The sequence below is a fragment of the Denitratisoma sp. agr-D3 genome (assembly GCF_054658675.1).
Map to the genome: position 1 here is coordinate 281778 of NZ_BAAGIA010000002.1, position 111659 is coordinate 393436.

Consider the following 111659-nt stretch of genomic DNA (forward strand, 5'->3'; position numbering starts at 1 on the left):
CTGGAAGGTGGCCCGGGTTTTCGCCGCCATTTCCGTGGTGTTGCTGGCGGCCTTGAGCGCCTTCGGCTGGCTGATGGGTTCCGGCATCCTCAAGCAGTTGGGCGGTGAGCCCGACGAGGCGACCCGGGTGATGCAGCGCGTCGCCGCCGGCGACCTGACGCCGCGCCTGGACCACGCCCCCGATGGCAGCCTGCTGGCGGCCTTGGGCAGCATGGTCGATTCTCTGCGCAAGCTGGTGGCCGAGATCAACAGCGATGCCGACAAGCTGGTGACCAACGCCGGCGCCATCGCCCGGGCTTCCAGCGACGTATCCGCCGCGGCCGATCGACAGTCCGACGCCACCGCGGCCATGGCCGCCGCCATCGAGGAACTGACCGTCAGTTCCAGCCACATTTCCGAAAGCGCCCAGGAAACCTCCGAGGACAGCAGCGAAGCCGTCACCCTGGCGGGTCAGGGCACCGAGCGGGTGCAGCAGGCCGCCACCGCCATCGAAAAGATCGCCCACACCGTGAGCGGTGCTTCCGAACGGATTCGCGCCCTGGAAGAGCGGGCCAACCAGATTTCTTCCATTGCCAACGTGATCAAGGAAATCGCCGGCCAGACCAATCTGCTGGCCCTCAACGCCGCCATCGAGGCGGCCCGGGCCGGCGAACAGGGTCGCGGCTTTGCCGTGGTGGCCGACGAAGTGCGTAAGCTGGCAGAACGGACTTCCAGCGCCACCACCGAAATCGAGCAGATGATCGGCGGCATCCAGGGCGACACGATCAGCGCCGTGGAAGCCATGGACACAGCCCTGCCCGAAGTGCAGGCCGGCATCGAGTTGGCCACCTCGGCGTCCCATGCCCTCAACACCATTGAACAGGGCGCCCGCCGTACCCTGGACCGGGTGGGCGACGTGGCCAGCGCCACCAAGGAGCAAAGCGCCGCCAGCACCTCCATCGCCCAGCGGGTGGAGCAAATCGCCGTCATGGTGGGGGAAACCACCGAAACCATCCGCGGCACCACCGCCACCGCCCATCAGTTGGAAGTGATCGCCAACAACCTCAAGCACCAGATCGAACGCTTCAAGGTCTGAGCCCCTCCGGTCCTCGGACCGAATGCGTCATGAAAAAGCCCGGGACCGCCCGGGCTTTTTCATGGGCAACCGTCGCGGCCTCGGCCGGGGTGCTGGAGGCATAATCCGCTTGGGACAGCCATCAACGGAGGAGACCATGACGGCACGATTGTCGGGTAAGCGCATTCTGTTAACCCAATGCCGGGACTTCATGGGCCCGGTGCTCCAGGAGGTTTTCACTCATCACGGTGCCGAGGTGATTAGCGACGACCAGCCCCTGCTCGATCCCCACCGCCCGGCGCGGTTGGTGGCCGACGCCGGGCGGGTGGATGTGCTGGTGGTGAATCTTGCCATTCCCGCGCCACGGGTGCCGGCGACCCAGGTCAGCGATGAAGAGTGGTCCACGGTGTTCGAGCATCTGGTTTCCCCGCTGCCCCGTCTCGCCCGCGCCGTGTTGCCGCAAATGCTGGAACGGGGCTCGGGCAAGATCCTGTTGATGGGCTCCGCTGCTGCCCTGCGCGGCCGCAAGGATATTTCCACCTACGGCGCGGCGCGGGGCGCCCAATTGGCTTGGGTGAAAAATCTGGGCATCGAGGTGGCGGACCAGGGCGTTCAGGTCAATGCCATCGCCCAGAACTTCGTGGACAATCCCACGTACTTTCCCCCCGCCCGGCAAGCCGACCCGCTGTTCCAGCAACAGCTCAAACAGGACGTTCCCATCGGTCGCCTGGCCACCCCCATGGAAGACGCCATGCTGGCGGTTTTCCTGTGTAGCGACGAATGCAATTTTCTGGTGGGTCAGGCCATTCCCTTCAGCGGCGGCTGGGCGGTGTGAGGCGCGGTCAGGCGGCTAGCCGGTAGCGCCGGCCAGGGCCAGCTTGATGCCGATGCCGACGAAAGTCAGTCCGGCCAGGGTGTTGAGCCGCCGACCATGGCGTTCATGACGCCGCAACCAGCGGCCCAGGTCCGCCGCGCACCAGCCGATGGTGCCGAAAATGAGGACGGTCTGGGCCATGAACAAAAGGCCCAGGACCAGCATCTGACGGCCTTCGCCACCGGCCCGGACATCGACGAACTGGGGCAGGAAGGAAAGGAAAAACAGGCCCACCTTGGGGTTGAGCACGTTGCCGATAAAGCACTGGCGGAACACCGTTCCCAACCCGACGTCGTCACTGCTGCTGTTGGGCATGAGAAAGCCCGGATGGCGCAGGGTTCGGTAACCCAGGTAGAGCAGATAGGCCGCCCCGGCGGCCTGGAGCAGGCCGAACAGTGTTGGTGTTGCCCGGATCAGCAAGGACACGCCGCTGGCCGCCAGCGCGGTGTGCACCGTCACCCCCGCCGCGAAACCGATGGCGGCGGCCAGACCGGCACGGCGGCCCTGGACCATGCCCCGCATCAGCACTTGCAGATTGTCCGGCCCCGGAGCGAGGGTCAGCAGCGCGGCGGCGAGGAGAAAGGCGGGCAGATCGGGCATGGAGCTCGGGGAAGGGACGGCCTCGGGTAGACTCGGGCGAAGGAGGTGCACAGTGGCAAGCTATGCAATCGGCGACATCCAGGGCTGTTTCGAAGCCCTGATGCAATTGCTGGAAAGGATTCAGTTTAACAAGGCCAAGGACCGACTTTGGTTGGTGGGGGACTTGGTCAATCGCGGTCCCCAGTCCCTGGAGGTGCTGCGCTTTGTGCGCGACCTGGGGGACCGGGCGGTGACGGTGCTGGGCAACCACGACCTGCATCTAGTGATGCAGTCCGAAGGCTATGGTCGCGCCAGTAGCGAGGACACCCTGGCCCCCATCCTCGCCGCCCCGGACCGGGACGACCTCATGGCCTGGCTGCGGGGCTGCCCCCTGGCCCACCGGGAAGGCCGGCATTTGATGGTGCACGCGGGGTTGCTGCCCGCCTGGACTGCCGATCAGGCGGTGGCGCTATCGGAAGAGGTGCGTCAGGCCCTGCTGGCCGACAGCTACCGGGACTTCCTCGCCCACATGTGGGGCAGCCAGCCCACCGACTGGCAGGACGAGCTGCAAGGCTGGGACCGCCTGCGAGTGGTGGTGAACGCCATGACCCGCATGCGCTTTTGCACCCTGCAAGGGGAAATGGACTTCCGCTCCAAGGGTCCGCCCGAACAAGCCGCCCCAGGCAGCCTGCCCTGGTTCCAGGTGCCGGGCCGGGCCAGCAGCGATCACACCATCGTCTGCGGCCACTGGTCGGCCCTGGGGCTGCGGCTGGAACACAACCTGATGGCGCTGGACTCCGGCTGCCTGTGGGGCGGGGCGCTGACGGCGGTGCGCCTGGAAGACCGGGAGGTGTTTCAATTGCCCTGCGAACGGCAGGTGGAACCGTCAGGTTGGGATTGAGCGCCTTGTAGCGGGGTTCGCGCAGCCCATGACTTAGGGTCGCGTCTGGTCTTTTTGGACCATAGGCGAAGGTCTATGAGGTCGGGATAATAGGTCGCCCTGTGACCTCCTCGGCCATCATTGGCCCCTGCTCCCAGTCCTATTGGATGCGACCATGAGACATTTCCTTGTCCCGCTCCTGTTCTCCACCGCCCTGGCCCTGCCCGCCGCCGCCCATGCCACCGATTGGGACGGCTACAGTTGGGGTTGGCAATTGGGGGCGATTCAGCAGGACAGTAAGACCAGAACCCGTGTGGAACGTACCGCGAGTGCTCAGTACTTTGATGCGCAGGATGCTGACCTGTTTGCCGCCCAGGGCAATGGCAAGCTGTTGGGCGGGGATTGGGCCGGCGGGCTCAAAGCTGGCTACAGCAAGGCCTACGGCAACGTGATCGCCGGGATCGATCTGCGTCTGGATACAGGGTTTGAGCAAAGCAATCGATACGCAGCGACCTATATTTCCCAGCCGGGCGTCCGTTTCAGTGTTGACCAAAAAGTCTCGGCGGACTGGACGCTGTCCCTGCTGCCCCGGCTCGGTTGGGCCTGGGAAAACAAGCAGGTCTACGTTACCGCCGGGGTTGCGGCGAGCCGCGTCTCCCTGGAAACCAAATTCCAGGACAATTACATCTGGGGAGGCGTAGGGCCCGGCGCCAGCGGCAGCAGCAAGGCCAGCAAGACCATGACGGGGGTGGTTTTGGGTTTCGGCGGGGAATATGCCTTGGACAAAGCGACATCCCTGTCCTTCCATTATTTGTATACCGACTTTGGCAGCTTGAACACCACCACCAGCACCCGACATCCGTTTGTTGACCCGGCGAACCTTGGTCAGCTCGGTTCCAAGGTGGACCTGCGCACCCATACCCTGATGGTCGGCTACACTTATCGCTTCCAGAACTGAGGCTGACTGAAGACTACCCCCCAATCCAGAGGATGACCCCCATGAAACTTACCCCGCTACTGCTGACCTCCGCCCTGGCCCTGCCCGCCGCCGCCCATGCCGCCGATTGGGACGGCTACAGTTGGGGTTGGCAATTGGGGGCGATTCAACAGGACACCGCGAGTCGGATCACAGCGGATCATATTGGCGCCGGTGCTCCTTATTACTTGGACGCGACGGACGCAGCCGTCACTGATCGGATTAATTCGGCTACGCTGTCAAAGGGCAACGGGGCTGGCGGACTCAAGGCCGGTTACAGCAAATCCTATGGCAATGTCGTCGCCGGTTTTGATGTGCGGCTGGACACGGGTTTCGACCAGTCGCGTTCAGCGAGCGGCGTCACGAATGGGACCATGAGGTTCAACCAGAAAGTGAGCTCGGACTGGACCCTGTCCCTGCTGCCGCGACTGGGATGGGCGTGGGAAAACAAGCTGATCTATGCCACGGCGGGGGTGGCGGCAAGCCAAGTTTCCTTGGCGACGGATTATGCGGATTCGAATAACGGCCGAGCAAGCCATAAGACCACCAAGACCCTGACCGGTCTCGTGCTGGGCTTCGGCGGGGAATATGCCCTGGATAAGGCCACGTCCATTTCCTTCCACTATGCCTATAGCGACTTTGGCAAGGTGCACAACGACACCTTTATCCTCAGCCCATTCGGCACCGGCAACAATAGCACGCTGAAATCGACGGCGGATGTGCGCACCCATACCCTGATGGTCGGTTACACCTATCGCTTCGGCAACTGATTCGGGGCTTTTGACCAGGATAAAGACAACGGGGGGCGATGCCCCCCGTTGTGCTTAGTGGCGCAGCGCCGCGCCAATCCCATGATGACAATGGGCCGCCAGATGGCGGCGGTCCGCCTGGGTGCTGTCCTGGGGACTTAACACCCGCACTTCCACCGTGAGGCCGCTGCTGCTGGCGATGGTCCACAGACATTGGCCCAGGGTGATGTCGTCGATATAGGCCGGCGCGGTGCTAAGTCGCCCCTGGCCGTCCCGGTAGCGCAGGGCGATGGGGGTGACGGGGGCGGCGGCGTCGATGGCGGACTGGAACAGGGCGCCGTGGAAGGGCAGCAGGCCCTGGCCGTCGCTGGTGGTGCCTTCGGGAAAGAGGGCGGCCAGATGGCCGGCGGCCAGGTGCTGGACCAGGGCTTCCCGGGTGCGCTGGGCGGCGGTGCGGCTGCCCCGGGCGAGGAAAATGGTTTCGGTGTGGCGGGACAGCCAGCCGATCACCGGCCAGGACAGCACATCGTCCTTGGAGACGAAGGCCGCCGGCGCCGTGGCGTTGATGGCGTAAATGTCGAGGAAGGAGACGTGGTTGGCCACCACCAGGCCGGTCGGCGCCGGTCCGCTCACTTTCAGCCCAACGCCCAATACTTGCAGCAGTTGCCGCGACCAGCGCTGCTTGAGCCAGCGCCGCTTGGGCAGGCCGATGAAGGGAAAGACGGCAACGATGGTGGCGCAGCCCCAGAGCAGGTGCAGGCCGAGACGGGCCAGGCGGAAGATAGCCCGCAGTTGGACCAGGGGCAGGACGACGGGTTGGGGCAAGGGCAGGCGGAGGGCAATCATCCGACCATTATCGCGGCGGGACGGTTGCAACTTGGTGACAGGGTTGGGGAAGGGAAGGCTGTTGCCGCCGGGCCGTCTTGCACGATCCGGCGGCAGGCGTTGTTACCAGAGGCTTTCACCAAAGGCCGCCTGGTAGCGGGCGGCGATGTCGTCGCGGCTGGGTTTGTGGTTCTGGCCGCCGCGATGGGCGATCTTGAGGGAGCCCATCAGGGAGGCCAGGCGCGCGGCTTTTTCCAGGGGCCAGCCCAGTTGCAGGCCGTGGAGCAGGCCGGCGCGGTAGGCGTCGCCGCAGCCGGTGGGATCGGCCAGTTGGTCGGGTTTGACGCAGGGAATGTCGAGGCGCTTACCTTCGCTGTAAATGTGGGAGCCTTCGCCGCCCAGGGTGACGATCAGGGCGCGCACGGATTCGGCCAGTTGTTCCAGGCTGCGGCCGGTGCGTTCGGTGATGAGCTTGGCTTCGTAGTCGTTCACCGTGGCGTAGTCGGCCAGTTGCAGGAACTCCAGCAGTTCCTCGCCGTTGAACATGGGCAGGCCCTGGCCCGGATCGAAGATGAAGGGAATGCCGGCTTCTTTGAACTGGCGGGCGTGCTGGATCATGCCGTCGCGGCCATCGGGGGAGATGATGCCCAGGGTCACGCCCTCGGCGTCGGCCACCTGGTTGAGGTGGGAATGGCTCATGGCGCCCGGGTGGAAGGCGGTGATCTGGTTGTCGTCCAGGTCGGTGGTGATGAAGGCCTGGGCGGTGAAGGTGTCCGCCACTTGGCGCACGTGGTTGGCGTCCAAGCCCAGTTGGTGCAGGCGGTGCAGGTAGGGCTGGGCGTCGTCGCCCATGGTGGCCATGATCACCGGTTCGCCGCCGAGGAGCTTGAGGTTGTAGGCGATGTTGCCGGCGCAGCCGCCGAATTCCCGGCGCAGATCGGGCACCAGGAAGGAGACGTTGAGGATGTGGATCTGTTCCGGCAGGATGTGGTTCTTGAACTGGTCGTGGAAGACCATGATGTTGTCGTAGGCCATGGAGCCACAGATCAGCGTGCGCATAGGGTGCTTTCGTCGGGTTTACGGGTGATAGAGGTAGAGCCGATAGCCGGCGGCGGGGACGTCGCCGGCGTCCAGCATCAGCTCGATGTTGATTTCCTTGCGGGCGGGAAAGCCGGCTTCCGGCGGGAATTCCTTGCCTAGGTAGTCCCGCGGCCCGAGGGCCTTGACCACCAGCACTCGGTCCGCCGTGTCGGTGAGGGTGATTTCCAGCAGGGGGAATTCCTGGGCGTAGGGGGCCTTGTTCTTGAGCACGGCGACCAGTTGCAACTGCCCCTTGCGCGCGGCGGGATGGAGGTCCGAGCTTTCGATGCTGAGCAGGTCGATTTTGTGGGGCAGGGGCACGGTGCAGTCCAGGGGGCGGCACAGGGCTTCGAGGGCCGGTTTGAGGCCGGGGGCGAGCACGGACAGCTCCACCCGGTAGAGCAGGCTCAGTTGCAGGGTCAGGGTCAGGGTGGCCAGGACGATGCCGACGATCCAGGGCCAGCGCCGGGGCGGGCGCGCTTCCTTGTGCAGCAGGGGATCCGGCGGCGGTATCGCGGCAGACGGGGCAGTGTCGGCCTCGGCGGCGTCAGCGACGATGGGGGCGTCATCCGCCTGGGGAGCGTCGGTCGCGGCTGGGTCGTCCTCGACCTCTGGGGTCAGTGGGGTTTCGGCGGCGGGCGCCGTGTCGGTATCGGGCGATGCCTCGGCAGGGGTCGGGGCGGGGTCGTTCTCCGCAGCGTCGTCGACTGGTTCGGCGTCTGCTGCGGCACCTATTTCGGCGACGGTATCCGCCGCTGGAGTGGGGGCGGCTTCAAGAACCGCCGGGCTGGCGTCCACCGCGGGCGTCTCGGTCAGGTCGAGAAAGTCCAGGGAGGCCAGTTCGGTGTCTTCCGTGTCTTCGGCCGCGGCGGGCGTGTCCTGTTCGTCGGCGTCGCTGGCCCCTGCGGCATCGGCAGGGGCTTCACTTTCCTCAATCGGGGCAACGGCTTCAACGACGGTGTCCGTCGGTGCCGTCTCGGCGGCTTCGGCCAGGGCGCTTGTGTCGGCAGTCATGGCTGGCGGAGCGTCGTCCGCTGCCGACGCGGGTTCTACGGCGGCGATCGGGGCGTTTGAGGGGCTTGGGGCCGGAACGGAATCAGCGGTGGCGGGCACGGACACCGGCGGTAGTCCGGCGCCTTCTTCCACCAAGCCATCCAGGGCGTTGAACACCGTTTGGCATTGGCCGCAACGGACCCGACCCAGGCGCACCTTGAGCTGTTCCGGCGTGACGCGGAAGGTGGTGGCGCAGGAGGGGCAGCGGGTCAGCACGGCGGGGTTCCGCTCTAGGCAGCCACTGGGGCCGGCTCGGCTTGGCCTTCCAGCCGGCACCAACCCTCGTGCTGGGCGCCGACGCCCAGGGCGATGAAGGGGGCGTAGGCGTCGATCACCTGCTGGGCCTGGCTTTCCAGCACACCGGAGAGGACCAGCCGGCCGCCCGGCGCGACATGGCTGGACAGGGCCGGTGCCAGGACGCAAAGGGGATTGGTCAGGATGTTGGCGACGACGATGTCGAAGCGCTGGTCCAGGGGCACGGAGGAATGTTGCAGGGACAGGTGGACGCCGTTGCGTTCGGCGTTGTATTGGGCGGCTTCGAGGGCTTTTTCGTCGATATCCACGCCCAAGGCGCTGCCAACCCCCAGCTTGACCGCCGCAATGGCCAGAATGCCCGAGCCGCAGCCGTAATCGAGCAGGGTTTCTCCCCCCTTGATCTGGTCGCAAAGCCATTGCAGGCAGAGGAAGGTGGTGGGGTGGGAACCGGTACCGAAAGCCATGCCTGGGTCTAGCTGCAAGATGCAGCTAGACCCAGGCATGGCTTGGTCTTGTGAGTGCCTTTCCCCCGTCCCCTTTCCGGAGGAAAGGGGCGATTGATCGGACTCGCTTGGCTCGCCGGTCTCGGGCAGGCGGAAATTTTCCATATGCCAGGAGGGAACGATCCACAGCCTGTCGGTGATGCGGATGGGGTCGAACTGGGACTGGGTCAGTTGCACCCAGTTCTGTTCGGCCACTTCGTCGAGGAGGAATTCGGGCAGGTCGTCCAGGCCCACCGCCTGGCAGGCGGCGGCCACCCGGCCCGTGACGTCGTCGTCGGGCTCGAACAGGGCGATCACCCTGCTGTGATCCCAGAGGGGCGTGGTGGGGCTGCCCGGTTCGCCGAACTGGGGCGTTTCCTCGTCCGTGCCGAGGCAGGCGTCCTCCACCGAGACGGAGAGGGCGCCCACTTCCATCAGGGCGTCGGAAAGGGGGTCGGCAAAAACGGCTTCAACCGGGATGGAAACGCTGATCCACATAATCTCGGCATCTTAAACAAAGAAGCCGCAAAGCGGCTTCCGAATGTCGCCGCCCCCAGGGGCGGGGACGGCGGGAGGGCGGTCGCTTCCCGGGGGAAGCACGGCGCATTACAGGCTTTTCGCCGCCAGCTTTTCTTCCAGATAGTGGATGCTGGTGCCGCCCTGGATGAAGCGCTCGTCCAGCATCAGGTCCTGGTGCAGGGGGATGTTGGTCTTGATGCCGTCCACCATGGTTTCCGACAGAGCGATGCGCATGCGGCGGATGGCTTGCTCGCGGGTGTCGCCGGTGGCGATCAGCTTGCCGATCATGGAATCGTAGTGGGGCGGCACGGTGTAGCCGGTATAGACGTGGGAATCCACTCGGATGCCGGGACCGCCGGGGGCGTGCCAGTTGGTGATCTTGCCGGGGGACGGGGTGAACTTGAAGGGGTCCTCGGCGTTGATGCGGCATTCGATGGCGTGGCCCTTGAGTTCCAGGTCGCGTTGCTTGAGCCACATTTTTTCACCGGCGGCGATGCGGATCTGGGCCTGGACGATGTCCACGCCGGTGACCAGCTCGGTGACCGGATGTTCCACCTGGACCCGGGTGTTCATTTCAATGAAATAGAACTCGCCGTTTTCGTAGAGGAATTCGAAGGTGCCGGCGCCCCGGTACTGGATGCGCTTGCAGGCGGCGACGCAGGCGTCGCCCACCCGGGCGATCAGGCGGCGGCTGATGCCGGGGGCGGGCGCCTCCTCGATCACCTTCTGGTGGCGGCGCTGCATGGAGCAGTCGCGCTCGCCCAGATAGACGGCGGCACCGGTCTGGTCGGCCAGCACCTGGATTTCGATGTGGCGCGGGTTTTCCAGGAACTTTTCCATGTACACCGTCGGATTGCCGAAGGCGGCACCGGCCTCGGAGCGGGTCATGGTGACGGCGTTGATCAGGGCGGCCTCGGTGTGCACCACCCGCATGCCGCGCCCGCCGCCGCCGCCGGCGGCCTTGATGATCACCGGATAGCCGATGGCGCGGGCGATCTTGACGATTTCCTTGGGGTCCTCGGGCAGGGCGCCTTCGGAACCGGGCACGCAGGGCACGCCGGCGGCCTTCATGGCGTCCTTGGCAGAAACCTTGTCGCCCATCAGGCGGATGGTCTCGGCGCGGGGGCCGATGAAGGCGAAGCCGGAGGATTCCACCCGCTCGGCGAAGTCGGCGTTCTCGGAGAGGAAGCCGTAGCCGGGGTGGATGGCCTGGGCGTCGGTGACCTCCGCCGCGGAAATCAGGGCGGGGATGTTGAGGTAGCTCAGGGCCGAGGACGGGGGGCCGATGCAGACGGATTCGTCCGCCAGCTTGACGTACTTGGCTTCCGTGTCGGCGGTGGAGTGCACGGCGACGGTCTTGATGCCCAGTTCGCGGCAGGCCCGTAAAACACGAAGGGCGATCTCGCCGCGGTTGGCAATAAGGATTTTTTCAAACATAGAGAACCCCAGGGAAGGGGGAAGGGGGAGGGAGAAGGTTTCGCTTCTGCGCTCCCCGCTTTCCGATTAACCGATGACGAACAGGGGCTGGCCGAACTCGACGGGTTGGCCGTTTTCCACCAGGATGGCCTTGATGGTGCCCGAGGCGTCCGCCTCGATTTCGTTCATCAGCTTCATGGCTTCCAGAATGCAGAGGGTGTCGCCTTCCTTCACGGCCTGGCCCACTTCGACGAAGGGAGGGTTGCCGGGGCTGCCGGAACGGTAGAAGGTGCCGACCATGGGGGCGGTCACCACATGCCCTTCGGGCAGAGCATTTTCCACCGGGGCGGCGGGTGCGGCGGCCACCGGGGCGGCGGCGACCGGGGCCACGGCGGGGGCGCCGACCATGACGGTGGTGGGCGCGGCGGCAGTCAGGTGCTTGGCGATGCGGATTTTTTCCTCACCCTCGCTGATTTCCAGTTCGGAAATGCCCGAATTTTGGACGAGGTCGATGAGGGTTTTGAGCTTTCTCAGATCCATTTGCGTGTATCTCCCTGCAAACCCGGGCTAAGTGACCCGGTGGATTTATTGGAATGGGTGTTCAGGAATGGCCGATGCGGGCCAGGGCGGCGTCAAGGGCGAGCAGATAGCCCTGGGCACCCAGGCCGCAAATGACCCCGACGGCGATGTCGGAAAAATAGGAGTGGCGGCGGAATGCCTCCCGCGCATGCACGTTGGAGAGGTGCACCTCGATGAAGGGGATCGCCACCCCGGCCAGGGCATCGCGCAGGGCGATGCTGGTGTGGGTGTAGGCGCCCGGATTGATCAGGATGAACTCGATGCCTTCGCTGCGGGCGGCGTGGACCCGGTCGATCAATTCGCCTTCGTGGTTGCTCTGGAAGCTTTCGATCTGCACCCCGGCGCTGCGGGCGCGGGCTTCCATGGAGCGATGGATGTCGGCCAGGGTGGTGTGGCCATAGACATCCGGCTCCCGCGTGCCCAACAGGTTGAGATTGGGACCATGGAGCACCAGGATACGCAGGGGGAGCGCTTTCCCCTTGGCGCTGCTGCTTGCCTTGGAGGTGGTCTTTTGACCGCGAGTTGGCTTCGTCATACCTGCTAGTTTGCCGCAAATGACGTCAGTTTGTCCAGAAGGACGCTTTTCCCCAGGGTTTTTCCCGATATTACCGAGGCAATAAGGCGGCGATTTGCGCGCTCAAATCGGCCTCCTGCCACTGTCCGAGATGGGATGCCCGCAGCTTGCCATCCCCATCCACGATGAGGGAAAAAGGCAGGCCCTGGCTGCCGTTGCCCAGGGAGGCGGTCATGGTCAGCCGTTCCGGCGGCGCCAGCAGGATGGGATAGGACACCGGCGCCACCCGGAGAAAATCCTTGACCGGTTCGACGCCATCCAGGGCAATGCCGACAAATTGCACGTTCTTGCCGGCAAATGTTTGCTGAATCCTGGAAAAAGCCGGCATTTCTGCCCGGCAGGGGGGGCACCAGGTGGCCCAGAAGTTGATGACCACCAGTCGCCCCGGTGCCAGGGGCAGGGGGCTGGGCTGGCCGTTCAGGTCGGTGAGGGGCGCCCTCAGCAAGGCAGGCAGGGCGTCACCGTCCTGGATGGGGGTCGTGACCGGCGCCTGGGGTTGGCCGGCACGATAGCCGGCCCAGGCGGCCAGCAAGGCAACGCCGACCAGCAGCGGCCAGCGCAGGATCGGTTTCATTCCACGGTTTCCAACAGGGCGGCGACGGTGCTGGCCTTGGCCCGGTCGTGGCGGGTGGCGCCGGAGCGCTGCCGCTCCACGGCAAAGGGGTACACCGCCAGGGTGACAGGGATGTCGTCCCATTCCATATGGAGCAGGGTTTCCGGGGCATCCGGGCCGTGGCGGCGGGGTTCGGAGCTGCGGTAGTCGATGTTGCGGGAAAGCAGGGAAATCTCCACGTCTTTGGCGCTGTCGGCGAACAGGTCGATGTCGATGCTGGAGGCCCGGCCGGCGGTGCCGTCGAGGACGGGACCGGTGAGGTAGGGGCGGAAGTCGGCGAGGAAGGCCATCACGTCCAGGGCGGCGATGCGCATTTCCCGCAGCCGCTCCTTCACTTCTTCGTCCTGGTAGAGGGACTGGTAGGTGCGCAGTTCAGCCTGCACCTCGTCGTTGGTGGGCAGCGCGATGCCGTCGCCGTAGCCCAGGTTGCGGGCGGCCTTGCGCTTGGCGTAACCGTAGTCGTTGATGCCGTCCTCGGCCATCATGCGGGCGGCGGCGGCGGCGATGGATTGGCGGGCGTTGCCGGTGCTGCTGCGGGGAACTTGCTTGTGGCGTGTCATGGCGATGGATTCCAGAGCGGGTTCCGGGGGAGGTTTCCCCCGCTTATCGGGCACGGCGTTGGGCAAGGCGGCGGGTAAACTCCGGTCCATTCTAACCGCGCCACGGGGGACTCCCGGCAGCGGCCATCCTTTTGATACAGCAGGTTTCTCCATGCATATCCACATCTTGGGCGTTTGCGGCACCTTCATGGGCGGCATCGCCCTGCTGGCCCGGGCGGCGGGCCATCGGGTCACCGGTTGCGACGCCAACGTCTATCCGCCCATGAGCACCCAGCTTGAAGAGCAGGGGATCGCGCTGATCAATGGCTACGGCGTGGATCAGCTTTCCCTGGCGCCCGATCTCTATGTGGTGGGCAACGCCATTTCCCGCGGCAATCCCTTGCTGGAGGAAATCCTCAACCGCAACCTGCCCTATGTGTCCGGCCCCCAATGGTTGGCGGAGAATATCCTGCAAGGCAAGTGGGTGCTGGGGGTGGCGGGTACCCACGGCAAGACCACCACGACGTCCTTGTTGGCTTGGATCCTGGAGGATGCCGGCCTCAACCCGGGTTTCCTGGTGGGCGGCGTGCCCCAGGACTTCGGCGTCTCGGCCCGGCTGACCGACTCACCCTTTTTCGTCATCGAGGCGGACGAGTACGACACCGCCTTTTGCGACAAGCGTTCCAAGTTCGTCCATTACCATCCCCGGACGGTGATTCTGAACAACCTGGAGTTTGATCACGCCGACATCTTTGCTGATCTTGCAGCGATCGAGACGCAATTCCACCATTTGGTGCGTACTATTCCCGGGCAAGGGCTGATCGTCGCCAACGGTGGCGAGGCGTCCCTGCAACGGGTGTTGGCCCGGGGTTGTTGGAGCGACGTGAACTGGTTCAATCGTCAGGATGCCTGGCACGCCGAACCCTTGGCAGACGATGTTTTCCGAGTGCGGGAAGGCGAGCGGGTTGTCGGGCAAACCACCCTGTCCCTGCCCGGCGCCCACAACCAGGCCAATGCGGTGGCCGCCTTGTTGGCGGCCCGCCATGCCGGCGTGCCCCTGGCAGCGGGTTTGGACGCCCTGTCCCGGTTCAAGGGGGTCAAACGTCGCCTGGAGGTACGCGGCACGGTGAACGGCGTGACCGTTTACGACGATTTCGCCCACCATCCCACCGCCATCGAGGTCACCCTGGCCGGATTGCGGCGCAAGGTGGGGGCGGACAAACGCATTCTCGCGGTGCTGGAACCCCGCTCCAACACCATGAAGCTGGGCACCATGAAGGCCCAGCTCCCTAGCAGTCTGGCCGGGGCGGACCAGGTGTTCTGCTATGCCCACAACCTGGGCTGGGATGCGGGCGAGGCCCTGGCGCCCCTGGCGGACAAGGCGCTGGTAAGCGACGATCTGGACCGGCTGGTGCGCGCGGTGGTGGCCCAGGCCAGGGCCGGCGACCAGGTGCTGGTCATGAGCAATGGCGGTTTTGGCGGCGTCCACGAAAAATTGCTGGCCGCCCTGGCCCTTGCCGGGAACTGAAAAAGAATCGGCCCGTCGGATCACCGACGGGCCGTTCTTGTCTCCTCCTCCGCTTTGTTCTGGCGAAGATGTTGGTTTTTTTATGGGGCTGATATAACTCAGGGCGCTCAGCCGGACGCGATGGAACTAACTATACATCAGGTCTGAAATAATTAGGGAAGAAATTAATTGCCGCCATATGTCATGTTGTTCCGGGGCGACACTCTGTCTTCCGGGGCAGCGGCGATGGGTGCGGTGAAGGAGGAAATCCATGGCGAGGAATGACGGTATGAAAAGCGTGATGCGCAAGGGCTTGTTGGTGGGGGCTATCGTGTTGGCGGCGGGTGCGGGCTGGTTGGCGTCCCGCGCGGCGCGGCACGATGGCGGCCACGCGGTGCTGCCGACGGTCAAGGCGGCCACCGTGCTGGCGGAGGGCAAGCAACTGCCCGATTTCCAATTGCGGGGCCATGGTGGCGCCTTCAGCCGCCGTGACCTGGAGGGTCACTGGACCTTCATGTTCTTCGGCTATACCCATTGCCCCGACGTCTGTCCCACCGCCCTGTCCCTGATGCGGGACGTACGCAGCCGCCTCGCGGGTGGCAACGTGCCCCTGCCCGGCGTGGTCTTTGTGTCGGTGGATGGCGCACGGGATTCCCAGGAGTTGCTGGATCGCTACGTTCCCGCCTTCGACCCCAGCTTTATCGGCGTGGGCGGGACGGACGAGGCCTTGTCACCCCTGGTGCGGGCCCTCGGGGTGTTCTACCAGCGCCATGAAAAGGAAGATCCGCGCAATTACACCGTGGACCATTCGGCCGCCATGTATCTGATCGATCCCCAGGGCCGCTTGAAGGCGGTCTTCATGCCGCCGGTGCCGGCGGACCGAATGGCGGCGGACTACCAGGCCATCGTGGCCGCCGCCCACTAGTCGCCCTGCCGGCCCAATCGGTGCGTGGCGCGGGGCGAGGCGGCGCCTAGGACGCGCGGCTCGCTTTCCAGTCCGCCAGGCGCGGGTAGAGATTGGCCGCGCCCACCTTGCCCAGCACGCCGCCTTTTTCCAGTTTGTGGCGAACGTTGGGGCGGACTTCGCAAAGGATGACCTGGGCCTTGCCGCGCTGGAAGTCATCGATCAATTCGCCCAGGGCCTGGATCCCCGTGGCATCGACGAAGGGCACCCGTCCCATGCGCAGGATGACGGTGTCCACCTTCTCCTGAATGCTGGCCAGGGTGGTTTGCAGTTTTTCAGCCGCGCCGAAAAAGAAGGGGCCGTCGATGCTGTAGATCAGGGTACGGTCCAGCAGTCCGTCCGCACTCCCGTTCTCGCAGGTTTCCAGATGGTCCTCGGTTTCGTCCTGAACCTCCACCGATTGGGCCATGCGCTTCATGAAGAGCAGGGAAGCCAGCACCACGCCGACGTTCACCGCGATCACCAGGTCGGCGAAGATCGTCAGGCCGAAGGTGATCAAGAGGATGCCCACGTCTCCCTTGGGTGAGGTGCGCAGCAAATGGCGGAAATGGTGCACTTCGCTCATGTTCCAGGCCACCACGAAAAGGATGGCGGACAGGGCGCAGAGGGGAATGTAGGACGCCAGGGGCGCGGCCACCAGAATGATCAGCACCAAGGTCGCGGCGTGGACCATGCCTGCCAGGGGACTGTCGGCACCGTTGCGGATGTTGGTGGCGGTGCGGGCGATGGCGCCAGTGGCGGCGAAACCACCGAACAGGGGAGCGGCCACGTTGGCGATGCCTTGGCCCAGCAGTTCCTGGTTGGGATCGTGCCGGGTGCCGGCCATGCCGTCGGCCACCACGGCGGACAAGAGGGATTCGATAGCCCCCAGCAAGGCGATGGTGAAGGCCGGGCCGATCAGCTTGGCCAAGTCGCTGGCGGTGAAATCGGGGATGTCAAAGCTCGGTAGTTCCCGGGGAATGCCGCCGAAAGCGCTGCCGATGGTGGCCACGCCGTCAAACTGGAACAGGGCCTGGACAACCGTCGCCGCGACCATGGCCACCAGGGGGCCGGGGATGCGCTTGAATAGCTTGGGACTCAGCAGGTTCAAGGCCAGGGCAAAAAAAGCGAGAAAGGTGGTCGCCAGGTGGAGATGGGGGAGAGATAGGAGGATTTGGATGAGCTTTTGATGGAAATGCTCGCCGCTTGCCGCGGGATGCAGGCCGAAAAAGTCCTTCAACTGGCCGACGAAGATGATGACGCCGATGCCGGTGGTGAAGCCGACGATCACCGGCGCCGGGATGAACTTGATGACGGCACCGAAGCGGGCCAAGCCCATGGCGATCAACATCAGGCCCGCCATCAGGGTGGCCACCTGGAGGCCGACGATGCCGTATTGGGCGGTGATACCGGACAGGATGACGATGAAGGCCCCGGTGGGGCCGGCGATCTGCAAGCGGCTGCCGCCGAAAAGCGAGGTCAGCAAGCCGGCCACGATGGCGGTGTACAAGCCCTGCTCCGGTTTGGCGCCGCTGGCGATGGCGAAAGCCATTGCCAAGGGCAGCGCCACCACGCCCACCACCAGGCCGGCGACCAGGTTGTTGGCGATATGGCCTTTGCCCATGAGGCCGGCACTGCGGGCTTCGAGGAATGCGATCATCTTTTAAACATAAAAGTATTAACTGACAAATAGCTTAAGGATGTCGATGGGCATTTGATCGAAGGAATAAAACCCTCGTCGCTGCAAAAGCGGCAAGCCAAAAGCAAAACGGGCAGCCATCGCTGCCCGTTGTTGCCCGTTCGTGTCGCGACCATTTTTCAGTGGTCGGCGCTGAGGAAAGCCTTCATTTTCTGTAGCGCCTTGGCCTCGATTTGGCGAATCCGCTCAGCGGATACGCCGTACTCGGCGGCCAACTCGTGCAGCGTGGCGGCTTCGCTGCCTTCCTCCACCAACCAGCGGCGCTGGACGATGGCGCGGCTGCGCTCATCCAGGGCTGCCAGGGCGGTTTGCAGCCCCTCGCTTTGCAAATGATCGTATTCCCGTTGGGCGATGCGGGCGGTGGGCTCGCTGCTTTCGTCGGCGGGAAGCCAGGCGATGGGAGCGAAACGCTCTTCCTCGTCCTCATGCAGCGGTTCCAGGGAGACATCGCCGCCGGAAAGCCGGGTTTCCATCTCCACCACTTCGTCGGGCTTGACGCCGAGACGGGCGGCGACGGCATTGACCTCCTCGGGATTGAGGGTGCCGATGTCCTGCTTCATGCTGCGCAGGTTGAAAAACAATTTGCGCTGGGCCTTGGTGGTGGCGATCTTCACCAGCCGCCAGTTCTTGACGACGTACTCGTGGATTTCGGCCTTGATCCAGTGCATGGCGAAGGACACCAAACGTACGCCCCGATCGGGATCGAAGCGTTTGACCGCCTTCATCAGGCCGATGCTGCCTTCCTGGATCAGGTCGGCATGGGGCAGGCCGTAACCCAGATAGCCGCGGGCCACGGCGATGACCAAACGCAGATGGGACAGCACCAAGCGTCGCGCCGCCTCCAAGTCTTCCTCGTCGCGGAAGCGACGGGCAAGATCCATCTCCTCGGCCTCGCTCAGCATGGGCACGCGGTTGGCGGCCTGAATATAGGCCTCCAAGCTACCGGCGCCGCTGGGCACCAAGCTCAAGGGGTTCATCGGATTGGCTAGCGTCAGGTCATGGCTCATGGTCACGTCCTCCTCTAAAACAAGTTTAGCACTCGTCGCATGAGAGTGCTAACGGACAGAGAAGTTCCGGGTCAGGCGGCCAAGAGGGATTCGATCAGTTTTGGGAACTGGGCGAAATCCGGCTCCCCCAGGTAGGTCTGGACGATATGGCCTTCCTTGTCGATCAGGATGCTGGTGGGGGTCAGGCGGATGCCGCCGAAGGCGCGGGCGATGTCGCCGTGGCTGTCCAGGACCACCTTGAAGGGCAGGTGGGTCTTGCTGACGTAGGTCCGGACGTAGTCGGCGGGGTCGTAGTCCATGGCCACCGCCAGGGTTTCATAGCCCTTGGCGGCGTATTGCTGATGGACGGCCACCAGCTTGGGCATCTCCGCCATGCAGGTGGTGCAACTGGTGGCCCAGAAATTGACTAAGACCACTTTGCCTTTAAGGTCGGCGAGTCGCAAGGGCTGACCATCCAGGGTCGTGGCGGCCACGGTCGGCGCGGTCGGTTTCGGGGCGAGAAAAACCCAACCCAGCCCCCCGAGCAGGGCGACCAAGGCAAAAGTGACGATAAATTTCAATTTCATTGCGATAATTCCAGTTCGGCAAGGGCGCGGCCATCGGGGCGCACCGGGAAAACCAAGGCGTATTTTGGACATTTAGGCGGCCGCTGTCACTCGCAACAGTGCTGCCGGGGAAAGCAAAATGAAACTCGACCTGCGCAAAATCTACCGTTTCGACACCATCGACCGCAATGATGACGGCAGCCTGCCCAGCGGCGGCGACATCTACTACGAATGCACGGAATGCACCGTCATCGTCAGTTCCGTTTCCCACCTGAAAGCCGCCTGTGAGTGCGGCAATCTCGATGGTGGACAGGGCAAAACTACCGTTCGTTCCCCGGAAAAGGTCAATCCCCTGCGCGGCAAGCTGCGCTAACCCGTTGTTTCCCCGGTGACCCATGGTTTAAACGCTCCCCAACGGGAGGCGGTGAAGTATTTGGATGGCCCCCTGCTGGTCCTGGCCGGGGCTGGTAGCGGCAAGACCCGGGTGATCACCCAGAAGATCGCCTGGATGATCGAAGGTTGCGGTTACCCCGCCCACAAGATTACCGCCATCACTTTCACCAACAAGGCCGCCAAGGAAATGAAGGAGCGAGCCGACAGCTTGCTCAAGGACGGTACGGCCGAAGGTCTCAGTGTTTCCACCTTCCATGCCCTGGGCGCCCGCTTCCTCCGTCAGGAGGCCCGCCACCTGGGATTGAAGCCTGGGTTTTCCATTCTCGACGCTTCCGACACCACTGGTTTGTTCCAGGAACTCCTGGCCAATGCCGACAAAGCCACCCTGCGCATGGTGCAGACCCGGATTTCCCTATGGAAAAACAGCCTGTTAGGCCCGGATGAGGCCCGTACTGCGGCGGCCGACGAGTTCGAGCGGGGCGCGGCCGCCACTTACGCCGAGTACGAAAAGACCCTGCGCGCCTACCAGGCGGTGGATTTCGACGACCTGATCCGCCTGCCGGTGAACCTGCTGGAGTCCAACGAAGAGGTGCTGGCCCGTTGGCAGAGCCGTATCTGGCACCTGCTGGTGGATGAATACCAGGACACCAACCGCTGCCAATACCGTTTGATGAAGCTGCTGGCCGGTCCCAAGGCCGCCTTCACCGCGGTGGGGGACGACGACCAGTCCATCTATGCCTGGCGCGGGGCGGACATCGGCAACATCCACCTCTTGCAGGAGGATTTCCCCCGTCTCAAGATCATCAAGCTGGAGCAGAACTACCGCTCCACCACCCGCATCCTCCAGGCTGCCAACGCGGTGATCGCCCACAACCCGAAGGTGTTCGAGAAAAAACTGTGGTCCGAGCATGGCCATGGCGACGCGGTGCACGTCCAGCTCTGCCGCGACGACAGCCACGAGGCCGAATGGGTGGCCGCCCGCTTGCTGGCCCATAAGTTCCAGCACCGGGGCAAATGGGCCGACTACGCCGTGCTCTACCGGGGCAACCACCAGGCCCGGGCCATCGAGCAGCAACTGCGGCAGAACAAGGTGCCCTACGTCATGTCCGGCGGCCAGTCCTTTTTCGAAAAGGCGGAGATCAAGGACATCACCAGCTATCTGCGCCTGATCGCCAATCCCGACGACGATCCGGCCTTCATCCGCGCCATCACCACGCCCAAGCGTGGCATCGGCGGCGCCACCCTGGAGGCCCTGGGCCGCCATGCCGGCAACCGCCACGTCAGCCTGTTCCAGGCGGCGGTGGAAGTGGGCATCGAACAGCACCTGAACGAAAAACAGCTCAAGGGGGTGCGGGAGTTTTGCAGCTTCATCCACCGCATGGAAAGCCGGGCCGGGCGGGAACCGGCCCGGCAGGTGATCGAGGACCTGCTGCGGGCCATCAGCTACGAGGCCTGGCTGTTCGAGTCCCTCGATACCCGGGAAGCGGAAGGCAAGTGGAACAACGTCCGCGACTTCACCGAGTGGTTGGCGAAAAAGGGCGACGAAGAGAACAAGAACCTGCTGGAACTGACCCAGACGGTGGCGCTGATCACCATGCTCGACAAGAACGACAAGGAGCAGGACGCGGTGCAGTTGGCGACGCTACACGCCGCCAAGGGCCTGGAGTTCCGCCATGTTTTCCTGATCGGCGTGGAGGAGGGCATCCTGCCCCATAGGGATTCCCTGGAGCCAGGCAAGCTGGAGGAGGAGCGGCGTCTCATGTACGTGGGCATCACCCGTGCCCGCATGAGCCTGCACGTCAGTCATTGTAAAAAGCGCCGCATGGGCAAGGAATTGCGGGAGTGCGAACCCTCCCGTTTCATCGAGGAAATGGGCGAAGACCTGAAGCGGGCCGGCGGCGAGGAAACCGCGCCGACCCAGGAGGACCGGGTCGCCGGCCGTGCCCGTTTCGAGCAGTTCAAGGCCATGCTCAACAAGTCTTCCGTTTGAAGACGCCGCCCCCGCTTTCCTTAAAGCGAGAGCACCTGCAAATAGCTGTTGATGCCGTTCTGACTGCTCGCGCTGGTCGATAAGCCGGCTTGGGCGCTGGCCAGATTGGACAACTCGGTCTGCCGTGCCGCCTGGCTCTTGGCTGCGGCGCTGAGGCGGTTGTAACTGACGCCCACGCCGCCACTGTCGGACAGGGCGCGATCCGCCTGTTTGTCCGCCGTGCTGCCGATGCGCGCGGCGGCGGCACGAACGCCGGCGCCGTTGTCCTGCAAGGCGGTATCCAGCGCCTTGCTGTTCAGGACCAGGCTGCCGTCGGATTTTTGCGTGATGCCCAGGCTGCGCAAATCGCTGCGTCCGCTGTCGCTGCCCAAGGCCCGTCGCAGGGAATTGACCGCCGTCGACGCCGTCCCCGGCGCCACCTTGCTGCCGGCGCTGAGGGTGTCGTTGTAGGCGCTGACGAAGGACGCCAGATTGCTTTTCAGGCTGCTGTTGGTCGTGTCCGTCTTGGTGGCCGCCAGGGCCGCGCCGCTGTCCGCCACCCGGGAAAAGGCCGATTTCAACTGTCCCACGCTCGACAGACTGGCGGACGTCGCCGCCTGTTGCCGGCTCAGATTGCTGGTCGCCGTGGCCAGCGCCTTTTGCACCGGGTCGGTCTGGATCGACGTATTGGTCGCCGCCGATTGCTGGCTGCGATAGAGATTGGTGATGCTGGTGAGGTTCATGCCGGCTCCCGGAGAAGTCACTTTTCCACTCTAGCAGCATAAAGCCATGGTGCAACCGCGCCGGCAGCAAAACAAAAGGGCAGCCGAAGCTGCCCTGCTGATTCCTCGACCCCGTTCTTGGGAAAGGGGTCGAGGGAGTGGCGAATCGCGACGCCTTACTTCGGTTCCTTGAGGGAGCCGCCGGACTTGTTGGCCATGTAAACGATGGCGCGGGCCAGTTCGGCATCGGTGGCGTCGGCCACGCCGCCCTTGGCGGGCATGGAACGGATGCCGCTGATGGCGTTCTTGAGCAGGCCGTCCAGGCCCTTGCCGAGACGGGGGCCCCAGTCGCCGCTGTTGCCGAACTTGGGGGCGCCCAGGGTGCCGGCGGCATGGCAGCCGTTACAGGCGGATTGATACAGTTGCTCACCGGTGCGGCTACCCGCTGCGGCGCCGCCGCCGGCAGCCAGGGACAGCTTGGCGACGGGCGTGATGCGGGCATTGACGGCTTCCTCGTCGGCTTTGGGGCGGCTGCCCATGGCGAAGGCGGAGGAGGCGGCAACCATGCCGGCCAGGGCGAGCATGGAGAAGCGGGCGTTGAACATGGCGGGTTTCCTTGAAATCTGGGGGTAAGGGCTTACGGGAGAGGCGGGAATTATAGCCAATCCTGCAAAATCCAACGCCAAGAAAGGCTTAGGGCCCATGGGGTAGGGCCCATGAGGCTTGGGCCCCACCAGGCTATGACCAATTGCCGTCGTGGGCCAAAACCCCGTCGATCAGGGTGTAGCGTACCCGTCCCGCCAGCATCTGGCCGAGGAAGGGACTGTTCTTGCCCTGGCTCCTGAGGTTGTCGCGGCTGACGCGGAACTCGGCCTCGGGATCGAAGATGCAGACGTCGGCCGCGGCGCCCAAGGCCAGGGTACCGGCCTCGATGCCGAGCAGGCGGGCGGGATTGCAGGTGATCTTGGCCAGGGTGTCCGCCAGGGATAGCCCCATTTCATTGCCCCACTTGAGGGCCAGGGGCAACAGCAGTTCCAATCCGGTGGCACCGGGCTCGGCTTCGCCGAAGGGCACCAGCTTCGCGTCGTCGTCCACCGGCGTGTGGTCGGAGCAAAGGGCGTCGATGATGCCGCTCGCCAGGCCGGCCCGCAAAGCGTCCCGGTCGCGCAGGCTGCGCAGGGGCGGGTCGAGGCGGGCATGGGGATTGAAGAAGCCGATGTCCAGATCGGACAGGTGCAGGTGATGGGGCGTCACGTCGCAGGTGACCTTGATGCCCTGTTCCCGGGCGATGCGGATCATGTCCAGGCCGGCGGAAGAGGAAACCCGGGTGATGTGCAGTTGCACGCCGGTTTCCTGGGCCAGCAGCAGCAAGGTGCCCAGGGCGGAGGTTTCCGCCACCACGGGAATGCCGGTCAGGCCGAGACGGGCGGCCATTTCGCCGTCGTGGGCGACGCCGTTGCGGGCCAGGTAGGGATCCTGGGCCGACATCCAGACCGGGAAGCCGAAGGTGGCGGCGTACTGCATGGCACGCAGGACGACCTGGGTGTCGAGCACGGCGACGTTGGCGTGGCTGAAGGCGACGCAGCCGGCCTCGGCCAGTTCGGCCATCTCGGTGATGTGCTTGCCTTCGAGCTTTACGGTCAGGGCGCCGACGGGATAGACCTTGGCGAACTCCGGCAACCGTGCCCGGTGTTTGAGCATTTCCACCAGGCCCGGTTCGTCCAGGGGCGGGTCGGTGTCCGGCGGACAGGCCAGGCTGGTGACGCCGCCAGCGGCGGCGGCAGCCATTTCCGATTCCAGGGTGGCGCGGTACTCGTAGCCCGGTTCCCGCAGGCGGGCGGCCAGGTCCACCAGGCCGGGACAGACGACGAGGCCGTTGGCGTTGATGGTGCCGACGGTGCCGCTGTCGGCGAAGTCCGCCGGCGCGCTGCCGATGGCGGCGATGCGGCCGTCGACGATGAACAGGTCGGCGACCTGGTCGATTTGCTTGGCCGGGTCGATCACGCGGCCGTTCTTGATTTGCAGTTTCATCTGATTAATTCCCCGCCAGCATGCTCATCACCGCCATGCGCACGGCGATACCGAAGGTCACCTGGGGCAGGATCACCGCCTGCCCGCCGTCGGCCACCGCCGAGTCGATCTCCACGCCCCGGTTCATGGGACCCGGGTGCATGACGATGGCGTCGGGCTTGGCCAGGGCCAGTTTTTCCGGCGTCAGGCCGTAGTTCTTGAAGTATTCCTGGGGGCTGGGCAGCAGGGCGCCCTGCATGCGTTCGTTTTGCAGCCGCAGCATCATCACCACGTCCACACCGCGCAGCCCCTCCTTCATGTCGTGGAACACCTTGACCCCCATGCGCTCGGCGGCGGTGGGCAGCAGGGTCTTGGGGGCGATGGCGCGGATCTCCGGAACGCCCAGAGTGGTCAGGGCGTGGATCTGAGACCGGGCAACGCGGGAATGGAGGATGTCGCCGACGATGGCCACGGTCAGGTTGGTGAAGTCCTTCTTGTAGTGGCGGATGGTGTACATGTCCAGCAGCCCCTGGGTGGGGTGGGCATGGCGGCCGTCGCCCGCATTGACGACGCGGATGTGGTTCTGGTTGGTGGCGGCCAGGTGCTGGGCAATGAGGAAGGGCGCGCCGCTGGTGGCGTGGCGCACCACGAACATGTCGGCCTGCATGGCGGCAAGGTTGTCCACCGTGTCCAGCAGGGTTTCGCCCTTGGCGGTGCTGGAGGTGTTGATGTTGAGGTTGATCACGTCCGCCGACAGCCGCTTGGCGGCGATCTCGAAGGTGGTGCGGGTCCGCGTCGAGTTCTCGAAGAACAGGTTGAACACGCTCTTGCCCCGCAGCAGGGAAAGCTTTTTCTCTTCCTGGTGGGCCAGTTCGGTGAAGGGGGCCGCCGTGTCGAGGATGCGGGTGATCACGTCCCGGGGCAGGCCCTCGATGGTGAGCAGGTGTTGCAGCTCGCCGTGACTGTTGAGTTGGGGATTGGTGGTGTTCATTGCGGTCGGGTGTCGAAGAATCCTTGCAGAATGGTGGCGGCGGCTTCCGCGTCCAGGGTTTCCTTGCGCTGCTTCCAGCCCTGGCCTTTTTCGGCCAGTCGGCTTTCGGCCTCGGCGGAGGAAAAACGTTCATCCACGAGTTCGACCGGCAGGCGGAAGCGGCCTTCCAGCTGGTGGGCGAAGCGGCGGGCGCGGGCGGTCATGTCGTGTTCGCTGCCGTCCACCGCCAGGGGCAGGCCCACCACCAGGCGGGCGGGCTGCCATTCGGCAATGAGCTTGGCGATGGCGGCGAAACGGGCGTCGTTGGCCTCGTGGGCAATGGTCAGCAGGGGGCGGGCCTGGCCCAACATCAGTTCCCCCACGGCGACACCAATACGCTTGGTGCCGAAATCAAAGGCGAGCACGGTGCCCATGAAGCTCTCTCCCCCCATCCCCCGCCCAGGCGGGGGTGACAGATGTTCGTCGCCAGCAGGCGACGCCACGGCAAACGTTGCGTTCGCCTTGGGGCGGCCCGGCGGCAAACACTCAGGCATGTCCCGCCACGTCGGACAGGTTGGCGAAATCCACGCCGAGTAGTTGCATGGCGGCCGGCAGGCGTTCTTCCGGCGGCAGGCCGAAGATGATGTCGGGCACCGCCCGCACCGTGAGCCAGGCGTTCTGGGACAGTTCCCACTCCAGTTGGCCGGCGGACCAGCCCGAATAACCCAGGGCCATCAGAAAGTCGCTGGGGGTGCCCTCGGTGCCGAGGGAAACCAAGATGTCCTTGGAACTGGTCAGGGCCAGTCCTTCCTCCACTTGCAGGGAGGACTGCCAACTGCCGGCGGGGCGATGGAGGACGAAGCCCCGGTCGTTTTGCACCGGGCCGCCGAAATACACCGGGCGACCGGAAAACTCCTCCCGTTCGAGGGGGATGTCCACCTGCTCGAACAGGCTGGCCAAATCCATTTCCGTGGGGCGATTGACGATGATGCCCAAGGCACCGTCGGCGTTGTGTTCGCAGACGTAAGTCAGGGTGCGGGAAAAATTCGGATCCGCCATGGCGGGCATGGCGATGAGGAAATGGTTGGTCAGATTGACCGAGGGGGGCTGGGGGGTGTCGCTCACGGGCGGCATTTTATCGCCCTTTGGCCCGGGTTTCCCAGGGCGTTCCAGGCCGGGCAGGGAAACCTCAGCAGATGATGCGCATGTAGACGATGCCGGCCACGCCGGAAACCAGCATGCCCAGGGTCAGCAGCACGACCCAGCGGTGCTGGGGCGGGTCGCCCAGGCGCAGCCGTTCCAGCACTTGCAGCATTTCACCGATGGCCATGATGCCGAACAGGAACATCATCACCACGTCCACGAACATCACCACGCCGGAGAAATTGCTGATCGGTCGGCAATGGCGGCTGCCCAGGTTGAGGCTGCCCTCCACGTTGATGCCGCCGAAACCGAGGCCGGTGATGAACCATACCGCGACCACGGACAGCACCGCCAGGATCAGGCCCAGGGCGACCCAGCCCTCGGCGTGGCGCAGGGCGTCGATGATGTCGCGGACATCCGCCAGGTAGTCGCGCAGTTCATTGCGAAACCAGCGGCGGAATTTTTCCGGGTCCCAGGCCATGGCCGCCGCGTCGGTTGTCTAGCGGAACACCACGGTCTTGTTGCCGTGGACCAGTACCCGGTCTTCCAGGTGGTAGCGCAGGCCCCGGGCGAGCACGGTCTTCTCGATGTCCTTGCCGTAGCGCACCATGTCCTCCGGCGAGTCGGAGTGGTCGATGCGGATCACGTCCTGTTCGATAATGGGGCCCTGGTCCAGGTCGGCGGTGACGTAGTGGCAGGTGGCGCCAATCAGCTTGACGCCACGGTCGTAGGCCTGGTGGTAGGGCTTGGCGCCGACGAAGCTGGGCAGGAAGCTGTGGTGGATGTTGAGAATGCGCCCCGGCAGGGCGGCGCACAGTTCGGGCGACAGGATCTGCATGTAGCGCGCCAACACCATGGTGTCGCCGCCCACTTCCTCGAACAGCCGCTGCACCTCTGCATAGGCCTGGGCCTTGTTGTCCGGGGTGACGGGAATGTGGTGGAAGGGGATGCCGTGCCACTCGACGAAACCCTTGAAGGTGTCGTGGTTGGAGATGACACAGGGGATCTCGATGTCCAGTTCCTTGCTCTGCCAGCGGGAGAGCAGGTCGTAGAGGCAATGCTCCTGCTTGCTGACCAGCACCACCACGCGCTTTTTCACCGCCGAGTCGGTGATCTTCCAGTCCATGTCCAGGGACTCGGCCACGGGACGGAAGCGGTCCCGCAGTTCCGACAGCAGGAAGGGCAGGGAATCGGCCTTGACCTCGATGCGCATGAAATAGCGCCCCGCCTGATCGTCGGCATGGAAGCTCGACTCCAGGATCCATCCCTTGTGTTCGGCGAAAAAGCCGGTCACTTTGGCGATGATGCCGACCTGATCGGGGCAGGATGCGGCAAGGGTGTAAAAACGATCCTTGTGCATGGCGGCTTAGATGCGGGCGCTGGCCTTGAGGATTTCGGCCTTCAGTTCGGCGTAGCTCTTGGTCACGGGGAACTGGGGGAATTCGCGGATCACGTTTTCCGGCGGGTGGAACAGGATGCCGGCGTGGGCCTCGCCCAGCATGGCGGTGTCGTTGTAGGAGTCGCCAGCGGCGATCACCTTGAAGTTCAGTTCCTTGAAGCGCTGCACCGCTTCCTTCTTCTGGTTGGGCATGCGCAGGTGGTAGTTCACCAGGATGCCGTTGCCGTCCGCTTCCAGCTTGTGGCAGAACAGGGTGGGCATGCCCAGTTGCTTCATCAGGGGCATGGCGAATTCGTAGAAGGTGTCGGACAGGATGATCACCTGGAACTGTTGGCGCAGTTCGTCGAGGAAGTCCTTGGCGCCGGCCATGGGGCCCATGTCGCTGATCACCTTCTGGATGTCGGGCAGGCCCAGTTTCTTGTTGGCCAGGATGTCCAGGCGGTACTTCATCAGCTTGTCGTAGTCCGGCTCGTCCCGGGTGGTGCGGCGCAGTTCCGGGATGCCGGTGCGCTCGGCGAATTCAATCCAGATTTCGGGAACGAGGACCCCTTCGAGGTCGAGACAAACGAGTTGCACGGATAGCTCCTGGGAAAATGCAATAAAAAGAGCATTTTACGCGAAGCAGGGAGCGCACCGGGGTGGGGCGGAAATAAAAACAGCCCCACTGAGGGGGCTGGAAAAGCCGGTGCTGACCGGCCTGGGAGGAGACGTGTGTCGTTTCAGTGGCTTTCCTGGAGCGAACGACCGTGCAGGGGCTGCACCGGCCGCGCGTTCATCGGGTAGAGCTTCTTGAAGGCTTTCAACTGGGCGGCGGACAGTTCCACCGGTTCCTTCAACACCTGCCAGCGCACGCCTTCGCTGCACGGGGGGGTGGTCAGGGAGCCGAGGTAGGCGTAGTAGCCCTGCTTGGCCGGCAGGATGTCCATCGGATTGATGCCGCCGGGGATTTCGGCCTTGCCGTCGGCCTCGGCCGGCATGACGGCGAACACCTTCGCCAGGAGCGGGTTTTCCTTGCCTAGCTTGAACAGCACGGCCACCACCGACAGCTTGCCGTCATCGTTGCGATGGACCAGGTGGGCCACCATGGGGAAGGCCTTGCCGTTGATCTTTTCCTCGCTGGGCGTATGGAAATGGAACTGGAGCAGCTTGTAGCTTCCCGAGGCCAGGGCGGCACTGCCGGCGGCGGCGAGATTGACCTGGATGGTATGGCCGTTGTTCACCACTTCGGCCGGGCCGTTTGTGTAATTGAAGCCCAGGGCCGGCAGGTCGGCCTTGTCCGTGCTGCGGATGTCCACCGGGGATTGCAGCTTGCCCAGCTTACAGGCGGCGTATTCGGGTTGCAGGTCGCCCCAGTGGGCGGCCCCGCCGTGGCCTTGGTAGCCCCAATGGGCATGATGTTCGCCGGGGGCGGCGTAGAGCGCGGATGAAAAGCCGAGGGCCGACAGGGCGGCCAGGGTCAGCAGTTTTTTCATGGAGTTCTCCTGGAATGGTCGCAACCCGGAAGGATTGCGTTGTCCTTCCAGACTAGGCCATTTCCCCGGAAAGTTCTCCTGCTGCGCTGCCCTTGTCCGCGTCAATCCTGCCGGATGGCGGCCAAAGCCCCATGGCGCGCGGGCCGCTGGCAGCGGCGCCCTTCAGACGGGGGGTGACGAAAGTGACACGTTCCTGCGGCGGATCCGCCGGGCTTAGAAGAACTCCAACTCCCCGGCGGCTACCAGGTCCTCGGCCGAATTGGGCACCTCGGTGAAGTCTTCCGGCGACCAGCGCAGGTTGAAGACGAAGCGCTGGAACAAATACACCGGCGGCGCCTCGGGCTCCGTCCGGTCGGTCAGGGCGTACTTGAAGCAGAGTTGGGGGTCCTCGGCGCCGAAGGAAATGGATTTCTGATTGAGCCGGACCAGGATGGGCACCTGGGTCTGGGTGGCGTTGGGGGTGGTCGGATCGGCGATGTAGCGGTTCTTGAAGCTGCCCCAGACCAGGTTGGTGATCTCGCCCAAATGCTCGGCGATGGCACCGAAGGACGATGTCGCGGCGGCGGCCTCGGTGGCCTGGATCATCATGTAGCCGCGGCACCAACTGCTTTCGATGGGAATCAGGCTGAACACGTCGCCCATGATGATGCGGTCCCGCACCACGTAAGGCGTGTCGCAGGTCACCGCCGCGTTGGGGAATCGGCCCTGGAGCACGTCCTCGGTGATCTCACGGATGCCCCGCACCATCACGTTGGGATAGATCCGGCTGAAGATGTATTCGTCCACATACTGGTGCAGGCGATGCATGCTGCCGATGGTGTAAGCGGCGCAGAACAGGCGCCGGGTGTCTGGCGGCAGGTCATCCAGTTCCTCGTGCCGTTCCCGGCGCAGGAAAATGGGCAGCTCGGGCCGCAACTGGTGGATCTGCCGGGCCAGGGCGATGCCGCCCTGGGGATCGTCGTTGTAGGACTCCGCCAGCAGGATCGCCCCCAGGTCCACATGGGTGCGCAACACCGCCATCACATTGCTCTTGTTCGCCCGCAGGCCGATCAAATGGGTTTCTTCGCAAAACAGCCGGGTGACCGGAAAGATTTCCTTGTTGCTGTCGATGACCAGGACCTTGCTGTTGAGAGCGGCCTTTTCAACCATCACCATCCATCCTTTGCGGGGCGCATTACGGGGAACAAGGGGCAGGGCAATATCCTGTCCATCGCGGGTCGGGCGATTGTAGCGACGAAAGCGCCCATCCCCCGCTCGCGGCGCCGGGGAGGGATGAGAAAGCGGGGAAGGGACCGGCAGCGGGGACGGAAACCCCAAAGAAAAACGGCCCTCCCGAGGGAGAGCCGCTTGGATACTGGTGGTGATGGGGGGACTTGAACCCTCGACCTACGGATTATGAATCCGTCGCTCTAACCAGCTGAGCTACATCACCGAAAGGGGCGCGATTATCCTTGCAGGCAGTGAGCCTTGTCAAGGCAAAGGGGCTGGGCGACAATCCGGCGATGGATTTCGACATCATGATCGTGGGCGGCGGCCTGGCCGGCCTGTCCCTGGCGGTGGCCCTGCGCCAGACCCAATTGGCGGTGGCCGTGGTGGAAAGCCGGCCCCCCGTCCGTTCTCCGGGCTGGGACGCCCGCATCTATGCCGTCAGCCCGGCCAATACGGCCTTTTTGCGCGAAATCGGCGTCTGGCAGCACCTTCCCGCCGAACGCCTGTGTCCGGTGGAGGCCATGGCCGTGGCCGGCGACCGGGACGGGCGCCTGGATTTTTCCGCCTACGACGCCGGTGCCGGCGAACTGGCCTGGATCGTCGAGGCCGGCCAGATGCAGGCCGAATTATGGGAATCGGCCAAGCGCCAGGCCAATTTGACCCTGCTTTGCCCGTCCCGGCCGGCGGCCCTGGATATCCAGGCCGAGCGCGCCAGCCTGACCCTGGAAGATGGCCGCCAGTTCAAGACCCGCCTGGTCGTGGCCGCCGATGGCGCCGATTCCTGGACCCGTCAGGCAGCCGGTATCGACGTGCATTTCAAGCATTACGGCCAAAAAGGCGTGGTGGCCAACTTCCGCTGCGCCCAGCCCCACCGCAATACCGCCTTCCAATGGTTCATCAACAATGGCCAGGGCCGCGACGGCATCCTGGCCTGGCTGCCCCTGCCGGACCAGCAGATCTCCATGGTCTGGTCCACGCCCGATGCCCATGCTGACGAACTCGTCGCCTTGTCGCCGGCCGAACTGTGCGCCCGGGTGGCCGAGGCCGGCGGCGGACGCCTGGGCGCGCTGGACCTGGTCACGCCAGCCGCTGCTTTCCCCCTGCGCTTGATGCGCGCCCCGCACAGCGTGGCACCCCGCCTGGCGCTGATCGGCGACGCCGCCCACGCCATTCATCCCCTGTCCGGCCACGGCATCAACCTGGGCTACCGGGATGCCGCGACCCTGGCCCGGGTGCTGGCGGACAAACCCGAACCCATGGACTGCGGCGACCTCGCCCTGCTGCGCCGCTATGAGCGCAGTCGCAAGGAGGAAGTGGTGGCCCTGCAAGGGGTGACCGACGGCCTGCACCGGCTGTTCGCCCCGGATTGGGCCCCTTTGTCCCTGCTGCGCAATGCCGGATTGAACCTCACCAACCGCTTGCCGGTCCTAAAGGACGTTTTGATTCGCTACGCCCTGGCTTCCTGAGCTGTCCCAACATTTCCCTGGAGTTTTCATGAAACGACTCGTCCTTTTCCTGTCCGCCGCCCTGGCCCTGACTTCTCTCCAGGCCCTGGCCGACGGCAGCGAAGCCGCCATCAAGAAATCCTTCGAGGACCGACTCAAGATCAAGGTGGACAAGGTGGGCAAGGCCCCCATCGCCGGCCTTTACGAAGTGGTGGCCGAGGGCCAGATCTTCTACACCGACGAAAAGGCCGGCTACTTCCTCCACGGCAATCTGTTCGACATCAAGACCATGAAGAACCTGACGGCGGAAAAGAAATTCGCCATGTTGCCCTTGGACCTGGCCATCAAGACCGTGCGCGGCAGTGGCAAGAACGTCCTGGTCACCTTCGAGGACCCCAACTGCGGCTATTGCAAGAAGCTGGCGAAGGATCTGGCCAAGGTCAAGGACGTGACCATCTACACCTTCCTCTACGCCGTGCTGGGGGACGATTCCGTCACCAAGTCCCGCGCCATCTGGTGCGCCGCCGATCGCAGCAAGGCCTGGAACGACTGGATGGTGAGCGGCACCGCGCCGGCCGCCGCCGGCGCCAAGTGCGACGCCGACGCGGTGTTGGAAAAGGTGTCCAACCTCGGCCAGCAGATGGGCGTGCGCGGCACCCCCTTCCTCATGTTCGCCAACGGCCAACAGAGCCCCGGCTATATTCCCGGCAGCGAAATCGAAAAACGCTTCGCCAGCGGCGGCTGACCGCCCGCGTCGAACCGGACGACGGGATCGCAAAGATGCCGTCGTGATTCGGTGAAAATCCTGAAAGCCCGCGCCAGTAGCGGGTTTTTGCTTTTTGTTTTACAAAACATTACAGACTTGGCTCGACAGGCTGGCGGCTCCTCGCATAAGGTTCGCTACCTTTTTCACCGTCCCAGCCGCCGCCAGACGGTTTTTACCGACCTCCAAGGTGCTGCGATGTCCCGAATCCCCCCTCATCACGTCCTGTCGATGGCCCTGCTGCTGGCCGTCCCCGCCACGGCCCTGGCCGCCGAGGCCAGCGAGGACGGCGAAGCCGGCAAGCAGGGCGGCAAGCCTGCCGCAAAATCCCCCACCAGCTCCCCCACCAGCCCGCCGGCCAAGACCCTCGACGGCACCCAGGTCCTGAAGGAAGTGGTGGTCTCGGCCAAGGCCCAGAGCGACACCGACCAGCGGCGCTTTTCCACGGCGGCCAAGATCGTTTTCGGCCGGGAGGAGCTGGACCGCTACGGCGACAGCACCGTGGGCGACGTGCTCAAGCGCCTGCCCGGCGTCACCCTGTCCGGCACCCCGGGCCGGGGCGGCGACATCCGCATGCGTGGCCTGGGCAACGGCTACACCCTGATCCTGCTCAACGGCGAGCCGGCGCCGCGCGGCTTCTCCATGGATTCTCTGGCGCCGGAACAGGTGGAGCGCATCGAGATCATGCGCGCCCCCGTCGCGGAACATAGCGCCCGGGCCATCGCCGGCATCATCAACATCGTGCTGCGGGAGGACTTCGTCCGCCGCGAGAACGACTTCCGCCCCAGCCTGGGCTGGGAGGCCGGCCGCTTCCAGCCCTCCGTCGCCGCCCAGTTCGGCGAGAACCTCGACACCTTCAGCTACAACATCAACGCCAATGCCTCCCATCGCAACCTGGCGTCCGAATCCCGCACCGACACCGTGGCCGTCAACACTTCCACCGGCGTGCCTTCCCTGTCCCAGCGCCTGTACAGCAACAGCCAGACGGTGTCCGACAACATCCACCTGGGCACCCGTCTCAACTGGAAGCTGGCAGGCGGCGACAATCTGATCGTCATGCCCTTCCTCATGTCCAACCGCAGCACAACCACGGGCAGCGGCCACCTGGATACCACCGTGGGTACCGGCAACTACAGCGACGCCCGCTGGCGGACCGACGGCGATAGCACCATGATGCGGACCATGGCCCTCTGGCGCCACAAGCTGGACAACGGCGCCAAGCTGGAAGTCCGCCTCAACGGCAACCTGGCCGACAGCGACAGCCAGACCTCGCGCAAGGAATACGACGCCGGCGGCAGCCAGGTCCACACCAGTTGGAGCAACAGCAGCGTGCGCGACAGCGGCTTCAGCAATGCCGGCAAGTACGCCCAGTCCCTGGCGCCGGGCCATAGCATGTCCTTCGGCTGGGAGGTGGAGCAGGGCAACCGCAAGGAGAACGACACCACCGTGCAGGACGGCGTCGTCCAACTGAGCCAGTACGGCAGCAGTCTGGAGGCCAGCACCCGCCGCTATGCCCTCTACGGCCAGAACGAGTGGGACATCACCCCGCTCTGGTCCGCCTACGCCGGTTTGCGCTGGGAAACCATCCGCACCCACAGCGAGTGGGTGGGCAATGCCATCGACAACGACAGCAGCGTCGCCAGCCCCCTGTTCCACAGCGTCTGGCGTTTCACCGAGGAAAGCAAGGACCAGGTCCGGCTGAGCCTGACCCGCAGCTACAAGTCACCCACCCTGGCCAACCTGGTGCCCCGTCCCAAGCTGGCCTCGGACTATCCCACCAGCGGCGCCAACACCGCCACCAGCCCGGACACCTCCGGCAATCCCTATCTCAAGCCGGAACTGGCCTGGGGCCTGGACCTGGCCTTCGAGCACTATTTCAGCGATGGCGGCCTGGTCAGCGCCGGCGTCTTCCAGCGCAATATCGACAACCTGATCCGCAACGTCACCTCCCTGCAAACCGTCAGCTGGTCATCGTCGCAGCGCTGGGTAAGCTCGCCGCAGAATATCGGTAGCGCGGTGACCCGGGGCCTGGAACTGGAAGCCAAGTTCCGCCTATCCGAACTGCTGGCCGACGCGCCGCCCATCGATTTGCGCGCCAACTACAGCCGTTTCTGGTCCAAGGTGGACGGCGTGGTCGGGCCCAACAACCGTCTCGACCAGCAACCCAGCTACACCGCCAATCTGGGCATGGACTACCGCCTGCGCAGCCTGCCTTTGACCCTGGGCGGCAACCTCAACTGGACGCCGGCCTACACCGTGCAGTCCACCGACAGCCAGACCTACAGCCAGGGCCTGAAGCGGGTGTTCGACGTCTATGCCCTGTGGCGTTTCGACCCCAACACCCAGCTGCGTCTGTCCGCCGCCAATCTGCTCCACGCCGACTACGACACCGCCAACCAGGCGGTTTTCGGCAGCACCAGCCAATCGGCCAGCACCGTGACCAAGACCTATCTGTCCTGGGCGGCGCGGCTGGAGGTGAAGTTCTAGGCCCGTGTTCGTCGCGGGGAAACATGAGTCCTCCCCGTCGCATCCGTGAATAAACGGGGGAAATCCCGGCCACACCAGAATCGGTAAATCCCGCTTGTTTACTGAATTCCGGGGCCATCGGCGCCGCTACCATGCGCCGCTATGGATTTCGTCAACGCCCTTCCCCCCGATCCCGTGGCCCATCTGGGCCAAGTCTTCACCCGCGCCGACGTGGTGGCGCAAATGCTGGATCTGCGTCGGCGGCGGGGGCGGGTGCTGGAACCTTCCGCCGGGGATGGCGCCTTCGCCGCCCGCATTCCCGGCTGCGTGGCCATCGAGCTGGACCAGCGGGTGGCCCCGCCCAACGCCCTGGTGATGGACTTTTTCGACTATCCGCTGAGCGAGAAATTCGACACCATCATTGGCAACCCGCCCTACGTGCGTCACCAGGACATCCTGGCGGAAACCCACGAGCGGCTGGCGAGCCCCCTGTTCGACGGTCGCAGCAACCTCTACCTGTACTTCATTGAGAAGTGCGTGCGCCACCTCAATCCCCGCGGTGAGCTGATCTTCATCACCCCCCGCGACTTCATCAAGCTCACCGCCGCCCGCAAGCTCAATGCTTGGCTGGCCCAGGAAGGCAGCATCACCCACTTCATCGAGACCGGCGATTCCGGCATCTTCGGCGAATACGTGCCCAACTGCGCCATCTGGCGTTTCGAGAAGGGCCGCCGTCGCCACGTGCTGGAGGATGGCCGCCGCTTCGTCGAGTCCGACGGCCAACTGCTATTCCTGCGGGGCGACTACACCGTGCCCCTCAGCGATCTGTTCCAGGTCAAGGTGGGGGCCGTCTCCGGCGCCGACGAGATCTTCACCCATCCCAGGGGCAACACCGAGTTCGTCTGTTCCACCACCGTGGACAGCGGCGAGACCCGCCGCATGTACTACGGCGTGCGCAACAAGCACCTGGAAAAGCACAAGGAACGCTTGATCGGCCGGGGCATCCGCAAGTTCGACGATTCCAACTGGTGGCAGTGGGGTCGCAACCACCACCAGTGCGAAGGGCCGCGCATCTACGTGAATGCAAAGACCCGGCGCAAGCACCCCTTTTTCATCCACGAGTGCACCAACTACGACGGTTCCCTGCTGGCCCTGTTTCCCAAGGACCCGACCATGGACCTGGAGTACGCCGTGCACCTGCTCAACCACGCGGTGGATTGGCAGGACCTGGGCTTCGTCTGCGATGGCCGCTATCTCTTCGCCCAGCGCAGTCTGCAAAACTGCCTGCTGCCGGCGGAGTTCAACAAACTGTTCCCCAGTGCCAGCGGCGTCCGGGAGCCGTCCCTGCGCCGTTCCCTACGCACCGCCCGCCAGGGCGGCGCGGCCTTGAACCCGGCTTTGTAGCGCGCTTTCGCCCGGCCAAGGTGGTCTGTACCGCCAACAAAAAGCCCGATCGATGATCGGGCTTTTTTTGTGAACCGAAGCCAAGGAAGCCGTCTTGGGCAGGCCCCTACTTGAGTTTCGCCAAGCGTTTTTCCAGGGCGTCCATCTGAGCCCTCAGGGCGGCCACGTCGCTGCTGAAGGCGGCGAAGTCCTCCTGTTTCACCAACTGCGGATTTTCGTGGCGCAGGTATTCGGCCAGGTTTTCGCCCAGGCGCTGGGCAGCGTCCTTCTGCCAGGCGACGAAGCGTTCGGCGCCCTTGACCAGACGGTGGGCGGCGATGTCGCCGATGAATTTCGACAAATCCTCCTCGGCGTCCCAGCGCAGATTGCGCAGCACGTAGCCCAGGGCCTCGGCCAGGTCGGCGCCGCCCGTGACCTGGGCGCCCTTCATGACTTCCGCCACGCCACCCCGCACCATGCGCAAGGGGGCATCGGCGGGCAGGGCGATGGTGACGTCGGCTTCCCCCTCCTCGGTCGCCGTGGCGAAAGTGCCTTCCGCCGTGATGGCCAGGTTCAGCACCACCGGCCCCAGGCCCAGCCGGGCGTGACGGCCGGCATAGGCCTGGAGCCGGTCGCGGGCCCAACCGGCCTGCCCCAGCAGGTGGTTGAGGCCGTGCAGGACCGGCTGGACAGGGGACAAAGGCAGCATTACTGGATCTGCTGGATGCCGGCGACGCGCCAGCCTTCACCGCCGTTCACCGGCTTGGTCAGGTGCCAGACTTCATCGAAGTTGACCGGGGCGGCGCCCGGTTCTTCCCGCAATAGACCGTGGAAACGCACACTGGCGACATGGCGGCTGTCGTCGCTGACCACTTCCACCAGCTCGGCGTCCAGCTGCATCACGTCGGTTTGCTGCTTGGTCCGACCCCGTTCCTCATATTGCATCTGCACTTCGGCAAACACCTCGGGGGAGGTGAAGGTCTTGATGTCGTCCATGTTGCCCGCGTCGTTGGCGGCTTGTAGGCGGGTGAAGTTGATCTTGGCCTGACGCAGGAAGCCCGTGCTGTCGAAGTCGGCGGGAATGGGCGCGGCTTCGACCATGGGTGCGGCACCGCCGGCAGCCGGTTGCAGCGGCTCGAAACGGGCCGGACCGTTATCGACAGGGCCGGCGTAGGCGGGGCTGGCAGCGGGCGTCGCCTTGCGACCGAAGAGCAGGCGCAGGACGAAGATGGCGCCGAAGACCAGGGCGGCGATCATCAGCACGTTGGCCATGCCTTCGCCCAGACCGAAGTGGGAGAGCAGGGCGGCCAGGCCGATACCGGCGGCGATGCCGGCGATGGGGCCGAGCCAGCGGCTCATGCCGGAGGGCTGGGGTGCCGGTTGCGGCGCGGGCGTGGTGGCGGGGGCGGCCTGTTGCGGCGCCGGGTTGGCCTGTTTGGGAGGCGCCGTGTATTGGCGCTGCATCGGGGCGCTGTTGCGGCTCATGCCGATGGAACCGCCGCCGCCCAGGCGCTTGGCCTCGGCGTCGCTGGCGCTGAAACCCAGGCCCAGCGCCAGGGTCAGGGAAAACAGGGAAATTGCGATGCGTTTCATGGGCTTGCGTCTCCTCAGAATTTATATCCGCGGTGCAGGGCGACGACGCCCCCCGTCAGATTGAAGTATTCGACCCGTTCCAGACCGGCTTGTTCCATCATGCCCTTGAGGGTTTCCTGGTCCGGGTGCATGCGGATCGACTCGGCCAGGTAGCGGTAGCTGTCGGCGTCGCCGGCCACCTTCTGGCCCAGCCAGGGCAGCACCTTGAAGGAATAGAAGTCGTAGGGTTTTTCCAGCAGGGGATGAACCTTGGAGAATTCCAGCACCAGCAGCCGGCCGCCGGGGCGCAGCACGCGGCGCATCTCGGCCAGGGCGGCGTCCTTGTGGGTCATGTTGCGCAGGCCGAAGGCCACGGTGATGCAGTCGAAGTAGTTGTCCGGGAAGGGCAGCTTTTCGGCGTCGCACTGGGCCACGGGGGTGATCACGCCCTCGTCCAGCAGGCGGTCGCGGCCGACGGTGAGCATGGCGTTGTTGATGTCGGTGAGCCAGACCTGGCCGGTTTCGCCGACGCGCTTGGCGAAGGCGGAGGACAGGTCGGCGGTGCCGCCGGCCACGTCTAGCACCCGGTCGCCCTTGCGCACGCCGGATACCTCGATGGTGAAGCGCTTCCACAGGCGGTGCAGGCCGGCGGACATGAGGTCGTTCATCACGTCGTACTTGCTGGCGACGGAAGAGAACACGCCGGCGACGCGGCTGGCCTTTTCTTCCTCGGCGACGGTTTCAAAGCCGAAATGGGTTTCGCTCATGGTTGTGCTTTCAGTGTTTGCTACAGGAGTGGCCGACGGGTTTGGGCGTGGTGGTGTCCACGTCGCGGCTGGCGCCGGCGGCCTCGAGTTGTTTCAGGTAGTCCTGCCACAGGGCCTCCTGCTGGCTGCCGAGGGTGTACAGCACGTCCCAGGAATACAGGCCGGAGTCGTGGCCGTCGGAAAAACGGATCTTCACCGCGTAGTTGCCCACGGGTTCGATGTCGGTCACGGTCACGTCGCGCTTGCCGGTTTGCAGCACGCCCTGGCCGACGCCGTGGCCCCGTACCTCGGCCGAAGGGCTGTACACCCGCAGGAACTCGTAGGGCAGGCGGTAGTGGTCGCCGTTGTCGAAGGTCAGCTCCAGCACCCGGGAGCCGTTGTGCAGCTTGATCTCGGTGGGAATCGGCGTGTTGCGGTCCAGGCCCGACATGGGGTCACCTCGCGGCGAATCGAAGGGGGTGCAAGTTTATCAGCGCCGCCCGCCCCATACCGGGGCTTCACTCGTCTTTCAGGTATTGCCCCAGGGACAGGGCGGCACCGCCCCAGCCCAGGGCCGTGGCGGCCGCCAGCAGGGCCAGGCTGCTGTTCAGGGACAGGGGTTGCAGGCTGAAGCCCAGGCTGTAGAGTCGGGCGATCTCGCCGATGGGCTTGGCCAGGCCCAGGGTGGCCAGGCTGACGATGATCCAGGCGACGATGCCGCCGCCCAGGCCCTGGAGGGCGCCGAACCAGTAGAAGGGGCGGCGGATGAAGCCGTCGGTGGCGCCCAGCAGGCGGCTCACCTCGATTTCCGCCTTCTGCGTCAGCACTTGCAGGCGGATGGTGTTGAAGGTGATCGCCACCAGGCCCACCGCCAGCAGGCCGGCGAGGATGAACAGGCTGCTGCGGCCCAGGCGCAGCAGGGCGTCCAGGCGGCGGACCCAGGCCGAGTCCAGTTGCACGTGTTCCACCCGGGGCAGTTTTTTCAATTCCGCCGCCAGGGCTTCCACCGCCTCGGGGCTTTCGTCCCGGGGGGCGATCACGTAGGCGTCGGGGAAGGGGTTGCGCGGCAGGGCGTCGATCACGTCGCCCAGGCCCTCGGCCTTTTTCATGCGGGCCAGGGTGTCCTCCTTGGCCAGGAATTGCCAGGACTGGACCGCCGGCATGGCCTTGAAGCGGGTTTCCAGGTCGGTGGCGGCCTTGCGTTCGGCATCCACCGGCAGGTAGAGGGAAATGCGGGCGGCGGGGGCGCTGCGGTTGGCCAGTTGTTGGGCGTTGGCGAACAGCATCTGGCCACCGGCGGGCAGGGCCAGGGCGATGCCCATGGCGAGCAGGGAGAGCAGGGTGTTCACCGGCGCGCCGGCCAGCCGGCGCAGGGCCAGGCCGAGGGCGGCCAGATGGTGGCTGAGCCAGACGTTCATTGCAGCCTTCCGTGGTTCAGGATCAGTTTGCGCGGCTGGGCCGAGGCGAAATAGGTGTCGTCGTAGGTGGCGATGAAGACGGTGACGCCCACCCGGTGGAAGTCGAGGAAGATCTCCGCCACGTCCCGCGCCGTGTCCGGGTCCAGGTGGGCCGTGGGTTCGTCCGCCAGGAGCAGGTTGGGCCGGTTCACCACGGCCCGGGCGATCGACAGGCGCTGCTGCTCGCCGCCGGAAAGGGCGATGGGCAGGGCCTTTTCCCGTTCCAGCAGGCCCACCTTGTCGAGGGCGGCACGGGCGCGGCGGGCCGCCTCCTTGGGCGGGAAGCCGGCGATGGACAAGGGCAGCAGCACGTTTTCCAGGGCGTTGCGGTCGAACAGCAGCTTCTGGTCCTGGAACACCACGCCCAGGTTGCGGCGCAGGTAGGGAATGGCGGCGGGCTTGAGGGCGCCCACGTTCTGGCCGTTCACCAGCACCGCGCCGCCGGTGGGGCGCTCGATGGCGGCGATCAGTTTGAGCAGGGTGCTCTTGCCGGCGCCGGAATGGCCTTGCACCAACACCAGTTCGCCGGGGGCCACTTCGAAGCTGACGTCCGCCAGGGCCTGGCCGCCTGCGGCGGCGCCGGGATAGCGCTTGCTGGCGTGGTCGAATTTGATCATGGGGAGGGGAATCGGGTCGTGCCTGCGGGAGGCCGTATTGTAGTCGTCCCCGGACCCGCTGCGCCGCGACGGGCCGGGAAGCCCGTCACGGCCGTTCTGTCATCGGCCCTCAGACCTTGATGCGGAAGGGATTGAAGTTGGTGTGGCGGTCGTACCAGTCCTCGTGCTCGTGGCGCTTGAGGAAGTTCACCACGCGGTAGGTCACCGGCGTCATCACCACCTCCCAGCTCGTCTTCAACAGGTATTGGGCCAGGGCCACGCGCAGCACCTGTTCGTCGGGCCAGAGCCCGTAGAAGGCGATGACGTAGAACAGCCCCGAGTCCACCGCCTCGCCGATTAGGGTGGAACCGATGGTGCGGCTCCACAGCCACTTGCCCTGGGTGGCGATCTTCATCTTGGCCAGCACGTAGCTGTTGGCGAAGGTGCCGCACCAGAAGGCGATCATGGAGCCGGCGACGATGCGCGGGGTGTTGCCGAACACCGCCTCCAGGTGGGCCTGGTAGCCCCGGTTGAAATCGTCGGCCGCCGGCGGCAGGGCCAGCACCACGGCGGACATGAAGCTGGCGAAGGCCAGGGCGGCAAAGCCGGCCCAAACCACGCGGCGGTCGCGGCCATAGCCGTAAACCTCGGTCAGCACGTCGCCGAAGATGTAGGAAATGGGGAAGAACAGCACGCCGCCGCTGAAGATCACCGCGCCGAACAAGGGCAGCTCCACCTGGGCCGCCTTGGCCGCGCCGATCAGGTTGGAGCAGAGCAGGACGCAGACGAAGGCCGCCATGATGAAGTCGTAGTAGCGGTATTGGCGCGGATGGGCGGTGGTCATGGCGGGGCTCCGGGGACGGCAGACCGCCATTGTATTGACAAGGCACCGCGCTTCCCCTCAAATCCCCTGGCTAAGGAGACCGGAGACCGGTCCCGTCAAAAAAATCAGGGAGCCCGCACCATGCATCAACCATCCTTCCGTGCCGGGGCCGTCCTCGGCCTCGCCCTTCTGCTGACGGGCTGTGTCACCAGTGGTTACCACCAGCAGGTGGCCTCCACCGTCAACGCCGCCAAGGCCGGCGCCGTGGACGCGGCCCTGGCCGACCTGGAGCAGAACAACCCCGACAAGGACAAGGATCTTCTCTACTACCTGGAAAAGGGCGAGCTGCTGCGCATGAAGGGCAACTACCCGGACAGCCGCGACAACTGGCTCCAGGCCGACGGCAAGGTGCGCGACTGGGAGGAGGCGGTGAAGACCGATCCCTCCAAGCTGATGGGGGACATCGGTTCCTACCTGATCAATGACACCACCCGCCGCTACGACGGCCGCGACTACGAGAAGGTGCTGCTCAGCGTGCGCCTGGCCCTCGACCACCTGGCCCTGGGCGACTGGAATTCGGCCCGGATCGAGATCAAGAAGATGCACGAGCGCGAGGCGATCATCGCCGAGTACCGCAGCAAGGAACTGGAGGCGGCCAAGAAGAAGTCCGAGGAGCAGGGCCTCCAGACCACCTCCTTCAAGGAACTCAACGGCTATCCGGTGGAAACCCTGGATGCTCCCCAGGTGCGGGCCCTGAAGAACGCCTACGAGTCGGCCATCGCCAACTATCTGGCCGGCTTCGTCTACGAGGCCCTGGGCGAGACCTCCCTGGCGGCGCCCGGCTATCGCAAGGCGATCGAAATGCGACCCGGCGAGAAGCTGCTGGAAGAGGGCCTCAAGGGCCTGGAGAAGCGGGTGAGCCAGGCCCGCAACCGCAAGGCCGGGGTGGACACCCTGTTCCTGGTGGAATCCGGCAACGCCCCCGCCATCACCTCCCGCACCCTGCCCATCCCCTTGCCCCTGCCCACCAAGAACGGCGTCCAGGTGGTGATGACCCCCATTTCCTGGCCCGTGGTGGAACCCATGGACCTGCCCTTCCTGCCCGGCAACCTGGGCATCGACGACAAGGCCCTGCCGCTGACCATGGTCACCAGCGTGGACCCCATGGCTCGTCGCGCCATGGCCGACGAGATGCCCGGCATCATCATCCGGTCCTCCATCCGCGCCATCGCCAAGGGCGCGGCGCAAAAGGCCATCCAGGACAACAGCGCCAACATGGGCTTCGCCGGTTCCCTGCTGTCCCTGGCCGCCGGCGTGGCGGCGGTGGCTTCGGAGCGGGCCGACGAGCGCACCTGGCGCACCCTGCCCGGCATCTACTCGGTGGCTCGGGCCACCCTGCCGCCGGGACGCCATACCGTATCCATCGCCACTCCCATCGGCACGGTGAACCGGGAAGTGCAACTGGCCGGGGCCAAGGCCCTGGTGGTGCTGCGGGGCTCCGGCAATGCGCTTTATGTGACCCAGACCCCACCCCCGGCGGCGCTGGCGGGTGCAGAATCGCCCATTGCCGACAGCCCGGCCCCCGCTGCCGAGACCAAGGCGGCTGCCAAGGCCAAGGGCGGCAAGAAGCAACCGGCGGTCACCGCCAGAAAGGAAGGCAGTTCATGAAATCCCCGATGCTCAAAACCCTGCTCCTGTCCGCGGCCCTGGCCGCTGCCCTCGGCGTGGGCGCCACCCTGCCGGCGGCGGCCCAGACCATCGCCTCCAAGGTGGAACACCAGGGCGACGCCCGTTACGTCAAGGTCACCGGCCTGGTGGCCAAGGAACGCAACGGTCTGCTGGCCCTGCAAGTGGAGCTGACCAATGTGGACAACACGGCGCGGCGCGCCTTCTGGCGGGTGAAGTGGCTCGACGACAGCGGCTTCCAGGTCTGGGACGACGAGCCCTGGAAACCCGTCCTGGTCCAGGGCGGCAGCCGGCAGAACCTGCAATCCCTGGCGCCGACGCCCAAGGCCCGGGACTTCCGCATCCAGTTCAACGCAGAAGAAAACTGGTCCAACAAACCCCTCGGCTCGGACTGAGCCCGACTTCTTTTTCGTCCCCTCTTTTCAAGGAAACCTCCATGCGCGCAATTCCCCTCTCTCTGCTGGCCGCTTCCCTGCTGGCCCTGTCCGCCTGCACCACCACCTCCCCCACCGTCGGTTCCGGCAACGTGAGCTACGGCGACGCCAAGGCCGTGGAGCAGGTGACCAACGAATTTGGCTCCACCGATTTGCAGATCATCGCCGAGTCCATGGCCCGCTCCCTGGCCCAGTCCCAGGCCGGCGCCCGCACCAAGCCCACGGTGACCATCGCCGAGGTGAAGAACAAGACCAGCGAATACATCGACACCAAGTCCATCACCGACTCCATCCGCGTCCAGGTGTTGAAGAGCGGAACCATGCGTTTCGTCACCGACATCGAGGGCATGCAGAACCAGACCGACGAACTGATCCGCCAGAACCAGTCCGGCCTGTACAAGAAGTCCGCCAGCGCCAAGGTGGGCAAGATGGAAGGCGCCAAGTACCGCATCGAGGGCAACATCACCTCCATCGTCAAGCGCAGCAGCGACCTCAAGGACGTCTATTACAAGTTCAGCCTGATCCTCACCGACGTGGAGTCCGGCACCATTGAATGGGCGGACGAGAAGGAAATCCGCAAGACCTCCAAGCGCTGATCGCGGAGCGACGCCATGCCTAGCACCCCCATCGTCCGCTTCCTGCGCGGCGGCCTGGCGGCGGCGTTCGTCGCCATGGCCGCGACCGCCTCCCTGTCCGCCTGGGCCGACGGCCCGCGCATCGCCGTGACCGACCTGTCCTATGAAGAGAAGGTGCGCGAGTACTTCCAGAACGTGGAGTTCAAGGGCAAGTACGACAACAGCGCTTCCGCCCGGGAAAGCCATCGGGATTCCGACTATGCTTCCTCCGGCAGCGCCTCGGCCCGTTCGCGGGAGAAGGGGGAGGTCTCCTTCCGTTCCTCCGCCGGCTTCCAGACCTTCATCGATCGTGGCGAACTGCGCAAGTTCACCGCCGACATCAAGGGCGAACTGCTGAAGTCCGGCTATCGCCTGGTGCAGGGCAAGCCCTGGACCCAGCAGAACACCGAAAAGCTCTACGACATCATCGGCCGCATCAAGCAGGGCTATTACCCCGGTGCCGACTACGTGCTGTGGGGGACGGTGAACAACGTGGAGTTCCGCCGCGACGACAATCCCATCCAGGGTTCAAACGCCTATTCCCACACCCTGGCGCTGGAACTGGTGGTTGAGTTTTCCCTGATCAACACCCGTACCCACGAGATCAAGGCGGCCTTCAGCGCCATGGGCGAGGGGGCGGACACCAAGATGACCAACGCCCCCGGCACCACCCTGACCCTGAACCGGGGCAAGGTGATGCAGGAAGTCTCCCGCAGCCTGGGCGAAGCCGTGGCTCGGGAAGTGGCCATGCAGTTCGGCGGCGGCCAACCCCGGGATGCCCAGCGCGACGGCGGAGCGGAAGAAAAAACCATCATCTTCAAATAGGCCGTCCGGGGCGATCACCCCCCGTTGCCGTGAACGAACCCAGCCGCACCCCCAGGGGTGCGGTTTTTTTTTGGTTCGTTAACGGCATAACTGCATCGCATAAGTCACAACATGCCGACGCGCTACAATCCGCCGCCGAGCCGCGCCAGTAGTGGCATTTGCGTCACATGACGCGCTCATCTTTGGTGAGCCCTCCCCGAACTGGTGCGTAATTTTTCACGCTTTGCCATCCGTTCACTTCCTCATAAAAACCGCGCCGCCTAGAGAAGAGGCCGATTCAGGCCTCTTGGCATCGTCGTTGCTAAACGGTAGACCCAAGCAGCGGCAATGCACCCAAAGCAAAAGACACAAGCCGCTCGGCACTACATACGAAAGAAATGCAGAGACTCCTATGCCAACGCTAAAAAGTACCCAAATGTCCCTGAGCTCGGCCGAACGCGGCTGGTTGCCCCTGTTCGGCAAGCTGGGCAAGTTCAAGATGGGCTGGTCCTGCTTCCTCAACCGGGACCGCTACGAGGCCATGGAATCCACCTTCGAGGGCATCGCCAGCACCCGTGTACGCCTGCTGCAAGCCTGGGCCGAGCAGCAATGGGGCTATATGAACAACCTGGGGAAGGAACTGGAACTCGTCTATCCCGAGGTGAACGCCAAGACCCTGATGGAAACCCGGGCACTGGCCGAGGACTTTTCCGAATTCTTCGTCATTGATCTCAACGGCAAGATCATCGCCTCCAGCGCCGCCGGGCGCAGCGGCAACAGCGGCCTGCTGCCCCACGTGGTGGCCGCCGGCAGCAAAGAGAACTTCCTGCATGGTCCCTACTGCGACCCCGTCACCGAAAAGCTCGGTCCTTCCTCCTCCAAGTTCCATGACGAAGTGACCCTGATGTTCTATCGTCCCCTGCAACAACAGGGGAAGACCGTGGGCATCCTCTGCGGCCGCGTGCCCAACGACGTGATCGGCGACCTGATCCAGCGCGAGGCCGGCCACATCTTCCACGAGTCCGGCGACAACTACCTGTTCATGGTGGACTCCAATTTCGACCGCACCATCCGTCCCGGCACCGCCCTGTCCCGTTCCCGTTTCGAGGACAACACCTTCAGCCTCGGCGACAACCTCAAGGATGGCGTGCGCACCGACTACGGCGTGGTGCGGGTGCAGAAGCACACCGAAATGGAGCTCTTGTTCAACGACCCCGCCACCGGCCAGCTCCACCCCGGCGTGCGCGAGACCATCCGCAAGGGCGACAACCTGTTCGTCACCTATCCCGGCTATTCCGACTATCGCCACATCCCGGTGATCGGCAAGGGCGTCACCTTCCGCATGCCCCACTCGCCGGACAAGTGGGGCATGATGTGCGAGGCCGACCTGGAGGAGGTCTACCGCTATCGCAGCATCAGCTACCAGCTGCTGCGGCTCAACATGCTGTCCAGCATGGGTTTCTGGGTATTGGCCCTGCTCGCCGGCGAACTGCTGGAGCTGGGCAAGATCGAAAGCATGGCGCTCACCGCCGTCTTGCTGCTGCTGGGCACCGGCCTGTTCTACTCCATCGCGGCCCGCCCCTTGAGTAGCCGCCTGCGCGGCACCAGCCGGCTGCTGCGCGGCATCGCCGAGGGCGGCGGCAACCTGACCCAGCGCCTGCCGCGCAAGGAGCGCATCGACGAAACCTCGATCCAGGCCAACTTCATCAACAGCTTCATCGACAACCTGGAGCAGATCGTGCGCCGGGTGGTGCGGACCTCGAAGGAGATCCACGAAACCAACCTGGACATGCTGGACACCAGCCACCATAGCGGCAAGGCGGTGAACCAGATGCTGTCGGCCATGCAGGACGTGCTCGACTCCATCCGCAACCAGATCCAGGAAATCGACACCGCCAGCACCAACGCCGAGGAAATCCGCGCCGCCATGCAGAAGGTGACGGAAGAGTCGAGCAAGCAGTTCGAGATGGTCCAGGCCCGCACCGGCGACATCCGCCAGTCCGTCGAGGCCTCCACCGAAACCATCCGCACCCTGGAAAACAGCGCCATCGAAATCGGCCGCATCGTCACCGTCATCAACGACATTGCCAGTCAGACCAACCTGCTGGCCCTCAACGCCGCCATCGAGGCGGCCCGGGCCGGCGAACAGGGTCGCGGTTTCGCCGTGGTGGCCGACGAAGTACGCAAGCTGGCGGAACGCACCTCCGGCGCCACCAAGGAAATCGGCCACATGATCGAGAACGTCCAGTCCCAGGCCGAGGAAGCCGTGACGCGGATGGAAACCGGCATGAGCCAGATGGAAGAGGGCCTGCAACTGGCCGCCGAGACCGCTTCCGACAAGGGCGAGATGAAGGCCATCACCGAGCGCATGTTCGTCACCATCGACCAGATCGCCGCCGGCGCCCATGCCCTCAACAGCCGCGTGGCCAACATCACCACCGCCGCCGACAGCGTGCGCAGCGCCATCACCGAAGCCGGCCGCAGCGCGGAAAAAACCGGCACCGGCGCCGCCAAGCTGGACAAGCTGGTGGGCCAGTTCCAGGTTTCCGCCGCCTAAGCGAGCCGGGCTGCCTCCGTCCAGCCATCGCCTGCAACGGGGAGATGGCTGGCGGGTCCCGGCGCGGGGGATAAGCGGAAACCCCCATCCCGCGTGGAAGACTGGAGCGGTAAAGATCGCTCCCCGCCTGATCGTTGGGCGTAGCGCAGTACGGGCCGTGGGCAGGGCGATGCCGGTCGGTGCCCATGCTAATCTCGCGCCCCATGGTTGAACTCATTCTCGGTGGCGCCCGATCCGGTAAGAGCGCCCTGGCCGAACAACGGGCCGTCGAATCCGGACTCGCCGTCACCTACATCGCCACCGCCCAGGCCGGTGACGGTGAAATGGTGGCGCGCATCGCCCACCACCGCGCTCGTCGCCCCGCCCAGTGGGGGCTGGTGGAGGAACCCGTGCAGTTGGCCGATGTCCTGCGCCGCCACGCCGCGGAGGACATCCTGCTGCTGGTGGACTGCCTGACCCTGTGGCTATCCAATCTGCTGTTCCAGGGCCGGGCCGCCGCGCAGGCGGAGGCCGGCCTCGCGGTTGACTGCCCGTTGTTGGCGGAACAGACTCAGGCGCTTCTCGATGTGCTGCCGTCGCTGCCGGGCCGCGTCCTGCTGGTGAGCAATGAAGTGGGCCTGGGCATCGTGCCCCTCGGTGCCGCCACGCGGCTCTATGTGGACGAAGCCGGTCGCCTCAACCAACGCATCGCCGCCCTGGCCCAGCGCGTCACCTTCGTCGCGGCGGGGCTGCCGCTGGTCCTCAAGGGCTGAGGCCCGGCGCGGTACTGTTCACTGCGGGCTTCAACCAACACACCACCCCCGGGAGGAAAGCACCATGAGCGATTTGAAAGACATCCAGGTCAAGACCATCGACGGTGAAGTGCTTCCCTTTGGCAACTTCCTCGGCAAGGCCACCCTGGTGGTCAATGTCGCCAGCAAGTGCGGCTTCACGCCCCAATACGCGGGCCTCGAAGCCCTGCATCGCAAATTCAAGGACCAGGGCCTGGCGGTGCTGGGTTTCCCCTGCGACCAGTTCGGCCACCAGGAGCCGGGCGACGAGGCGGAGATCAAGCACTTCTGCACCCTCGAATACGAAGTGAGCTTTCCCTTGTTCGCCAAGATCGAGGTTAACGGCGACAACGCCCATCCCCTCTACCAGGCCCTGAAGAAGGCCGCGCCCGGCCTGCTGGGCAGCGAGGGCGTGAAATGGAACTTCACCAAGTTCCTCCTCGATGCCCAGGGCAAGGTGGTGAATCGCTACGCCCCGCTGACCACGCCGCAAAGCCTCGAAGCGGACATCGCCATCTTGCTCGGCTAGCGCCGCAACACCAGGGCCATGCCCAGCACCAGGGGAACCAGTCCGATCAGGTCGAAGGGCAGCAGGGTTTCCCCCAGCACCGCCACCGCCAGGCCGGTGCTGAAGAAGGGGCTGAGCAAATGGAAGCTGCTGCCCTTGCTGGCGCCGCCGTGCTTCACCAGCCAGAGTAGGGACAAGGTGGTGCCGATCGAGACCGGGCCGGCTTGATAGAGCAGGCTGCCGAAAAACGCCGGGCCCGGCACGAAGTGCAAGCCCTCCACCGCCGCCGCCAGCGGCAGCAGGGCTAGCCCGGCGGCGAGCAATTGCCAGGTCGCCACCGCCCAGGGATCGTTGCGCCCCGCCACATGCCGATTCAGCAGGGTGCCCACCACCAGGGCCAAGGTGCCGGCGCCGATCAATAGCACTGGCCCCAGGGGCGTGCCTTCCAGGCGCAGGCGCTGGCTCATGATCAGCACCACGGCAGCGAAGGCCAGGGCCAGGCCGATGGAGCGGCGGGGACCGAAGGCTTCCCGTTGCCAGATGGCCGCCGCCGCGGTGGTCAACAGCGGCGTGGTGCTGACGATGATGGCCGTCAGCGCCGCCGGCAGATGTTTCAAGCCCAGGTAGGCCAGGCCCAGATACACCGCGTTGGAAAGCAGACCCGCGCACACCGCGGCGGCCAGGTCCCGTGGCCGCCCGACCCGCCGACCGGACAGCACCAGCCACCCCCACAGCAGCAGCCCGGCCAGGGTGAAGCGCAGGGCCAGCAGGGTCAGCGGCCCGCTCACGGCGAGGCCGATCTTGCCGGCGATGAAGGCCGAGCTCCAGAGCAGACTGAAGAGGACGCCGACGGCGGTGAGCCGCCAGGGCGAGGGGGCGGCGATGGCGGTTAGGGTGCAGGTGGAGGTGGCGGACATGATGGCTCCCAGGGAAATGTCGGCCCAGGCTACGGCCTGTCACTTCATTTGGGAAATTGATAATATTCAAGCCATCATTAACCAAAGAAATGATGAAAGCCATGCGGCATCTGGACCTGGATTTGTTGCGCGCCCTGGTGGCCATCGCCGATTGCGGCAGTTTTTCGGCGGCAGCCCAATTGCTGGGGCGCACCCAGTCCGCCGTCAGCCTTCAGATCAAGCGGCTGGAGGACTTGGTGGGCCACGCCCTGCTCGACCGCACCCAGGGACGGGTGGCGGGGCCCACGGAAGAAGGCCGTCTGCTGATCGACTACGGCCGGCGCATGTTGCGTCTCAACGACGAGGCCTATAGCTGCTTCGCCCAGCCCGGGCTGTCCGGCCAGTTGCGGGTCGGCCTGCCCGAGGAGTTGATGGAGAGCGTTTTCCCCGCCGTGGCGGCGAGCTTTGCCCGGGCCTATCCGCGCATGGAGTTGAACCTGCGCTGCGACCTGTCCATGCGCCTGGAGGCGGCCCTGGATGCCGGCGAACTGGATCTGGTGGTCGTCAAGCGCCTGACCGGGACGAAGGGCGGGGCGGGCCGGGTGTTGCGGCGGGAGCCCCTGGTCTGGTTCAGCGGCGAGGGCAGCGAGGCCCACCTGCACCGCCCCGTGCCCCTGGCCCTGTTCCAGGAGGGCTGCGTGTTCCGCGTCGCGGCCTTGTCCCACCTGAGCCAGCACGACATCGACGGACGCGTGGCCTACGTCGGCAACAGTTTCACCGGCCTGCGCCACGCCGTGGCGGCGGGGCTGGCGGTCGCCGCCTTGCCGCGCAGCCTGGCCACGGCGGGCATGGTGGCGGTGAAAAGCGGCTTGCCGAAATTGCCCCAGGTGGACCTGGTGGCCCGCTTCGCCGCCGGTGAGCCCCGCGCCGTCGCCGAAAGCTTGGTCGAGCTGCTGCAAGCGCGGCTGTAGGGGCCGCCCCGATGCGGGCGCTCAGCCCAGTTGTTGGGTCAGGGTGTTCCAGTCGAAGGCGGCGTCCACCGCGTCGGCCAGGCGGTCGATGTCCGCCTCGCGGCGGGCGTTGAAATCCACCCGCAGCGCGTCCTTCATGCCGGCCCAGGCGAGCAGGGCAGCCAGGGCCTCGGGCTGGTCGAACAGGCCGTGCACATAGCTGGCGAGGATTTGTCCGTCCGCCGAGATCGCGCCGTCGTCGCGGCCATCGTCCAGTCGTAGCGCGGGCCGCGCCAGGGCCGGACCGGCGGTCACGCCCATATGGATTTCGTAACCGGCCAGGGCCGGCGCGCCGGGCAGCGCCAGGGTACCGCGCACGTTGCGCAACTGCTTTTCCGCCTCCAGGGTGGTTTCGCAGTCGAGCAGGCCCAGGCCCGGCAGGCTGCGGGGCGATCCTTCCAGGCCCTGGGGGTCGTGCAGGGCGCGGCCCAGCATCTGGTAGCCGCCGCAGAGGCCTACCACCTTGCCGCCGTAGCGCAGGTGGCGCTGGATCGCGGCCTCATGGCCTTGCTGCCGCAGCCATTCCAGGTCCGCCTGCACGGCCTTGGAGCCGGGCAGCACGATCAGGTCGCAGGGCGGAATGGTCTGGCCGGGGCCGACCCAGGAAAAATCCACCTGCGGGTGCAGGCGCAGGGGGTCCAGGTCGTTGTGGTTGGAACAGCGGGGATAGGCAATGGCCACGGCCTTGAGCCGGGTGTCGGTCTTGGTTTCGCTGCCGGTGGCGATGGCGTCCTCGGCGTCGAGGAACAAGCCGTGCAGATAGGGCAGCACCGCCAGCACCGGTTTGCCGGTACGTTGCTCCAGCCAGCGCAGGCCGGGCTCCAGCAGGCCGATGTCGCCGCGGAAACGGTTGATGACGAAACCCTTGATGCGCGCCTGCTCGCTGGGCGACAGCAGTTCCAGGGTGCCCACCAGATGGGCGAAGACGCCGCCCTTGTCGATGTCCGCCACCAGGATCACCGGAATGTCCACCGCCTCGGCAAAGCCCATGTTGGCGATGTCCCGGTCGCGCAGATTGATTTCCGCCGGACTGCCCGCCCCTTCCACCAGCACGCAGTCGAATTCGTCGGTGAGGCGCCGCCAGCTTGCCAGCACCGCCTGCATGGCCGTGGTCTTGTAGGCGTGATAGTCCTTGGCGTCCAGGTCGCTCACGGCGCGGCCATGGACGATGACCTGGGCCTTGCGGTCGGTGGTGGGCTTGAGCAGGATGGGGTTGAAGTCGATGCGCGGCGGGATGCCCGCCGCCACGGCTTGCAGCGCCTGGGCGCGACCGATCTCGCCGCCGTCCTCGGTGACGGCGGAGTTGAGGGCCATGTTCTGGGGCTTGAAGGGCGCGACGTTCAGTCCACGCCGCTTGAGGATGCGACACAGGGCGGCGACCAGGGTGCTCTTGCCGGCATCGGAGGTGCAGCCCTGAATCATCAGTGCTTTGAAAGGGAAGGTCATCGAATCAATTTGAGCCGGTAGAATGGCGTGTTTTCCATTGCGGGCGATTATCGCATCGCCCCTCGACCCCTTGCCCATGCCGCACCACCCCGCCTCGTCCGCCGTTCCCTCGTCTTCGACCATGCTGTTGCCGGGATCGACGACATGAAAATGCCCGGCAGAAAACATCGCCTGCTCAAGGCCGATCCGGTGGTGCCCGCCGTGCCGGCGGCGCCCACCGCGCCGCCGCCGGTGTGGGGCGGCGGCTTCTGGGCCGAGGCCCTGGCCCAGATCACCGACCAGGCCGAGGAAGCGCCCGCCGCCGCCAAGGTGGCCCTGCGCCTGTTCTGGCAATTGGCGCCCAACGAGGACGGCGAGTTCCGCCTCACCTGTTTCAAGGGCGTGCCCGGCCCCAACGGCCGCTTCAGCGGCGGCCTCAAGTCCTGGAACAACTTCGTCCCCGCCCTGACCAAGCCGCCCCGCTTCGTGGACGAGGACGACCTGTTCGCCCTGCGCCTGCTGCTGGCCCAGGACAAGCAGGCGCGCAGCCGCAACAGCCTGGCCGTGGTGGGCCGTCATACCGGCGAGGTGCTGACCCGGTTGGCGGAAACCGGCCGTCTTTACGGCGGCTTCACGCCCCTGGTGCCCCTGGTCCAGGGCGAGTCCCGTCCGGCCCGCATCGGCTGGCGCAAGGACGAGCAGAACTTTTTCCATCCGGTGGTGGAAACCACGCCGCCTATCCAGTGGGTCATTCCCGCCACGCCGCCCATGTACGTGGACGGCAACCTGGGGGAACTGGGCACCCTGGCCTTCGACCTGCCCGCCGCCACGGCGGCCCGCATCCTGGCCTCGCCGGCCCTGTCCGAATCCGAGGCCCAACTCACCGCCCTGGTGCTGGAGGAAGCCTCTCCCGGCGCGCCCCTGCCCGCCGTGGCGCCGGTGCGGGAAGTGGGCGGCTCGCCCCGGGCCGTGCTCCATCTCAACACGGCGCGCATTCCGCTGATCTACGCCCTGCGCGACTACCCGAGCAACAGCTGGAACGTGGAGCTGGACTACGGCCAGGTCTATTTCCACTACGGCAGCGGCGACCTGGTGGCGACGGTGCCCGCCCGGGAGGACCAGAACTTCGTCCGTCTCGGCAACGGCGAGACGGTGCGGGTGCAGCGCCAGCCCGAGGTCGAGGCGGCCTGGCTCGACGGCCTGGCCAGGGCCGGCTTCGCCCCCCTGGACGCCGAACAAATGCAGTTGCCGCCCCATGGTGGCTTCGATCCCAAGATTTCCTACATCCTCGCCGACGAGGACGCCTGGAGCGGCTTCATGGCCGAGCAACTGCCCCAGCTGCGCGAAGCCGGCTGGGACGTGCGCATCCCGCCGGACTTCCGCCATCACGCCTACCAGGTGGAATCCTGGGAAGTGGACATCAGCGAGGAAGAACCGGGCTGGTTCAACCTGGACATGGGCATCATCGTGGACGGCCAGCGCCTGCCCCTGGCGCCCCTGCTGGCCAGCCTGTTCGAGCGGGACGAGCGCTGGCTCGAAGTGGCCCGCATCGACAACATCCGCAACAATGAAATCATCGACCTGATGACGCCCCAGGGCTATCGGGTACGGGTGCCGGCGGGACGCATCAAGCCCCTGGCCAAGACCCTGATCGACCTCTTCGACGGCATCATCCACCAGGGCGAACGCCTGCGCCTGTCGCGCCTCGACGCGCCGCGCCTGGCCAAGCTCGACGACGGCCAGTGGAACACCTCGGGCCTGTCCGCCGTGCAGCAGGCCCTCAAGGAACTGGAGGGCATGGCCGGCGTGCCGCCGGTGGCGGCGCCCAAGGGCTTCGCCCTGACCCTGCGCCCCTACCAGGAAGAAGGCCTGGCCTGGTTGCAGTACCTGCGCCAGCACAACCTGGCCGGCATCCTGGCCGACGACATGGGTCTGGGCAAGACCGCCCAGGCCCTGGCCCACCTGCTGCTGGAAAAGGAACAGGGCCGCCTCGGCGCCCGCCGCGAGGACGATAAGATCGCCGCCGGCCCCCGTCCCGCCCTGGTGGTGGTGCCCACCTCCCTGGTGTTCAACTGGAAGACCGAGGCCGAGCGCTTCGCGCCCCAGTTGTCCCTGCTGTTCCTCCACGGCAAGGAGCGCAAGGAAAACTTCGCCGAGATTTCCCGCCACGACGTGGTGCTCACCACCTACCCGCTGCTCTGGCGCGACGCCGAGGAATTGAGCCGCCACGACTTCCACCTGCTGATCCTCGACGAAGCCCAGACGGTGAAGAACTCCGCCAGCAAGGGCGCCGCCGTGATCCGACAGCTCAAGGCCCGTCACCGCCTGTGTCTGACCGGCACGCCCCTGGAAAACCACCTGGGCGAACTCTGGTCCCAGTTCGATTTCCTGCTGCCCGGTTTCCTCGGCGACAAGCGCCACTTCAACCGGGTCTGGCGCACCCCCATCGAAAAGCACGGCAACCTGCTGCGGCGCGACCTGCTGGCCGGCCGCATCCGGCCCTTCGTCCTGCGCCGGCGCAAGGAAGACGTGGCCACCGAACTGCCGTCGAAGAGCGTCATCCTGCGCACCGTGGAATTGGAGGCGGGCCAGCGCGACCTCTACGAAACCGTGCGCAGCATCATGGACGTGCGCATCCGCCAGGAGATCGCCGCGCGGGGCTTCGCCCGCAGCCAGATCGTCATCCTCGACGCCCTGCTCAAGCTGCGTCAGGTCTGCTGCGACCCGCGCCTGGTCAAGTCCGCCGCCGCCCACCGGGTCAAGGAGCGGGCCAAGCTCGATCTGCTGATGACCATGCTGCCCGAGCTGGTAGAGGAGGGCCGCCGCATCCTGGTGTTCTCCCAGTTCACCAGCATGCTGGCCCTGATCGAAACCGAATTGAAGGCCCTGGGCCTGGAGTACGAACTGCTCACCGGCGAAACCCGCGACCGGGAAACCCCCATCCGCAATTTCCAGGAAGGCAAGGTGCCGATCTTCCTGATCAGCCTCAAGGCCGGCGGCGTCGGCCTCAACCTCACCGCCGCCGACACGGTGATCCACTACGACCCCTGGTGGAATCCGGCCGTGGAAAACCAGGCCACCGACCGCGCCCACCGCATCGGCCAGACCAAGGCCGTGTTCGTCTACAAGCTGGTGGTGGCGGGCAGCATCGAGGAAAAAATCCTCGCCATGCAGGAGCAGAAAGCCGCCCTTGCCGCCAACATCCTGTCCGACGACAAGGGTGGCGGCGTCAAGTTCTCCGAGGCCGATCTCACCGCCCTGCTGGCACCCCTGCCGCCCAACGACTAGGCGCCGGCGCCATGAGCCACGCTTTGCTGCTGGTCCTCGCCGTCCCCGCGGGCGTGCTGCTGGACCGCCTGCTGGGCGAGCCCGGGCGCTGGCATCCCCTGGCCGGCTTCGGCCGCGCCGTCGTCTTTGCCGAAGGCCTGCTACGGCGCGGCGCGCCGGGCCATGCCTATGCCAACCGCCTGCGCGGTCTCGTCGCCTGGAGCTTGCTGGTGGCACCGCCGGTGGCCCTGGCCGCCTGGCTGCAAGAACAATGGGGCCTGTGGGTCCACATTCCCTTGCTCTATTTCGCCCTTGGCGCCCGCAGCCTGGAAGAGCACGCCCTGGCCGTGGCGCGGCCCCTGGCGGCCGGCGACCTGGCCGGGGCGCGCCACTCTTTGAGCTGGATCGTTTCCCGCAACACCGAACAACTGGACGAGGAAGCCATCGCCCGGGCCACCGTGGAAACCGTGCTGGAAAACGGCAACGACGCCGTCTTCGCCACCCTGTTCTGGTTCTGCCTCGGCGGCGGGGCCGGCGCCCTGTTGTTCCGCCTCGCCAACACCCTCGACGCCATGTGGGGCTATCGGGATGAACGGCGCCTCTACTTCGGCTGGGCCGCCGCCCGCCTCGATGATCTGCTCGGTTTGATCCCCGCCCGCCTCACCGCCCTCGGCTACACCCTGCTCGGCCAGACCCGCCGCGCCTGGCGTTGCTGGCGCGAGCAGGGCCGGCGCTGGTCCAGCCCCAACGCCGGCCCCGTCATGGCCGCCGGTGCCGGCGCCCTGGGCATCAGCATCGGCGGCAACGCGATGTATCACGGCTGCGAGGAAGTGCGTCCACCCTTGGGCGAAGGCCCCCGCGCCCGCGCCGCCGACATCGGCCGCGCCCTGGCCCTGGTGCGGCGCGGCCTCTGGCTGTGGTCCGGCGTCATCGTCGCCGCCGGTTTGCTCTGGGAGGCAACGGCATGATCGAGCACGGCGGTCGCTTGCGGCAGGCAGCGCAACAGTGGGGCATTGCCGTGGACCAGTGGCTGGACCTGTCCACCGGCATCGCCCCCTGGCCCTATCCGGCGCCGCCCATTCCCGCCGAATGCTGGCAGCGCCTGCCCGAGGACGACGACGGTTTGCTCGACGCGGCGCGGGCCTATTACGGCGCGCCGCAGTTGCTGCCCCTGGCCGGCTCCCAGGCCGCCATCCTCGCCCTGCCGCGCCTGCGCCCCACGAGTCGGGTCGCGGTGCTCGACCCCGCCTACGGCGAATACGCCCCGGCCTGGCGCGCCGCCGGCCACGACGTGAGCGCCTTCGCCGCCAACGCCCTGGCCCAGGCCAGTGCCGAGGCCGACGTGGTGATGCTGGCCAACCCCAACAACCCCGACGGCATCCGCTTCCACGGTGCCGACCTGTTGGCCGTCGCCGCCCGGCTGCGCCAACGCGACGGTTGGTTGATCGTGGACGAAGCCTTCGCCGACGCCGATCCGGCCCGCAGCCTGGCCACGGTGGCCGGCAGCGAGGCCGCGCCCAACCTGATCGTGCTGCGGTCCCTGGGCAAGTTCTTCGGCCTGGCCGGCGCCCGGGTGGGCTTTGCCATCGCCCACCCCGACCTGCTGCAAGCCCTGGGCGACGCCGTGGGTCCGTGGACCCTCGCCCAGCCGTCCCGCCTCGTCGCCCGCGCCGCCCTAAGCGACCGGGATTGGCAAGCCGCCCAACGCCAGCGTCTCGCCACGGCGGGCCAGCGTCTGACGGAACTGCTGCGGCAAGCTGGCTTCGACCGTCCCCACGGCCCCGACCTGTTCAAGACCGTGCGCCACCCCGAGGCCGAAGCCCTTTACGCGCACTGCGCCCGCCAGGGCGTGCTGCTGCGCTGCTTTCCGCAATGGAACGCGCTGCGGTTTGGATTGCCGGCGGATGAGGGGGAGTGGGGTAGGCTTCAGGCGGTGCTGGCGGGATGGTCGGGGAAGCGCTGAGCTAATAACCCCGTTCGTGCTGAGCGGTGGCCGCAGGCCGAAGTTGAAGGTGCCTCCGTTCGCCCTGAGGTATCGAAGGGCGGGCGCACTTATTGGGGTTTCCGCATAACAAAGACCGCGCCGGGAGTTCGCCCCGGCGGGCGACCTACTTTCTTGCTTCTGCAAGAAAGTAGGCAAAGAAGCAGCCCCCGCTACCCCGGCCCTACGGGCTCCCCTCCCTCCAGAAGCCCCGCCGGGCCGGCGTCGAAACTCGCCTGCGGCTCGGACATCGACACCGGACAGCCCCCGGCGAGACTTCTTCCGCTCGGCGGGATAGAGGGGATGGGGATGTCACGACCAGATTTGCGTATCTGTAATAGGGGTTGATACAGAACTATTTATTTAATTAGTGGCGCATCAACGTGGAAGTGAGCGGCCTGTGAGACGTTTCGCGCTGGCCCGCTCGACTGTAGAGTTAGAGCGCATCGGCAGCATGCCATTGCTCCAGCATTTGTTTCGATACACGATCGACGTATTGCGCTGATACACCATGCTTTTCGCCGAAGGAGACGGTTTCCTCCGCGATGTACTTGAGCAAAGCGAGGGCTTCGTCGGCTATACCCTCAAGCCTAAGAATTAGAGCATTTAGGGCGGAATCGTGGTGGATCGCATTACGACTATCGGCACGGGAACGATGGACCAACCAGTTTCTTTCAGCGAGGAGCTTTTTGAATCTCTCCTCGATTTCCGGCGGGATAAGACCAGCTTTCGTAACTTGATGTAGTGTGGCTCCAAATGTCCTAGCTTGGGCCTTCTCTACAAGAACGCTGCCCTCAGAAAGACCCATGCCTTTCTTAGCCTGCGTAAGCAAGACGAAATACTGAGCGGTGATGCCCTCCAATTCCTGAAGTTGCCACAGGGCAAAGCCGACGCTCTGGCTCACAGCGGCCAAGCGGTCGGCCTTCACAAGTTGATGGGCAAGAGAGTTCACGTGCTCTAACGTGGAGTTGAGGGACCTCGCGCGATTTTTCGCGCGAGGTCCTTTTCGAACGCTGGGTTATGCCTTCTTGGCTTCATATTGCTCCTGAACGCTTTTGCCCAAAGCCGTTGCTGCCCAAATTTCGCCGTTAGCACCCGAACTGCTCTTGGCTAAACCGCGCGCCATCAATGACGATAGCGCCGACTCAATATCCGCTATCGCAAGCGTGGTTTCCTTTGCGATTGTCTTTGCATAGCGCCATGTGTATCCGGGCTTCTGTAACGACTTAAGAATCCGATTTTCGACGACCGAGATACCGTCAAATTTTGTGGCCCTCTCCTGCTGCTCTGAACTTGGCTCTGTTTGACTCTCGATAATCGTTTGAACCATCTTCATTTCGGCTTCGAACCCAGCGCCTTTGAACTTTGAGATTTTCTCAATGTTAGCGAAGCCCAACCCTAAAGCGCCAGCCATGATGGCCAAACCCATTTCGGTCGGCATAGCCATGAAACCGAATGCGCTGCTCACCGCCAGCAACACGATAAAGGACGAGATCTGAGTGAAAGTCTTAATGGCGCGCTCCTTAGAGGGCATGGCGTGTTGTGGACGACAAAACGCGAAGTGCACAGATGATTGGACACATCATCACTTGCCCGAATGTCATGTAAGAGACCGAATCTAAACACAGCCGATTTTTAAAGTCCATTGCCCTGTCCCATAAGCTGTCCACGAAACCACCTTGTTCATCGGGCATAGGAGCAGTGGGAGGTCGAGCCAAAAAGCTCAGGGCGTTCGCGCCCTGGGTATCAAATAGGAAGGTTGAAAAATTCCCCGATATGGTGGAACGCCTCGCGGCGGTGTGACCGTCTGCTGAAATTGCCCTGGTTCACATTCTGTCTACATTCCGTAGACAAAGTGTGATTCCCCGCGCTGCCGCCATTTCCCTGTTGCCCACGCTGGCAAACCGTCTTGCCTGACAACGGCGGGGCAAAGGGGCAAGTGTGTGCGCCCGCAGTCCCGATCTTTTTGCGCAAACAGCCAATGGCACAGTGCTTGCCATTAAGGCCATGGCATTTCCGCCCGACCAAGAGTGAGGAAACCATGACCCCGACCGATACCCCCGTCCTGATCTCGCCCGAAGACCTCGCGGCGCTGGTCAAGACCGAGCCCGTTGTTCTGATCGACACCCGCGACGCCGATACCTACGCCCTCGGCCATATTGCCGGCGCGGTCAATCTGCGCGACATCTTCACCTTCCTGGCGACCTCGGATGCCGCCGGCCTGAAGGAGCTGAAGGAAAGCTTCGCCAAGAAGTTCGGCGAGGTCGGCCTGTCCGGCGCCGAGACCGCCGTGCTCTACGAGGACGCGCTGAACAGTGGTTACGGCCAGTCTTGTCGCGGCTACTTCATCCTTACCTGGCTCGGCTACCCGAAGATCCGCGTCCTCAACGGCGGCTTCTCGGCCTGGAAGGCGGCTGGCCTGCCGGTCAGCACCGAGGCGCCGACGCCGGTGGCGAAGACCTTTCCCAGCAGCCTCAAGGGCAACGACGTGATGGTCAGCATCGACGAGGTGAAGGCCGCCCTCAGCGGCGACACGGTGCTGCTCGACGTGCGCGACGTGGACGAATGGATCGGCGAAAGCTCCTCTCCCTACGGCAAGGACTTCGCGCCGCGCAAGGGCCGCCTGCCGGGGGCGAAGTGGGTCGAGTGGTATCGCTTCATGAAGCCGTCCGCCCAGGGGCCCCTGTTCAAGTCCCCGGCGGAGATCCGCGCCGAGTGTGCTTCGGTGGGCGTCAAGCCGAGCGACCAGATCTACCTCTACTGTTTCAAGGGGGCCCGTGCCTCGAATACCTTCCTCGCCCTCAAGCAGGCCGGCTTCGACAACGTGCGCATGTACTTCGGTTCCTGGAACGAGTGGTCCCGCGATCCGGCGCTGCCGATCGAGGAAGGCTTCCCCGCCTGACGCTGGGGCAGTCAAGACTCCCGGCGCGGTGACGCGCCGGGGCCTGCGCGCGCCTTGCGCACTTTCATCCGGGCCATGACCATGCCGCAAACCCCGACCTTCACCCTGCACGGCTTCTGGCGCAGTTCCGCCAGCTATCGCGTGCGGGCCGCCCTCAAGCTCAAGGGCCTGGCCTATGAGGAAAAGGCGGTGGACCTGAGCCAGGCCGAACACCGCAGCGCCGACTATCTGGCCCTCAATCCCCAGGGCGCCTTGCCCACCCTGGTGCTGCCCGGCCATCCGCCCCTGACCCAGTCCCTCGCCATCCTGGAGTTCCTCGACGAATTCCAGCCGACGCCGGCCCTGCTGCCGGGGGACATCCACCAGCGGGCCTGGGTGCGCTCCCTGGCCGGGCTGCTGGTCAGCGACACCCATCCCCTGATCACGCCGCGCATCCTCGGTTTCCTGCGCCGCCAGGGCGAGGTGGACGACGAGCGTTGGCGCGACTGGCAGACCCATTGGTTCCACACCGGCCTGACGGCTTTCGAGCAGCGCCTGGTCCAGGCGGACTGCGCCGGGGATACCTGTCTCGGCACGGCGGCGGGCATGGCCGACATCTGCCTGGTCAGCATCTTCGCCGTGATGGCGTCGCTCGCCATCGCGCCGCCCGAGGCGGTGCCCCGCTGTCGCCGCATCGTCGACCATTGCCTGACCCTGCCGGCTTTCGCCGAGGCCTGGCCCTTCAATCAACCCGGCGCCCCCCGGCCCGGCTGAACGTCCGCCACGCCCCATCCACCCTACTCAACTTGTTCCGCCCGCCACGGCGGCTTAGGATGGGGGCTTCGCCTCAGCCGGGTTGCCCGCCGTGAAAGCCATCGTTGCGCTGTTTCTGTTCGCCCTCCTTGCCGCCTGCGCCAGCTATGACGGGCGCGGCCTGCGGCCGGGCGTCGCCACCGAGACGGACGTGCTGCACACCATGGGTGCCCCCGCCCTGCGCTGGGAAAATCCGGACCGTTCGCGGCAGCTTTCCTATCCGCGCGGGCCGGTGGGCGTTCATTCCTACATGGTCTACCTGGACCCGGCCGGGCGCCTGGAAAAGATCGAGGACGTCATGACCCTCTCGGCCTTCGCTCGCGTCCAGCCCGGCATGAGCCAGGCCGAGGTGCTGCGTATCCTCGGTCCCTCGGCGCCCGGCGAGACGGTGTTGTTCACCGCCCGCCGCGAACTGGACTGGGGCTGGCGCTATTGCGACGACTGGATGGCGGCGGCCCATTTCTACGTGCTGTTCGATCAGGACAGCGGCCTGGTGCGGTCCACCATGAGCGTGCGCGAGCACTGCGGCGAGGGCGATTGCCCTTGTCATCGTTGAGCGTCGTCCATCGCTACAATCGGGGGATCGTCACCGGAGGCCCGTCATGACCCCATCCCTGGAAAAGCTGTTGCGTGACCTGGAGCGCTTCGGCGCGGAAAACGACGAAGTCATCACCCAGCGTCCCCGCCGCATGCTCAACATCACCCGCGACACCGGGGAATTTCTCGGCGTCCTGGTGCGGGCCTGCCGGGCACGGGAGGTGCTGGAGATCGGCACCTCCAACGGCTATTCGACCCTGTGGCTGGCCGAGGCGGCCAAGCCCCTGGGCGGTCGGGTGCGCACGGTGGAAATGTCGGAATTCAAGGCCGGCCTCGCCGACGAAAACTTTTTCCATTCCGGCCTGGCCGACGCGATCACCCTGATCACCGCCGACGCCGCCAAGGTGCTGGCGGAAACGGCGGACGGCAGCGTGGACCTGTTGTTCCTCGACGCCGAGCGCGAGCAGTACTGCGCCCTGTGGCCGGACCTGCGGCGGGTGTTGCGACCGGACGGCGGCCTGCTGGTGGTGGACAACGCCGTCTCCCACGCCGAGCAGTTGGTGGACTTCATGGCCCTGGTGGGAACGGACGCCGAGTTCCGTTGCAGCCTGGTGCCCGTGGGCAACGGCGAATTCCTCGCCGTGCGCGGCAGCTAGGGCAGGGCGGGCGGCGCCCGGTTCAGGCTTCCTTGCGCAGCCGGGCTTCCAGATCGCGCTTGGCCTTGCGCGTCTCGTAGAGGCGCAGGGCCTGGTAGGTGCCCAGGCCGAGCAGGCCCATGCCGACGACGAAGGCGCCGTAGGACAGGGGCCAGGGAATGCCCTCGGTCATCATCGAGAACTCGGACATGCCGCCGATGCCGGCGACGATGTTGATGGGCATGAACACCACCGAGATGGTGGTCAGCTTATTCACGCGCTGGTTCTGGTTGATGTTGATGAAGCCGACGGTGGCGTCCATCAGGAAGTTGATCTTGCCGAAGAGGAAGGTCGTGTGGCCGTCCAGGGATTCGATGTCGCGCAGGATCTGGCGCGCGTCCTCGTGCTGGTTGCCATTGAGGAACTTGCCCCGGGTGAGGAAGGAGACGGCGCGGCGGGTGTCCATCACGTTGCGCCGGATGCGCCCGTTCAAGTCTTCGGCGCGGGCGATCTCGGCCAGGATCATGGCGGCGTCCTCGTCGCTGACGCGCGTGCCGAGCACGTGCTTGCCGGCGGCTTCCAGGTCGGCGTAGACGTCCTCCAGGGCGTCGGCGGAGTATTCGGCGTCGGCGGCGTAGAGGTCCAGCAGCACGTCCTTGCCGTCGGTCACATAGCCGGGCTGGGTGCGCGCCCGCAGTCGTTGCAGGCGGAATACGGGCAGTTCTTCCTTGCGCACCGAGAACAGGATGTCGTTGTGCAGGATGAAGGCCACCGCCACGTTGCGCGACTCTTCCTCCAGGTCCAGCAGGAAGTCCGAGTGCAGGTGCACCTCGCCGCTGTCGCCGTTGTCCTCCACGTAGAAACGGGCGGAGGCCTCCAGGTCGGTGAGTTCGTCGGGATCGGGCAGTTCCAGGCCGAAGTGGGCGCCGACCCAGGCCCGCACCTTTTCCGTGGGGGCCACCAGGTCCACCCAGATCGGCCGCACGTTGGCCAGGTCCTCGCGGCTGTCCACGGGAATCTGGCGCAGGCGGCCGTTGTGCAGTTCGAAGGCGTTGATCATGATGCGATGGCTGTGTTGCGGTTGAGCGCCGACCAGGGCTTCGCGGATGTCGTCGTCCAGTTTTTCCAAAATATCGTCTCCCCGTTCTTCCTTGATCTGACTCCAGACGGTGACTCGTTCCTCGGGGTCGAGGGCCATCAGCAGATTCGCCACCATGGTGTTGTCCAGGCCCTCCAGCACCTGCCCCAGCTTGGCCAGGTGCTGGGAATGGACCAGGGTTTCCACCAGTTCCCGGCGCGGCATTTCCTGCTTTTGCACCAGGCCTTCCACCCGCCTCTGCTGGGCCAGCAGGGACTTCACCAGGCGTAGCGCCTCCTGCTCTCCCTGGAGCGGAAAGGCAGTGCGGACGGGCTCGGTGCGAGAGGAGGCGGAGGACGTCACGGCAAGGTTCCTATGGAAAGGTCGATCCGATAGGGCGTCCGTGGCGATCCGCCACGGGGCGGGCCATGGGGTGAACGCCACGGCGGGTGCCGCATTGTAGGCGAAGCGACCCCGGCTGTTACCTGTTTCGTGGTTCAATCTTTCCCAACTAAAGAGATAGGGCTTGGCTTGCCTCCCTTGTCAGGTAATAGAAGGTCTGCCTCGCGTACGGTTCGCCCCCTCATGAAAATCCGACTCCGTCTTTCCGCCGGCATCGCCCTGGGCACCCTCCTCGCCGGCTGCGCCGTGGGGCCGGATTTCCAACGTCCGGCGGATCCCGCCATTGCCGGCTACAGCCCGCGTCCCCTGGCGACCATCGCCGACCAGCGTTTGGCCCCGGGGGCGGACATCGTCGCCCAATGGTGGACCCTGTTCGAATCGCCGGCCCTCAACCAACTGATCGCCGAGGCCTTCGCCAGCCATCCCGACATCGAGGCCGCCCAGGCCGCCCTGCGCCAGGCCCAGGAAAACGTCGCGGCCCAGCGCGGCTATTTCTATCCGGTGGTGCAGGCCAGCTATGCCCCCAGCCGGACCAAGGTCGCCGGCAACAACAGCGGTGCCGCGCCGGGCATCCAGGGCGACGGCACCCTGATCGCCGCCCAGACCGGCAAGCCCGCCAACCAGGGCGGCAGCGCGCCCTATACCGCGCCGGTGATCTACAACTTCCACACCGCCCAGCTCAGTGTCGGCTACAGCGCCGACGTGTTCGGCGCCAACAGCCGCCAGGTGGAAGCCCTGGAAGCCCAGGCCGAGGCCCAACGCTACGTGCTGGAAGCCACCTACATCACCCTGGCCAGCAACGTGGTGGCCGCCGCCATTCAGGAAGCCGCCCTGCGCGCCCAGATCGAGGCGGTGCAGGCCATGGTGGCGGGCAATGCCCGCGCCCTGGCCGTGCTGCGCCGGCGCCAGGAGGCCGGCTACGCCAGCGGCCTCGACCTGGCCTTGCAGGAAAGCCAGGCCGCCCAGGCCGAACAGTGGCTGCCGCCCCTGACCCGGCAACTGGAACAGACCCGCAACCTGCTGCGCCTGCTGACGGGCAAGGGCCCCGACCAGGAACTGGCCCAGACCTTCACCCTGGACGCCCTGCAACTGCCCCGGGAACTGCCCCTCAGCTTGCCCTCGCAACTGGTGCGGCAGCGGCCCGACATCCGCGCCGCCGAGGCTCTGCTCCACGCCGCCAGCGCCCAGGTCGGCGTGGCCGTGGCCAACCGCCTGCCCCAGTTTGCCCTCAGCGCCAACCTGGGCGGTCAGGCGGCCCACTTCGGTCAGATGTTCGCCGATACGGGCAAGTTCTTCAGCGTGGTCGGCACCCTGTCCCAGACCCTGTTCGACGGCGGCACCCTGCGCCATCGCCAGCGTGCCGCCGAGGCGGCCCTGGACCAGGCCGGCGCCCAGTACCGGGCCACGGTGCTGGCTGGCTTCCAGAACGTGGCCGACACCCTGTTGGCGCTCCAGGCCGACGCCGCCAATCTGCAAGCGGCCCAGCGTGCCGAACTTGCGGCGCGCAAGGCCTACGACCTGGCGCGCAAGCAGCAGGCCGCCGGCTATAGCGATACCCTGGCCTTGCTCACGGCGGAACAAGCCTGGCGGCAGGCCTCCTTCAACCTGACCCAGAGCCGCGCCCAGCGCCTGGGCGACACGGCGGCCTTGTTCCAGGCCCTGGGCGGCGGCTGGTGGAACCGTGGCGATGCCACGCTGGCGGCCGGCACGGAAACCTCGGCACCATGAAAGCACTGCTCAAATATCCCCTGCTCCTGGCCTTCACCCTCGCCCTCGCCGCCGGTGGGGCGACCTGGTATTGGCTGGCCCAACGGGCCAAGCCGGCGGCACCGGTGGTGGCCAAGGAACCCGGCAACCGCCTGCACCTGGCCACCGATGCGCCACAGCGGGCCTTCCTCCGCATCGACACGGCGGAACTGGCGCCCCTGCCCGCCGCCGGCCCCTTCAACGGCCGGCTGGCCTCCGCCGATGACGCCACCGCCCGGGTGTTCGCGCCGGTGAACGGCCGCCTGCTCAAGGTGCTGGTCAACGTCGGCGACCGGGTGCGCAAGGGCGACGTGCTGGCCTTGTTGGATGCCCCCGACCACGCCGCCGCCGTGGCCGACCTGCGCCGTGCCGAGGCCGACGCCGCGGCCAAGACCCAGGCCGAGCAGCGGGCCGAGCGTCTGCTGGCCGACGAGGCCCTGTCCCGCCGCGAATTCGAATCCACCCAGGCCGACGCCAAGGCGGCCCGGGCCGAGTTGGAGCGGGCCAAGGCCCGTCTCGCCAATTTGGGCAGCATCGGCCAAGGCGGCGACGCCATGACCCTGCGCAGCCCCCTCGACGGCGTGATCGTGGACCGCCAGGCCAATCCCGGCACCGAGGCCCGCAGCGACGCCGCCGCGCCCCTGTTCGTGGTGGCCGGCCTGGCCGAGCTGACCCTGTTGGTGGACCTGCCCGAGGCCGATGCCCAGAACTTGCACCCTGGCGACAAGGTGAGCTTCGTCACCGATGCCGGCGCCGAGGTGCGCAATACCCAGATCGAGCGCATCGCCCCGGCGGTGGACGCGGTCACCCGCCGGGTGGTGGCCCGGGCCAAGGTGGACAACAAGAACGGCCAGTTGCGTCCCGAGATGTACGTGCGGGTTTCCCTGCTCGCCAAGGACGGCGCCCCGGCCCTGCGGGTGCCCACCACCGCCCTGCTGACCCAGGGCCTGACCACTGCCGTCTTCGTCGAGGCGACCCCCGGCGAGCTGGAACGGCGCACGGTGAAGCTGTTGCGCCAGGAACGGGAAATGGCCTACCTGGCTGACGGCGAGGGCATTCGCCAGGGGGACAAGGTGGTGGTCAAGGGCGCCATGCTGCTGGCCTCCGAACTGGCGGGAGCCGAATAGGTGCTGGCCAAGCTTGCCAATTTCGCCATCCGCCAGCGCCTGTTCGTGCTGGTGATGGTCTTTGCCCTGGCGGTGGCCGGTTTCCGCGCCTTCCAGGACCTGCCGGTGGAAGCCTTCCCCGACGTGCAGGACGTCCAGGTCCAGGTGGTGACCCAGTATCCGGGCCAATCGCCGGAGGAGGTGGAACGCTCCATCAGCATTCCCGTGGAGCGGGAAATGAGCGGCGTGCCCAAGGCCACCAACGTGCGCTCCGTGTCCATCACCGGCCTCTCGGTGGTGACCCTGACCTTCGCCGACGGCACCAACGACTACTTCGCCCGCAACCAGGTGCTGGAGAAGTTGCAGAACGTGAACTTCCCGGCCGGGGCCTCGCCGCAGTTGGGCGCCCTGACCACGGCGGTGGGCGAGATTTACCGTTATGTGATCAAGGCGCCGGAAGGCACCGCGCCGCGGGAGATCCGCGCCGTGCAGGACTGGGTGATCCGGCCCGCCCTGCGCCGGGTGGCGGGCGTGGCCGACGTGACCAGCTTCGGCGGCGCGGTGAAGGAGGTCCAGGTCCAGGCCGACGCCCGCACCCTGGCCCGCTACGGCATCACTCTGGACCAGGTGCAGCAGGCCCTGGCCAACAACAACGGCAACGCCTCCGGCGGCCTGCTGCGGCGGGGCGACGAAGGGCTGGTGATCCGTCTCGGCGGCCTGTTCCGCAGTCTGGAGGACGTGCGTCTGGCCACCATCCAGGCCAAGGACGGCAAGACCGTCACCGTCGGCGACGTGGCCAAGGTGACCGAGGGCGACCGGCCCCGTTCCGGCATCGTCGCGGTGAACGACCAGGACTCCGTGGTGGAAGGCATCGTGCTGATGACCAAGGGCGAGGATCCGTCCAAGGTGGTGGTGCGGGTGCGCGAGGTGGTGGACAGCCTCAACCAGGGCGGCCTGGCCAAGGGCTACAGCCTGGTGCCGATCTACCAGCGCACCGAGCTGGTCAAGCACACTGTGCATACCGTCAGCGAGAACCTGCTGGTGGGGGCGCTGCTGGTGGTGTCGGTGCTGATCATCTTCCTGCGGGAATGGCGCGCCGCCCTGGTGGTGGCCACCATCATTCCCCTCACCCTGCTGTTCGCCTTCATGCTGATGGACCTGAAGGGCGTGCCGGCCAACCTGATCTCCCTCGGCGCGGTGGACTTCGGCATCATCATCGACAGCGCCGTGGTGCTGGTGGAGGCGCTGATGGTGCGTCTCGCCGTGCACCACGTGGAAGGCCGGCCCGAATACGTGCTGGGCCGGCGCCTGGAAGTGCTGCGCGCCACCACCACCAGCCTGGCCAAGCCCATCCTGTTTTCCAAGGCCATCATCATCCTGGCCTTCCTGCCCATCTTCACCTTCCAGCGGGTGGAGGGGCGCATCTTCTCGCCGGTGGCGCTGACCCTGTCCTTCTCCCTGATCGGCGCGGTGCTGCTGACCCTGACCCTGGCGCCGACCCTGCTCTCCTACGCCGTGGTGCGCGCCGACCTGCGCGAGCGCCACATCGGCTGGCTGGACGCCTTGCAGCATCGCTACCGCATCCTGCTGATGCGCCTGACCAGCGACGTGCGTCCCGCCATCGCCTCGGCCCTGGCCGCCCTGGGCCTGGCCCTGGCGGTGATGCTGTCCCTCGGCAGCGAATTCCTGCCCAAGCTGGACGAGGGCAACCTGTGGATCACCATTTCCCTGCCCCCCGGCTCCTCGCTGGACTTCAGCAAGGAGGTGGAGCGCAACGTGCGCGACGTGTTGCGCGGCTACCCCGAGGTGAAGACGGTGATGAGCCACGTCGGCCGCCCCGACGACGGCACCGACCCCAAGGGCCCCAACAACATCGAAATCCTGGCCGACCTGCAATCCCGCGACGAATGGCGCTTCAAGGACAAGGAAGCCCTGGTGGCGGACATGGATCGCAAGATGCAGGACATTCCCGGCCTGCCCACCAACTTCTCCCAGGTGATCCAGGACAACGTGGAAGAGTCCCTGTCCGGGGTGAAGGGCGAGATCGCGGTCAAGGTGTTCGGCCCCGACCTGGAAATCCTTCAGGACAAAGCCCAGCAGATCGCCGCCATCCTGCGCGCCACCGAGGGCAGCCGCGACGTGGCGGCGGTGCTGCCCGGCGGCCAGCCGGAAGTGGTGGTGGTGCCCAACCGGGTCAAGCTGGGCCGTCTCGGTCTGTCGGTGAACGATGTCGGCAGCGTGGTCCAGACCGCCCTCGGCGGTGCCGTGGCCGGCGGCTTCTATGAAGGGGAGCGGCGTTTCGACCTGACCCTGCGCCTGGCCAAAGACTATCGCCAGAGCGTGGAGGACATCGCCGCCCTGCCCATTCCCCTGCCCGGCGACAAGGACGGCAACGCCACCATCCGCCTCGGCGAGGTGGCGACGGTGGAAGTGCGCGAAGGCGCCTCCCGCATCGCCCGCGAGGCCGGTGGCCGCCTGGTGGCGGTGAAGTCCAACCTCCAGGGCCGCGACCAGGGCAGCTTCGTCGCCGAGGCCATGGCCAAGGTGAAGCAGCAGGTGAAATTGCCCGAGGGCTACCGCATCGTCTGGGGCGGCCAGTTTGAGAACCAGCAGCGCGCCATGAAGCGCCTGGCGGTGATCGTGCCAGCCTCCCTACTGGGCATTTTCGCCCTGCTGTTCTGGGCCTTCCGCTCGGTCCGCTTCGCCGGCATGGTGCTGCTGCTACTGCCCTTCAACGTCACCGGCGGCCTGTTCGCCCTGGGCCTGGCCGGGCTGCACCTGTCGGTGTCCGCCGCCGTGGGCTTCATCGCCGTGGCCGGCATCTCGGTGCAGAACGGGGTGATCCTGCTGGAGGAGATCATCAGCCAGGTGGACAACGGCAAGGGCATGTTCATGGCCGTCATGGACGGCGCCGTCTCCCGTCTGCGGCCGATCCTGATGACGGCCCTGATGGCCGGCCTGGGCCTGCTGCCGGCCGCCCTGTCCCACGGCATCGGCGCCGAGACCCAGCGTCCCTTCGCCGTGGTCATCGTCGGCGGCGTCATCACCGCCACCCTGTTCACCCTGACCCTGCTTCCGGTCCTCGCCCTGCGCGGCCTGCGCGGCAACGCGGATAATGTCGGCGGCGAGAACAACGTGCCGCAATAAGACGAAGGGGGTTCCATGCGCATCCTGGTGGTGGAAGACGATGACACCGTGGCCGCCGGCCTGGTGGAAGGCTTGAGCGGCAGCGGTTTCACCGTGGATCGGGTGGCCGCCGCCGAGCCGGCGGAAGGGGCTCTGGCCCACACCGCCTATGACCTGGCCCTGGTGGACATCGGCCTGCCCGGCATGGACGGCCTGGAACTGATCCGCCGCCTGCGCAGGCGCGGCATCGCCGTGCCGGTGCTGGTGCTCACCGCCCGGGACGCGATGGAGGACCGCATCGCCGGCCTCGACCTGGGGGCCGACGACTACCTGACCAAGCCCTTCCTCTTGCCGGAACTGCTGGCACGGGTGCGGGCGCTGATCCGGCGCAGCCGCTCCGTGGCCAGTTCCGAACTGGCCCTGGGGCCCTTGGTGCTGGACCTGTCCACCCACAGCGCCCACATCGGCGCGGCGCCCCTGGAACTGACGGGGCGCGAGTGGGACATCCTGGAACAGCTGATGCTCGCGGCGCCCAAGGTGGTGAACAAGCAGAAGCTGGTGGAAAGCCTGTCCCGCTGGGACAACGAGCTGACCCTGAATGCCGTCGAAATCTACGTTTCCCGCCTGCGCACCAAGCTCGACCAGAGTTGCCGGGAAGCCGCCGTGGACGGCGTGTCGATCCGTACCGTGCGCGGTATCGGCTACCGCATCGATGACCACCCCGCTCCTTGAGTCCCTGTTAAGGGGCCCCGGCGCCAGCCTGCGCCGACGGCTGATGCTGTTTTTGCTGGCGCCGCTGCTGCTGCTCTCGGCCCTGTCCATCCTGGCCGACTACCGCAGCAACCTGGCCCAGTCCAACCAGGCCTACGACCACGCCCTGGCCAGTTCCGCCGTGGCCCTGGCGGCCTTGATCGGCGTGCACCACGGCGAGCTGCGGGTGGACCTGCCGCCTTCCGCCGAGGCCATGCTGCGCATCGACCCCATCGACCAGGTGTTCTTCGCCGTGTTCGCCGGCAATGGCCAGCGCATCGCCGGCGACGCCGAATTGGACAACAAGGCGGCGGCAAACGACGGCGCCAATCCGGTGTTCACCGACGACGTGCTCAAGGGCCAGAGCGTGCGCACCGTCACCTATCGGGCCCGGGGCAGCGGCGGCGAGGCGGTGATCGTGGTGGCCGAGACCGTGCACAAACGGGAAAAGGCCGCCACCCAGGCCGCCACCAAGACCGCCACCGCCGATCTGCTGCTGGTGGCGGCTACCCTGTTGGCGGTGTTCTTCGGCGTGCGTCTGGCTCTGGTGCCCCTGAACGATCTTGGCGCCGCCATCGCCCGTCGTGCGCCGGGGGACCTGCGTCCCCTGCCCGACACCACCGTGCCCGGCGAGGTGCGGCCCCTGGTGGCCGCCATCAATCAGCTGATGGGCAATCTGCGCGCCGCCCACGAAGCCCAGCAGGCCTTTTTGACCAATGCCGCCCACCAGTTGCGCACCCCCATCGCCGGCCTGCAAACCCAGTTGGACCTGGCAGCAGACAACCTGCCGGCGGAGGCCCGGCCGCGCATGGAAAAACTGCGCGATGCCTTCCGTCGCCTGTCCCACCTGACCCACCAGATGCTGGCCCTGGCCCGCTCCTCCCCCGAGGCCGACCTGGCCCATGAGTTCCAGCGGGTGGACCTGGAGGCCCTGTGCGAGGAAGCCGCCTCGGAGTTCCTCGACGCGGCCCTGGCCAAGCAGATCGATCTGGGTTTTGAGACCCGCCGCGCCGAAGTGCGGGGCTCCGCCTGGCTGCTGCGGGAGCTGCTGGCCAACTTGCTCGACAACGCGATCCGCTACACCCCCGTCGGCGGCCATGTCACGGCCCGCTGCGGCCAGGATGCCGCGGGCATCTGCTATCTGGAGGTGGAGGACGACGGCCCCGGCATTCCCGAGGCCCAGCGGGCGCGCATCTTCGAGCGCTTCTTCCGTCTGGGCGGCAGCGGCGCCGACGGCACCGGCCTGGGACTGGCGATCGTGCAGGAAGTGGCCCGGCGCCATCGGGCGGATATTGCCATCAACACCCCGGCCTCGGGCCGGGGCGTGTGCTTCCGTTTGGAGTTCCCCGCGCCCTGAGGCAGGGGCTCCGTTGCCTCAGGTGCGGAAGCGGGCGGCTTCCTCGGCCAGGGCGGCGGCCCGTTCGTTGAGCTGGCTGGTGAGGCTGTCGGCCTGGCCGGTCAGTTCGTGGGTGGATTCGGACAGGTGGGCCACGTTTTCCACCTGGCGGGCGATTTCGTGGCCGGCGCGGCTTTGTTCCCGGGCGGCGTCGGCGATGTCGTTCACCGCCGCCATCACTTCCCGCGAGCGTTGCTCGATGGCGGACAGGGCTTCCTCGACGTTGCGCGACAAAGTGGCGCTGTCCTGGGCCTTGGCCGAGGCGGTTTCGATGTCGCCGCTGACGTTGGCCACCTGGCCCTGGATGGCGGTGAGGATGGTGCCGATGTCGTGGGCGGAGGTGTTGGCCTTTTCCGCCAGCTTGCGCACTTCGTCGGCCACCACGGCAAAGCCGCGACCCGCCTCGCCGGCCCGGGCCGCTTCGATGGCGGCGTTGAGGGCCAGCAGATTGGTCTGCTCGGCGATGGCCTGGATGGTTTCGACGATGCCCTGCACCTCCTGGCTTTGCGTCCCCAGGTCGCGCACCCGCTCGGCGGCCTGGCTGACCAGACCGGCGGCTTCCTCCATGGAGCCGATGGTGTCGTGCACCGTGCCGCGCCCCTGGTCCACGCTGGCCACGGTCTGGTGGGTGAGTTCCAGGGCGTGATTGGCGTTGTGGGCCACGTGGTCGATGCTGACCGATAGTTGCTCGGTGGCGGCGGACATGCTGGTGGCGGCCGTGGCCTGCTCGGCCATGGCTTCGCGCATGGTGTGGGACAGGGCGGCCAGTTCGCCGGTGCCCTGCTGCACGCCCTGGGTGGTCTGCTGGATGTCGCCGATCAGGGTGCGCACGCCCTGGGTCGCCCGGTTCAGGGTGCCGGCCATGACGTCGGCCTCGTGGCGGCTTTCGGGGTGGCAGGGGGCGCTCTGGGTCAGGTCGCCGTGGGCCACCGCCTCCAGCACCGCCTCCACGGGGCGCAGGCGCTTGAGGTTGCTCCAAATGTAGTGGCCGACGCCGGCCGCGAGGATGATGCCCATCACCACGCAAATGGCGATCAGGTAGTTGCGCAGGGTGGTGGCGGGACCGAGGAATTCGTCCACGTAGGAGCCGCAGACGATGACCCAGCCCAATTCCTTCTGGGTCTTGAACACCACGGTCTTGGCGCGGGCCGTGCCGTCCTTGTCGACCCAGTCGTAGGCCATCTGGCCTTCCTTCTGTTCGAGGATGGTTTCCAGGATCTTGCGCGTGGTCGGGTCGCTGATTTCCGACATGCGCTTGTTCTCCAGGGTCGGGTGCAACACCATGCGGCCTTCCTTGGCGTCGCCGGAGGGCAGGGCCAGGATATACACATAGCCGGTGCGGCCCACCACGATCTTGCGCAGGTTCTCCTTGAGGATGGCCACGTTGGCCTCGGCGTCGAGACGGGCGGTGACGGCGCCCACCACGTTGCCCTCCCCATCCTTGATCGGCTCGGCGATCAGGGCGTACTGCTTGCCGCTGCGTTCCAGGGTGCCGGCGTAGGTTTCACCGGCCAATACCTTCTGCGTGTATTCGTCCTTGATGGCCTCGCCGTCGCGGTAGTTGCCGTCCGGGGTCTTGAGCAGGGTGGCGGCCCGGTAGAGTAGGTCGCCGTGGCGCACCAGCAGGGCCGGGTCCACCCGATAGATGTCGCGCAGGCGTTCCAGCAGGGCGTGGTTGCCATTGCCGATCTCCATGCCGACGCGGATTTCCGGCAGGGACTGGTTGCCGGTGGGCACCAGCCGCTCGGGGCGGACGCTGAAGGTGCCGGGCTGGGTCTTGATCAGGGTTTTCAGGGTTTCCTTGGCCCGTAGCTTGAGGGACTCCTGGGCGAAGTCCAGGGTCGAGATCGCCAGGTTCAATTGCACCCGCATGTCCTCCTGGGCCTGTTCCACGGCGTTGTGGCCGGTCTGATAGGTGACCAGGGAAACGAGCAGCGTGAAGATGACGATGATGCCGCCGGCGGTGCCGCCGATCACCCGTTGGGCGAGGGTGAAGCGCTTCAGTAGGTTCTGCATGAAAACTCCCATCCCGGCCTTGATGGCCGTGGGGGAATTCTAGGTAGCGGGGGCAACGCCAGTGGTTCGAACTCAGCCGGATAAGCGGCGCAATTTTTGGGGTCGACAACGGTGTCCGCCGACCCCGGCCGACCTCAGGGAACCTCGGAGTAGTTCATCCGCGCCAGCACGGATTCGGTCCGGGCGTTGAGGAAGGGCGAGTAGGGGTTCTTCTCGAAGCGGCGCGGTGCCGGCAGCATCACCGCCAGCCGCGCCGCCTGCTCCGCCGTCAGCCGTGCCGCTGTGGTGCCGAAGTAGCGCTTGGCGGCGGCTTCCGCGCCGAACAGGCCCTCGCCCCATTCCACCGAATTGAGATAGACCTCGAGGATGCGGCGCTTGTCCCAGAGCATTTCCAACTCCAGGGTGATGAGGGCTTCCTCGGCCTTGCGCCAGGGCGTCTTGGCGGCGGACAGCAGCAGGTTTTTCGCCAGTTGTTGGGAGATGGTGGAACCGCCCGCCACCACCTTGCCCTTCTTCTGGTTCTTTTCGATGGCCTTCTGGATGCCTTCCCAGTCGAAGCCTTCGTGGTCCACGAACTTGTCGTCCTCCGAGGCGATCACCGCCCGCTTCAGATGCACCGAGATTCTTTCGTAATCCACCCACTGGTGCTTGAGCTCGGCCTTGGGGTCCTTCTCCCGCAGTTCCGCCAGGCGGTGGTTCATGAAGGCGGTGTGGCCCGGATTGAAGAACTTCCACCACACCACCCAGCCCAGGTACCAGGCCTGCCACAGCAGCAGCAACAGGACCAGCAGGGCGAGCAGCTGCTTGCCGCGATGGAGCAAACCCTTCATCCCTGCCGCAGCCTGTCGAGCACGGGGCCGGTGGCGGGCCGCAGGCCGCGCCAGAGGAAGAAGGCTTCCGCCGCCTGTTCCACCAGCATGCCCAGGCCGTCCAGGGTGCGGGCGCCCGCCGTCCGCGCCTGGCGCAGGAAGGGCGTGTCCTTGCCGTACATCATGTCGTAGGCCAGGCAGTCCGGGGCGAAGATGCCGGCGGGCAGGGGAAGCTCCGCGTCGGCAAGGCTGGCGGCGGTGGCGTTGATGACCAGATCGAAGCGGCGGCCGGCCAGGTCGGCGAAACCGCCGGCCTCGATGCCGCCACCGGCCGCGGCGGCCAGGGCGCGGGCCTTGTCCGCCGTGCGGTTGGCGATGAAGATGCCGCTTGGCTGTTGTTCGAGCAGGGGCAGCAGGGCGCCCCGGGTGGCGCCGCCGGCACCCAGCAGCAGCACCCGCTGGCCGGCGATGGGGTTGCCGGCGTTGCCGCGGATGTCGGCCACCAGTCCGGAGCCGTCGGTGTTGTCGCCGAGGATGCCGTCCGCAGCAAAGACCAGGGTGTTCACCGCGCCGGCGGCCTCGGCCCGGGGGGTCAGGCGGGTGCTGAGGCGGAAGGCCTCTTCCTTGAAGGGCACGGTGACGTTGGCGCCCCGGCCGCCCTCGGCGCGAAAGGCCGCCACGGCGGCGGCGAAGCCGTCCAGGGGCGCCAGACGGGCCTCATAGCGCAGGTCCTGCCCGGTCTGGGCGGCGAACAGGCCGTGGATCAGGGGCGACTTGGAGTGGGCGACGGGGTTGCCGAAGACGGCGTAAAGATCGGTCATGGGGTGGCGGCCTTGCGTCGCTTGTCGCGGATGAAGGTGGCCTTGGCCGGGCCGTTGCCGATCTGGCGCGACTCCAATTCGAACAATTGGGTGGCCTCGACCAGTTCGCGCAATTTGGCGTAACCGTAGTTGCGGGAGTCGAAGTCGGGCGCCTGCTTGGCGATGTGGCTGCCCACGGTGGCGAGGTTGGCCCAGCCGTTGTCGTCGGAGGCCGTTTCCTGGGCATCCCGCAGCAGGAGCACCAAGCGCGTGTCCTGCTTGAGTTCGTTGGTGGTCTTGCGGCTGGGGGCGGGGCTGGTCGCCTCCGCCGTGGGCTCGCCGCGCAGCAGGTGGGTGTAGATGAAGCGGTCGCAAGCGGCGACGAAGGCCTGGGGCGTGGTTTCCCGGCCGAAGCCGTAAACGGTGAGGCCCGCCTCGCGGATGCGGGAGGCCAGGCGGGTGAAGTCGCTGTCGCTGGACACCAGGCAGAAGCCGTCGAAGCGGCCGGAGTAGAGCAAGTCCATGGCGTCGATGATCATGGCGCTGTCGGTGGCATTCTTGCCTGTGGTGTAGCGGAACTGCTGGATGGGGTGGATCGAGTGTTCGAGCAGCACCGTCTTCCAACTGCCCAGGTTGGGCGTGGTCCAGTCGCCGTAAATGCGTTTGACGCTGGCGATGCCGTATTTGGCCACTTCCGCGAGCAGGCCCTCGATCAGGCCGGCCTGGGCGTTGTCGGCGTCGATCAGCACCGCCAGGCGGGGTTGGCTGTCTTTATGGGCCATGGGATTCCCTTCCTATTGGGCTTGCAGGCGGTCGGCCTGGGTGAAGCTCCAGGTGCGGGCGAAGGCGAGCACGTCGAACTGTTCCCGCATCTGGCTGGAGAATTTGCCGTAGGGCGCCGCCAGGCGCAGGATGCGCAGGGCGGCCTCGTCCAGCACCTTCTGTCCGGAGGAGCGCTGCACCTCGGCCCGGACCAGCTCGCCCTCGGCGTTGATTTCGATGTACACCACCAGGCTGCCATAGAGCCGGCCCCGGGCCGCCTCGGGGTAGTTCAGGTTGCCGACCCGCTCCACCTTTTGCCGCCAGTCCTCGATGTACTGGGCCGGCAGGTATTCCATGGCGCGCATGGAGGTGATGTGCTTGATCCGGGGCCGCTTGCTGGCGTCGTCCAGTTGGCGGTCGATCTGGGCTTCGAGACGGGCGATGGCCATGGCCCGATTGGCCAGGTCGAAACCGGAAACCTGGGGCTGGGGAGGCAGGTGGTCTTCCTGGCGGTCCTGGCTGCGGATTTTCTTGTCGCTCTTGAGCTGGCTCAGCATCTGCCGCTGCCGGGCCTCCAGCTCCGCCACTCGCTGCTGGGCGGCGACCAGGTCGTTGCCTTCCTTGGTTTGCTGGGAGGGGGGCAGGGGCGTCGCGGCGCGGCGGTCCTGATCGGTATTGCCGCCGCCGTCCAGATTGGCCTGGGCCTTGACCTGGGCCTGGTCGGGACGGTTCTTGTGCTTGGCGTTCACCAGCACCACGTCCAGGGCCTGTTCCTTGGCCCGGACCAGGGCGTCGGGGTAGGTGAAGTGCACCGTCAGCAGCAGGGCGTGGGCCAGGAAGGAGGCGCCCAGGGCCAGGGTCAAATGGCGTTCCCGGGGCTTCATGGCGGCGAGGAAGGCCGGCATGGGCAGAGCGGGGCGGGCGAGGGAAAGGGCGGGCATGGCCGCCGATTTTACTCGCCGGGGGCGGCCTCGCCGTCCTCGCCGAAAGCACCATCAGCGGCGGGGGAGGCCAGCAATTCGAGGAATCGGGCTTGGCCTTCGGCCGCCAGCAGGTCGATTTCGCCGATCTCCAGCCGTACCCCCGCGCCCCGATCCAGGGCCGGCAGGGAGGGCACTTTGAGCACCAGGGGAATGTCGTCCAGGCGCACCAGGCTTTCCTTGATCACGCTGGCGGTGGCGGTCTTGACTCCTTCCTGCACCAGCCAGCGCAGGCACCAGTAGCGTTCCATATTGCGTTGGAACTCGGCGTAGGCGGCGTAGGTGAGTTCAAAGTCGCGCAGGGCCGCCAGCAGGTCGGCGGACTTGGGCGGGAAGAAGGGCGGTTCACCCCGGAGGTGGGCGATGAGCTGCCATTGGTTCACCAGGTCCACGTAGCGGCGCAGAGGCGAGGAGGACCAAGCGTAGCAATCGACGCCGAGCCCTTCGTGGGGCGCGGCGACGGTGCTCATGCGCACCTTGCCCGCCGTCTGCACCCGGTACAGGCCGGGGATGCCGGCTTCGGCCAATAGTTTGCCCCAGGTGGAATTGGCCACGATCATCAGTTCCGCCACCAGGGTGTCCAGGGGCGAGCCCCGGGGCCTTTGGCTGATCTCGATGCGGCCGGGGCCGCAAGGGGTGGTTTGCGTCCAATCCACGACGAAGCCGTAGTCCTTGCGGTTCTGCTGGCCCGTGGCGCCACGACCGGCTTCCAGCACCGTGGCCAGTTCCCACAGGCGCTTGAGTTCGTCGCGGAAGGGGAAGTCGCCCAGGCCGGCGGCCAGGGTTTCCTCGTTGAACACCGGCTCGATGTCGTGGTGGCGCAGATTGGCGGCGATGGGCACGGCTTCGAGACGGGTTTCGTGGCCGAGGATGCGCAGATCGGCGGCCACCTCCAGGTAAAGGGACAGGGCCGGCACGGTGCGGCCTTCGCCCAGGGTGAAGCGTTCCACCACGGCGTCGGGCAGCATGGTGATCTTGCGCCCGGGCATGTAGACGGTGGACAGTCGTTCCCGGGCGACCTTGCCCAGGGCCGTATCCGGCGTGATGCCCAGGCCCGGCGCGGCGATGTGGATGCCCACGGTCATGGCGCCGTCGGCCTTGAACACCACAGAGAAGGCGTCGTCGATCTCCGTCGTGTGGGTGTCGTCGATGGAGAAGGCTTGAACTGCCGCCAGCGGCAGTTCAAGCACTTCTCCATCGCCAAGGGATGCGCCATCCCCCCGCCCCCCTTCCCGAGGAAGGGGGCGACTAATCAGCAACCCCCGCCCTGGGGCGGGGGATAGGGGGAGGGGGGCGTCCTGCTCGGGATTTCCCGAAAGGGACGGGTATTCCGTCCCTTTCGGGAAATATTCGAAAAGGAATTTCCCCAGGTGGTATTCGTGGGTGTCCTTCAATTCGCCGCACTGTTGCAGCAACTGGGGCGCGGAGACGCCCAGGTCGGCGCAGGCGGTTTCGAAGGCCTTGGTTTCCAACCGATTGCGGTCGGGCTTGTAGAGCAGTTGTTGCAGCAGCGGACGGAGTTCCTCGGGCAGGCGGTGGGCCTTGAGTTCGTCCACCATGCGCTCGGCGGCGGCGGCCAGTTGTTTCTTTTTTTCCAGACCGGCCAGGGCGGCTTGCAGGATGTCCGCCGGCGCCTTGCGGTAGCGGCCCTTGCCCTTGCGGTGGAAGTACATGGGCGCGGAATGCAGGCGCAGCAGCACGGCGGCGGACTCGATGGCCGTCGGCTTGCGGCCCTGGTATTCCTCCGCCAGTTGTTCGAAGCCGAACTCCTCCTCGCCGCAGACTTCCCAGAGGAAATCGGTCTCGATCTCCTCGGCGCCCCGTTCCGCCGACTGCATCAGCTCGGCGGGGGCGACGCCGTCAAAGCGCAGCATCACGTTGGCGGCCTTGACCTTGCTGCGCTTGCCGCTGGGCAGTTCCACCTGGAGCGAGGTGTTCTGATCGGCCAGGACGACACCGGCCTTGAAGGCACCTTCATCTTCAAACAGGACGTTCATGGAAATGCGGCGGCGGAACAGCCGGGACCGTTGAGGGGGCGCGGATTATAGCCCGCCGGCCAGGGCCTTCCCTCGCGGCGGCGGATGTTGCATGATGGCCGCCATGACCGCCATTGCCCTGCCCGCCACCCCGCCCCTCGACCGTCCCGACAGCGCCCTCTGGCGCGACCAGTTGATGCTGCTGCTGGAGTCCACCGGCGAGGGCATCTATTGCATCGACCTCAATGGCCGCTGCACCTACATCAACCGGGCCGGGGCCGAATTGTTGCGCTATCGGCCGGAACAGGTGCTGGGGCGGAACATGCACTACCTGATCCACCACGCCCATGCCGACGGCCGCCATTACCCGGTGGACGAATGCCCGATCTTCCACGCCTTCCAGCAGGGCCAACCCTGCCGGGTGGACACGGACCCCCTGTGGCGTTCCGACGGTAGCGGTTTCCACGCCGAGTATTCCTCCTACCCCATTGTCGAGAACGGGGTGATCAAGGGGGCCGTGGTGACTTTTGTGGACATCACCGAGCGCAAGCGCACCGAGGAAGCCTTGCGCCAGGCCCGGAATGAGCTGGAACGACGGGTCGAGGACCGCACCGCCGCCCTGTCCGCCGCCCTGGAACAGTTGCGGGAGCTGTCCGCCCACTTGGAGACGGTACGGGAAGAGGAGCGCATCCGCATCGCCCGGGAGGTGCACGACGAACTGGGCAGCCTGCTGGTGGCCCTCAAGATGGACACCGGCTGGCTCGGCAACCGCCTCGCCGACCGACCGGAGCTGTTGCAGAAAAGCCGGGCCATGGCCCGGCTGATCGACACCGCGGTGGTGAACGTGGGCCGCATCATCACCGATCTGCGTCCCAGCATCCTCGACCACCAGGGCCTGTGGGCCGCCCTGGAGTGGCAGGCCCAGGAGTTCGCCGAGGCCAGCGAACTGGCCTGCGACATCCGCATGGAGATCGCCCCCGACGCGCCGGAACCGGAAGGCGCCTGCGCCACGGCGGTGTTCCGCATCTTCCAGGAAATCCTCAGCAACATCGCCCGCCACGCCCATGCCCGCAGCGTGGGCATCCAGGTCGAGGCCGACGCCCGGGCGCTGACGGTGGACATCGCCGACGACGGCATCGGCGCGCGGGAAGCGGAACTCAACCACCCCCGTTCCTACGGCGTGTTGGGCATGGGCGAGCGGGCCCGCCATTTCGGCGGCGAGTTGACCATCCACGGCGAGCCGGGGCGGGGCACCCGGGTCTGCCTGCGGCTGCCCCTGACCGGCAACGGCGGCGAGGGGACCTGTCCATGATCCGCATCCTCATCTGCGACGACCACACCATCGTCCGCCAGGGCCTGCGCCAGATCCTGGCCGACACCGACGACATCCTGGTCACCGCCGAGGCCGGCAGCGGCGCCGAGGCCCTGCGCCTGGTGCGGGAGGGGGATTTCGACCTGGTGCTGCTGGACATCGCCATGCCGCAACGAGACGGCCTCGACGTGCTCAAGCAGTTGAAGGACGAATTTCCCCGCCTGCCGGTGCTGATCCTCAGCACCTACCCGGAAAAGCAGTACGCCCTGCGCTGCCTCAAGCTGCGCGCCTCGGGCTATCTCAACAAGAGTTCCGACCCGGACCAGTTGGCCGCCGCCATTCGCAAGGCGGCCACCGGCGGCCGGGTGGTGTCGCCGGCCCTGGCGGAAATCCTGGCGGAAGAAGTGGCTCAGCCCGTGGAGCGCCTGCCCCACGAAATGCTGTCCCACCGCGAATACCAGGTGTTCTGCCAGATCGCCCAGGGCCACAGCGTCGGTCAGATCGCCGAGCAACTGGCCCTCAGTCCCAACACCGTGAGCACCTACCGGGCCCGCATCCTGGAAAAGATCGGCGGCCACAACGACGTGGAAATCGCCCTCTACGCCGTCAAGCACGCCCTGGTGACGCCCTAGCCCCTGTTGTGGCAGGGTCTTTCGGCCGCAACAGGGGCCGATAAAACCGCTATCTTTCATCCCCCCGACCTGCCGGCGGTCGGGCCCTCCGCACTCTGGGCAAGGGCGCGCTTTTTTCCACAAGGCAAGGCAGCATGAAATTCAAGTTCGATTGGTTCCTCAAGGGCATGCTGGTGGCCGTGGCGCTGGCCTTCCTCTGGCCCGAGCCCGGCGCCCAGGGCGGCTTTCTCCACGCCGAGGTGCTCAACAAACTGGGCATCGCCCTGGTGTTCTTTCTCAACGGCCTCGGCCTCAGCCTGTTGGCCCTGCGCGACGGCGCTCTGCGCTGGCGGGTGCACCTGCTGATCCAGGTCTGCACCTTCCTCATCTTTCCCCTGCTCGGCCTGGCCCTGCTCAAGGCTTGCGGCAACTGGATCTCCGCCGACCTGCAAACGGGCTTCTTCTACCTCTGCGCGCTGCCGTCCACCGTCTCGTCCTCGGTGGCCCTCACTGTCGCCGCCCGGGGCAACGTGCCGGTGGCGGTGTTCAACGCCACCCTCTCCAGCCTGATCGGGGTGGTGCTCACCCCCCTGTGGATGGCCTGGGTGCTGGGCCGCAACGGTGCCGGCTTCGCCGTGGGGCCGGTGATCGTGGACCTGCTGCTGTGGGTGGTGCTGCCCCTGGTCCTGGGCCAGTTGGCGCGCCCCATCCTCGGTGCCTGGGCCAGCCGGCACAAGTTGCGCATCCAGATCGTGGACCGGCTCACCATCCTGATGCTGGTCTACACCTCCTTCAGCGACTCCGTGGTGCAGGGCATCTGGTCCCACTACGGCCTGCTGGTATTGGTCGAAACCATCGTCGGCAGCGCCCTGCTGTTCGCCCTGGTGCTGTGGCTGACCAAACAGTTGGCCGGCCTGCTGGGTCTGCCCCTGACGGACCGCATCGCGGCGGTGTTCTGTGGTTCGAAAAAGACCCTGGCTTCCGGCGTGCCCATGGCCCACCTGATCTTCGGCGCCAATCCGGCCCTGGGCCTGATCCTGATGCCCATCATGATCTACCACCCCCTGCAATTGGCGGTGGGGGGCGTGCTGGCCCAGCACTGGGCCGCCCGCCCGGTGGAGGAATAAGCGGCGCCGGGCGGACGTTGGCCGGCTTGACGCTGGCATCGTGTAGTGCCAGCACTACACGAAGTGTCCGGCCCGGGCGATGGCGGGGGCGGTGGGAGGCGCCTAGGATAGGCCTCGTCCAATCGCCATTCAGGAGACCGCCATGTCCGAACGCCCCAGTAGTGCCTTTGACGCCGATCATGCCCTGACGTCCTGTTCCTGCGGACGCCACGGCAGCCAGGCCGAACACGATGCCCAAGCCCAGGCCGAGGAGGCCCTCAACCGGGAAGCCCTGCAAGGCGCGGTGATGCGCGCCCTGTTTCCCGAGGATGGCGAGCGCCGCCGTTTCCTCAAGGCGGTCGGTATGTCCACCGCCTGGGGCGCCATCTCGTCCCTGATCCCCTTCGGTGCCCTGGAAGCCATGGCCCAGGAGAAGGGGCCGCTGGAAAAGAAGGACCTGAAGGTGGGCTTCATCCCCATCACTTGCGCCAGCCCCCTGATCATGGCCGACCCCCTCGGGTTTTATAAGAAGGAGGGGCTCAACGTCACCATGATGAAGACGGCGGGCTGGGCCCTGATCCGCGACAAGGTGCTCAACAAGGAATACGACGCCAGCCACATGCTGGCCCCCATGCCCCTGGCCATTTCCCTGGGCATCGGCTCCAACGCCGCGCCCACCGACGTGATGACCATCCAGAACATCAACGGCCAGGCCATCACCCTGGCCATGAAGCACAAGGGCAACCGCGACCCGAAGAACTGGAAGGGCTTCAAGTTCGCCATCCCCTTCGAGTTCTCGATGCACAACTTCCTGCTGCGCTACTACCTGGCGGAGCACGGCATCGATCCCGACAAGGACGTGCAACTGCGCGTGGTGCCGCCGCCCGAGATGGTGGCCAACCTGCGGGCGGGCAACATCGACGGCTTCCTCGGCCCCGATCCGGTGAACCAGCGGGCGGTGTTCGACGAGGTGGGCTTCATCCACATCCTCTCCCGGGAAATCTGGGACGGCCATCCCTGCTGTTCCTTCGCCATTCCCGCCGAGTTCGTCCAGCAGAACCCCAACAGCTTCGCCGCCCTCTACCGGGCCATCCTCAAGTCCGCCGCCATGGCCCGGGACCCGAAGAACCGGCCGATCATGGCCGAGGTGCTGGCCCCGGCCAACTATCTCAACCAGCCCAAGGCCGTGCTGGAGCAGGTGCTCACCGGCAAGTTCGCCGATGGCCTGGGCAACGTCAAGACCGTGCCGGAACGGGTGGATTACGACCCCTTCCCCTGGTACTCGATGGCTTACTGGATTCTCAGCCAGATGAAGCGCTGGGGCTACGTCAAGGGCGACGTGCGCTACAAGGACATCGCCGAGAAGGTGTACCTGCTCACCGACGCCCGCAAGTACATGGGCGAGCTGGGCATGAATCCGCCCAAGGAGAATCTGCGCAAGTTCAAGGTCATGGGCAAGGAGTTTGACCCTGCCAAGGCCGACGCCTACGTGAACAGCTTCGCCATCAAGAAGGCGTGAGGAGCCGGCCATGATTTCCCGACTGACCCTGAAGGCGGCCCTGATCTCGCTGCTGATCTTCGTCGTCTTTCTGGGGGCGTGGTTCGTGGCCACCCACCAGAAGGAAGTCCCGGTTGCCGCCGGGGCCGACGCCGAGTACGCGGCCCTGATGGGCAAGGGGGCGGAGAAGAGCAATGGCTTCCCGCCACCCCAGGCAGTGGCCAAGGCCTTCGTCACCTACCTGTCCGATCCCTTCTACGACAAGGGGCCCAACGACAAGGGCATCGCCATCCAGCTCGGCTATTCCCTGGGCCGGGTCGGCCTGGGCTTCCTCTTCGCCGTCCTGGTGGCCCTGCCCCTGGGCTTCACCATCGGCATGTCGCCGCTCCTGCTCAAGGCCTTCAATCCCTTCATCCAGATCCTCAAGCCCATCTCGCCCCTGGCCTGGATGCCCCTGGCCCTCTACAGCCTGAAGGATTCCGACATCTCCGGCATTTTCGTCATCTTCATCTGCTCCCTATGGCCGATGCTGATCAACACTGCCTTCGGCGTGGCTTCGGTGCGGCGCGACTGGATCAACGTGGCCCGCACCCTGGAGGTGAGCCCCCTGCGCAAGGCCTTCCTGGTGATCCTGCCGGCGGCGGCCCCCACCATCCTCACCGGCATGCGCATTTCCATGGGCATCGCCTGGCTGGTCATCGTCGCCGCCGAAATGCTGGTGGGCGGCACCGGCATCGGCTACTTCGTCTGGAACGAATGGAACAACCTGGCCCTGCCCAACGTGATCTTCGCCGTGGCGATGATCGGCCTGGTGGGCATGGTGCTCGACCAGTGCTTCGGCGTGTTGCAGAAGTGGGTCACCTACCGGGAGTAATCACGCAATGCAATCCCATTTTCTCAGCGTCGAGGGCCTGACCAAGGTCTATCCCTCCCCCCAGGGGAACGCCGTCCCCGTTTTTGAAAACATCCACTTCGGCATTGGCAAGGGCGAGTTCGTCTGCATCATCGGCCATTCCGGCTGCGGCAAGACCACCATCCTCAACGTTCTGGCTGGCCTCGAGGAGGCCTCCGGCGGCACGGTGATCATGGATAACCGGGAAGTGCAGGGCCCCAGCCTGGATCGCGGCGTGGTGTTCCAGAGCCATGCTCTGATGCCTTGGATGAGCGTGCTGGGCAACGTCGCCTTCGCCGTGAAGTCGCGCTGGCCCGACTGGTCCAAGGCCAAGATCGAGGAACACAGCACCCGCTACCTGGAAATGGTGGGCCTCGGTCACGCCGTACACAAGAAGCCGGCGGAACTTTCCGGCGGCATGAAGCAGCGGGTGGGCATTGCCCGGGCCTTCGCCATCCAGCCCAAGATGCTGCTGCTGGACGAGCCCTTCGGCGCCCTTGACGCCCTGACCCGGGGCACCATCCAGGACGAGCTGCTGAAAATCGTCCAGGCCACGGGACAGACCGTGTTCATGATCACCCACGACGTGGACGAAGCCATCCTGCTGGCCGACAAGGTGCTGCTGATGAGCAACGGCCCCCTGGCCAAGATCGCCGAGATCGTGGAGGTGACCATGCCCCGCGACCGCACCCGCGCCGCCATCCACCACGATCCCCAGTACTACCGGATCCGCAACCACCTGGTGGACTTCCTGGTGAACCGTTCCAAGTCCTACGCCGGCGAGGCGGTGGCATCCCTGCACGACCCCCGCCATCCGCCCCTGGTCCGGCCCGGACTCCAGTCGGAGCCCGTCACCCCGGCCGAGGGCGGCCCGGCCCTGAAGCAGGTGATCAACCAATAACCCCCAACCCCCACCCTTATTTTTCTCAAGGAGTCTTCATCATGAACCGCATGGATGTCACCGAGCTGATCGTTGCCGCCAAGATCAAGAAGGGCCTCAAGTGGGCCGACGTGGCCAAGCAGATCGGCCTGTCCAAGGAATGGGTCACCGCCGGCTGTCTCGGCCAGATGACCTTCGACGCGGCCCAGGCCAAGACCCTCGGCCAGATTTTCGGCCTGCCGGAAGAGGCCGTGGCCCTGCTCCAGGTGGTGCCCTACAAGGGCTCCCTGCCCACCGCCGTGCCCACGGACCCCCTGATCTACCGTTTCTACGAGCTGATCAGCGTCTACGGCACCACCTTCAAGGAACTGATCCACGAGGAGTTCGGCGACGGCATCATGTCCGCCATCGACTTCAAGATGGACATGCAGCGGGAACCCAACCCCGCCGGCGACCGGGTGTCCATCACCATGTCCGGTAAGTTCCTGCCCTACAAGACCTACTAAAAAAACATGCCCCGCCCACCCCATGCGATTGGTGGGCGAGGGCGACGGTCCGGCAGACACCTGGCCGGACCCATGAAAACATTCGATCTGATCCCCGCGTTTTTTCGTCCACCAGAAGAAAGGAAACCCCATGAGTGCAGAGAGCGTTCGCCCCCCCGTGCCCCCCTTCACCCGGGAAACGGCCATACAGAAAGTTCGCATGGCGGAAGACGGCTGGAACAGCCGCGATCCCCAGCGGGTGTCCCTGGTCTATACCGAGGACAGCCAGTGGCGCAACCGCGCCGAGTTTCCCCGCGGCCGGGCCGAGATCGTCCAGTTCCTCAGCCGCAAGTGGGCGCGGGAGTTGGATTACCGCCTGATCAAGGAGTTGTGGGCCTTCGAGGACAACCGCATCGCCGTCCGCTTCGCCTACGAGTGGCACGACGATTCGGGCCAGTGGTATCGCTCCTACGGCAACGAGAACTGGGAGTTCAACGCCCAGGGCCTGATGCAGCGCCGCTTCGCCAGCATCAACGACATGCCCATCAAGGAAAGCGAGCGCAAGTTCTTCTGGCCCCTGGGTACCCGTCCGGCGGACCATCCGGGCCTGAGCGATCTGGGGCTGTGAGCGCCTCGCCGCAGCCGCGGTGACCTAGGACGCGGTGGCGAAGTCGAGCACCGCGTCCAGCATGGCGTCCCAACGGCTGAAACTGTGGTCGCCGCCGGGGAGCACGGTTTGCCGGGCCCCGGCGTATTTGGCCACCGCGTGGCGGTAGTCCAGCACCTCGTCGCCTTCCTCCGCCAGCAGCCAATAGCGCCCGGGGCGGGTGATGGCGGCCACGTCCAGGGCGCGCAGTTCGGCGGCGTGGGCGGCGGTGAACTCGAAGTGTTCGTCCCGGCCCCACCAGGGGTGGCGGCCGACGAAGCGGTCCAGGTCGAGGGTGGCCACCACGGCCGGATTGACCAGCACCGCCCGGCAGCCATGGCGTTCCGCCAGCCAGGTGGCGTAGTGGCCGCCGAGGGAGGAGCCGATCAGGGTCACTCTTTCCCCGCCGCTGGCGATGATGTCCTCGGCCAGGGCCACTGCTGCGCTGGGCGAGACCGGCAGTTGCGGACAGGCGAAGGCCAGTCCCCGCGCCGCGGCGGCCGCGGCGGTGCGCCTGGCCTTGTGGGAATCCGGCGAGGAGCCGAAACCGTGGAGGTAGAGCAGCACGGGAACGATGAGCGGCGTGGCCTTCAGCCGGCGGTCCAGTTCACCAGGCCGTAATGCCAGGTGGCCAGCACGGCGAGGCCGAAGGCGATGCGGTACCAGGCAAACACGGTGAAGTCGTGGTGGCTGATGTAGCGCAACAGCCAGCGCACGCAAAGAAAGGCGGAAACGAAGGCGGCGACGAAGCCCACCAGCCACATGCCCAGGTCGTCGCCGTTGAGCAGGTCCTTTTCCTTGTAGAGCTGATAGGCGGTGGCCACCAGCAGGGTGGGAATGGCGAGGAAGAAGGAGAACTCCGTGGCGGCCCGGCGCGACAGGCCGAAGAACAGGCCGCCGATGATGGTGGCGCCGGAACGGGAGGTGCCGGGGATTAGGGCCAGGGCCTGGGCCAGGCCCAGCTTGAAGGCGTCGATCACGTCCAGCTCGTCCACGCTTTCGACCCGGATGCGGTGTTGCCGCTTTTCCGCCCAGAGGATGATCAGGCCGCCGATGATGAAGGCCCCGGCCACGGTGAGGGGATTGAACAGGTGGGCCTTGATCGCCTTGCCGAACAGCAGGCCCAGGGCCGCCAGGGGCACGAAGGCCACGGCCAGGTTGATCACCAGCTTTTGCGCGTTGCGATCGTGGAACAGGCCCAGCAACACCTGGGCGATGCGCAGGCGGTATTCCCACACCACCGCCAGGATGGCGCCGGACTGGATGACGATTTCGAACAGCTTGCCCTTGTCGTCGTTGAAGCCGAGCAGGTCGCCGGCCAGGATCAGGTGGCCGGTGGAGGAAACCGGCAGGAATTCGGTGAGACCTTCGACGATGCCGAGGATCAGGGCGTGGAGCAGGGGCAGGAAATCCATGGATGGGGGCGGAAACAGGCGGGGAGGGGCGGCGGTGGCGCCGGGGATGAGATACTTGGCGCCATTGTATTCGATGCCCCCGTTCCCCTCGCTGACATGAGTCACACCGCCGCCCCGCCGCTCCGGGGACGCTTCGCTCCCAGTCCCACCGGGCCGCTCCATTTCGGTTCGGTGGTGGCCGCCCTCGGCAGTTGCCTGGAAGCCCGCCGCCAGGGCGGCGAGTGGCTGCTGCGCATGGAGGACGTGGACGAGCCCCGTTGTTCCGCCGCCGCAGCCGACGGCATCCTGCGCGACCTGGAGGCCCTGGGCTTCGCCTGGGACGGCGAGGTGCTGGTGCAAAGCCGGCGCAAGGCCCGCTATCGGGCAGCCCTGGATCAGCTCAAGCGGGACGGCCTGGCCTACCCCTGCGCCTGTTCCCGCAAGGACCTGGCGGACGCGGACACCGCCATCGACGGCAGCCCGCGCTACCCCGGCACCTGTCGCGCCGGCCTGCCGCCGGGGGCCGAGCCCCGGGCCTGGCGCCTGCGCACGGACAATGCCCCGGTGGTTTTCGACGACGCCCTCCAGGGCCGCTGCGCGCAGTGCCTGGAACGGGACGTGGGCGACTTCGTCCTGTTGCGGGCCGACGGCTATTTCGCCTATCAGTTGGCGGTGGTGGTGGACGACGCCGACCAGGGCGTCAGCCACGTGGTGCGCGGTGCCGACCTGCTGGACTCGACCCCGCGCCAGATCGCCCTGCAACGCTGCTTGGGGCTACCCACGCCGGCCTATGCCCATCTGCCGGTGGCCGTGAATGCCGCCGGCGAAAAACTGTCCAAGCAAACCCAGGCGCCGCCGGTGGACGCGACCCGGCCCCTGGCGGCGCTGCTCGCCGCCTGGCGCTTCCTCGGCCAGGCGCTGCCCGCTCGCGACGAGTTGGTCAGCGCCGAAGACTTCTGGGCCTGGGCGCCGTCCCGCTGGTCCCTGGATCGCGTCCCCCGGGTTCGCACCCGGCAACCGGATTTCCTGTCATGAGCCGCAGCCCTTCCCGCACCATCCCCATCCATCCCGCCACGCCGACCGTCGTCGCGGCCGAGCCCCGCTTCACGGCCCTGCCGCCCCTGTCCCTTTACGTGCACGTGCCCTGGTGCGTGCGCAAGTGCCCCTACTGCGACTTCAATTCCCACGAGGCCAAGGTGGACCTGCCGGAGGATGCCTACGTCGCGGCCCTGATCGCCGACCTGGAATCGGCCCTGCCCCAGGTGTGGAACCGCCCGGTGCACAGCATCTTCTTCGGTGGTGGCACCCCCAGCCTGCTCTCGGTGCGGGCGGTGGACACCCTGCTGGCGGCCTTCCGCGCCCGGCTGCCCCTGTCGCCGACGGCGGAAATCACCCTTGAGGCCAATCCCGGCACCGTGGAGGCGGACAAGTTCGCCGGCTTTCGCGCCGCCGGGGTGAACCGGGTGTCCCTCGGCATCCAGAGCTTCGACGACGCCAAGCTCCGCGCCCTGGGCCGCATCCATTCCGCCGCCGAGGCGCAGCGGGCCATAGACCTGGCCCTCAAACATTTCGATCAGGTGAACATCGACCTGATGTACGCCTTGCCCCAGCAGACCATGGCGGAGCTGGAGGGCGATCTGCGCCGGGCCGTCGCCTGCGGCACGCCCCACCTGTCGGCCTATCACCTGACCCTGGAGCCCAACACTCCCTTCGCCCACCAACCGCCACTCCTGCCCGACGACGATGTCGCTGCCGACATGCAGGACCTGGTGGAAGCCACCCTGGCCGCCGCCGGCTATGAACACTACGAAACCTCGGCCTACGCCAAGGTCACCAACCGCCTCCCCCGCCTGGAGGGGGAGGATGGGAGGGGGAGCGTTGGAGCCCCTGAGCAGCCAAATCGCGCAAGCGATGCGAGATGCTTCCACAACACCAACTACTGGACCTTCGGCGACTATCTGGGCATCGGCGCCGGCGCCCACGGCAAGATCACCTCTTCGTCCCCCTCCCTGGCCCCGGGCGAAACGCCGGTACTGCGGGAAATGCGGCGCAAGCATCCGCGCGACTACCTGGAAGGGGCGGCTCGGGGCGACTTCGTCCAGGAGCGGCGTTTCGTCACGGCGACGGAACTGCCCTTCGAGTTCATGATGAACGCTCTGCGCCTGGCGGACGGTTTCGATACCGGTTTGTTCACCGACCGCACCGGCCTGCCCCTGGGCGTGGTGGAGGCCACTTTGATCGCGGCCCGCAAGGAAGGCTTGTTGAGCGTGACGGGCGACCAGATCGCCCCCACCGCCCTCGGGCGGCGTTATCTCAACCGGCTGTTGCAGGCCTTTCTGCCCGAGTAAGCCTCGCGTCCCCATCGCCGCGCCAGGGGAAAGCCAGCCATGGGCCGGCTTTCCCCTGGCGCATTCTTTGCGAATCGGCAAGGAAGGGGTGGGGCCGCGTGCGTTTTGCGACAAGTCCGGCACCGCCCTCCCTACCGTTCCTGGTGAGGTATCGAACCATGAACGGGCCACCCGACCATCCCTAACCTGAGTTGAAACTGTTCCCCAAAATCTCGAATTCCCAGCAGCAGGCTCCCTCTCCCCTCGAGGGAGAGGGGCGGAGTGAGGGGGCGGAAAATCATCCAACTGATCCCCATACCCCATGCTCACCCCCGCCGATACCACTCGTCTCCAAGCCTGGGCCTCCGTCACAACGCTGAGCCCCATTCATCGGGATTGCATCACCACCCTGATGCTGAAAATCCTCGACGGCAAATGCAAGATGGGTCAGCGGGAAAAAGATGTGGTGGCGGTGATCTACCAAATCAGCAAAGACCATCCCGGCCAATTGCTCGGTGCTCACCACCACGCGCTGATTGCCAGGGCGCTAGCGGGCATGGATGACACGTTGGTGAGCGAGGTGTACGAACAACGGCTCTACGCCGAGACCATGATCTCGCGGCCGGTGATGAAGGCCTTCAAGGCCTGGCTGCGGGAGGAGGGCGTGTTGGCCGGCGGGGCGGCGGGCGGGACGGACGATGAGGAACGTCCGCCCATTTGACGGCGGGGATGCGCCGGGGGTCAGGCGGCCTGTTGAATCGGGGCGACGCCGGGGAAGTGCAGGGCCAGATAGCGGGCGTATTCCTGGTCGCTGCGCAGGATGTGGGTGATGAACCATTCCCGCATGAACTGCACCAGTTCCAGGGAAATGTCTTCCTGTTCGGACCGTGCGTGCAATTGCTCCAGGCGTTGCTCGATGTCCCGGTGGCCGGCCTGGTGCTTGTCCAGGCCGGGGTAGCCGGCGATTTCGAGCAGGGTCTCCTCCACGCTGAAATGCTTGGCCATCAAGGCGCGCAATTGATGCAGTGCCGCAAGGGCAAGGATGCGTCTGTCCTTGCTATCGAGGGCACTGCTCAATTGGTTCAGGCAGTCGAGGATGTCACGGTGTTGCCGGTCGATGGCGGCGATGCCGACCGAATATTCCGGTCTCCAGTCCATTGCGGTCTTCCTGAGGCAGAGGGCGATGGACGGATAATACCATGGTTATATTACCTAAGGTATATATTCCAGGTTACGGCCGGGCGAATACGGCCTCCGCTGCGGCAATCGTGGCCGCCAGGTCCGCATCGCTGTGGGCGGCGGAGACGAAGCCGGCCTCGAAGGCGGAGGGGGCCAGATAAACCCCTTTGCCCAGCATGGCATGGAAGAAACGATTGAAGGCGTCCTTGTTGGCCCCCATGACTTCGGCGTAGCTGGTGGGCGGCGTGGCGGCGAAATAAATGCCGAACATGCCGCCTACGGATTGGGCGCTGAAGGTGACGTTATGTTGCTTTGCAGCAGCCGTCAGGCCGTCCACCAGGCTGCGGGTCTTGGCCGTCAGGGCTTCGTAGAAACCGGGGGCCTGGAGTTTTTTCAGGGTGACCAGGCCGGCGGCCACGGACAGAGGGTTACCGGACAGGGTGCCGGCTTGATACACCGGGCCCAGGGGGGCGATCTTTTCCATGATCTCGCGCTTGCCGCCGAAGGCGCCCAGGGGCATGCCGCCGCCGACGATTTTGCCGAAGGTGGACAGGTCGGGAACGATGCCGAACAGACCCTGGGCGGACTTGGGACCAACGCGGAAGCCGGTCATCACTTCGTCGAAGATCAGCACGGCGCCGTGCTTCGTACACAGCTCGCGCATGGCGGCGAGGAATTCAGCCTTGGGCGCGATGAGGTTCATGTTGCCGGCCACGGGTTCGACGATCACGCAGGCGATCTTGTCGCCGTGCTGGGCGAAGGCGTCCCGCAGTTGCTGGGGATCGTTGTAGTCCAGCACCAGGGTGTGCTGAGCCAGATCGGCGGGCACGCCGGAAGAGGAGGGATTGCCGAAGGTGAGCATGCCGGACCCGGCCTTCACCAGCAGGCTGTCGGCGTGACCGTGGTAGCAGCCCTCGAACTTGATCAGGATGTCGCGGCCGGTGTGGCCCCGGGCCAGGCGGATGGCGCTCATGGTGGCTTCGGTGCCGGAGGACACCAGGCGCACCATGTCCATGCTGGGCACCAGTTCGCAGAGCAGGTCGGCCAGTTCGATTTCGGCTTCCGTCGGCGCGCCGAAGGACAGGCCCTTGGCAGCCGCCTCCTGCACCGCCTTCACTGTGTCGGGCTCGGCGTGGCCGAGGATCAGGGGGCCCCAGGAGCCCACGTAGTCGATGTAACGCTGACCGTCCGCGTCCCAGACGTAGGGGCCTTCGCCCTTGGTGAAGAAGCGGGGCGTGCCGCCCACGGAGCGGAAGGCCCGCACGGGGGAATTCACGCCGCCGGGAATGTGGCGCTGGGCGCGGACAAACAGGTCGTCGTTCTTGCTCATGGTCGCAATCTCACTCAATGTTCAAAACAGTGTCTGGTAGGCCTCGGCCCGGGACGCGATGTCCATGGCGTCGAAGAGGTCGGTGATCACCGCCACCAGGTCGGCGCCGGCGGCGATGACCTGGGGGGCGTTGTCCAGGGTGATGCCGCCGATGGCGGCGATGGCGCAACGCTCGCCGAAGCGGGCCCTGGCCTCGCCGAGCAGGGCCAGGGGAGCCTGGACGGCGGCGGGCTTGGTGCTGGAAGGGAACAGGGCGCCGAAGGCGATGTAATCGGCGCCGGCGGCCACGGCCTGTTCGGCCCGGGCCATCTCGTTGTAACAGGACACGCCGAGGATGCGCTGCGGTCCCAGTTGTTCCCGCACGGCAGCCAGGTCGCCGCCGGGAACGTCCTCCCGGCCCAGGTGCACGCCGTCGGCGCCGATCTCCAGGGCCAGGGCCAGGTCGTCGTTGACGATCAGCTTGGCGTTTTCGGCGCGGCAGACGCGCACCAGTTCGGCGGCCTGGGAGCGGCGCAGGGGCTGGGGGGCGGTCTTGTTGCGGTATTGCACGATCTTGACGCCACCCTTGAGGGCCATGGAGACCAGTACCGACAAGCGGGGCAACAGCGGATCGTCCGGGGTGACGGCGTAGAGGCCGCGGAGCGGAAACGGGTCAGTCACGGGAAAAACAGATCCTTAAAAAGTGAGCGAAACGAAGCTATTCAGCAACCCCGCCAGGGGGCGGGGAGGGGGGACTTGGTTGTGCCCAAGGGGGAAGGGGAGAAAAGAGCCTAGGACTCTTCCTCTTCTCCCCTAGCCCAGAACAAGCGGTCCGGAATGAACTGCCCCATGCCGGGGCGGAAGCCGGCGGCCAGGGCCTGCCAGGTGTATTCCTGGGCTTCCTGCACGGCGGCCTCGATGTCGGCGCCGCCGGCCAGGCTGGCGGTGATGGCCGAGGCCAGGGTGCAGCCGGAACCGTGGTAGCTGCCGGGCAGCCGTTCCCATTTGTCGCTGCGGATCTGGCCCTGGCCGCCGTAGAGGGTATTGGCCACCTGGGGGGTGTTTTCGTGGGTGCCGGTGATCAGCACGTATTCGGCGCCGGCGGTGATCAGGCGACGGGCGCAGGCGTCCAGGGTGAGGATGGCGCTGTCCTTGCCCTCCTCGCCTTCTTCCTCTTCCTCGGCCTCCTCCTGGGCCAGGCGGCGGGCCTCCAGGCTGTTGGGGGTGAGGATGGTGGTTTCCGGCAGCAGCAACTCGATCATGGCCGCGACCATTTCCTCGTCGGCGAACTGGTCGCCCCGGCCCGAGGCCAGCACCGGATCCAGCACCAGGGGTACGTCCGGGTAGTCGGAGACGATCTCGGCGATGGCGGCGATGTTCTCCACGCTGCCCAGCAGGCCCAGCTTGAAGGCGGCCACGGGCACGTCTTCCAACAAGCTGCGGGCCTGGTCGGACACCCAGTCCGGGTCCATGGGCAGGATGCCCTCGACGCCGGACGTGTCCTGCACCGTGACGGCCGTCACCACCGACAGGGCATGGCAACCCATGCTCGACAGGGTGAGGATGTCGGCCTGGATGCCGGCGCCGCCGGTGGGGTCGGTGGCGGCGAAGGTCAGCACCAGGGGAGGCAGGTAGGGAGGCGGGCGGTTGGAGGAAAAAGCCATGGCAGGGCGGAACCTGTGCTGCGGTAAGATTCGGCCATTCTAACCGAATGGTTCCGGCGCCCCCCGGGCCTTTCCGCCCCCGGGGCGGCCTCCGACATGACCGACGCAAGCACCCCCGATCTCTCCGGCCTCAAGGTGATGGTGATCGACGACTCGAGCACCATCCGTCGCAGTGCCGAGCTGTTCCTGAGCCAGGCCGGCTGCCAGGTGGTATTGGCCGAGGACGGCTTCGACGCCCTGGCCAAGCTGGTGGACGAACAGCCGGCGGCGGTCTTCTGCGACATCCTGCTGCCGCGCCTGGACGGCTACCAGGTCTGCGCCCTGATCAAACAGAATCCCCGCTACGCCGCCACCCGGGTGGTGCTGTTGTCCTCCAAGGACAGCCTGTTCGACCGCGCCCGGGGCCGCCTGGCCGGGGCCGACCACCATTTGGCTAAGCCCTTCGCCCAACAGGACCTGCTGCGGGTGCTGGCGGACCTGCCACCACAGCGGGCGGCGGCATGAGCGCCAAGACCTCCCTCCGCGATTTCCAGCAGGGCCTCAGCGAGCGCCTGCACCGGGCCGGCCGCCAGTCCGGCGGCGGCACCCTGCTTTGCGTCGAGGCCGGCGGCGAGCGCTGGTTGCTGGATCTGTCCGATGCCGGCGAGGTGGTGCCCATGCCGCCCCTGGCCGATGTGCCCCTGACCCAGCCCTGGTACGCCGGGCTGGTGAACATCCGTGGCAGCCTCTACAGCGTGGTGGACCTGGCCGCCTTCCACGGCCTGGCGCCGACGCCCCGCAACGGCCTGGCCCGGCTGCTGCTGGTGGGGGCACGCCACGGCATCAACAGCGCCCTGCTGGTCAACCGCATCCTCGGCCTGCGCGCGCCGGAAGGCCTGCGCCCCGAGCCCGCCGCCGCCGACGGCAACCGGCCCTGGGCCGGCGAGAACCTGCGCGACGGCCAGGGCATGCTGTGGCGGCGGCTGTTGCTGCCCTCCCTGCTGGACTCGCCGCGTTTCCTCGACATCGCCCTGTAGTTCCGCGCCGTCCATGTCACCGACCTCTTCCCCCGCCCCGCGCGCCGGCCGTCCCCGGCGTCTGCCCTTGTTCGGCGCTTTTCCCCTGCACTTGCAGGTGAAGATCCTGGCGGCGGCCTTCCTGCTGTTCCTCGTCGCCGGCGCCTTCGTCGCCTTCCAGGACAACCGCGCCGCCGTCAGCGGCAACGGTCAACTCGCCCTGGTGGGCGAGATGCGCACCCTGAGCCAGCAACTGGCCCGGGCGGTGCAGGGCAGCCTCACCGGCCAGGGCGCCGCCACCGCCGAATTGCGGGCGGGGCGGGAACGCTTTGCCCAGATGTTCACCCTGCTGGCCAACGGCGGCGACTACCGGTCGGCCCTGCTGCCGCCGATTTCCCCCGCCTTCCACACCGAGCTGGAGGACCTGCGCGCCAAGTGGGACATCGAGGACCGCAACCTGCAAGTGTTGCTGGCCCAGGAAGCCGCCCTCTCGGCCCTGGGCCGCCTGGTCAGCGACATCACCGAACAATCGCCCCGGGCGGCGGACCTGGCGGCCCAGGCCGGCGGCGGCCTGCCCCTGTTGGTGGAGCGCATCGGTCGCAACGCCACCCTGCTGCTGACCCTGACGGCGGTGGACGAGGCGCCGGCCAACCAATTGGGACGGGACATCGCCGCCGCCGTCGAGGCCAGCGCCAAGAGCAAGGACGGCGAGCTGCAAGCCCTGCTCAAAAGCTGGCAGGAGAGCCTGAAACCCATCGTCGCCGACATCAAGCCCCTGCTCCAGGCCAAGCAGGCCGCGGGTCACGCCCTGCGCGCCAGTGATCCCCTGCGGGAGGCCGCCGACCGCCTCGGTGCCAGCATCGACGAACTGGTCAGCGCCCGTGGCAACCACCTCGGCGTGGTGGCCACCTGCGCCGCCGCCGCCCTGTTGATGCTGGTGTTGATGGTCAAGGCAGTGGGCGACGACGCCGTGATCCGCCGTATCGAGGCCGAACAGCAGCGCCGCGCCGCCGAGACGGCCAATGCCGTGACCCAGCAATCCCTGCGCCGGCTGATCGACGAGACCGCCGACCTGGCGGCGGGCAACCTGACCCTGCGCGCCACGGTCAGCGAGGACCTGACCGCTTCCGTGGCCGCCACCCTCAACGCCCTGGCCGAGGAGCAGACGGCCCTGGTGGCCCGCATCCGCCAGACCGCCCAGCGCCTGGCCGCCGCCACCGGTCAGGTGGCCGACGGCAGCGAGGCGATGCTGGCCGCCGCTGATACCCAGACCGACCAGATCCGCTACGCCAGCGGCCTCACCCTATCCGTAGCCGCCACCCTCCAGCAACAGGCCGAGCAGGCCAAGACCGCCACCGGCAAGCTGCGCCAGATCCGCCACACCGCCGACAAGGGCGCCAGCGCCGCCGCCGAGGCGGTGGCCGCCATGGGGGACAGTGGGCGCCGCATCGGCGAGGGCGCCCAGCGGGTCAAGCGCCTCGCCGAGGCATCCCGGGAGATTGGAGAAATCGCCGAGTTGATCGCCGAGATCAGCGAACAGACCAATGTGCTGGCCCTCAACGCCGCCATCCAGGCTGCTTCCGCCGGCGAGGCCGGACGGGGTTTCGCCGTGGTGGCGGAGGAAGTGCAGCACCTGGCGGAGCGGGGCGCCGAGGCAGCCAAACAGGTCGTCGCCCAGGTGCGCAACCTCCAGGCCGACAGCCAGGAAACCGTCGTCGCCCTGGAGCACGGTTACCGTGACGGTGCCGCCGGTGGGCGCCAGGCCGCCGCCGCCGGCCAGGCCCTGGAAGATATCGCCGCCGCAGCCGAGGAACAGGCCCAGGCCAGTGACGCCAGCGCCGGCGAGGACCGCCACCAGGCCGACCAGGCCCGCCTGGTGGCGGATGCCCTGAAGGACATCCAGCGCATCACCGAGCAGAACGCCGCCGGCACCCAGCAGACCGCCGCCGCCGTGGCCGGTCTCAACGGCCTCGCCGGCGAGCTGAAGGCGGCCGTGGATCGTTACCGCCCCTGAGTCCGGCCCACGCCTGCATGTTGGTCACGGATTTCGCCATCGGCCCCACCTTTCATCCCGCGTCGAGCCGGCCGCGGGCCGCCCTCTGCCAGGTTGTGGCCGAGGCCCTGGCCCGGATCGAGGCCGCGCTGGCGGCCCAGGACGATCCGGCGGCGCAGCGCTCCGAACTGCACGCCTGCCGGGCCGCCCTGGACGTGGCCGATCTGCCCGGCCCGGCCCGCTTCGCCGCCGCCTTGGAACACGTGTTCGACCTGCCGTCGCCGCCCTGGGCGACGGTCCAGTCCGCCCTCGCCACCCTGGCCGCTTACCTCACCGACCTGGCCGCCGACGGGCCGGACCAGCCCCTCGCCCTCTACCCCGCCTACCGGCAACTGGTGCTGGCCGGCGGCGGGGCGCCAGCCGCCGCCAGCGCATTGTTCTTCCCTGATCTGGCGCGGCTGCCGCCCGCGCGGGAGATCGCTGTCGATCCCCTGCCGGCGCCGGCGCAGACCGCCCGGCTCAAGGCGGCCCGACTGGGGTTTTCCCGGGGGCGGCAGAAGTGGCTCGACAGCCACCGGGGCGGTGAGCCGGGCGGGCTACGGGACATGCGCAACTCCCTGGCCATCGTCGAGCAGACCCGCCAGGCGCCCGTTGAACGGGCCTTCTGGTGGCTCACCCTGGCCTTTTGCGACGGCATCCGCGAAGACTTGGCCGATCCCGAACGACGCGACCTGCTGGGTCGCCTGTTCGACGCCATCGGCGCCCGCATCGACGCCCTGCTGGCCGGGGACGGTAGCGTTCCCGCCGACCTGATGCGGGACATCCTCTACCAGGTGGCGGTGGCCGACGGTAGCGGCGCCGACAGCCCCGTCGTCGCCCAGGCCCGCCGTTGGTACGGCTTGGCGGAGTTCATTCCACGCCGCGCGGCGGACGGCGCGGCATGGCGCGCGGCGCGGGACCGGCGGCGCGCGGCGGCCCAGTCTCTGCCGGCCCTGGCGGATGCCTGGCAAAGTTTTTGCGCCGGCAGCGCCGCGGCCCTGCCGGCTTTCCACGAAACCTGCGCCGTCCTGGCCCCCCTGGCCGACGACGGCGAGGAGGCCATCGCCGCCCTGGCGGTCGCCGTGGTCGCCGTGGCCGAGGCGCTGCGCCGCAACCCCCTGGACCAGGATGACACCCTGGCCGAAACCATGGCCCTGGCCCTGGCTTTGCTGGCCGAGGCCCTAGCCGGCGCCGACCGAGCCCAGGCCATGACCCAGACGGCCCGGTACTTGGCCGCCCGGGCCCGGGGCGAAGCCGAGGGCGAGCACGCCTTGGCATGCCCGCCCGCCGCGCCCCCGCTTCTGCCCCTGCTACCGCCCCGGGACGGCGCGGCGCGGGCGTTGCTGGCGGCGGTTTGCGCCCAGATGCAGACCAATCTGGCCCAGACGGAACAGGCCCTGGAGGCGGCTTTTCACGCGCCCGACCAGCCCGAGTTGCTGGCCCCGGTGCCGCTTTGGCTGAAGCAGGTGGAAGGGGCTTTGCTGCTGCTCGACCAGCCCGCCGCCGCGCGTCTGGTGCCCGCCCTGATGGCCGGCCTGGCGCGCCTGTCCTACCCGGGCCGGGTGGCCCTGCCCAGCCCCGAGCGCGAGACCGCCGCCCGTGGCCTGGCCCAGCGCTGCACGGCCCTGGCCGCCTATGTGGCCGGCCTGGCCGGCGGCGTGCCCGACGCCGCCGTGCTGACGCTGCCGCCCGAGCCGGCGCCCGTGCCCGTTCGGGCCGCCGCGCCGGTGGAAAACGAATTGCTCGCCATCTTCCTCGATGAGGGGGCGACGGTGGGCGCGGACCTGAGCCGCGCCCTGGCCGAGCTGCGCCAGACGCCGGACGACCTGGTGGCCCTGCGTGCCCTGCGCCGCGGCTTCCACACCCTCAAGGGCAGTTCCCGCATGGTGGCCCTGACGGATTTCGGCGACACCGCCTGGGCGCTGGAGGACTGCCTCAACGCCTGGCTCGCGGCCGGTGATGCCGCTAGCGACGAACTGCTGGCCCTGGCCGAGGACGGCGTGGCCCTGTTCGAACGCTGGTTGGCGGCCATCGCCGAGGGGGCGTCGCCACCCGACGGCACTGCCCTGGCGGCCCGTTGCGCGACACTGCGGCCGGTGCCCGGCGAGATCGGGGACGCGGGCGCACCCGCCGCGCTCGACCTGACCGACCCCGGCGGCCTGGGCAACCTGGCCGATATGGCGATGACGCCCCTGCCGGAGGAATTGGTCAGCGCCATCGACCCCCAGCTGCTGCCCCTGTTCCTGGAGGAAAGTCGCGACGGCGTGGCGGCGGTGGCGGAGCAATTACGCCTGTGGCGCGCCGACCCCGAGGACGGCGCGGCACCCGCCCGGCTGGCGCGGCTGCTGCACACCCTCAAGGGCGGCGCTCGCATGGCCGGCGCCCTGGGCATCGGAGAGCTGATCCACGACCTGGAAGGGCGCATCGCCGCGCCGGGGCCCGTGGACCTGGCCCGGATCGACGCGGTGGAGGCGGGCTTCGACCGGGCGGTGGCCCTGATCGAGGCCCTCGGCGGGCTGGCGGAGGAAGCGGCGCCGGACGCCGCCTCGGAACCCTGGACGGAGCCGATGCCGCCGGCCCTGAGCACCCTGCGCCTGGGCCCCGAACGGGTGGACCGGTTGATCAACGAGGCGGGAGAAGTGGCCATCGCCCGGGGCCGGGTGGAAACCGACCTGCGGGAATGCAAGGAAGTGCTGGCGGAACTCAGCCACGGCATCGGCCGCCTGCGCCAGCAGCTAGGCGAAATGGAAACCCTGGCCCGGCCCGCGCCGGAACAGCGCCAGCGTTTTGACGAACTGAGCCGTCTGCTGGCGGAAAGCGTCGGCGACGTGGCCGCCGTGCAACTGGCCCTGTCCCGGGGCCTGGCCCAGGCCGAGGGCGGCCTGGCGGCCCAGGGCCGGCTCAACCGGGCCCTGTCCCAGGGCCTGCTGCGGGTGCGCATGGTGCCCTTCGCCACGGTGCTCGAGCGCCTGCAACGCCTGGTGCGGCAGACCGCCCGGGAACTGGGCAAGGAGGCCGAACTGCATTGTCAGGGCGAGCAGACCGAGGTGGACCGGGCGGTGCTGGAACGGCTGGTGCCGCCCCTTGAACACCTGTTGCGCAACGCTGTCGCCCACGGCATCGAGACGGCGGCGGAGCGGCGGCGCAAGGGCAAGGCCGAGGGCGGCGGCATTTCCCTGGAGGTGCGCCAACAGGGCAACGAATGCCAGCTGATCCTGGCGGACGACGGCGTCGGCCTCGACCTGGCGCGCATCCGCCAGCGCGGCGAGGCTTCCGGCCTGATTGCCCCCGGCGCGGCGTTGGCCGACGACGCCCTGGTGGAACTGATCTTCACCCCCGGCTTCACCACCGCCAGCCAGTTGTCCGCCGTGGCCGGCCGTGGCGTGGGCCTGGACGTGGTGCGCAGCGAGGTGACGGCCCTGGGCGGCCGCATCGAGGTGCACAGCAGCCCGGACCAGGGCTGCCGCTTCCAACTGGTGCTGCCCCTCACCCTGGCCATCGGTCAGGCCCTGCTGCTGCGAGTGGGCGAGCCGGGCATGCCCGGCGGCGGCCGCTGCGTGGGTATTCCCGCTGGACTGGTGGTCCAGGCCGGCGAGGTGCCGGCGGAGGAAATGCAGGCCCTGCGCCGGGAAGGCAGCGTGCGCTGGCAGGACCAGGACTACCGCTGGCACTACCTGCCCCACCTGCTGGGCTGGGGCGAGGCCCGGCCCAGTCGCCACCAACGCTATTGGCGCGTCCTGGTGCGCAGCGGCGAGCAGCGCGTGGCCCTGGAGGTGGACGCCCTGGTGGGGCGGCAGGAAGTGGTGCTGAAAAGCCTCGGCCCGCAACTGGAGCGGGTGCCAGGCATGGTGGCGGCCACCGTGCTGGGTCACGGCGACATCGCCCTGATCGTCAATCCCCTGCAACTGGCGACCCGCCTCGAACGCCTGCCGCCGTCCACCCTGGCCCGGGAACCGGCGGTTTTCGCCCCCCGTCCGCCGACGGTGCTGGTGGCGGACGATTCCCTGTCCAGCCGCAAGGCCCTGAGCCGGCTCCTGGAGCGGGCCGGCTACCGCTGCCTGAGCGCCCGAGATGGCGCCGAGGCCCTGGAACTGCTGGTGGACGAGCGTCCCGTGGCGATCCTGGTGGACCTGGACATGCCGCGCATGGACGGCTTCGACCTGATGCGCAGCCTGCGCAACGACGAGGAACTCAAGGCCCTGCCCCTGATCGTGGTCAGCGCCTGCGCCAGCGACGAGCATCGGCGCCAGGCCGAAGCCCTGGGCGCGCTGCACTTCCTGCCCAAGCCCTGGGACGAAGCCCGCCTGCTGTCCCTGGTGGACCACTATGTACACTGTCCGTCATGATCAAAGCCCTGCGACGACAACTGGCCAAGCTCGGCCCCCTGGTGTTCTTCCTGCTCGCCGCCACTTGGCGCCTGCGGCTGACGGGCCCGCTGCCGCCGGCGCGGGCGGTGCTGGCCTTCTGGCATGGCGACATGCTGCCGGTATGGAAGCATTTCGCCGCCGGCGGCGATTACGCCCTGGTGAGCCGCAGCCGGGACGGCGGTCTGCTCACGGACCTGCTGCAACGCTGGGGTTTCCGCGTCATTCGCGGCTCTTCGTCCAAGGGCGGCAAGGAAGCCTGGGCCGAGCTGTTGGCGGCGGCCCAGCGGGGCCGGGTGCTGCTGACCCCGGACGGTCCGCGCGGCCCCGCCCACAAGCTCAAGGCCGGTGCCGTGGTGGCCGCCTACCGGGCGCAGGTGCCGCTCTGGCTGTGCCGGGTGCGCTGCGGCGCGGCGATTCGCGGCACCCACTGGGACCGCTTCCTGATCCCCTTGCCCTTCGCCGCCATTGACCTGGAGTTCCTGCCCTTCCCGGTGCCGGCGCAAGCCAGCCGGGAAGAGATCGACGCCCTGATCGCCGCCGCCGAGGCCCTGCTCAACGGCGCCGCGCCCGCCTCCGCGCCAAGCCCGTCGCCCTGAGCGCGACCCTTGCGATCCCTGACCGCCATGTCGCGTTTCTATCCCGCCCTGTTCGTCTTCTTCTGGAGCACCGGTTTCATCGGCGCCAAGTACGGCCTGCCCTACGCCGAGCCCTTGAGCTTCCTGCTGTTGCGCTATCTGCTGGTGGTGCTGTTGATGGGAGCCGTGGCCCTGGCCACCCGCGCCCCCTGGCCCGTGGATCGGCGTCACTGGTTCCACATCGGCGTCTCCGGCATCCTGATGCACGCCTGCTACCTGGGCGGCGTCTTTGTCTCCATCGGCCAGGGCCTGCCCGCCGGCGTCACCAGCCTGGTGGTGGGCCTGCAACCCCTGCTGACGGCGGTGGGCGCCGGCTGGCTGCTTAAGGAAAGCGTGAGCCGGCGTCAGTGGTTGGGCCTGGCCCTGGGTCTGCTCGGCGCGGGTCTGGTGCTGTCCGGCCGCATCAGCGCCGGTTTCAATCTGAGCGGCGTGGTGCCGGCGTTCTTCGCCCTGCTGGGCATCACCGCCGGCACCCTTTATCAAAAACGTTTTTGTCCCCGCTTCGACTGGCGCACCGGGGCGGTGGCCCAGTTCCTTCCGGCGGCGGCCGTCACCCTGGTGGTGGCCGCGTTCACCGAGCATTTCCGCATCGACTTCACGCCGCCATTCCTCTTTGCCCTGGGCTGGCTGGTGCTGGTGTTGTCGGTGGGGGCCATCAGCCTGCTCAACATGCTGCTCCGCGCCGGCTCGGCGGTGAACGTGGCGAGCCTGTTCTACCTCACGCCCGCCAGCACGGCGGCCATTGCCTGGCTGCTGTTCGACGAAGTACTCTCCCCCCTTGCGCTGCTGGGCATGGCCGTCGCCATCTGGGGCGTTTATCTTTCCCGCAAATAGGCCCCGTCATCGTCCATGAAAACCGTCGCCAGTGAAACCGTCCGCATCCTGGGCATCGACCCGGGCCTGCGCATCACCGGCTTCGGCGTCATCGACAAGACCGGGCAGAAGCTGGCCTACGTCGCCAGCGGCTGCATCAAGACCAACGAGCAGCTGTCCCTGCCGGAACGCATCAAGACCATCATCGACGGCATCGCCGAGGTGGTGGCCAGCTACCACCCCCATCAGGCGGCTATCGAAAAAGTATTCGTCAACGTGAACCCCCAATCCACTTTGCTGCTGGGCCAGGCCCGGGGCGCCGCCATCGCCGCCCTGGTGGGCCAGGGCCTGCCCGTGGCGGAATACACCGCGCTGCAACTCAAGCAGGCCGTGGTGGGCCATGGCAAGGCCGCCAAGGAACAGGTGCAGGCCATGGTGGTGCGTCTGCTCTCCCTGCCCGGCGAACCCAGCGCCGACGCCGCCGACGCCCTCGGCTGCGCCATCTGCCACGCCCACGGCGGCCAGGGCCTGGGCGCCCTGGCGACCAAGGGCTTCCGGGTGCGCAACGGGAGGCTGGTGTGAGCGAAAAACAGCCGCCGCCGACCGGTGGAGAAGGAACAGTTCCCGGCGCCCCAGGCGTAGAGCAAACCAGCCTGCTCTACGCCTGGGAGTTCGGCGCCAATCTGGGCCACATCGGCGCCTTCCTGCCCCTGGCGCGGGCCCTGCGCGAGCGGGGTTACGCGGTGCGTTGGGCCGTGACCGACACGACCGCCGCCGCCCGCCTGCTGCCCGGCGAGGGCTTCGCCTGGTTGCCGGCACCTCGCATCGGGGAGCGGCGCTTGCCCGGCGCGCCCTTGAGTTATGCCGACATCCTGCTGCGCTTCGGTTATCACCACGCCGACGATCTGCTGGGACTGGTGGTGGCCTGGCGCGAACTGTTGCAACTGACCCAGGCCCGGCTGGTGCTGGCGGACCACGCGCCGACGGCCCTGCTCGCGGCCCGCAGCCTGGGCCTGCCGGTCATGCAGTTTTCCAACGGCTTCACCGTGCCGCCGCGGCAGCGGCCCCTGCCCAACATGCGGCCCTGGCAGCCCCTGCCGACGGAGACCCTGCTGGGCTTGGAGGACGCCGCCCTGGCCAGCGTCAACGCCGTGCTGGCCCGCTTCGGCCAGGCGCCCCTGGGCGCCCTGGCCGAATTGTTCGACGTGGCCGAGGAGGCCCTGATCACCTATCCCGAACTGGACCATTACGAGCAGCGCGGCCCCGCCCGTTATTGGGGCAGCCTGCCCGCCGCGCCCACCGGACTGACGCCGCCCTGGCCGGCGATGGTCGGGCGGAAGATCTTCGCCTACCTGCGTCCCGAGATTCCCCTGGCCGCCGAGGCCCTGCAAGCCCTGGTCCGGCTCGGCCAGCCCACGGTGGTCTATTGCCCCGGCCTTGCCGCCACCGCCCGCCAGGCCTTGCAGGCGCCCCACCTGGTGTTCGTGGACAACCCGGTCAACCTGCGCCGGGCGGCGGCCGAGGCGGACCTGGCCGTCACCTACGCCAGCCTGGCCACCACCACCGCCTTTCTCCTGGCGGGCAAGCCCTTGCTGCTGCTGCCCTCCCACCTGGAGCAGTTCCTCCTGGCACGGCGGGTGGCGGCCATGGGGGCCGGCATCGCCGTCAATCCCGAACAGCCGCCGGCGGACCTCCTCCCCCTCCTGCGCCAGTTGCTGGACCAGCCCGATTTCGCCGCCAATGCCGGCGCCTTCGCCGCCAAGTACGCCAACTTCCAGCAGGATCAGGTCGTCGCCAACCTGGCACGGCGCGTCGACGAACTCTGCCCTTCCGTCCCCGAGGCCCCGCGATGAACACCGACACCCTGCGCGTCCCCGCCGAACCCAGCCGCGACGGCTTGCCCGGCCCGCTGCTGCGCTTCTTTCTCGCCACCCGGCCCGCCTTTCTCAGCGTCACCGTGGTGGGAGTGCTGCTCGGCCTGGCCTGCGCCTGGCGTTCCCACTTGCCCTTCAACACCCTCACCGCCCTGGTGACCCTGGTGTTCGCCCTGGCCGCCCATGCCGGCGCCAACGTGGTGAACGACTTCCATGACCGGGACACCGATGCCCTCAACACCGAGCGCCTGTTCCCCTTCACCGGCGGTAGCCGCTTCATCCAGAACGGCGTGCTCTCGCCCCGGGCCGTCGCCCTGCTGGGCTACGGCCTGCTCGCCAGCGTCGTGCCCGCCGGCCTCTGGCTGATGGGGAAGGTGGGTGCGGGCTTGTTTTGGATCGGTCTGTTGGGGCTGTTCGTCGGCTGGGCCTATTCGGCGCCGCCCCTGCGTCTGGCGGCCCGAGGCCAGGGGGAGCTGGCCATCGCCCTGGGCTGGGGCTTGGTGGTGGTGGGCAGCGATTTCGTCCAGCGCGGCGCCTTCGAACTGCGCCCCATCATCGCCGGCCTGGCCTACGGCCTGATGGTGGCGAACCTGCTCTACATCAACCAGTTTCCCGACGCGACGGCCGACGCCGCCGCCGGCAAGCGCACCGTGGTGGCCCGGCTCGGCCGCCGTGGCGCGGTGAACGGCTATGCCCTGATCGCCGGCTGCGCCGCCGTCGACGTGGTGGCCGCCGTGGCGGTGGGGCTGTTCCCCGCCGCTACCCTGCTGGCGCTGCTCGCCCTGTTGCCGGCCGTCGCCGCCTGGCGCCAATTGCGCGCCCACGCCGAACAACCGGCGCTGCTGCGTCCCGCCATTCGCGCCACCATCGCCGCTGCCCACCTGTTCGGCCTGCTCTTGGCCGTTGCCATGGTGGCGGGCTAGGCATGGGCATTCGGTTTTTCCCGCCCCCTGGGCCGGGTTCATCAATCGCCTTCCCCGCCCGAGGGGAAGGGACGGAAGGGGGCGCCCGACTTTGCCATGGCGCCGCCCGGACTAAGGAGATCCCATGATCGGCAAGCTCACCGGCACCCTGCTGGAAAAAAATCCGCCCCTGATCATCGTCGACGTGCACGGCGTTGGCTATGAGATCGACGTGCCCATGAGCACCTTCTACAACTTGCCCAACATCGGCGACAAGGTGAGCCTGCACACCCATCTGGCGGTGCGCGAGGACGGCCACTTCCTCTACGGTTTTCTCAGCGAGGGGGAGCGGGCGGCCTTCCGGCAGTTGCTCAAGGTGTCCGGCATCGGCGCCCGCACCGCGCTGGCCGTGTTGTCCGGCCTATCGGTGCACGAACTGGCCCAGGCCGTGGCCTTGCAGGAAGTGGGGCGCCTGGTGAAGATTCCCGGCATCGGCAAGAAGACCGCCGAGCGCCTGCTGCTGGAACTGCGTGACAAGCTGCCCAAGAGCGGCGCCTTGGGCGCCGCCGTGGTGACGGCAACTCCCGACGCCGGCAGCGACATCCTCAACGCCCTGCTGGCCCTGGGTTACAACGAGAAGGAAGCCCTCGGCGCCATGAAGCAGCTCCCCGCCGGCGCGGCGGTGTCCGACGGCATCCGCCAGGCCCTCAAGCTGTTGAGCGGCGGCAAGGGCTGATTGCCTGCCGCGCGGCTTAGATCTTTACCTGCTTCTGTTTGCCTTGGCATGACAATGTGCGGCCAAGGTAAGTCCTACGTAGCCCGGCAATGAGGCATTTGTTGTCGGGGAATTTGCGTTCGGCGTAAGTGACGTCTTCTTCTTCGACCACGGCGCCCATGCCGATCAGTACTTCGACGCAGCCCCAGTCGCCGGAGTCGATGGCGACGCGCACGGCATTGTCGGCGATGTTGTTTGCTGCATTCATAGGCATTCGATGATGGCCGGAGTTGTCATGCCAGGGCCAGCAGCATCAATCCCACCGCCGCCGGCAGGGCCTGGATCAGCAGGATTTTCTTCTTGGCGGTGAGGCCGCCGTAGATGCCGGCGACAAAAACACAGAGCAGGAAAAAGGTCTTCACCGCCAGGCCGCCGTCGCCGAGGATCAGGCCCCAGGCCAGGCCGGCGGCGAGGAAGCCGTTGTAAAGACCCTGGTTGGCCGCCAGGGTCTTGCTCGCGGCGGCGCTTTCCGGGGTCAGGCCGAAGGCCTTCATCCCCAGGGGTTTGTCCCAGTAGAACATCTCCAGCACCAGGATGTAGACGTGGAGCAGGGCGATCAGGGCGACGACGATATTGGCGATGAGGGCCATGGCATTCCTTATGGACGAGGTGACGGGACACCCCCGTCAGGTCTTGGTTCCGGCCTGACGGGGGGCGGCGCGCGGGACAGTTTACGGGGTCGTTGTCCCGTCCGCGGCTTGCAGACGGATGGTACCCACCTTCACGCTGCCGCGGGTCTTGCGCGCGCGGCTGGTTTCGGCCACGAAGCTGCTGGGCACGAAGCGCACCGCCACGTCGGCGGTGGAGGTGATGCCCAGGCGCTGCAATTCCTCCTGGACGTCGTAGGTGAGGGTGCCAATCTTGGGGCCGTGGCCGCCGTGGTGATGGCCCTGGGGCATGGGTTCCAATACGCCGAAGTAGTTCAGGGTGGCGATGTAGGCGCTACGTTTCGGCTGGCGCTTGTTGCTGAGGTAGATGTTGTAGGTGACCTCGGGATTGCCCTGGATGTCCACGTCTTCGATGATCAGCAGGGTATGGCCCGGCGTCGTGCCGGCGGCGGGCGCGGCGCGGGAGAGCAGGGCCTTGTCCGTGGTGGCCTGGAGCGGCAGGGTCACGGCCTTGCCGGTCAGCGTGGTGCCCTGGGGATGGGAGACGGGCACGCTGCGCAGCACGGCCGGCGCCGCGGCCAGGGACTTCAAGGCCGCCGTGCTCGGCGGGGCGACGTCGCAGTTCGTTTCCTTGGCGTAGTGCACGTCGATCACGCCGGGCGTGAACACGTCGGCGATGGTCATGGTGGCCTTGTTGCCGTTTTCGTCAGCGAAGGTGTAGCTGGTCTGGTACCAGTCGTCGGGCATGCCCAGGTTCGCCTTGGCCCAGGCCAAATCGATCGGCTTGCCGCCCGCCTTGCGGTTCAGCCAGCACTGCCAGAGTCGGTCGATGTTGGCGTGGTGCATGTAGAACACCGGGTCGAGGCCGGCCAGGGGCACCTGGCCGATGTCCGGGGCGTTGCAACTGGAGCCGGCGGCGCAGTGCATGGCGCCGTGGGGCTGGCTTTCCAGTTGATGGGAAAAATTGGTGAAGTCGGTGAATTTGAAGGCTTGCGCGGCGCTGCCGGTGTTGCTGTCGATGGCGGTCTTGTAGGCGTTCAGGCCCGGCGTGCGGAACTCGTCGTAGAGGGAATTGCCGCCTGGGCTGCGGACGATGGCGGGCAGGGCGATGCCCTTGCCGCCGGCGCCCGTGGTGGCGAAGTAATCCCAGTAGGGCAGGTTGAGGTTGGGATCGCCGGCCTGCTTGCGCACCACCCGCTCGAAGAAGTAGAGGTACATGCGGTGCCAGGGCAGGAAGCCCATGGTGCCGTGCTGGCAACTGCCCCAGGCCTGGGCGGTGAAGCCGTCGGCCGGCGGATTGGTGTCGCGCAGGTGCTTGTAATAGCCCAGGCAGACCGGGTCGCCGCTGCAATTGGGCGTCATTTCCTGGTTCCATTGCGCCACCGTGGCGGCGGCGTTGGGGCCGCTGCCCAGATAGCCGTGGATGTTGGCCCAATACTGCCAACTGGCGCGGAAGGCGGCGCTGGTGTCGGGGGCGGTGTCGTTGCCGCGCATGGCCGCTACGGCCTTTTGCAGGGCGGCGACCTTGGCCGGATCCTTGGAAAACTCCTCGACGCCGATGCGCAGGGTGTCGGCGCGGGTGGCGCCGCTACAGGCGGCAAGGGCAATCGCCAGGAGCGATGGAAGGGTCTTGTGCATGGGTGTTGTCTCCCTGATATGTTGTCGATGTTGTGGCGTCCCGGTGGGGACGGTATCCATCATGACAGGCGGGAAATCCCCGTCAATCGAGCGAAGGTCATAAGTCCGCCGCCATGCCCCTGCCCATGGGGCTTTCCCTGGTCGACGCAGCCCCTCCGGTATACTTCACCGCCTTATGCGCGCACATTTTCCCTCCCCCTTCCGTTTTTTCGCCTGCTTCACCCTGGTCCTGGCCGCTGTTTGTTTTAGCGTCGCCGCCCGCGCCCAGGCCCTGCCGCCGCCGACCCTGGCCGCCAGCGCCTGGATTCTGGTGGACCATTTCTCCGGCCAGGAGCTGGTGGCGGTCAACGCCGACAAGCGGGTGGAGCCCGCCTCCCTGACCAAGCTGATGACGGCCTACCTGACCTTCGGCGCCCTCCAGCAGGGCAAGCTCAAGCTGGAGCAGACCGTGCCCGTCTCGGAAAAAGCCTGGAAGACCGACGGCTCCAAGATGTTCATCGAACCACGCAAGCCGGTGACGGTGGACGAGTTGATCCACGGCATGATCATCCAGTCTGGCAACGACGCCTGCATCGCCCTGGCCGAGGCCATCGCCGGCAGCGAGGAGGCCTTCGTCGCCATGATGAACCGGGAGGCCCAGCGCCTGGGGCTGAAGGACACCCACTTCATGAACGCCACCGGCCTGCCCGACCCCCAGCACTATTCCACCGCCCGCGACCTGTCCCTGCTGGCGCGGGCCATCATCCGCGACTTCCCCCAGTTCTATCCGCTCTATTCGAACAAGTCCTTCACCTACAACAAGATCACCCAGCCCAACCGCAACCGCCTGTTATGGCTTGATCCCACGGTGGACGGCATGAAGACCGGCCACACCGACAGCGCCGGCTACTGCCTGATCGCCAGCAGCAAGCGCGGTCTGCGCCGCCTGGTGTCGGTGGTGTTGGGCACCGACTCCGACAACGCCCGCGCCCAGGAATCCTTGAAGCTGCTCAACCACGGCTATCTGGCCTTCGACGCCTACAAGCTCTACGACAAGGGCCAGGCCATTTCCAAGCTCAAGGTGTACAAGGGCGCCAGCAACACCCTGGGCGCCGGTTTCAGCGAGGACTTCGTGGTCTCCCTGCCCAAGGGCGTGCCCCTGGACCGGCTGAAGGTGCAGCTCAAGAGCCGCCAACCCCTGGTGGCGCCGGTGGCCGCCGGCGCCGTGGTGGGCACCCTGACCCTGACCCTGGACGACAAGTCCCTGGGTGACTTCCCGGTCCAGGCCCTGGAAGCGGTACCCGTCGCCGGCCTGTTCGGCCGCAGCTGGGATGCCGTCAAGCTCCTGTTCCAATAACACCGCCCCGCCGCCGGCTTGGCACGCCCTCGCGGCGCCGGCCGTGGCGGCCCAGCTGGCCGTGGACCCGGTCCGGGGCCTGGCACCGGACCAGGTTGTCGCCCGCCGTGCCGACCACGGCCCCAACCGCCTGGCGGAGCCGCCGCCCCGCGCCGCTTGGCGCCGTTTCGCCGACCAGTTCAAAAGTCTGCTGATCCTGATCCTCCTCGCCGCCGCCGTCGTGGCCGGCGTCATGGGGGACGGCAAGGACGCCGTGGTGATCCTGGCGGTGGTGCTGCTCAACGCCGGTCTCGGCTTCGTCCAGGAACAGCGGGCCGAGGCGGCCCTGGCCGCGCTCAAGGACATGTTGGCGCCGGTTGCCCGGGTGCGCCGCGACGGCGCGGTCCAGCAGGTGCCGGCGGATGCCCTGGTGCCCGGCGACCTGATCCTGCTCGAGGCCGGCGACCACGTGCCCGCCGACGCCCGCATCCTGGCGGCCCATGCCGCCGAGGTGGCGGAAGCGGCCCTGACCGGCGAGGCGGTGGCGGTGGCGAAGCAGACCGAGGCCCTCCCCGCCGACACGCCCCTGGCGGAACGGAGCAACTGCCTGTACATGAACACCGTGGTCACCCGGGGTCGGCTTGAGGCGGTGGTGACCGCCACCGCCATGGCCACCGAAATGGGCCGCCTGGCCCACCTGCTGCAACAGGCCGAGGCGGCTGCCACGCCCCTGCAAGACCAACTCGACCAGCTCGGCAAGCGCCTGGCCGTCATTGCCGGCGCGGTGGTGGCGCTGATCTTCGTCCTCGGCGTGGCCCGTGGCGACGATTGGGGCCAAACCGCCCTGACCGCCATCGCCCTGGCCGTGGCGGCGATACCCGAAGGGTTGCCGGCCGTGGTCACGGTCACCCTGGCCCTGGGCATGCAACGCATGGCCCGGCGCAACGCGGTGGTGAAAAAACTGGCGGCGGTGGAAACCCTGGGCTGCACCACGGTGATCTGCGCCGACAAGACCGGCACCCTGACCGAGGGCCGCATGACGGCGCGGGTGGTCTATCACGGCGGACGCACCTTCCAAGTGGACGGCGACGCTCTACGGGCCGACGACGATGGCGCGCCACCCGCGCCAGCCGACTGCTCCGCCCTGTTGCCGCCCCTGGTCCTGTGCAGCGACGTCCAACTGCGGGGGAGCGAACTGATCGGCGAGCCCACCGAGGCGGCTCTGCTGGCCCTGGCCCTACGCCTTGACCCCACCGCCGTTGACCGCCTGCGCCGGGCTTCGCCCCGCATCGCGGAAATCCCCTTCGACGCGGGCCATAAATTCATGGTCACCTGCCACCGGGACGGCGAT

At 66.7% G+C, this 111659-nt stretch carries 107 protein-coding genes and 1 tRNA gene (2 of these 108 cut by a window edge); 56 read left to right on the forward strand and 52 right to left on the reverse strand.

Translation table 11 applies throughout. The annotated features are described in order from the left end of the window. Both ACYQ2U_RS06325 and ACYQ2U_RS06330 read left to right on the forward strand, forming a co-directional pair. Positions 1–1075, forward strand: partial view of a methyl-accepting chemotaxis protein gene (locus ACYQ2U_RS06325; RefSeq protein WP_459949510.1) — the 3' portion only. Its footprint begins 554 nt before the window's first position; 1075 of the gene's 1629 nt are visible here — the last part of the coding sequence; the start codon falls outside the window, past its left edge; the stop codon is at positions 1073–1075. Between the two features lie 136 nt (positions 1076–1211). After that, entirely contained in the window at positions 1212–1889 is a 678-nt protein-coding gene (locus ACYQ2U_RS06330; protein WP_459949511.1) for an SDR family oxidoreductase, read from the forward strand. Positions 1890–1904: 15 nt separating this feature from the next. Here ACYQ2U_RS06330 and ACYQ2U_RS06335 read toward each other — a convergent pair whose 3' ends face one another. After that, positions 1905–2528 (reverse strand): LysE family translocator, encoded by a 624-nt coding sequence (locus tag ACYQ2U_RS06335; protein WP_459949512.1) that lies wholly within the window; start codon positions 2526–2528, stop codon positions 1905–1907. Between the two features lie 52 nt (positions 2529–2580). On the opposite strand from ACYQ2U_RS06335, the gene ACYQ2U_RS06340 reads away from it, so the two are divergent. From ACYQ2U_RS06340 to ACYQ2U_RS06350, 3 genes are all read left to right on the forward strand, one after another. Further along, complete coding sequence (locus tag ACYQ2U_RS06340; RefSeq protein ID WP_459949513.1) at positions 2581–3408, forward strand: symmetrical bis(5'-nucleosyl)-tetraphosphatase; 828 nt, start codon at positions 2581–2583, stop codon at positions 3406–3408. 154 nt (positions 3409–3562) lie between these two features. Next, positions 3563–4345 (forward strand): outer membrane protein, encoded by a 783-nt coding sequence (locus ACYQ2U_RS06345; protein WP_459949514.1) that lies wholly within the window; start codon positions 3563–3565, stop codon positions 4343–4345. Positions 4346–4386: 41 nt separating this feature from the next. Continuing rightward, the gene (locus tag ACYQ2U_RS06350) at positions 4387–5133 is read left to right on the forward strand and encodes an outer membrane protein (RefSeq protein ID WP_459949515.1); all 747 of its coding nucleotides are present in this window, start codon (positions 4387–4389) and stop codon (positions 5131–5133) included. 54 nt (positions 5134–5187) lie between these two features. On the opposite strand, the gene ACYQ2U_RS06355 is transcribed toward ACYQ2U_RS06350, so the two are convergent. The 9 genes from ACYQ2U_RS06355 to ACYQ2U_RS06395 form a co-directional block, all read right to left on the reverse strand. After that, positions 5188–5958 (reverse strand): lysophospholipid acyltransferase family protein, encoded by a 771-nt coding sequence (locus ACYQ2U_RS06355; protein WP_459949516.1) that lies wholly within the window; start codon positions 5956–5958, stop codon positions 5188–5190. 102 nt (positions 5959–6060) lie between these two features. Beyond that, positions 6061–6996, reverse strand: coding sequence for a carbohydrate kinase family protein (locus ACYQ2U_RS06360; RefSeq protein ID WP_459949517.1), 936 nt, complete (start codon positions 6994–6996; stop codon positions 6061–6063). A gap of 18 nt (positions 6997–7014) precedes the next feature. Continuing rightward, complete coding sequence (locus ACYQ2U_RS06365) at positions 7015–8286, reverse strand: DUF3426 domain-containing protein (RefSeq protein WP_459949518.1); 1272 nt, start codon at positions 8284–8286, stop codon at positions 7015–7017. A gap of 14 nt (positions 8287–8300) precedes the next feature. Beyond that, entirely contained in the window at positions 8301–9305 is a 1005-nt protein-coding gene (locus ACYQ2U_RS06370; protein WP_459949519.1) for a 50S ribosomal protein L11 methyltransferase, read from the reverse strand. A gap of 108 nt (positions 9306–9413) precedes the next feature. Further along, on the reverse strand, positions 9414–10763 hold the full coding sequence (accC, locus tag ACYQ2U_RS06375; protein ID WP_459949520.1) for an acetyl-CoA carboxylase biotin carboxylase subunit: 1350 nt from the start codon (positions 10761–10763) through the stop codon (positions 9414–9416). Positions 10764–10829: 66 nt separating this feature from the next. Then, positions 10830–11282, reverse strand: a complete 453-nt coding sequence (gene accB / locus ACYQ2U_RS06380; protein WP_459949521.1) for an acetyl-CoA carboxylase biotin carboxyl carrier protein — start codon at positions 11280–11282, stop codon at positions 10830–10832. A 61-nt stretch (positions 11283–11343) separates the two neighbouring features. Next, on the reverse strand, positions 11344–11856 hold the full coding sequence (aroQ, locus tag ACYQ2U_RS06385) for a type II 3-dehydroquinate dehydratase (RefSeq protein WP_459949522.1): 513 nt from the start codon (positions 11854–11856) through the stop codon (positions 11344–11346). Between the two features lie 70 nt (positions 11857–11926). After that, the gene (locus ACYQ2U_RS06390; protein ID WP_459949523.1) at positions 11927–12469 is read right to left on the reverse strand and encodes a TlpA family protein disulfide reductase; all 543 of its coding nucleotides are present in this window, start codon (positions 12467–12469) and stop codon (positions 11927–11929) included. Further along, on the reverse strand, positions 12466–13068 hold the full coding sequence (locus ACYQ2U_RS06395; protein WP_459949524.1) for a nucleotidyltransferase: 603 nt from the start codon (positions 13066–13068) through the stop codon (positions 12466–12468). Before ACYQ2U_RS06395 ends, ACYQ2U_RS06390 begins: the two co-directional genes overlap by 4 nt. Positions 13069–13219: 151 nt before the next feature. Here ACYQ2U_RS06395 and mpl point away from each other — a divergent pair, with 151 nt between their 5' ends. Further along, positions 13220–14575 (forward strand): UDP-N-acetylmuramate:L-alanyl-gamma-D-glutamyl-meso-diaminopimelate ligase, encoded by a 1356-nt coding sequence (gene mpl, locus ACYQ2U_RS06400; protein ID WP_459949525.1) that lies wholly within the window; start codon positions 13220–13222, stop codon positions 14573–14575. A 250-nt stretch (positions 14576–14825) separates the two neighbouring features. Further along, a complete protein-coding gene (locus ACYQ2U_RS06405) occupies positions 14826–15479 on the forward strand; it encodes an SCO family protein (RefSeq protein WP_459949526.1) in 654 nt (217 codons plus the stop codon). Positions 15480–15525: 46 nt separating this feature from the next. On the opposite strand, the gene ACYQ2U_RS06410 is transcribed toward ACYQ2U_RS06405, so the two are convergent. From ACYQ2U_RS06410 to ACYQ2U_RS06420, 3 genes are all read right to left on the reverse strand, one after another. Continuing rightward, entirely contained in the window at positions 15526–17157 is a 1632-nt protein-coding gene (locus ACYQ2U_RS06410; protein ID WP_459949527.1) for a SulP family inorganic anion transporter, read from the reverse strand. A gap of 158 nt (positions 17158–17315) precedes the next feature. Further along, positions 17316–18203 (reverse strand): RNA polymerase sigma factor RpoH, encoded by an 888-nt coding sequence (gene rpoH / locus ACYQ2U_RS06415; protein ID WP_459949528.1) that lies wholly within the window; start codon positions 18201–18203, stop codon positions 17316–17318. 71 nt (positions 18204–18274) lie between these two features. Further along, positions 18275–18769, reverse strand: a complete 495-nt coding sequence (locus tag ACYQ2U_RS06420) for a TlpA disulfide reductase family protein (protein ID WP_459949529.1) — start codon at positions 18767–18769, stop codon at positions 18275–18277. A 118-nt stretch (positions 18770–18887) separates the two neighbouring features. Here ACYQ2U_RS06420 and ACYQ2U_RS06425 point away from each other — a divergent pair, with 118 nt between their 5' ends. Together ACYQ2U_RS06425 and ACYQ2U_RS06430 are read left to right on the forward strand one after the other, a co-directional pair. After that, positions 18888–19121 (forward strand): hypothetical protein, encoded by a 234-nt coding sequence (locus tag ACYQ2U_RS06425; RefSeq protein ID WP_459949530.1) that lies wholly within the window; start codon positions 18888–18890, stop codon positions 19119–19121. A gap of 15 nt (positions 19122–19136) precedes the next feature. After that, positions 19137–21131 (forward strand): UvrD-helicase domain-containing protein, encoded by a 1995-nt coding sequence (locus tag ACYQ2U_RS06430; protein ID WP_459949531.1) that lies wholly within the window; start codon positions 19137–19139, stop codon positions 21129–21131. Between the two features lie 20 nt (positions 21132–21151). Here ACYQ2U_RS06430 and ACYQ2U_RS06435 read toward each other — a convergent pair whose 3' ends face one another. The 12 genes from ACYQ2U_RS06435 to ACYQ2U_RS06490 form a co-directional block, all read right to left on the reverse strand. Further along, positions 21152–21853, reverse strand: coding sequence for a hypothetical protein (locus ACYQ2U_RS06435; protein ID WP_459949532.1), 702 nt, complete (start codon positions 21851–21853; stop codon positions 21152–21154). A 155-nt stretch (positions 21854–22008) separates the two neighbouring features. After that, positions 22009–22437, reverse strand: a complete 429-nt coding sequence (locus ACYQ2U_RS06440; RefSeq protein ID WP_459949533.1) for a c-type cytochrome — start codon at positions 22435–22437, stop codon at positions 22009–22011. 133 nt (positions 22438–22570) lie between these two features. Continuing rightward, positions 22571–23863 (reverse strand): dihydroorotase, encoded by a 1293-nt coding sequence (locus ACYQ2U_RS06445; RefSeq protein WP_459949534.1) that lies wholly within the window; start codon positions 23861–23863, stop codon positions 22571–22573. A gap of 4 nt (positions 23864–23867) precedes the next feature. Next, complete coding sequence (locus ACYQ2U_RS06450) at positions 23868–24833, reverse strand: aspartate carbamoyltransferase catalytic subunit (protein ID WP_459949535.1); 966 nt, start codon at positions 24831–24833, stop codon at positions 23868–23870. After that, positions 24830–25246, reverse strand: a complete 417-nt coding sequence (gene ruvX, locus ACYQ2U_RS06455; RefSeq protein WP_459949536.1) for a Holliday junction resolvase RuvX — start codon at positions 25244–25246, stop codon at positions 24830–24832. The genes ACYQ2U_RS06450 and ruvX overlap by 4 nt, the downstream gene beginning before the upstream one ends. A 112-nt stretch (positions 25247–25358) precedes the next feature. Next, positions 25359–25880, reverse strand: a complete 522-nt coding sequence (locus ACYQ2U_RS06460) for a YqgE/AlgH family protein (RefSeq protein WP_459949930.1) — start codon at positions 25878–25880, stop codon at positions 25359–25361. A 121-nt stretch (positions 25881–26001) separates the two neighbouring features. Next, the gene (locus ACYQ2U_RS06465) at positions 26002–26436 is read right to left on the reverse strand and encodes a hypothetical protein (protein ID WP_459949537.1); all 435 of its coding nucleotides are present in this window, start codon (positions 26434–26436) and stop codon (positions 26002–26004) included. A gap of 18 nt (positions 26437–26454) precedes the next feature. Continuing rightward, positions 26455–27315 carry a formyltetrahydrofolate deformylase gene (purU, locus tag ACYQ2U_RS06470; RefSeq protein WP_459949538.1) on the reverse strand — a complete coding sequence of 287 codons (861 nt, stop codon included), beginning with the start codon at positions 27313–27315 and terminating at the stop codon, positions 26455–26457. 6 nt (positions 27316–27321) lie between these two features. After that, entirely contained in the window at positions 27322–27930 is a 609-nt protein-coding gene (gene thrH / locus ACYQ2U_RS06475; RefSeq protein ID WP_459949539.1) for a bifunctional phosphoserine phosphatase/homoserine phosphotransferase ThrH, read from the reverse strand. A gap of 143 nt (positions 27931–28073) precedes the next feature. Further along, positions 28074–28826, reverse strand: coding sequence for a carbonic anhydrase (locus ACYQ2U_RS06480; RefSeq protein WP_459949540.1), 753 nt, complete (start codon positions 28824–28826; stop codon positions 28074–28076). Between the two features lie 213 nt (positions 28827–29039). Then, positions 29040–29975, reverse strand: a complete 936-nt coding sequence (locus ACYQ2U_RS06485; protein ID WP_459949541.1) for a hypothetical protein — start codon at positions 29973–29975, stop codon at positions 29040–29042. A gap of 206 nt (positions 29976–30181) precedes the next feature. Further along, positions 30182–30258: transfer RNA gene (locus tag ACYQ2U_RS06490), tRNA-Met, on the reverse strand. A 28-nt stretch (positions 30259–30286) separates the two neighbouring features. Between ACYQ2U_RS06490 and ACYQ2U_RS06495 the strand changes: the two genes are divergently transcribed. The 4 genes from ACYQ2U_RS06495 (at position 30287) to ACYQ2U_RS06510 (ending at position 36113) form a co-directional block, all read left to right on the forward strand. Continuing rightward, positions 30287–31501: a UbiH/UbiF family hydroxylase gene (locus ACYQ2U_RS06495; protein ID WP_459949542.1), complete on the forward strand. Its 1215-nt coding sequence runs from the start codon at positions 30287–30289 to the stop codon at positions 31499–31501. Between the two features lie 28 nt (positions 31502–31529). Further along, on the forward strand, positions 31530–32225 hold the full coding sequence (locus ACYQ2U_RS06500; protein WP_459949543.1) for a DsbC family protein: 696 nt from the start codon (positions 31530–31532) through the stop codon (positions 32223–32225). 216 nt (positions 32226–32441) lie between these two features. After that, positions 32442–34730: a TonB-dependent receptor plug domain-containing protein gene (locus tag ACYQ2U_RS06505; RefSeq protein WP_459949544.1), complete on the forward strand. Its 2289-nt coding sequence runs from the start codon at positions 32442–32444 to the stop codon at positions 34728–34730. A 141-nt stretch (positions 34731–34871) separates the two neighbouring features. Next, the gene (locus tag ACYQ2U_RS06510; RefSeq protein ID WP_459949545.1) at positions 34872–36113 is read left to right on the forward strand and encodes an Eco57I restriction-modification methylase domain-containing protein; all 1242 of its coding nucleotides are present in this window, start codon (positions 34872–34874) and stop codon (positions 36111–36113) included. Between the two features lie 106 nt (positions 36114–36219). Here the strand turns inward: ACYQ2U_RS06510 and ACYQ2U_RS06515 are convergent, their stop codons facing one another. The 7 genes from ACYQ2U_RS06515 to ACYQ2U_RS06545 all read right to left on the reverse strand — a co-directional run bounded on the left by ACYQ2U_RS06515 (position 36220) and on the right by ACYQ2U_RS06545 (position 41307). Beyond that, on the reverse strand, positions 36220–36801 hold the full coding sequence (locus tag ACYQ2U_RS06515; RefSeq protein ID WP_459949546.1) for a ubiquinone biosynthesis accessory factor UbiJ: 582 nt from the start codon (positions 36799–36801) through the stop codon (positions 36220–36222). Beyond that, positions 36801–37685 carry a Tim44 domain-containing protein gene (locus ACYQ2U_RS06520; protein ID WP_459949547.1) on the reverse strand — a complete coding sequence of 295 codons (885 nt, stop codon included), beginning with the start codon at positions 37683–37685 and terminating at the stop codon, positions 36801–36803. The genes ACYQ2U_RS06515 and ACYQ2U_RS06520 overlap by 1 nt, the downstream gene beginning before the upstream one ends. Positions 37686–37699: 14 nt before the next feature. Continuing rightward, entirely contained in the window at positions 37700–38431 is a 732-nt protein-coding gene (ubiE, locus tag ACYQ2U_RS06525; protein WP_459949548.1) for a bifunctional demethylmenaquinone methyltransferase/2-methoxy-6-polyprenyl-1,4-benzoquinol methylase UbiE, read from the reverse strand. Positions 38432–38441: 10 nt separating this feature from the next. Then, positions 38442–38861, reverse strand: coding sequence for a gamma-butyrobetaine hydroxylase family protein (locus ACYQ2U_RS06530; RefSeq protein WP_459949549.1), 420 nt, complete (start codon positions 38859–38861; stop codon positions 38442–38444). Between the two features lie 67 nt (positions 38862–38928). After that, positions 38929–39828: a permease-like cell division protein FtsX gene (ftsX, locus tag ACYQ2U_RS06535; protein ID WP_459949550.1), complete on the reverse strand. Its 900-nt coding sequence runs from the start codon at positions 39826–39828 to the stop codon at positions 38929–38931. Next, positions 39825–40484: a cell division ATP-binding protein FtsE gene (locus ACYQ2U_RS06540; RefSeq protein ID WP_459949551.1), complete on the reverse strand. Its 660-nt coding sequence runs from the start codon at positions 40482–40484 to the stop codon at positions 39825–39827. Before ACYQ2U_RS06540 ends, ftsX begins: the two co-directional genes overlap by 4 nt. A gap of 109 nt (positions 40485–40593) precedes the next feature. Then, on the reverse strand, positions 40594–41307 hold the full coding sequence (locus tag ACYQ2U_RS06545; protein WP_459949552.1) for a queuosine precursor transporter: 714 nt from the start codon (positions 41305–41307) through the stop codon (positions 40594–40596). Positions 41308–41427: 120 nt separating this feature from the next. On the opposite strand from ACYQ2U_RS06545, the gene ACYQ2U_RS06550 reads away from it, so the two are divergent. The 7 genes from ACYQ2U_RS06550 (at position 41428) to ACYQ2U_RS06580 (ending at position 48680) form a co-directional block, all read left to right on the forward strand. Continuing rightward, positions 41428–42954 carry a COG3014 family protein gene (locus ACYQ2U_RS06550; protein ID WP_459949553.1) on the forward strand — a complete coding sequence of 509 codons (1527 nt, stop codon included), beginning with the start codon at positions 41428–41430 and terminating at the stop codon, positions 42952–42954. Beyond that, positions 42951–43367, forward strand: a complete 417-nt coding sequence (locus tag ACYQ2U_RS06555; RefSeq protein ID WP_459949554.1) for a DUF1425 domain-containing protein — start codon at positions 42951–42953, stop codon at positions 43365–43367. Before ACYQ2U_RS06550 ends, ACYQ2U_RS06555 begins: the two co-directional genes overlap by 4 nt. 41 nt (positions 43368–43408) lie before the next feature. Further along, positions 43409–44002, forward strand: coding sequence for a penicillin-binding protein activator LpoB (gene lpoB / locus ACYQ2U_RS06560; RefSeq protein ID WP_459949555.1), 594 nt, complete (start codon positions 43409–43411; stop codon positions 44000–44002). 15 nt (positions 44003–44017) lie between these two features. Further along, complete coding sequence (locus tag ACYQ2U_RS06565; RefSeq protein ID WP_459949556.1) at positions 44018–44845, forward strand: hypothetical protein; 828 nt, start codon at positions 44018–44020, stop codon at positions 44843–44845. Positions 44846–45260: 415 nt separating this feature from the next. After that, positions 45261–47381 carry a methyl-accepting chemotaxis protein gene (locus ACYQ2U_RS06570; RefSeq protein ID WP_459949557.1) on the forward strand — a complete coding sequence of 707 codons (2121 nt, stop codon included), beginning with the start codon at positions 45261–45263 and terminating at the stop codon, positions 47379–47381. A gap of 203 nt (positions 47382–47584) precedes the next feature. Beyond that, the gene (cobU, locus tag ACYQ2U_RS06575) at positions 47585–48133 is read left to right on the forward strand and encodes a bifunctional adenosylcobinamide kinase/adenosylcobinamide-phosphate guanylyltransferase (protein ID WP_459949558.1); all 549 of its coding nucleotides are present in this window, start codon (positions 47585–47587) and stop codon (positions 48131–48133) included. A 64-nt stretch (positions 48134–48197) separates the two neighbouring features. Continuing rightward, entirely contained in the window at positions 48198–48680 is a 483-nt protein-coding gene (locus ACYQ2U_RS06580; protein WP_459949559.1) for a glutathione peroxidase, read from the forward strand. Here ACYQ2U_RS06580 and ACYQ2U_RS06585 read toward each other — a convergent pair. Next, positions 48677–49576 (reverse strand): DMT family transporter, encoded by a 900-nt coding sequence (locus ACYQ2U_RS06585; protein ID WP_459949560.1) that lies wholly within the window; start codon positions 49574–49576, stop codon positions 48677–48679. The two genes, ACYQ2U_RS06580 and ACYQ2U_RS06585, sit on opposite strands and share 4 nt — an antisense overlap. 101 nt (positions 49577–49677) lie before the next feature. Between ACYQ2U_RS06585 and ACYQ2U_RS06590 the strand changes: the two genes are divergently transcribed. Continuing rightward, a complete protein-coding gene (locus ACYQ2U_RS06590; protein WP_459949561.1) occupies positions 49678–50526 on the forward strand; it encodes a LysR substrate-binding domain-containing protein in 849 nt (282 codons plus the stop codon). 21 nt (positions 50527–50547) lie between these two features. Here ACYQ2U_RS06590 and ACYQ2U_RS06595 read toward each other — a convergent pair whose 3' ends face one another. Beyond that, positions 50548–52011 carry a cobyric acid synthase gene (locus tag ACYQ2U_RS06595; RefSeq protein ID WP_459949562.1) on the reverse strand — a complete coding sequence of 488 codons (1464 nt, stop codon included), beginning with the start codon at positions 52009–52011 and terminating at the stop codon, positions 50548–50550. Positions 52012–52038: 27 nt separating this feature from the next. On the opposite strand from ACYQ2U_RS06595, the gene ACYQ2U_RS06600 reads away from it, so the two are divergent. The 3 genes from ACYQ2U_RS06600 to cobD are packed head-to-tail and all read left to right on the forward strand — an operon-like array spanning position 52039 to position 57220. Further along, entirely contained in the window at positions 52039–55278 is a 3240-nt protein-coding gene (locus ACYQ2U_RS06600; protein ID WP_459949563.1) for a DEAD/DEAH box helicase, read from the forward strand. Positions 55279–55289: 11 nt separating this feature from the next. Beyond that, positions 55290–56225 carry an adenosylcobinamide-phosphate synthase CbiB gene (gene cbiB, locus ACYQ2U_RS06605; protein WP_459949564.1) on the forward strand — a complete coding sequence of 312 codons (936 nt, stop codon included), beginning with the start codon at positions 55290–55292 and terminating at the stop codon, positions 56223–56225. Next, entirely contained in the window at positions 56222–57220 is a 999-nt protein-coding gene (cobD, locus tag ACYQ2U_RS06610; RefSeq protein WP_459949565.1) for a threonine-phosphate decarboxylase CobD, read from the forward strand. The genes cbiB and cobD overlap by 4 nt, the downstream gene beginning before the upstream one ends. A gap of 454 nt (positions 57221–57674) precedes the next feature. On the opposite strand, the gene ACYQ2U_RS06615 is transcribed toward cobD, so the two are convergent. Further along, positions 57675–58190: a hypothetical protein gene (locus ACYQ2U_RS06615; RefSeq protein WP_459949566.1), complete on the reverse strand. Its 516-nt coding sequence runs from the start codon at positions 58188–58190 to the stop codon at positions 57675–57677. 66 nt (positions 58191–58256) lie between these two features. Then, positions 58257–58772 carry a hypothetical protein gene (locus tag ACYQ2U_RS06620; RefSeq protein WP_459949567.1) on the reverse strand — a complete coding sequence of 172 codons (516 nt, stop codon included), beginning with the start codon at positions 58770–58772 and terminating at the stop codon, positions 58257–58259. A 507-nt stretch (positions 58773–59279) separates the two neighbouring features. On the opposite strand from ACYQ2U_RS06620, the gene ACYQ2U_RS06625 reads away from it, so the two are divergent. The 4 genes from ACYQ2U_RS06625 (at position 59280) to ACYQ2U_RS06640 (ending at position 62125) form a co-directional block, all read left to right on the forward strand. Then, the gene (locus ACYQ2U_RS06625; RefSeq protein ID WP_459949568.1) at positions 59280–60140 is read left to right on the forward strand and encodes a sulfurtransferase; all 861 of its coding nucleotides are present in this window, start codon (positions 59280–59282) and stop codon (positions 60138–60140) included. Between the two features lie 54 nt (positions 60141–60194). Continuing rightward, a complete protein-coding gene (gene maiA / locus ACYQ2U_RS06630) occupies positions 60195–60893 on the forward strand; it encodes a maleylacetoacetate isomerase (protein WP_459949569.1) in 699 nt (232 codons plus the stop codon). A 91-nt stretch (positions 60894–60984) separates the two neighbouring features. Next, positions 60985–61488: a hypothetical protein gene (locus ACYQ2U_RS06635; RefSeq protein ID WP_459949570.1), complete on the forward strand. Its 504-nt coding sequence runs from the start codon at positions 60985–60987 to the stop codon at positions 61486–61488. 46 nt (positions 61489–61534) lie between these two features. Beyond that, positions 61535–62125 (forward strand): O-methyltransferase, encoded by a 591-nt coding sequence (locus ACYQ2U_RS06640; protein ID WP_459949571.1) that lies wholly within the window; start codon positions 61535–61537, stop codon positions 62123–62125. A gap of 22 nt (positions 62126–62147) precedes the next feature. Here the strand turns inward: ACYQ2U_RS06640 and ACYQ2U_RS06645 are convergent, their stop codons facing one another. Continuing rightward, positions 62148–63545 carry a magnesium and cobalt transport protein CorA gene (locus ACYQ2U_RS06645; RefSeq protein ID WP_459949572.1) on the reverse strand — a complete coding sequence of 466 codons (1398 nt, stop codon included), beginning with the start codon at positions 63543–63545 and terminating at the stop codon, positions 62148–62150. A gap of 222 nt (positions 63546–63767) precedes the next feature. Here ACYQ2U_RS06645 and ACYQ2U_RS06650 point away from each other — a divergent pair, with 222 nt between their 5' ends. The 5 genes from ACYQ2U_RS06650 to ACYQ2U_RS06670 are packed head-to-tail and all read left to right on the forward strand — an operon-like array spanning position 63768 to position 71669. Continuing rightward, the gene (locus ACYQ2U_RS06650) at positions 63768–65312 is read left to right on the forward strand and encodes an efflux transporter outer membrane subunit (protein WP_459949573.1); all 1545 of its coding nucleotides are present in this window, start codon (positions 63768–63770) and stop codon (positions 65310–65312) included. Continuing rightward, positions 65309–66457 (forward strand): efflux RND transporter periplasmic adaptor subunit, encoded by a 1149-nt coding sequence (locus tag ACYQ2U_RS06655; RefSeq protein ID WP_459949574.1) that lies wholly within the window; start codon positions 65309–65311, stop codon positions 66455–66457. The genes ACYQ2U_RS06650 and ACYQ2U_RS06655 overlap by 4 nt, the downstream gene beginning before the upstream one ends. Then, positions 66458–69583, forward strand: a complete 3126-nt coding sequence (locus ACYQ2U_RS06660; RefSeq protein WP_459949575.1) for an efflux RND transporter permease subunit — start codon at positions 66458–66460, stop codon at positions 69581–69583. Between the two features lie 15 nt (positions 69584–69598). Then, a complete protein-coding gene (locus ACYQ2U_RS06665) occupies positions 69599–70294 on the forward strand; it encodes a response regulator (protein WP_459949576.1) in 696 nt (231 codons plus the stop codon). Then, entirely contained in the window at positions 70275–71669 is a 1395-nt protein-coding gene (locus ACYQ2U_RS06670; RefSeq protein ID WP_459949577.1) for a sensor histidine kinase, read from the forward strand. The genes ACYQ2U_RS06665 and ACYQ2U_RS06670 overlap by 20 nt, the downstream gene beginning before the upstream one ends. Positions 71670–71687: 18 nt before the next feature. On the opposite strand, the gene ACYQ2U_RS06675 is transcribed toward ACYQ2U_RS06670, so the two are convergent. The 6 genes from ACYQ2U_RS06675 to ACYQ2U_RS06700 form a co-directional block, all read right to left on the reverse strand. Next, on the reverse strand, positions 71688–73724 hold the full coding sequence (locus ACYQ2U_RS06675) for a methyl-accepting chemotaxis protein (RefSeq protein WP_459949578.1): 2037 nt from the start codon (positions 73722–73724) through the stop codon (positions 71688–71690). A gap of 134 nt (positions 73725–73858) precedes the next feature. Next, complete coding sequence (gene mtgA / locus ACYQ2U_RS06680; RefSeq protein ID WP_459949579.1) at positions 73859–74554, reverse strand: monofunctional biosynthetic peptidoglycan transglycosylase; 696 nt, start codon at positions 74552–74554, stop codon at positions 73859–73861. Continuing rightward, a complete protein-coding gene (gene aroE / locus ACYQ2U_RS06685; RefSeq protein ID WP_459949580.1) occupies positions 74551–75354 on the reverse strand; it encodes a shikimate dehydrogenase in 804 nt (267 codons plus the stop codon). The genes mtgA and aroE overlap by 4 nt, the downstream gene beginning before the upstream one ends. Beyond that, positions 75351–76115: an NYN domain-containing protein gene (locus ACYQ2U_RS06690; RefSeq protein WP_459949581.1), complete on the reverse strand. Its 765-nt coding sequence runs from the start codon at positions 76113–76115 to the stop codon at positions 75351–75353. The genes aroE and ACYQ2U_RS06690 overlap by 4 nt, the downstream gene beginning before the upstream one ends. Positions 76116–76127: 12 nt before the next feature. Then, positions 76128–77036, reverse strand: coding sequence for an energy transducer TonB (locus ACYQ2U_RS06695; protein WP_459949582.1), 909 nt, complete (start codon positions 77034–77036; stop codon positions 76128–76130). Between the two features lie 11 nt (positions 77037–77047). Then, a complete protein-coding gene (locus ACYQ2U_RS06700; RefSeq protein WP_459949583.1) occupies positions 77048–79072 on the reverse strand; it encodes a ribonuclease catalytic domain-containing protein in 2025 nt (674 codons plus the stop codon). A 91-nt stretch (positions 79073–79163) separates the two neighbouring features. Between ACYQ2U_RS06700 and ACYQ2U_RS06705 the strand changes: the two genes are divergently transcribed. From ACYQ2U_RS06705 to ACYQ2U_RS06740, 8 genes are all read left to right on the forward strand, one after another. After that, positions 79164–80363, forward strand: coding sequence for a sensor histidine kinase (locus ACYQ2U_RS06705; RefSeq protein WP_459949584.1), 1200 nt, complete (start codon positions 79164–79166; stop codon positions 80361–80363). Next, on the forward strand, positions 80360–80995 hold the full coding sequence (locus tag ACYQ2U_RS06710; protein WP_459949585.1) for a response regulator: 636 nt from the start codon (positions 80360–80362) through the stop codon (positions 80993–80995). The genes ACYQ2U_RS06705 and ACYQ2U_RS06710 overlap by 4 nt, the downstream gene beginning before the upstream one ends. Before the next feature lie 134 nt (positions 80996–81129). Beyond that, positions 81130–82101 (forward strand): bile acid:sodium symporter family protein, encoded by a 972-nt coding sequence (locus ACYQ2U_RS06715; protein ID WP_459949586.1) that lies wholly within the window; start codon positions 81130–81132, stop codon positions 82099–82101. Between the two features lie 142 nt (positions 82102–82243). Next, positions 82244–83599 carry a CmpA/NrtA family ABC transporter substrate-binding protein gene (locus ACYQ2U_RS06720; RefSeq protein WP_459949587.1) on the forward strand — a complete coding sequence of 452 codons (1356 nt, stop codon included), beginning with the start codon at positions 82244–82246 and terminating at the stop codon, positions 83597–83599. Between the two features lie 10 nt (positions 83600–83609). Next, on the forward strand, positions 83610–84452 hold the full coding sequence (gene ntrB, locus ACYQ2U_RS06725; RefSeq protein ID WP_459949588.1) for a nitrate ABC transporter permease: 843 nt from the start codon (positions 83610–83612) through the stop codon (positions 84450–84452). A 7-nt stretch (positions 84453–84459) separates the two neighbouring features. Beyond that, a complete protein-coding gene (locus ACYQ2U_RS06730) occupies positions 84460–85371 on the forward strand; it encodes an ABC transporter ATP-binding protein (RefSeq protein ID WP_459949589.1) in 912 nt (303 codons plus the stop codon). 41 nt (positions 85372–85412) lie between these two features. Next, the gene (cynS, locus tag ACYQ2U_RS06735) at positions 85413–85856 is read left to right on the forward strand and encodes a cyanase (protein WP_459949590.1); all 444 of its coding nucleotides are present in this window, start codon (positions 85413–85415) and stop codon (positions 85854–85856) included. A gap of 130 nt (positions 85857–85986) precedes the next feature. Next, positions 85987–86463, forward strand: coding sequence for a nuclear transport factor 2 family protein (locus ACYQ2U_RS06740; RefSeq protein WP_459949591.1), 477 nt, complete (start codon positions 85987–85989; stop codon positions 86461–86463). A 24-nt stretch (positions 86464–86487) separates the two neighbouring features. Here the strand turns inward: ACYQ2U_RS06740 and ACYQ2U_RS06745 are convergent, their stop codons facing one another. Together ACYQ2U_RS06745 and ACYQ2U_RS06750 are read right to left on the reverse strand one after the other, a co-directional pair. Beyond that, positions 86488–87048, reverse strand: coding sequence for a YqiA/YcfP family alpha/beta fold hydrolase (locus ACYQ2U_RS06745; RefSeq protein ID WP_459949592.1), 561 nt, complete (start codon positions 87046–87048; stop codon positions 86488–86490). 23 nt (positions 87049–87071) lie between these two features. Further along, on the reverse strand, positions 87072–87896 hold the full coding sequence (locus ACYQ2U_RS06750; RefSeq protein WP_459949931.1) for an undecaprenyl-diphosphate phosphatase: 825 nt from the start codon (positions 87894–87896) through the stop codon (positions 87072–87074). A gap of 96 nt (positions 87897–87992) precedes the next feature. Between ACYQ2U_RS06750 and gluQRS the strand changes: the two genes are divergently transcribed. The 3 genes from gluQRS (at position 87993) to ACYQ2U_RS06765 (ending at position 90923) form a co-directional block, all read left to right on the forward strand. Next, positions 87993–88910: a tRNA glutamyl-Q(34) synthetase GluQRS gene (gene gluQRS / locus ACYQ2U_RS06755; protein WP_459949593.1), complete on the forward strand. Its 918-nt coding sequence runs from the start codon at positions 87993–87995 to the stop codon at positions 88908–88910. Beyond that, entirely contained in the window at positions 88907–90223 is a 1317-nt protein-coding gene (hemW, locus tag ACYQ2U_RS06760) for a radical SAM family heme chaperone HemW (protein ID WP_459949594.1), read from the forward strand. The genes gluQRS and hemW overlap by 4 nt, the downstream gene beginning before the upstream one ends. A 301-nt stretch (positions 90224–90524) precedes the next feature. Continuing rightward, entirely contained in the window at positions 90525–90923 is a 399-nt protein-coding gene (locus ACYQ2U_RS06765; protein WP_459949595.1) for a hypothetical protein, read from the forward strand. 20 nt (positions 90924–90943) lie between these two features. Here ACYQ2U_RS06765 and ACYQ2U_RS06770 read toward each other — a convergent pair whose 3' ends face one another. The 4 genes from ACYQ2U_RS06770 to thiD form a co-directional block, all read right to left on the reverse strand. Continuing rightward, positions 90944–91360, reverse strand: coding sequence for a bacteriohemerythrin (locus tag ACYQ2U_RS06770; protein WP_459949596.1), 417 nt, complete (start codon positions 91358–91360; stop codon positions 90944–90946). Between the two features lie 73 nt (positions 91361–91433). Next, positions 91434–92711: a glutamate-1-semialdehyde 2,1-aminomutase gene (gene hemL, locus ACYQ2U_RS06775; RefSeq protein ID WP_459949597.1), complete on the reverse strand. Its 1278-nt coding sequence runs from the start codon at positions 92709–92711 to the stop codon at positions 91434–91436. Positions 92712–92732: 21 nt separating this feature from the next. Next, on the reverse strand, positions 92733–93371 hold the full coding sequence (gene thiE, locus ACYQ2U_RS06780; RefSeq protein WP_459949598.1) for a thiamine phosphate synthase: 639 nt from the start codon (positions 93369–93371) through the stop codon (positions 92733–92735). A 110-nt stretch (positions 93372–93481) separates the two neighbouring features. Continuing rightward, entirely contained in the window at positions 93482–94354 is an 873-nt protein-coding gene (gene thiD / locus ACYQ2U_RS06785) for a bifunctional hydroxymethylpyrimidine kinase/phosphomethylpyrimidine kinase (protein ID WP_459949599.1), read from the reverse strand. Positions 94355–94450: 96 nt separating this feature from the next. Here thiD and ACYQ2U_RS06790 point away from each other — a divergent pair, with 96 nt between their 5' ends. The 10 genes from ACYQ2U_RS06790 (at position 94451) to ruvA (ending at position 106708) form a co-directional block, all read left to right on the forward strand. Continuing rightward, entirely contained in the window at positions 94451–94858 is a 408-nt protein-coding gene (locus ACYQ2U_RS06790; RefSeq protein ID WP_459949600.1) for a response regulator, read from the forward strand. Next, positions 94855–95370 (forward strand): chemotaxis protein CheW, encoded by a 516-nt coding sequence (locus tag ACYQ2U_RS06795; protein ID WP_459949601.1) that lies wholly within the window; start codon positions 94855–94857, stop codon positions 95368–95370. The genes ACYQ2U_RS06790 and ACYQ2U_RS06795 overlap by 4 nt, the downstream gene beginning before the upstream one ends. 13 nt (positions 95371–95383) lie before the next feature. Beyond that, on the forward strand, positions 95384–97363 hold the full coding sequence (locus ACYQ2U_RS06800) for a methyl-accepting chemotaxis protein (RefSeq protein ID WP_459949602.1): 1980 nt from the start codon (positions 95384–95386) through the stop codon (positions 97361–97363). Between the two features lie 17 nt (positions 97364–97380). Continuing rightward, on the forward strand, positions 97381–101727 hold the full coding sequence (locus ACYQ2U_RS06805) for a hybrid sensor histidine kinase/response regulator (protein WP_459949603.1): 4347 nt from the start codon (positions 97381–97383) through the stop codon (positions 101725–101727). Continuing rightward, on the forward strand, positions 101724–102344 hold the full coding sequence (locus tag ACYQ2U_RS06810) for a DUF374 domain-containing protein (RefSeq protein ID WP_459949604.1): 621 nt from the start codon (positions 101724–101726) through the stop codon (positions 102342–102344). The genes ACYQ2U_RS06805 and ACYQ2U_RS06810 overlap by 4 nt, the downstream gene beginning before the upstream one ends. A gap of 9 nt (positions 102345–102353) precedes the next feature. After that, the gene (locus tag ACYQ2U_RS06815) at positions 102354–103217 is read left to right on the forward strand and encodes a DMT family transporter (RefSeq protein ID WP_459949605.1); all 864 of its coding nucleotides are present in this window, start codon (positions 102354–102356) and stop codon (positions 103215–103217) included. Positions 103218–103232: 15 nt separating this feature from the next. Beyond that, a complete protein-coding gene (ruvC, locus tag ACYQ2U_RS06820; protein WP_459949606.1) occupies positions 103233–103778 on the forward strand; it encodes a crossover junction endodeoxyribonuclease RuvC in 546 nt (181 codons plus the stop codon). After that, positions 103775–105049, forward strand: a complete 1275-nt coding sequence (locus ACYQ2U_RS06825) for a hypothetical protein (protein WP_459949607.1) — start codon at positions 103775–103777, stop codon at positions 105047–105049. Before ruvC ends, ACYQ2U_RS06825 begins: the two co-directional genes overlap by 4 nt. Beyond that, a complete protein-coding gene (locus tag ACYQ2U_RS06830) occupies positions 105046–105993 on the forward strand; it encodes a UbiA family prenyltransferase (protein ID WP_459949608.1) in 948 nt (315 codons plus the stop codon). The genes ACYQ2U_RS06825 and ACYQ2U_RS06830 overlap by 4 nt, the downstream gene beginning before the upstream one ends. A 124-nt stretch (positions 105994–106117) precedes the next feature. Continuing rightward, positions 106118–106708 (forward strand): Holliday junction branch migration protein RuvA, encoded by a 591-nt coding sequence (gene ruvA, locus ACYQ2U_RS06835; protein ID WP_459949609.1) that lies wholly within the window; start codon positions 106118–106120, stop codon positions 106706–106708. A gap of 16 nt (positions 106709–106724) precedes the next feature. Here ruvA and ACYQ2U_RS06840 read toward each other — a convergent pair whose 3' ends face one another. From ACYQ2U_RS06840 to ACYQ2U_RS06850, 3 genes are all read right to left on the reverse strand, one after another. Next, positions 106725–106955 carry a hypothetical protein gene (locus ACYQ2U_RS06840; RefSeq protein WP_459949610.1) on the reverse strand — a complete coding sequence of 77 codons (231 nt, stop codon included), beginning with the start codon at positions 106953–106955 and terminating at the stop codon, positions 106725–106727. Between the two features lie 25 nt (positions 106956–106980). Then, a complete protein-coding gene (locus ACYQ2U_RS06845; RefSeq protein ID WP_459949611.1) occupies positions 106981–107337 on the reverse strand; it encodes a DUF1304 domain-containing protein in 357 nt (118 codons plus the stop codon). 81 nt (positions 107338–107418) lie between these two features. Beyond that, on the reverse strand, positions 107419–108993 hold the full coding sequence (locus ACYQ2U_RS06850; RefSeq protein WP_459949612.1) for a tyrosinase family protein: 1575 nt from the start codon (positions 108991–108993) through the stop codon (positions 107419–107421). A 175-nt stretch (positions 108994–109168) separates the two neighbouring features. On the opposite strand from ACYQ2U_RS06850, the gene ACYQ2U_RS06855 reads away from it, so the two are divergent. Both ACYQ2U_RS06855 and ACYQ2U_RS06860 read left to right on the forward strand, forming a co-directional pair. Further along, complete coding sequence (locus ACYQ2U_RS06855; RefSeq protein ID WP_459949613.1) at positions 109169–110329, forward strand: D-alanyl-D-alanine carboxypeptidase family protein; 1161 nt, start codon at positions 109169–109171, stop codon at positions 110327–110329. Beyond that, positions 110304–111659, forward strand: the 5' portion of a protein-coding gene (locus tag ACYQ2U_RS06860) for a cation-translocating P-type ATPase (protein ID WP_459949614.1). The gene runs 1341 nt beyond the window's last position; only the first 1356 of its 2697 coding nucleotides appear in the window; the start codon lies at positions 110304–110306; the stop codon falls past the right edge of the window. Before ACYQ2U_RS06855 ends, ACYQ2U_RS06860 begins: the two co-directional genes overlap by 26 nt.

Coding starts and splice junctions, on each gene's coding strand:
- ACYQ2U_RS06710 (WP_459949585.1), top strand. CDS start 80,360: ATGATCCGCATCCTCATCTGCGACGACCACACCATCGTCCGCCAGGGC.
- ACYQ2U_RS06480 (WP_459949540.1), bottom strand. CDS start 28,826: ATGAAAAAACTGCTGACCCTGGCCGCCCTGTCGGCCCTCGGCTTTTCA.
- ruvA (WP_459949609.1), top strand. CDS start 106,118: ATGATCGGCAAGCTCACCGGCACCCTGCTGGAAAAAAATCCGCCCCTG.
- ACYQ2U_RS06855 (WP_459949613.1), top strand. CDS start 109,169: ATGCGCGCACATTTTCCCTCCCCCTTCCGTTTTTTCGCCTGCTTCACC.
- ACYQ2U_RS06585 (WP_459949560.1), bottom strand. CDS start 49,576: ATGTCCGCCACCTCCACCTGCACCCTAACCGCCATCGCCGCCCCCTCG.
- ACYQ2U_RS06420 (WP_459949529.1), bottom strand. CDS start 18,769: ATGAAATTGAAATTTATCGTCACTTTTGCCTTGGTCGCCCTGCTCGGG.
- ACYQ2U_RS06445 (WP_459949534.1), bottom strand. CDS start 23,863: ATGAAACTGCAAATCAAGAACGGCCGCGTGATCGACCCGGCCAAGCAA.
- ACYQ2U_RS06715 (WP_459949586.1), top strand. CDS start 81,130: ATGAAATTCAAGTTCGATTGGTTCCTCAAGGGCATGCTGGTGGCCGTG.
- ACYQ2U_RS06555 (WP_459949554.1), top strand. CDS start 42,951: ATGAAATCCCCGATGCTCAAAACCCTGCTCCTGTCCGCGGCCCTGGCC.
- ACYQ2U_RS06830 (WP_459949608.1), top strand. CDS start 105,046: ATGAACACCGACACCCTGCGCGTCCCCGCCGAACCCAGCCGCGACGGC.
- accC (WP_459949520.1), bottom strand. CDS start 10,763: ATGTTTGAAAAAATCCTTATTGCCAACCGCGGCGAGATCGCCCTTCGT.
- ACYQ2U_RS06335 (WP_459949512.1), bottom strand. CDS start 2,528: ATGCCCGATCTGCCCGCCTTTCTCCTCGCCGCCGCGCTGCTGACCCTC.
- ACYQ2U_RS06465 (WP_459949537.1), bottom strand. CDS start 26,436: ATGGCCTGGGACCCGGAAAAATTCCGCCGCTGGTTTCGCAATGAACTG.
- ACYQ2U_RS06845 (WP_459949611.1), bottom strand. CDS start 107,337: ATGGCCCTCATCGCCAATATCGTCGTCGCCCTGATCGCCCTGCTCCAC.
- ACYQ2U_RS06625 (WP_459949568.1), top strand. CDS start 59,280: ATGACCCCGACCGATACCCCCGTCCTGATCTCGCCCGAAGACCTCGCG.
- ACYQ2U_RS06410 (WP_459949527.1), bottom strand. CDS start 17,157: ATGATCGCATTCCTCGAAGCCCGCAGTGCCGGCCTCATGGGCAAAGGC.
- ubiE (WP_459949548.1), bottom strand. CDS start 38,431: ATGAGCGAAACCCATTTCGGCTTTGAAACCGTCGCCGAGGAAGAAAAG.
- accB (WP_459949521.1), bottom strand. CDS start 11,282: ATGGATCTGAGAAAGCTCAAAACCCTCATCGACCTCGTCCAAAATTCG.
- ACYQ2U_RS06850 (WP_459949612.1), bottom strand. CDS start 108,993: ATGCACAAGACCCTTCCATCGCTCCTGGCGATTGCCCTTGCCGCCTGT.
- ACYQ2U_RS06695 (WP_459949582.1), bottom strand. CDS start 77,036: ATGCCCGCCCTTTCCCTCGCCCGCCCCGCTCTGCCCATGCCGGCCTTC.
- ACYQ2U_RS06405 (WP_459949526.1), top strand. CDS start 14,826: ATGGCGAGGAATGACGGTATGAAAAGCGTGATGCGCAAGGGCTTGTTG.
- ACYQ2U_RS06640 (WP_459949571.1), top strand. CDS start 61,535: ATGACCCCATCCCTGGAAAAGCTGTTGCGTGACCTGGAGCGCTTCGGC.
- ruvX (WP_459949536.1), bottom strand. CDS start 25,246: ATGGGCACCGTGCTCGCCTTTGATTTCGGCACCAAGCGTATTGGTGTC.
- ACYQ2U_RS06655 (WP_459949574.1), top strand. CDS start 65,309: ATGAAAGCACTGCTCAAATATCCCCTGCTCCTGGCCTTCACCCTCGCC.
- ruvC (WP_459949606.1), top strand. CDS start 103,233: ATGAAAACCGTCGCCAGTGAAACCGTCCGCATCCTGGGCATCGACCCG.
- ACYQ2U_RS06675 (WP_459949578.1), bottom strand. CDS start 73,724: ATGCAGAACCTACTGAAGCGCTTCACCCTCGCCCAACGGGTGATCGGC.
- ACYQ2U_RS06370 (WP_459949519.1), bottom strand. CDS start 9,305: ATGTGGATCAGCGTTTCCATCCCGGTTGAAGCCGTTTTTGCCGACCCC.
- ACYQ2U_RS06435 (WP_459949532.1), bottom strand. CDS start 21,853: ATGAACCTCACCAGCATCACCAATCTCTATCGCAGCCAGCAATCGGCG.
- ACYQ2U_RS06460 (WP_459949930.1), bottom strand. CDS start 25,880: ATGCCCGCCATGGCGGATCCGAATTTTTCCCGCACCCTGACTTACGTC.
- ACYQ2U_RS06350 (WP_459949515.1), top strand. CDS start 4,387: ATGAAACTTACCCCGCTACTGCTGACCTCCGCCCTGGCCCTGCCCGCC.
- ACYQ2U_RS06700 (WP_459949583.1), bottom strand. CDS start 79,072: ATGAACGTCCTGTTTGAAGATGAAGGTGCCTTCAAGGCCGGTGTCGTC.
- ACYQ2U_RS06720 (WP_459949587.1), top strand. CDS start 82,244: ATGTCCGAACGCCCCAGTAGTGCCTTTGACGCCGATCATGCCCTGACG.
- ACYQ2U_RS06345 (WP_459949514.1), top strand. CDS start 3,563: ATGAGACATTTCCTTGTCCCGCTCCTGTTCTCCACCGCCCTGGCCCTG.
- ACYQ2U_RS06360 (WP_459949517.1), bottom strand. CDS start 6,996: ATGCGCACGCTGATCTGTGGCTCCATGGCCTACGACAACATCATGGTC.
- lpoB (WP_459949555.1), top strand. CDS start 43,409: ATGCGCGCAATTCCCCTCTCTCTGCTGGCCGCTTCCCTGCTGGCCCTG.
- ACYQ2U_RS06550 (WP_459949553.1), top strand. CDS start 41,428: ATGCATCAACCATCCTTCCGTGCCGGGGCCGTCCTCGGCCTCGCCCTT.
- ACYQ2U_RS06485 (WP_459949541.1), bottom strand. CDS start 29,975: ATGGTTGAAAAGGCCGCTCTCAACAGCAAGGTCCTGGTCATCGACAGC.
- ACYQ2U_RS06390 (WP_459949523.1), bottom strand. CDS start 12,469: ATGAAACCGATCCTGCGCTGGCCGCTGCTGGTCGGCGTTGCCTTGCTG.
- ACYQ2U_RS06705 (WP_459949584.1), top strand. CDS start 79,164: ATGATGGCCGCCATGACCGCCATTGCCCTGCCCGCCACCCCGCCCCTC.
- ACYQ2U_RS06620 (WP_459949567.1), bottom strand. CDS start 58,772: ATGCCCTCTAAGGAGCGCGCCATTAAGACTTTCACTCAGATCTCGTCC.
- ACYQ2U_RS06665 (WP_459949576.1), top strand. CDS start 69,599: ATGCGCATCCTGGTGGTGGAAGACGATGACACCGTGGCCGCCGGCCTG.
- aroQ (WP_459949522.1), bottom strand. CDS start 11,856: ATGACGAAGCCAACTCGCGGTCAAAAGACCACCTCCAAGGCAAGCAGC.
- ACYQ2U_RS06450 (WP_459949535.1), bottom strand. CDS start 24,833: ATGAACACCACCAATCCCCAACTCAACAGTCACGGCGAGCTGCAACAC.
- ntrB (WP_459949588.1), top strand. CDS start 83,610: ATGATTTCCCGACTGACCCTGAAGGCGGCCCTGATCTCGCTGCTGATC.
- ACYQ2U_RS06595 (WP_459949562.1), bottom strand. CDS start 52,011: ATGACCTTCCCTTTCAAAGCACTGATGATTCAGGGCTGCACCTCCGAT.
- ACYQ2U_RS06510 (WP_459949545.1), top strand. CDS start 34,872: ATGGATTTCGTCAACGCCCTTCCCCCCGATCCCGTGGCCCATCTGGGC.
- ACYQ2U_RS06570 (WP_459949557.1), top strand. CDS start 45,261: ATGTCCCTGAGCTCGGCCGAACGCGGCTGGTTGCCCCTGTTCGGCAAG.
- cobD (WP_459949565.1), top strand. CDS start 56,222: ATGATCGAGCACGGCGGTCGCTTGCGGCAGGCAGCGCAACAGTGGGGC.
- ACYQ2U_RS06545 (WP_459949552.1), bottom strand. CDS start 41,307: ATGACCACCGCCCATCCGCGCCAATACCGCTACTACGACTTCATCATG.
- ACYQ2U_RS06330 (WP_459949511.1), top strand. CDS start 1,212: ATGACGGCACGATTGTCGGGTAAGCGCATTCTGTTAACCCAATGCCGG.
- ACYQ2U_RS06730 (WP_459949589.1), top strand. CDS start 84,460: ATGCAATCCCATTTTCTCAGCGTCGAGGGCCTGACCAAGGTCTATCCC.
- mtgA (WP_459949579.1), bottom strand. CDS start 74,554: ATGAAGGGTTTGCTCCATCGCGGCAAGCAGCTGCTCGCCCTGCTGGTC.
- ACYQ2U_RS06540 (WP_459949551.1), bottom strand. CDS start 40,484: ATGATCAAATTCGACCACGCCAGCAAGCGCTATCCCGGCGCCGCCGCA.
- ACYQ2U_RS06650 (WP_459949573.1), top strand. CDS start 63,768: ATGAAAATCCGACTCCGTCTTTCCGCCGGCATCGCCCTGGGCACCCTC.
- ACYQ2U_RS06565 (WP_459949556.1), top strand. CDS start 44,018: ATGCCTAGCACCCCCATCGTCCGCTTCCTGCGCGGCGGCCTGGCGGCG.
- ACYQ2U_RS06770 (WP_459949596.1), bottom strand. CDS start 91,360: ATGGACTGGAGACCGGAATATTCGGTCGGCATCGCCGCCATCGACCGG.
- cynS (WP_459949590.1), top strand. CDS start 85,413: ATGAACCGCATGGATGTCACCGAGCTGATCGTTGCCGCCAAGATCAAG.
- ACYQ2U_RS06805 (WP_459949603.1), top strand. CDS start 97,381: ATGTTGGTCACGGATTTCGCCATCGGCCCCACCTTTCATCCCGCGTCG.
- ACYQ2U_RS06670 (WP_459949577.1), top strand. CDS start 70,275: ATGACCACCCCGCTCCTTGAGTCCCTGTTAAGGGGCCCCGGCGCCAGC.
- ACYQ2U_RS06505 (WP_459949544.1), top strand. CDS start 32,442: ATGTCCCGAATCCCCCCTCATCACGTCCTGTCGATGGCCCTGCTGCTG.
- ACYQ2U_RS06765 (WP_459949595.1), top strand. CDS start 90,525: ATGCTCACCCCCGCCGATACCACTCGTCTCCAAGCCTGGGCCTCCGTC.
- ACYQ2U_RS06500 (WP_459949543.1), top strand. CDS start 31,530: ATGAAACGACTCGTCCTTTTCCTGTCCGCCGCCCTGGCCCTGACTTCT.
- ACYQ2U_RS06740 (WP_459949591.1), top strand. CDS start 85,987: ATGAGTGCAGAGAGCGTTCGCCCCCCCGTGCCCCCCTTCACCCGGGAA.
- hemW (WP_459949594.1), top strand. CDS start 88,907: ATGAGCCGCAGCCCTTCCCGCACCATCCCCATCCATCCCGCCACGCCG.
- gluQRS (WP_459949593.1), top strand. CDS start 87,993: ATGAGTCACACCGCCGCCCCGCCGCTCCGGGGACGCTTCGCTCCCAGT.
- ACYQ2U_RS06395 (WP_459949524.1), bottom strand. CDS start 13,068: ATGACACGCCACAAGCAAGTTCCCCGCAGCAGCACCGGCAACGCCCGC.
- ACYQ2U_RS06580 (WP_459949559.1), top strand. CDS start 48,198: ATGAGCGATTTGAAAGACATCCAGGTCAAGACCATCGACGGTGAAGTG.
- rpoH (WP_459949528.1), bottom strand. CDS start 18,203: ATGAGCCATGACCTGACGCTAGCCAATCCGATGAACCCCTTGAGCTTG.
- cobU (WP_459949558.1), top strand. CDS start 47,585: ATGGTTGAACTCATTCTCGGTGGCGCCCGATCCGGTAAGAGCGCCCTG.
- hemL (WP_459949597.1), bottom strand. CDS start 92,711: ATGAGCAAGAACGACGACCTGTTTGTCCGCGCCCAGCGCCACATTCCC.
- ACYQ2U_RS06750 (WP_459949931.1), bottom strand. CDS start 87,896: ATGGATTTCCTGCCCCTGCTCCACGCCCTGATCCTCGGCATCGTCGAA.
- ACYQ2U_RS06425 (WP_459949530.1), top strand. CDS start 18,888: ATGAAACTCGACCTGCGCAAAATCTACCGTTTCGACACCATCGACCGC.
- ACYQ2U_RS06690 (WP_459949581.1), bottom strand. CDS start 76,115: ATGGCCCATAAAGACAGCCAACCCCGCCTGGCGGTGCTGATCGACGCC.
- ACYQ2U_RS06800 (WP_459949602.1), top strand. CDS start 95,384: ATGTCACCGACCTCTTCCCCCGCCCCGCGCGCCGGCCGTCCCCGGCGT.
- ACYQ2U_RS06810 (WP_459949604.1), top strand. CDS start 101,724: ATGATCAAAGCCCTGCGACGACAACTGGCCAAGCTCGGCCCCCTGGTG.
- ACYQ2U_RS06530 (WP_459949549.1), bottom strand. CDS start 38,861: ATGTCGGGCCTGGACCGCAACACGCCGATTCCCACCGAGATCAAGCTG.
- ftsX (WP_459949550.1), bottom strand. CDS start 39,828: ATGAACGTCTGGCTCAGCCACCATCTGGCCGCCCTCGGCCTGGCCCTG.
- ACYQ2U_RS06520 (WP_459949547.1), bottom strand. CDS start 37,685: ATGAAACGCATCGCAATTTCCCTGTTTTCCCTGACCCTGGCGCTGGGC.
- ACYQ2U_RS06795 (WP_459949601.1), top strand. CDS start 94,855: ATGAGCGCCAAGACCTCCCTCCGCGATTTCCAGCAGGGCCTCAGCGAG.
- ACYQ2U_RS06355 (WP_459949516.1), bottom strand. CDS start 5,958: ATGATTGCCCTCCGCCTGCCCTTGCCCCAACCCGTCGTCCTGCCCCTG.
- ACYQ2U_RS06590 (WP_459949561.1), top strand. CDS start 49,678: ATGCGGCATCTGGACCTGGATTTGTTGCGCGCCCTGGTGGCCATCGCC.
- ACYQ2U_RS06840 (WP_459949610.1), bottom strand. CDS start 106,955: ATGAATGCAGCAAACAACATCGCCGACAATGCCGTGCGCGTCGCCATC.
- thiD (WP_459949599.1), bottom strand. CDS start 94,354: ATGGCTTTTTCCTCCAACCGCCCGCCTCCCTACCTGCCTCCCCTGGTG.
- purU (WP_459949538.1), bottom strand. CDS start 27,315: ATGCACAAGGATCGTTTTTACACCCTTGCCGCATCCTGCCCCGATCAG.
- aroE (WP_459949580.1), bottom strand. CDS start 75,354: ATGACCGATCTTTACGCCGTCTTCGGCAACCCCGTCGCCCACTCCAAG.
- cbiB (WP_459949564.1), top strand. CDS start 55,290: ATGAGCCACGCTTTGCTGCTGGTCCTCGCCGTCCCCGCGGGCGTGCTG.
- ACYQ2U_RS06515 (WP_459949546.1), bottom strand. CDS start 36,801: ATGCTGCCTTTGTCCCCTGTCCAGCCGGTCCTGCACGGCCTCAACCAC.
- mpl (WP_459949525.1), top strand. CDS start 13,220: ATGCATATCCACATCTTGGGCGTTTGCGGCACCTTCATGGGCGGCATC.
- ACYQ2U_RS06440 (WP_459949533.1), bottom strand. CDS start 22,437: ATGTTCAACGCCCGCTTCTCCATGCTCGCCCTGGCCGGCATGGTTGCC.
- ACYQ2U_RS06790 (WP_459949600.1), top strand. CDS start 94,451: ATGACCGACGCAAGCACCCCCGATCTCTCCGGCCTCAAGGTGATGGTG.